Source organism: Lysinibacillus sp. ZYM-1 (assembly GCF_001308875.1).
In the GTDB taxonomy this organism is placed as follows: domain Bacteria; phylum Bacillota; class Bacilli; order Bacillales_A; family Planococcaceae; genus Lysinibacillus.
The window spans coordinates 173,015-288,357 of record NZ_KQ465106.1; the positions used below are offsets into that span (position 1 = coordinate 173,015).

The 115,343-nt window shown below is 37.2% G+C and carries 111 protein-coding genes and 5 pseudogenes (2 of these 116 running past the window's edge); 84 read left to right on the top strand and 32 right to left on the bottom strand.

Annotation, left to right across the window (positions count from 1 at the left end; all coding sequences use genetic code 11):
- From AO843_RS00815 to AO843_RS00830, 4 genes are all read left to right on the top strand, one after another.
- On the top strand, positions 1–610 hold the 3' portion of the coding sequence (locus AO843_RS00815) for a class I SAM-dependent DNA methyltransferase (RefSeq protein WP_054609260.1). Its footprint begins 131 nt before the window's first position; the window shows 610 of its 741 coding nt (coding positions 132–741); its start codon lies beyond the left edge, outside the window; the stop codon is at positions 608–610.
- Positions 611–842: 232 nt separating this feature from the next.
- The gene (locus AO843_RS00820) at positions 843–1,475 is read left to right on the top strand and encodes a helix-hairpin-helix domain-containing protein (RefSeq protein WP_054609261.1); all 633 of its coding nucleotides are present in this window, start codon (positions 843–845) and stop codon (positions 1,473–1,475) included.
- 107 nt (positions 1,476–1,582) lie between these two features.
- A complete protein-coding gene (locus tag AO843_RS00825) occupies positions 1,583–2,152 on the top strand; it encodes a ComE operon protein 2 (protein WP_054609262.1) in 570 nt (189 codons plus the stop codon).
- A 65-nt stretch (positions 2,153–2,217) separates the two neighbouring features.
- Positions 2,218–4,440, top strand: a complete 2,223-nt coding sequence (locus AO843_RS00830) for a DNA internalization-related competence protein ComEC/Rec2 (protein ID WP_231630039.1) — start codon at positions 2,218–2,220, stop codon at positions 4,438–4,440.
- Positions 4,441–4,472: 32 nt separating this feature from the next.
- Here the strand turns inward: AO843_RS00830 and AO843_RS23865 are convergent, their stop codons facing one another.
- A complete protein-coding gene (locus AO843_RS23865) occupies positions 4,473–4,610 on the bottom strand; it encodes a YqzM family protein (protein WP_082389351.1) in 138 nt (45 codons plus the stop codon).
- A gap of 285 nt (positions 4,611–4,895) precedes the next feature.
- Between AO843_RS23865 and holA the strand changes: the two genes are divergently transcribed.
- Entirely contained in the window at positions 4,896–5,906 is a 1,011-nt protein-coding gene (gene holA, locus AO843_RS00835; protein WP_054609264.1) for a DNA polymerase III subunit delta, read from the top strand.
- Positions 5,907–6,003: 97 nt separating this feature from the next.
- On the opposite strand, the gene rpsT is transcribed toward holA, so the two are convergent.
- On the bottom strand, positions 6,004–6,252 hold the full coding sequence (rpsT, locus tag AO843_RS00840) for a 30S ribosomal protein S20 (protein WP_054609265.1): 249 nt from the start codon (positions 6,250–6,252) through the stop codon (positions 6,004–6,006).
- A gap of 163 nt (positions 6,253–6,415) precedes the next feature.
- Between rpsT and gpr the strand changes: the two genes are divergently transcribed.
- The 5 genes from gpr to lepA all read left to right on the top strand — a co-directional run bounded on the left by gpr (position 6,416) and on the right by lepA (position 13,395).
- A complete protein-coding gene (gene gpr / locus AO843_RS00845) occupies positions 6,416–7,432 on the top strand; it encodes a GPR endopeptidase (RefSeq protein WP_054609266.1) in 1,017 nt (338 codons plus the stop codon).
- Between the two features lie 97 nt (positions 7,433–7,529).
- Positions 7,530–8,372, top strand: coding sequence for a stage II sporulation protein P (gene spoIIP, locus AO843_RS00850; protein ID WP_231630040.1), 843 nt, complete (start codon positions 7,530–7,532; stop codon positions 8,370–8,372).
- Between the two features lie 413 nt (positions 8,373–8,785).
- Complete coding sequence (locus AO843_RS00855; RefSeq protein ID WP_054609268.1) at positions 8,786–10,678, top strand: acyltransferase family protein; 1,893 nt, start codon at positions 8,786–8,788, stop codon at positions 10,676–10,678.
- 98 nt (positions 10,679–10,776) lie between these two features.
- On the top strand, positions 10,777–11,037 hold the full coding sequence (locus AO843_RS24780) for a PP2C family serine/threonine-protein phosphatase (RefSeq protein WP_054609269.1): 261 nt from the start codon (positions 10,777–10,779) through the stop codon (positions 11,035–11,037).
- Positions 11,038–11,568: 531 nt separating this feature from the next.
- Positions 11,569–13,395: a translation elongation factor 4 gene (gene lepA / locus AO843_RS00865; RefSeq protein WP_054609270.1), complete on the top strand. Its 1,827-nt coding sequence runs from the start codon at positions 11,569–11,571 to the stop codon at positions 13,393–13,395.
- Between the two features lie 109 nt (positions 13,396–13,504).
- On the opposite strand, the pseudogene AO843_RS25510 reads toward lepA, so the two are convergent.
- From AO843_RS25510 to AO843_RS25515, 3 genes and pseudogenes are all read right to left on the bottom strand, one after another.
- A pseudogene (locus tag AO843_RS25510) lies at positions 13,505–13,789 on the bottom strand (tyrosine-type recombinase/integrase); the annotation flags it as partial.
- A gap of 114 nt (positions 13,790–13,903) precedes the next feature.
- Positions 13,904–14,260, bottom strand: a complete 357-nt coding sequence (locus tag AO843_RS00870; protein ID WP_231630041.1) for a site-specific integrase — start codon at positions 14,258–14,260, stop codon at positions 13,904–13,906.
- An 81-nt stretch (positions 14,261–14,341) separates the two neighbouring features.
- Positions 14,342–14,422 (bottom strand): annotated as a pseudogene (locus AO843_RS25515) (hypothetical protein); the annotation flags it as partial.
- A gap of 57 nt (positions 14,423–14,479) precedes the next feature.
- Between AO843_RS25515 and AO843_RS24425 the strand changes: the two are divergent.
- The 3 genes from AO843_RS24425 to AO843_RS00885 all read left to right on the top strand — a co-directional run bounded on the left by AO843_RS24425 (position 14,480) and on the right by AO843_RS00885 (position 15,773).
- Positions 14,480–14,911: a M15 family metallopeptidase gene (locus AO843_RS24425; protein ID WP_255350361.1), complete on the top strand. Its 432-nt coding sequence runs from the start codon at positions 14,480–14,482 to the stop codon at positions 14,909–14,911.
- Between the two features lie 93 nt (positions 14,912–15,004).
- Entirely contained in the window at positions 15,005–15,274 is a 270-nt protein-coding gene (locus tag AO843_RS00880) for a hypothetical protein (protein ID WP_054609273.1), read from the top strand.
- A 295-nt stretch (positions 15,275–15,569) separates the two neighbouring features.
- Positions 15,570–15,773: a hypothetical protein gene (locus AO843_RS00885; RefSeq protein ID WP_156313919.1), complete on the top strand. Its 204-nt coding sequence runs from the start codon at positions 15,570–15,572 to the stop codon at positions 15,771–15,773.
- Between the two features lie 193 nt (positions 15,774–15,966).
- Here the strand turns inward: AO843_RS00885 and AO843_RS00890 are convergent.
- Positions 15,967–16,527 (bottom strand): annotated as a pseudogene (locus AO843_RS00890) (IS3 family transposase); the annotation flags it as partial.
- Positions 16,528–16,562: 35 nt separating this feature from the next.
- On the opposite strand from AO843_RS00890, the gene AO843_RS00895 reads away from it, so the two are divergent.
- The 3 genes from AO843_RS00895 (at position 16,563) to AO843_RS00910 (ending at position 18,815) form a co-directional block, all read left to right on the top strand.
- Positions 16,563–16,985, top strand: coding sequence for an STAS/SEC14 domain-containing protein (locus AO843_RS00895; protein ID WP_156313920.1), 423 nt, complete (start codon positions 16,563–16,565; stop codon positions 16,983–16,985).
- A 596-nt stretch (positions 16,986–17,581) separates the two neighbouring features.
- Entirely contained in the window at positions 17,582–17,827 is a 246-nt protein-coding gene (locus AO843_RS00905; RefSeq protein WP_054609276.1) for a hypothetical protein, read from the top strand.
- Positions 17,828–18,032: 205 nt separating this feature from the next.
- The gene (locus AO843_RS00910; protein ID WP_054609277.1) at positions 18,033–18,815 is read left to right on the top strand and encodes a DUF4085 family protein; all 783 of its coding nucleotides are present in this window, start codon (positions 18,033–18,035) and stop codon (positions 18,813–18,815) included.
- Between the two features lie 151 nt (positions 18,816–18,966).
- Here the strand turns inward: AO843_RS00910 and AO843_RS00915 are convergent, their stop codons facing one another.
- Both AO843_RS00915 and AO843_RS23885 read right to left on the bottom strand, forming a co-directional pair.
- Positions 18,967–19,152 carry a hypothetical protein gene (locus tag AO843_RS00915; protein WP_054609278.1) on the bottom strand — a complete coding sequence of 62 codons (186 nt, stop codon included), beginning with the start codon at positions 19,150–19,152 and terminating at the stop codon, positions 18,967–18,969.
- A gap of 448 nt (positions 19,153–19,600) precedes the next feature.
- The gene (locus AO843_RS23885) at positions 19,601–19,720 is read right to left on the bottom strand and encodes a YjcZ family sporulation protein (protein ID WP_082389353.1); all 120 of its coding nucleotides are present in this window, start codon (positions 19,718–19,720) and stop codon (positions 19,601–19,603) included.
- A 373-nt stretch (positions 19,721–20,093) separates the two neighbouring features.
- On the opposite strand from AO843_RS23885, the gene AO843_RS00925 reads away from it, so the two are divergent.
- Positions 20,094–20,306, top strand: a complete 213-nt coding sequence (locus AO843_RS00925) for a hypothetical protein (protein ID WP_054609280.1) — start codon at positions 20,094–20,096, stop codon at positions 20,304–20,306.
- A 209-nt stretch (positions 20,307–20,515) separates the two neighbouring features.
- Here AO843_RS00925 and AO843_RS00930 read toward each other — a convergent pair whose 3' ends face one another.
- Positions 20,516–21,055: a GNAT family N-acetyltransferase gene (locus AO843_RS00930; RefSeq protein ID WP_054609281.1), complete on the bottom strand. Its 540-nt coding sequence runs from the start codon at positions 21,053–21,055 to the stop codon at positions 20,516–20,518.
- 564 nt (positions 21,056–21,619) lie between these two features.
- Here AO843_RS00930 and AO843_RS00935 point away from each other — a divergent pair.
- The 6 genes and pseudogenes from AO843_RS00935 to AO843_RS00960 form a co-directional block, all read left to right on the top strand.
- Positions 21,620–23,218: a helix-turn-helix domain-containing protein gene (locus tag AO843_RS00935; RefSeq protein WP_054609282.1), complete on the top strand. Its 1,599-nt coding sequence runs from the start codon at positions 21,620–21,622 to the stop codon at positions 23,216–23,218.
- A gap of 118 nt (positions 23,219–23,336) precedes the next feature.
- Entirely contained in the window at positions 23,337–24,305 is a 969-nt protein-coding gene (locus AO843_RS00940; RefSeq protein WP_054609283.1) for an ABC transporter substrate-binding protein, read from the top strand.
- A gap of 652 nt (positions 24,306–24,957) precedes the next feature.
- Positions 24,958–25,602, top strand: a complete 645-nt coding sequence (locus AO843_RS00945) for a GntR family transcriptional regulator (protein ID WP_054609284.1) — start codon at positions 24,958–24,960, stop codon at positions 25,600–25,602.
- A gap of 366 nt (positions 25,603–25,968) precedes the next feature.
- Positions 25,969–27,390 carry an amino acid permease gene (locus AO843_RS00950; protein WP_054609285.1) on the top strand — a complete coding sequence of 474 codons (1,422 nt, stop codon included), beginning with the start codon at positions 25,969–25,971 and terminating at the stop codon, positions 27,388–27,390.
- A gap of 90 nt (positions 27,391–27,480) precedes the next feature.
- Positions 27,481–28,596: a M20 metallopeptidase family protein gene (locus AO843_RS00955; protein ID WP_054609286.1), complete on the top strand. Its 1,116-nt coding sequence runs from the start codon at positions 27,481–27,483 to the stop codon at positions 28,594–28,596.
- Positions 28,597–28,712: 116 nt separating this feature from the next.
- Positions 28,713–28,985, top strand: a pseudogene (locus tag AO843_RS00960) (Type 1 glutamine amidotransferase-like domain-containing protein); the annotation flags it as partial.
- A 65-nt stretch (positions 28,986–29,050) separates the two neighbouring features.
- On the opposite strand, the gene AO843_RS25325 reads toward AO843_RS00960, so the two are convergent.
- The 3 genes from AO843_RS25325 to AO843_RS00970 all read right to left on the bottom strand — a co-directional run bounded on the left by AO843_RS25325 (position 29,051) and on the right by AO843_RS00970 (position 30,392).
- Positions 29,051–29,185, bottom strand: a complete 135-nt coding sequence (locus tag AO843_RS25325; protein WP_255350360.1) for a hypothetical protein — start codon at positions 29,183–29,185, stop codon at positions 29,051–29,053.
- Positions 29,186–29,381: 196 nt separating this feature from the next.
- Entirely contained in the window at positions 29,382–29,834 is a 453-nt protein-coding gene (locus AO843_RS00965; protein WP_054609288.1) for a GNAT family N-acetyltransferase, read from the bottom strand.
- Positions 29,835–29,837: 3 nt separating this feature from the next.
- On the bottom strand, positions 29,838–30,392 hold the full coding sequence (locus tag AO843_RS00970; protein ID WP_054609289.1) for a GNAT family N-acetyltransferase: 555 nt from the start codon (positions 30,390–30,392) through the stop codon (positions 29,838–29,840).
- 241 nt (positions 30,393–30,633) lie between these two features.
- On the opposite strand from AO843_RS00970, the gene AO843_RS00975 reads away from it, so the two are divergent.
- The gene (locus AO843_RS00975) at positions 30,634–31,398 is read left to right on the top strand and encodes an SMI1/KNR4 family protein (protein WP_054609290.1); all 765 of its coding nucleotides are present in this window, start codon (positions 30,634–30,636) and stop codon (positions 31,396–31,398) included.
- Between the two features lie 59 nt (positions 31,399–31,457).
- Here the strand turns inward: AO843_RS00975 and AO843_RS00980 are convergent, their stop codons facing one another.
- A complete protein-coding gene (locus AO843_RS00980) occupies positions 31,458–33,191 on the bottom strand; it encodes a methyl-accepting chemotaxis protein (protein ID WP_054609291.1) in 1,734 nt (577 codons plus the stop codon).
- A gap of 166 nt (positions 33,192–33,357) precedes the next feature.
- Between AO843_RS00980 and AO843_RS00985 the strand changes: the two are divergent.
- From AO843_RS00985 to AO843_RS01005, 5 genes and pseudogenes are all read left to right on the top strand, one after another.
- A pseudogene (locus tag AO843_RS00985) lies at positions 33,358–33,702 on the top strand (cupin domain-containing protein).
- Between the two features lie 84 nt (positions 33,703–33,786).
- Positions 33,787–34,485 carry a VOC family protein gene (locus AO843_RS00990; protein WP_054609292.1) on the top strand — a complete coding sequence of 233 codons (699 nt, stop codon included), beginning with the start codon at positions 33,787–33,789 and terminating at the stop codon, positions 34,483–34,485.
- 225 nt (positions 34,486–34,710) lie between these two features.
- Entirely contained in the window at positions 34,711–34,848 is a 138-nt protein-coding gene (locus AO843_RS25005; protein WP_231630044.1) for a GNAT family N-acetyltransferase, read from the top strand.
- 103 nt (positions 34,849–34,951) lie between these two features.
- The gene (locus tag AO843_RS01000) at positions 34,952–35,941 is read left to right on the top strand and encodes a zinc-dependent alcohol dehydrogenase family protein (RefSeq protein WP_054609293.1); all 990 of its coding nucleotides are present in this window, start codon (positions 34,952–34,954) and stop codon (positions 35,939–35,941) included.
- 218 nt (positions 35,942–36,159) lie between these two features.
- Positions 36,160–36,588 (top strand): GatB/YqeY domain-containing protein, encoded by a 429-nt coding sequence (locus tag AO843_RS01005; RefSeq protein ID WP_054609294.1) that lies wholly within the window; start codon positions 36,160–36,162, stop codon positions 36,586–36,588.
- Positions 36,589–36,670: 82 nt separating this feature from the next.
- On the opposite strand, the gene AO843_RS01010 is transcribed toward AO843_RS01005, so the two are convergent.
- From AO843_RS01010 to AO843_RS01020, 3 genes are all read right to left on the bottom strand, one after another.
- A complete protein-coding gene (locus AO843_RS01010; RefSeq protein ID WP_054609295.1) occupies positions 36,671–38,368 on the bottom strand; it encodes a methyl-accepting chemotaxis protein in 1,698 nt (565 codons plus the stop codon).
- On the bottom strand, positions 38,352–39,995 hold the full coding sequence (locus AO843_RS01015) for a pyridoxal phosphate-dependent decarboxylase family protein (RefSeq protein ID WP_054609296.1): 1,644 nt from the start codon (positions 39,993–39,995) through the stop codon (positions 38,352–38,354). The genes AO843_RS01010 and AO843_RS01015 overlap by 17 nt, the downstream gene beginning before the upstream one ends.
- Positions 39,996–40,339: 344 nt before the next feature.
- Positions 40,340–41,050, bottom strand: a complete 711-nt coding sequence (locus AO843_RS01020; RefSeq protein ID WP_054609297.1) for a polysaccharide deacetylase family protein — start codon at positions 41,048–41,050, stop codon at positions 40,340–40,342.
- 155 nt (positions 41,051–41,205) lie between these two features.
- On the opposite strand from AO843_RS01020, the gene AO843_RS01025 reads away from it, so the two are divergent.
- From AO843_RS01025 to AO843_RS01085, 13 genes are all read left to right on the top strand, one after another.
- Positions 41,206–42,396, top strand: a complete 1,191-nt coding sequence (locus tag AO843_RS01025; protein WP_054609298.1) for a DHH family phosphoesterase — start codon at positions 41,206–41,208, stop codon at positions 42,394–42,396.
- A 262-nt stretch (positions 42,397–42,658) separates the two neighbouring features.
- Entirely contained in the window at positions 42,659–43,372 is a 714-nt protein-coding gene (locus AO843_RS01030; protein WP_231630042.1) for a DUF4179 domain-containing protein, read from the top strand.
- A gap of 88 nt (positions 43,373–43,460) precedes the next feature.
- Positions 43,461–44,624: a chromate efflux transporter gene (gene chrA, locus AO843_RS01035; RefSeq protein WP_054609300.1), complete on the top strand. Its 1,164-nt coding sequence runs from the start codon at positions 43,461–43,463 to the stop codon at positions 44,622–44,624.
- Between the two features lie 214 nt (positions 44,625–44,838).
- On the top strand, positions 44,839–45,984 hold the full coding sequence (hemW, locus tag AO843_RS01040; RefSeq protein WP_054609301.1) for a radical SAM family heme chaperone HemW: 1,146 nt from the start codon (positions 44,839–44,841) through the stop codon (positions 45,982–45,984).
- Between the two features lie 89 nt (positions 45,985–46,073).
- Entirely contained in the window at positions 46,074–47,102 is a 1,029-nt protein-coding gene (gene hrcA, locus AO843_RS01045) for a heat-inducible transcriptional repressor HrcA (protein ID WP_054609302.1), read from the top strand.
- A 17-nt stretch (positions 47,103–47,119) separates the two neighbouring features.
- Positions 47,120–47,692 (top strand): nucleotide exchange factor GrpE, encoded by a 573-nt coding sequence (gene grpE / locus AO843_RS01050; RefSeq protein ID WP_054609303.1) that lies wholly within the window; start codon positions 47,120–47,122, stop codon positions 47,690–47,692.
- A 75-nt stretch (positions 47,693–47,767) separates the two neighbouring features.
- Positions 47,768–49,603, top strand: a complete 1,836-nt coding sequence (gene dnaK / locus AO843_RS01055; protein ID WP_054609304.1) for a molecular chaperone DnaK — start codon at positions 47,768–47,770, stop codon at positions 49,601–49,603.
- A 218-nt stretch (positions 49,604–49,821) separates the two neighbouring features.
- Positions 49,822–50,931 carry a molecular chaperone DnaJ gene (gene dnaJ, locus AO843_RS01060; protein ID WP_054609305.1) on the top strand — a complete coding sequence of 370 codons (1,110 nt, stop codon included), beginning with the start codon at positions 49,822–49,824 and terminating at the stop codon, positions 50,929–50,931.
- 21 nt (positions 50,932–50,952) lie between these two features.
- Positions 50,953–51,894, top strand: a complete 942-nt coding sequence (gene prmA / locus AO843_RS01065) for a 50S ribosomal protein L11 methyltransferase (RefSeq protein WP_054609306.1) — start codon at positions 50,953–50,955, stop codon at positions 51,892–51,894.
- Between the two features lie 81 nt (positions 51,895–51,975).
- A complete protein-coding gene (locus tag AO843_RS01070) occupies positions 51,976–52,713 on the top strand; it encodes a 16S rRNA (uracil(1498)-N(3))-methyltransferase (RefSeq protein ID WP_054609307.1) in 738 nt (245 codons plus the stop codon).
- Positions 52,714–53,008: 295 nt separating this feature from the next.
- The gene (locus tag AO843_RS01075) at positions 53,009–53,809 is read left to right on the top strand and encodes a CsxC family protein (protein ID WP_054609308.1); all 801 of its coding nucleotides are present in this window, start codon (positions 53,009–53,011) and stop codon (positions 53,807–53,809) included.
- Between the two features lie 339 nt (positions 53,810–54,148).
- On the top strand, positions 54,149–55,504 hold the full coding sequence (locus AO843_RS01080) for a BC_2427 family protein (RefSeq protein WP_054609309.1): 1,356 nt from the start codon (positions 54,149–54,151) through the stop codon (positions 55,502–55,504).
- Positions 55,505–55,648: 144 nt separating this feature from the next.
- Positions 55,649–56,416, top strand: a complete 768-nt coding sequence (locus AO843_RS01085) for a CsxC family protein (protein WP_054609310.1) — start codon at positions 55,649–55,651, stop codon at positions 56,414–56,416.
- A 115-nt stretch (positions 56,417–56,531) separates the two neighbouring features.
- Here AO843_RS01085 and mtaB read toward each other — a convergent pair whose 3' ends face one another.
- On the bottom strand, positions 56,532–57,881 hold the full coding sequence (mtaB, locus tag AO843_RS01090) for a tRNA (N(6)-L-threonylcarbamoyladenosine(37)-C(2))-methylthiotransferase MtaB (RefSeq protein ID WP_054609311.1): 1,350 nt from the start codon (positions 57,879–57,881) through the stop codon (positions 56,532–56,534).
- A gap of 382 nt (positions 57,882–58,263) precedes the next feature.
- Here mtaB and deoC point away from each other — a divergent pair, with 382 nt between their 5' ends.
- The 4 genes from deoC (at position 58,264) to AO843_RS01110 (ending at position 60,141) form a co-directional block, all read left to right on the top strand.
- Positions 58,264–58,935, top strand: coding sequence for a deoxyribose-phosphate aldolase (gene deoC, locus AO843_RS01095; protein WP_054609312.1), 672 nt, complete (start codon positions 58,264–58,266; stop codon positions 58,933–58,935).
- 127 nt (positions 58,936–59,062) lie between these two features.
- Complete coding sequence (locus tag AO843_RS01100; protein WP_054609313.1) at positions 59,063–59,287, top strand: spore coat associated protein CotJA; 225 nt, start codon at positions 59,063–59,065, stop codon at positions 59,285–59,287.
- Positions 59,284–59,547, top strand: coding sequence for a spore coat protein CotJB (locus AO843_RS01105; RefSeq protein ID WP_054609314.1), 264 nt, complete (start codon positions 59,284–59,286; stop codon positions 59,545–59,547). The genes AO843_RS01100 and AO843_RS01105 overlap by 4 nt, the downstream gene beginning before the upstream one ends.
- Positions 59,548–59,571: 24 nt before the next feature.
- Complete coding sequence (locus tag AO843_RS01110) at positions 59,572–60,141, top strand: manganese catalase family protein (RefSeq protein WP_031417041.1); 570 nt, start codon at positions 59,572–59,574, stop codon at positions 60,139–60,141.
- Between the two features lie 49 nt (positions 60,142–60,190).
- On the opposite strand, the gene AO843_RS01115 is transcribed toward AO843_RS01110, so the two are convergent.
- Together AO843_RS01115 and AO843_RS01120 are read right to left on the bottom strand one after the other, a co-directional pair.
- Positions 60,191–60,847, bottom strand: a complete 657-nt coding sequence (locus AO843_RS01115) for a potassium channel family protein (protein WP_054609315.1) — start codon at positions 60,845–60,847, stop codon at positions 60,191–60,193.
- Between the two features lie 28 nt (positions 60,848–60,875).
- On the bottom strand, positions 60,876–62,213 hold the full coding sequence (locus AO843_RS01120) for a TrkH family potassium uptake protein (protein WP_054609316.1): 1,338 nt from the start codon (positions 62,211–62,213) through the stop codon (positions 60,876–60,878).
- Between the two features lie 354 nt (positions 62,214–62,567).
- Between AO843_RS01120 and rpsU the strand changes: the two genes are divergently transcribed.
- The 13 genes from rpsU to recO all read left to right on the top strand — a co-directional run bounded on the left by rpsU (position 62,568) and on the right by recO (position 73,873).
- Complete coding sequence (gene rpsU, locus AO843_RS01125; protein ID WP_004227078.1) at positions 62,568–62,741, top strand: 30S ribosomal protein S21; 174 nt, start codon at positions 62,568–62,570, stop codon at positions 62,739–62,741.
- A gap of 304 nt (positions 62,742–63,045) precedes the next feature.
- Entirely contained in the window at positions 63,046–64,374 is a 1,329-nt protein-coding gene (locus AO843_RS01130; protein WP_054609317.1) for an NfeD family protein, read from the top strand.
- A gap of 3 nt (positions 64,375–64,377) precedes the next feature.
- Entirely contained in the window at positions 64,378–65,382 is a 1,005-nt protein-coding gene (gene floA, locus AO843_RS01135; protein ID WP_054609318.1) for a flotillin-like protein FloA, read from the top strand.
- A gap of 25 nt (positions 65,383–65,407) precedes the next feature.
- Positions 65,408–65,887, top strand: a complete 480-nt coding sequence (locus AO843_RS01140; protein WP_054609319.1) for a hypothetical protein — start codon at positions 65,408–65,410, stop codon at positions 65,885–65,887.
- A gap of 54 nt (positions 65,888–65,941) precedes the next feature.
- Positions 65,942–66,190 carry a hypothetical protein gene (locus AO843_RS01145; protein WP_054609320.1) on the top strand — a complete coding sequence of 83 codons (249 nt, stop codon included), beginning with the start codon at positions 65,942–65,944 and terminating at the stop codon, positions 66,188–66,190.
- 1 nt (position 66,191) lies between these two features.
- On the top strand, positions 66,192–67,304 hold the full coding sequence (locus AO843_RS01150) for a sporulation protein YqfD (protein ID WP_054609321.1): 1,113 nt from the start codon (positions 66,192–66,194) through the stop codon (positions 67,302–67,304).
- Positions 67,305–67,306: 2 nt separating this feature from the next.
- Positions 67,307–68,263: a PhoH family protein gene (locus AO843_RS01155; RefSeq protein WP_054609322.1), complete on the top strand. Its 957-nt coding sequence runs from the start codon at positions 67,307–67,309 to the stop codon at positions 68,261–68,263.
- A gap of 229 nt (positions 68,264–68,492) precedes the next feature.
- On the top strand, positions 68,493–70,613 hold the full coding sequence (locus tag AO843_RS01160; protein WP_054609323.1) for an HD family phosphohydrolase: 2,121 nt from the start codon (positions 68,493–68,495) through the stop codon (positions 70,611–70,613).
- Positions 70,614–70,621: 8 nt separating this feature from the next.
- A complete protein-coding gene (gene ybeY, locus AO843_RS01165) occupies positions 70,622–71,095 on the top strand; it encodes an rRNA maturation RNase YbeY (protein WP_054609324.1) in 474 nt (157 codons plus the stop codon).
- Positions 71,096–71,446 (top strand): diacylglycerol kinase family protein, encoded by a 351-nt coding sequence (locus AO843_RS01170; protein ID WP_054609325.1) that lies wholly within the window; start codon positions 71,096–71,098, stop codon positions 71,444–71,446.
- Positions 71,447–71,514: 68 nt separating this feature from the next.
- Positions 71,515–71,928, top strand: a complete 414-nt coding sequence (locus AO843_RS01175) for a cytidine deaminase (protein ID WP_082389354.1) — start codon at positions 71,515–71,517, stop codon at positions 71,926–71,928.
- The gene (era, locus tag AO843_RS01180; protein ID WP_054609326.1) at positions 71,915–72,832 is read left to right on the top strand and encodes a GTPase Era; all 918 of its coding nucleotides are present in this window, start codon (positions 71,915–71,917) and stop codon (positions 72,830–72,832) included. Before AO843_RS01175 ends, era begins: the two co-directional genes overlap by 14 nt.
- 252 nt (positions 72,833–73,084) lie before the next feature.
- Positions 73,085–73,873, top strand: coding sequence for a DNA repair protein RecO (gene recO / locus AO843_RS01185; protein ID WP_054609327.1), 789 nt, complete (start codon positions 73,085–73,087; stop codon positions 73,871–73,873).
- Between the two features lie 23 nt (positions 73,874–73,896).
- Here the strand turns inward: recO and AO843_RS01190 are convergent, their stop codons facing one another.
- Positions 73,897–75,297 (bottom strand): S-layer homology domain-containing protein, encoded by a 1,401-nt coding sequence (locus AO843_RS01190; protein WP_054609328.1) that lies wholly within the window; start codon positions 75,295–75,297, stop codon positions 73,897–73,899.
- Between the two features lie 745 nt (positions 75,298–76,042).
- On the opposite strand from AO843_RS01190, the gene AO843_RS01195 reads away from it, so the two are divergent.
- On the top strand, positions 76,043–77,761 hold the full coding sequence (locus AO843_RS01195; protein ID WP_054609395.1) for an HD-GYP domain-containing protein: 1,719 nt from the start codon (positions 76,043–76,045) through the stop codon (positions 77,759–77,761).
- A 53-nt stretch (positions 77,762–77,814) separates the two neighbouring features.
- Here the strand turns inward: AO843_RS01195 and AO843_RS01200 are convergent, their stop codons facing one another.
- Together AO843_RS01200 and AO843_RS01205 are read right to left on the bottom strand one after the other, a co-directional pair.
- Complete coding sequence (locus tag AO843_RS01200; RefSeq protein WP_054609329.1) at positions 77,815–79,200, bottom strand: glycine--tRNA ligase; 1,386 nt, start codon at positions 79,198–79,200, stop codon at positions 77,815–77,817.
- A gap of 572 nt (positions 79,201–79,772) precedes the next feature.
- The gene (locus AO843_RS01205) at positions 79,773–81,905 is read right to left on the bottom strand and encodes a serine hydrolase domain-containing protein (protein WP_054609330.1); all 2,133 of its coding nucleotides are present in this window, start codon (positions 81,903–81,905) and stop codon (positions 79,773–79,775) included.
- Between the two features lie 401 nt (positions 81,906–82,306).
- Here AO843_RS01205 and AO843_RS01210 point away from each other — a divergent pair, with 401 nt between their 5' ends.
- From AO843_RS01210 to AO843_RS01265, 12 genes are all read left to right on the top strand, one after another.
- A complete protein-coding gene (locus AO843_RS01210; RefSeq protein ID WP_054609331.1) occupies positions 82,307–82,522 on the top strand; it encodes a hypothetical protein in 216 nt (71 codons plus the stop codon).
- 202 nt (positions 82,523–82,724) lie between these two features.
- The gene (locus tag AO843_RS01215; protein WP_054609332.1) at positions 82,725–83,357 is read left to right on the top strand and encodes a helix-turn-helix transcriptional regulator; all 633 of its coding nucleotides are present in this window, start codon (positions 82,725–82,727) and stop codon (positions 83,355–83,357) included.
- Between the two features lie 17 nt (positions 83,358–83,374).
- Positions 83,375–84,187 carry a pyruvate, water dikinase regulatory protein gene (locus AO843_RS01220; RefSeq protein ID WP_054609333.1) on the top strand — a complete coding sequence of 271 codons (813 nt, stop codon included), beginning with the start codon at positions 83,375–83,377 and terminating at the stop codon, positions 84,185–84,187.
- A 206-nt stretch (positions 84,188–84,393) separates the two neighbouring features.
- Positions 84,394–86,226 (top strand): DNA primase, encoded by a 1,833-nt coding sequence (gene dnaG / locus AO843_RS01225; RefSeq protein ID WP_082389355.1) that lies wholly within the window; start codon positions 84,394–84,396, stop codon positions 86,224–86,226.
- 32 nt (positions 86,227–86,258) lie between these two features.
- On the top strand, positions 86,259–87,386 hold the full coding sequence (gene rpoD, locus AO843_RS01230) for an RNA polymerase sigma factor RpoD (RefSeq protein ID WP_012295242.1): 1,128 nt from the start codon (positions 86,259–86,261) through the stop codon (positions 87,384–87,386).
- Between the two features lie 232 nt (positions 87,387–87,618).
- Positions 87,619–88,185 carry a hypothetical protein gene (locus tag AO843_RS01235; protein WP_054609335.1) on the top strand — a complete coding sequence of 189 codons (567 nt, stop codon included), beginning with the start codon at positions 87,619–87,621 and terminating at the stop codon, positions 88,183–88,185.
- Between the two features lie 309 nt (positions 88,186–88,494).
- Positions 88,495–88,854, top strand: coding sequence for a cytochrome c550 (gene cccA / locus AO843_RS01240; RefSeq protein ID WP_054609336.1), 360 nt, complete (start codon positions 88,495–88,497; stop codon positions 88,852–88,854).
- 167 nt (positions 88,855–89,021) lie between these two features.
- Complete coding sequence (locus tag AO843_RS01245) at positions 89,022–89,714, top strand: tRNA (adenine(22)-N(1))-methyltransferase (protein WP_054609337.1); 693 nt, start codon at positions 89,022–89,024, stop codon at positions 89,712–89,714.
- A gap of 1 nt (position 89,715) precedes the next feature.
- Positions 89,716–90,837: a Nif3-like dinuclear metal center hexameric protein gene (locus tag AO843_RS01250; protein WP_054609338.1), complete on the top strand. Its 1,122-nt coding sequence runs from the start codon at positions 89,716–89,718 to the stop codon at positions 90,835–90,837.
- A gap of 15 nt (positions 90,838–90,852) precedes the next feature.
- Positions 90,853–91,077 carry a hypothetical protein gene (locus AO843_RS01255; RefSeq protein ID WP_054609339.1) on the top strand — a complete coding sequence of 75 codons (225 nt, stop codon included), beginning with the start codon at positions 90,853–90,855 and terminating at the stop codon, positions 91,075–91,077.
- Between the two features lie 109 nt (positions 91,078–91,186).
- On the top strand, positions 91,187–91,435 hold the full coding sequence (locus AO843_RS01260) for a DUF2164 domain-containing protein (protein WP_054609340.1): 249 nt from the start codon (positions 91,187–91,189) through the stop codon (positions 91,433–91,435).
- 230 nt (positions 91,436–91,665) lie between these two features.
- On the top strand, positions 91,666–92,202 hold the full coding sequence (locus tag AO843_RS01265) for an NADPH-dependent FMN reductase (RefSeq protein WP_054609341.1): 537 nt from the start codon (positions 91,666–91,668) through the stop codon (positions 92,200–92,202).
- Positions 92,203–92,324: 122 nt separating this feature from the next.
- Here the strand turns inward: AO843_RS01265 and AO843_RS01270 are convergent, their stop codons facing one another.
- Positions 92,325–92,504, bottom strand: coding sequence for a hypothetical protein (locus AO843_RS01270; RefSeq protein ID WP_054609342.1), 180 nt, complete (start codon positions 92,502–92,504; stop codon positions 92,325–92,327).
- 240 nt (positions 92,505–92,744) lie between these two features.
- Here AO843_RS01270 and AO843_RS01275 point away from each other — a divergent pair, with 240 nt between their 5' ends.
- Positions 92,745–93,359: a hypothetical protein gene (locus AO843_RS01275; RefSeq protein WP_231630045.1), complete on the top strand. Its 615-nt coding sequence runs from the start codon at positions 92,745–92,747 to the stop codon at positions 93,357–93,359.
- Between the two features lie 68 nt (positions 93,360–93,427).
- Here the strand turns inward: AO843_RS01275 and AO843_RS01280 are convergent, their stop codons facing one another.
- Positions 93,428–93,964 carry a tubby C-terminal domain-like protein gene (locus AO843_RS01280; RefSeq protein ID WP_054609343.1) on the bottom strand — a complete coding sequence of 179 codons (537 nt, stop codon included), beginning with the start codon at positions 93,962–93,964 and terminating at the stop codon, positions 93,428–93,430.
- A gap of 75 nt (positions 93,965–94,039) precedes the next feature.
- On the opposite strand from AO843_RS01280, the gene AO843_RS01285 reads away from it, so the two are divergent.
- Positions 94,040–94,510, top strand: a complete 471-nt coding sequence (locus AO843_RS01285; protein ID WP_054609344.1) for a GNAT family N-acetyltransferase — start codon at positions 94,040–94,042, stop codon at positions 94,508–94,510.
- A 41-nt stretch (positions 94,511–94,551) separates the two neighbouring features.
- On the opposite strand, the gene AO843_RS01290 is transcribed toward AO843_RS01285, so the two are convergent.
- Together AO843_RS01290 and AO843_RS01295 are read right to left on the bottom strand one after the other, a co-directional pair.
- The gene (locus tag AO843_RS01290; protein WP_054609345.1) at positions 94,552–95,811 is read right to left on the bottom strand and encodes a dicarboxylate/amino acid:cation symporter; all 1,260 of its coding nucleotides are present in this window, start codon (positions 95,809–95,811) and stop codon (positions 94,552–94,554) included.
- A 264-nt stretch (positions 95,812–96,075) separates the two neighbouring features.
- Positions 96,076–97,125, bottom strand: coding sequence for a TRAP transporter substrate-binding protein (locus AO843_RS01295; RefSeq protein WP_054609346.1), 1,050 nt, complete (start codon positions 97,123–97,125; stop codon positions 96,076–96,078).
- Between the two features lie 151 nt (positions 97,126–97,276).
- Here AO843_RS01295 and AO843_RS01300 point away from each other — a divergent pair, with 151 nt between their 5' ends.
- Both AO843_RS01300 and AO843_RS01305 read left to right on the top strand, forming a co-directional pair.
- On the top strand, positions 97,277–98,818 hold the full coding sequence (locus AO843_RS01300) for an ATP-binding protein (RefSeq protein WP_197278849.1): 1,542 nt from the start codon (positions 97,277–97,279) through the stop codon (positions 98,816–98,818).
- Positions 98,819–98,840: 22 nt separating this feature from the next.
- Positions 98,841–99,542, top strand: coding sequence for a response regulator (locus AO843_RS01305; protein ID WP_082389357.1), 702 nt, complete (start codon positions 98,841–98,843; stop codon positions 99,540–99,542).
- Between the two features lie 48 nt (positions 99,543–99,590).
- Here AO843_RS01305 and AO843_RS01310 read toward each other — a convergent pair whose 3' ends face one another.
- The 4 genes from AO843_RS01310 to AO843_RS01325 form a co-directional block, all read right to left on the bottom strand.
- Complete coding sequence (locus tag AO843_RS01310) at positions 99,591–100,559, bottom strand: 4-hydroxy-3-methylbut-2-enyl diphosphate reductase (protein WP_054609347.1); 969 nt, start codon at positions 100,557–100,559, stop codon at positions 99,591–99,593.
- Between the two features lie 73 nt (positions 100,560–100,632).
- The gene (gene vrrA, locus AO843_RS01315) at positions 100,633–101,130 is read right to left on the bottom strand and encodes a VrrA/YqfQ family protein (protein WP_054609348.1); all 498 of its coding nucleotides are present in this window, start codon (positions 101,128–101,130) and stop codon (positions 100,633–100,635) included.
- A gap of 175 nt (positions 101,131–101,305) precedes the next feature.
- Positions 101,306–102,010, bottom strand: coding sequence for a response regulator transcription factor (locus AO843_RS01320; protein ID WP_054609349.1), 705 nt, complete (start codon positions 102,008–102,010; stop codon positions 101,306–101,308).
- 9 nt (positions 102,011–102,019) lie between these two features.
- Positions 102,020–104,707: a sensor histidine kinase gene (locus AO843_RS01325; RefSeq protein WP_156313922.1), complete on the bottom strand. Its 2,688-nt coding sequence runs from the start codon at positions 104,705–104,707 to the stop codon at positions 102,020–102,022.
- A 370-nt stretch (positions 104,708–105,077) separates the two neighbouring features.
- On the opposite strand from AO843_RS01325, the gene kdpA reads away from it, so the two are divergent.
- The 3 genes from kdpA to kdpC are packed head-to-tail and all read left to right on the top strand — an operon-like array spanning position 105,078 to position 109,511.
- On the top strand, positions 105,078–106,772 hold the full coding sequence (kdpA, locus tag AO843_RS01330) for a potassium-transporting ATPase subunit KdpA (RefSeq protein ID WP_054609350.1): 1,695 nt from the start codon (positions 105,078–105,080) through the stop codon (positions 106,770–106,772).
- A 15-nt stretch (positions 106,773–106,787) separates the two neighbouring features.
- On the top strand, positions 106,788–108,854 hold the full coding sequence (gene kdpB, locus AO843_RS01335; protein ID WP_054609351.1) for a potassium-transporting ATPase subunit KdpB: 2,067 nt from the start codon (positions 106,788–106,790) through the stop codon (positions 108,852–108,854).
- 12 nt (positions 108,855–108,866) lie between these two features.
- Positions 108,867–109,511: a potassium-transporting ATPase subunit KdpC gene (gene kdpC, locus AO843_RS01340; protein ID WP_054609352.1), complete on the top strand. Its 645-nt coding sequence runs from the start codon at positions 108,867–108,869 to the stop codon at positions 109,509–109,511.
- 49 nt (positions 109,512–109,560) lie between these two features.
- Here the strand turns inward: kdpC and AO843_RS01345 are convergent, their stop codons facing one another.
- Positions 109,561–110,616 carry a 2,3-butanediol dehydrogenase gene (locus AO843_RS01345; protein ID WP_054609399.1) on the bottom strand — a complete coding sequence of 352 codons (1,056 nt, stop codon included), beginning with the start codon at positions 110,614–110,616 and terminating at the stop codon, positions 109,561–109,563.
- Positions 110,617–110,908: 292 nt separating this feature from the next.
- On the opposite strand from AO843_RS01345, the gene AO843_RS01350 reads away from it, so the two are divergent.
- Both AO843_RS01350 and AO843_RS01355 read left to right on the top strand, forming a co-directional pair.
- Positions 110,909–112,210 carry a DEAD/DEAH box helicase gene (locus AO843_RS01350; protein ID WP_054609353.1) on the top strand — a complete coding sequence of 434 codons (1,302 nt, stop codon included), beginning with the start codon at positions 110,909–110,911 and terminating at the stop codon, positions 112,208–112,210.
- Positions 112,211–112,223: 13 nt separating this feature from the next.
- Positions 112,224–113,117 carry a deoxyribonuclease IV gene (locus AO843_RS01355; RefSeq protein ID WP_054609354.1) on the top strand — a complete coding sequence of 298 codons (894 nt, stop codon included), beginning with the start codon at positions 112,224–112,226 and terminating at the stop codon, positions 113,115–113,117.
- 47 nt (positions 113,118–113,164) lie between these two features.
- Here the strand turns inward: AO843_RS01355 and AO843_RS01360 are convergent, their stop codons facing one another.
- On the bottom strand, positions 113,165–113,401 hold the full coding sequence (locus AO843_RS01360) for a Nif11 family protein (RefSeq protein WP_012295215.1): 237 nt from the start codon (positions 113,399–113,401) through the stop codon (positions 113,165–113,167).
- A 163-nt stretch (positions 113,402–113,564) separates the two neighbouring features.
- Between AO843_RS01360 and AO843_RS01365 the strand changes: the two genes are divergently transcribed.
- The 3 genes in view from AO843_RS01365 to AO843_RS01375 are tightly spaced (at most 13 nt apart) and all read left to right on the top strand, a layout consistent with a single transcriptional unit that may run on beyond the window.
- Positions 113,565–114,311, top strand: coding sequence for a metal ABC transporter ATP-binding protein (locus AO843_RS01365; protein WP_054609355.1), 747 nt, complete (start codon positions 113,565–113,567; stop codon positions 114,309–114,311).
- A gap of 13 nt (positions 114,312–114,324) precedes the next feature.
- Positions 114,325–115,185: a metal ABC transporter permease gene (locus AO843_RS01370; RefSeq protein WP_054609356.1), complete on the top strand. Its 861-nt coding sequence runs from the start codon at positions 114,325–114,327 to the stop codon at positions 115,183–115,185.
- Positions 115,185–115,343, top strand: the 5' end (the start) of a protein-coding gene (locus tag AO843_RS01375; protein WP_054609357.1) for a Fur family transcriptional regulator. It continues 270 nt past the right edge of the window; only the first 159 of its 429 coding nucleotides appear in the window; the start codon lies at positions 115,185–115,187; its stop codon lies beyond the right edge, outside the window. Before AO843_RS01370 ends, AO843_RS01375 begins: the two co-directional genes overlap by 1 nt.

Below are 115,343 nucleotides of genomic sequence, written 5' to 3' on the forward strand. Positions count from 1 at the left end.
TGGCACTGGTGTGCTTAGCTTGTTATTTGCACAGGCTGGCTACAAAATCAGCGGTGTTGATTTATCAGAAGAGATGCTTTCCTTTGCGACTGAGCGTTTTGCTGATGCAGGATACGATGCCCCGTTTTATTGTATGTCCATGGATGAACTTGATGGCTTTGAGGCAGTAGACGTGGTCACAATTGCCATTGATTCTCTGAATTATGTTGTAGAGGAGCAAGCAGTCTATTCGACATTAGAACGGATTTATCAAGCATTACGTGATGGTGGCCAGCTGTTTTTTGACGTCCACTCTCTATTTAAGATGACGGAGATCTTTTTAGATGGTCCATTTACGTATGACAATGGTGACATTAGTTATGTATGGCATACAGAGGCCGGAGATTTAGAGCACTCCATTATCCATCAAATGACTTTTTATGTGCGTGATGCTGCAAGTGATTTATATGAACGTTTTGATGAGGAGCATATTCAACGTACGTTTCCTATCGAACAATATATGACTTGGCTTCACGCCATTGGCTTTAGTGATGTGGAAGTCACAGCAGACTTTAATGACGGAGCACCTGAATATGAAAGTGAACGCATTTTTATTCGTGCGGTGAAATAAATATAGAGAAGTGCCACACTGCCTATCGACAGTGTGGCTTTTTGTAGTAGAACAGATGGATAGAGTAGCTGAAGTGATGGATAGAACAGTTGAACAGACGGATAGAATAGCCAAAGTGATGGATAAAACGTTTTTCGCTATCGTTATCGGTTATAGGTTTTCAATAAGTGGGTGATAGTGTATGATGAATTTACCTCCATATGATTCCCTTTTGCATTGAAAGGATGGTACTATGTTGCAATCTTTATGGCAAAAGTACAAAAAAAGTATGTTAATCCCTAGCATACTAGTAATCAGTGGACTACTTTTTTACTTCTATTTTTCGAATTCTGACTCTTCACATCCCCAAGAAGAGCTCATCGAAACCATCCAACCTATTGAAGAAATAAATTTAATTGAATCTGCTGAGGAAGCGGTCCAACAGCAGGTATTTGTTGATATAAAGGGTGCTGTTATGTATCCGGGCGTTTATGAGCTTCAGTCAGACCAACGTATTATCGATGCTGTTCAGCTTGCAGGTGGTTATATGGAGAATGCAGATACTCAGTACGTCAATCATGCACAAAAGGTACAGGACGAAATGGTGATTTATATTCCCATAAAAGGTGAACAGCTTGGAGATGTATCCACTAATCTTTTAATGTTGCCTACGGAAAGTCAAAATAAGGAACAAAAGATTAATATCAACATAGCTGATGTGGAGACTCTTACAACGCTACCAGGAATCGGCCCCTCAAAAGCGCAAAGTATTCTTAGCTATCGGGAGGAAAACGGACGCTTTCAAACCATTGATGATTTAAGAAATGTTAGTGGTATTGGTGATAAAACATTTGAGAAGTTAAAGGACTCTATTACCGTTAAGTAAACCTTGTAGCTTCTGAGATATTGACGCCCCTTTTCCAAAAGGGCTACACTATAGTAGAAAAGCAACAAAATATTAAACTTGTAAGGCATAATTTTGGAGGTAGTCATATGGAGCGAATTACTTGGGATCAATTTTTTATGGCACAAAGCCATTTACTCGCATTGCGCAGTACATGTACAAGACTAGCAGTAGGAGCAACCGTTGTCCGTGATAAACGAATCATTGCAGGGGGATATAACGGCTCTATAACAGGGGATGAGCATTGTATCGAAAAAGGTTGTTATGTGGTAGACAACCATTGTGTACGTACGGTCCATGCTGAAATGAATGCGTTACTACAATGTGCTAAATATGGTACACCAACAAAAGGTGCAGATTTATATGTGACTCATTTCCCATGTCTCCCTTGTACAAAATCTATTATTCAAGCAGGCATTGAACGTGTTTATTATGCTACTGATTATAAAAATAATTCATTTGCACAGGAACTATTTGAAAAAGCAGGTGTGACAGTTGTTCATGTGCCATTTGATGAACGGAAAATCGATTTTTTACGCGATGAAAAACTAGCCTTGTATACAGAGATGCTTCATGAGCTTCGCGAGAACGGATTGCCAGCCGAAAAATTGCTTCCGTATGAACAGAAGGTGAGTGCATTATTTGGTATAAAGCTTTAAGACATAAATGGATTTATGTAGCGCTTGCTGTCCTTATAGCTTCCGTAGCGGCCCACAAGGCGGCATTGCTACTCGTATTATTACTTCTTTTAGCCCTGTGGCTCATCTTAAAGGGTGAGTCACGATTTTTAGCTACGATTGTGTTGACTAGTGGCTTATTATCGCATTTTTTTCTTGCCACTCAGTTGATGGAACCCTCCCCTCTACCGTCATCTTTCCCTTTAACTTGGTCAAGCGACTATAAAATAAGCGGTCAAAAGCTCCGCGGATTTGCTACAACAACAAACGGTCAAAAGTTATATGCAGTGTATACGTTTTCTTCAGAACAAGAAAAAGTTTATTATGAACATACATCCATAACGGGGATGACGTATCTTGCAAAAGGTGAGCTTATGGCTCCTTCTCCGGCAGCCCACGAATATGCCTTTTCCATGTCGAATTATTTAACGAGTAAGGGAGCAATGGGTATTGTTGAAATCACGAGTTGGACCTACATTGAAAAGCAAAATTCCCCCTCCGTATTTCTCGCTAAAATAAGATACCAGATGAAAAGGCATATCGAGATGACATTTCCAAAGTCACTAGTAGCAGAGGCTCAAGCCCTTCTTATTGGGGTGCAGGATCAAATGGATGACGAGCTGCAACGCGCCTATCAAAAGCTAGGTATAACTCATTTATTTGCAATCTCTGGCTTACATGTGGCGCTGCTGTCATGGCTATTTTTTGAAGGATTACTTCGAATAGGTATTCGCAAAGAAATGGCCACAATTGCCTTGCTGATCTTCCTACCTATATACGGCGTAATTGCAGGGGGGGCACCTTCCGTATGGCGAGCGGTTTCGGTAGTGGAAATCATGATGTTGTTACGTTATTTGAAATGGAAGCTGTCAATCGATGATGCACTCCCTATTAGCTTTGTAGGCTTTGTTTTACTTGAACCAGGCGTAATTTATCAAATTGGTTTCCAACTGTCCTATTTAGCAACCGCTAGTATTATTTATTCTAGTATTATTTTAAAACAGACGAGCAACTGGTTGTCACGTTCTTTTTTTGTCACATTCGTATGTCAGCTTCTCGTTTATCCTTTATTACTTCATCATTTTTACGAACTATCCATCTCCTCGTTTTTAGTAAATATTATCTTCGTTCCATTGTTTTCATTCATTATTTTACCTTTTAATATTGTGGTATTTGTTCTAACCTATATTTCTTTGCCACTAGCAAACTTGTTCTTTGCTGGTTACGAGCCGCTCCGTAATGCGCTTACTGCTGTGATTTTTTATATACAAGAGCTACCTTTTCAATTATGGTCACCAGGTAAACCCTCCATTTGGCTGAGTTGTTTAGCAATGCTAAGTGTTCTCTTATGTCTTTATTTCCTAGAAACAAGACGTTTTGGGAAGGCGCTTGTTGTGTTAGTCATCCCAGCCGTCTGGATTCATCTTTACCCCATGCTGTATAGCGACACAAAGATAACGTTTTTAAATGTAGGGCAGGGAGATTGCACTGTTATTGAATTACCATTTAGGGACGCTGTATACGTCATTGATACGGGTGGTCTTTTGCGCTTTGAGCAAGAGCAATGGAAGAAATCAGATAGAATTTACGAGATAGGGAAACAAGTTGTAGTCCCATTCCTAAAAGGAAAGGGGATACGAACCATCGATATTTTAATTGTCACTCATGCGGACGCTGATCATGTAGAAGGAGCGGAAGAAGTTTTACAAGAGATTGGGATGAAAGAAATTCACGTTACACCTGGTTCATTGGATCAGCCAATTATGAGGGATTTATTAATGGAAGCGAAAAAGCACAATGTTCCCATAAAAGAAAAGATGAGGGGCACTGCTTGGCAGAAAGGTGAGACAAGCTTTTATTATTTATGGCCCCATGATACCCATTACGAAGGAAATGATGATTCCCTTGTTTTATACATGCAACAGAAGGCGTTTAGAGCGTTATTTACAGGTGATTTAGAGAAGTATGGTGAACAACAGCTAATATTGCATTATGGACCTCTATTAGCGAATATAACACTCCTGAAGGCGGGTCATCATGGCAGTAAGACATCTAGTATCGAATCATTTGTAGAGCTCCTACAGCCCCGATTAACGGTTTTCAGTGCTGGGCTTCAAAATCGTTATGGTCACCCACATGAAGAGGTAGTTGAGCGATTTGCTAGTAGGAATTTAAATACTTTGACAACAGGGTTGGATGGGACCATTGAAGTTCGTATTCAGGGTAATCGTTGGATAGTTAGAGCAAAAGAAAAAGACCTTGTCCAATGACCAAGGTCTTTTGCCTTCGTATTTAAGTCTGATTACTTTGATACGAACTCTACTATTGTCGCGATAATAAACATTAGTGTGAAAACGCCAAACGATACACCGAAACCAACACCTGAATCGATAGCATCGTTACGTCGACATTGTATGTTTTTTCCTTCAAATGGATTCATTGTTATCCCTCCAATTCTGTTATTTATTATAAGACAACATGTACATAAAAGCTATATCGAAAAGGAGAATTCCCCGTCTGGCAAGGAATCGACACAATTCGGTCAAACTCACTTATGGATATTCATGACACCTTGGTTATCGCTCGACTGGAACTTGATCTTGGATTTGTATGCCAATTGTATAGGAAATGAACGCCATTAAGCATGGCACCTATAAAGGTTGCAGCCTGCTCAATTCAGATAAAATCATGTATACTAATAGTATTGCTAGATGGAGGGAAAATTATGATTTCAACGGTTTGGAATACAATAAAAAAAGGTGAGCTGGCACCAGTATATCTACTATTTGGTGAAGAAAGCTATTTTATAGATGAAACCATTAAGCGTATAAAAGAAGCGATGGGACCAGAAGAAGCGCTGGAAATGAATACATTTGATTTAGATGAAGTGCCTGTGGACGCTATCATTGATGAAGCGGATACCATCCCCTTTTTCTCCGAACGGAAGCTCATTATTGCTAAAAATACTTCATTTTTAAAAGCAACAGAGAAAGGGAAAGAAAAAATCGACCATGATGTGAAACGGCTGGAAGCATGGTTGTCCAATCCCTCTGATTTTTCCATAACAGTTTTTATTGCCCCTTATGAAAAGTTAGATGAACGCAAAAAAGTGACAAAAATGATGAAAGAACATGCTTTCCTTGTACATGCAGAAACACCTAAAGAACAGGATTTAGCCGTATGGATTCAAAGTATTGTCAAGGCACAGGGCAATAGCATCACACAAGATGCAATCGAACTTCTTGTGACGATGGTTGGGGCGAACATGCTTCAATTACAAATGGAAATAGACAAGCTTACTCTTTATCTAGGTGAAGGTGGAGAAATCACGGTACCGTTAGTGGAGGATTTAGTGGCAAAAACATTGGAGCAGGATGCCTTTAAAATGCTCAATGCATATTTGGCCAATGATTCGGTAGGTGCTTTGTCAATTTATCATGATTTATTGCGACAAAAGCAAGAACCTATTATGCTTGTTGGACTACTTGCATCTAATGTTCGTACCATGTCGAATGTTTTTTATTTGTTGAAGAAAGGGTATCATCCACAACAAATCGCCAAAAATTTAAAAATTCATCCGTATCGTGTCAAATTAATGACTGAGCAGCGTAATCGTCCTACAGAAGAAAGTTTACTGAGAGCATTATATCAACTAGCAGAGGTCGATTTACAGCTGAAAACGACAGGGGGGAATCGGGAACGATATTTAGAGCTCTTTTTACTACGTCAACTTTAAATACAACAAGCTGTCCAATAATGGACAGCTTGTTGTATTATCTATAAAAATTAAAAAGACCAGCTACTCTTAATAGAGTAACTGATCCTTTAAACAATTACGCTTTTTTAGCAAGGCGAGACTTTTTACGAGCCGCCGCGTTTTTGTGGATAAGTCCTTTTGAAGCTGCTTTATCTAAAGATTTGTAAGCTGCTTGTAAAAGTTCTTGTTTGTTTTCAGCATTTTCAGCAACAGCGTTTTCAGCTTTTTTCACTGTAGTACGCATTGCAGATTTAGCTTGAGAATTAGCAATGTTAGCTTTTTCGTTAACTTTTACGCGTTTAATCGCAGATTTAATGTTTGGCATATATTTCACCTCCTAAATTAGGTACGAGATGATATCTTCTCATTGATTTCTTGTGTCAATACAACAAAAATCATTTTAACAAACGCTAGGCTAAATTGCAATAGATAAATGCAAAGAATATTTACTTGACAGTTTGAACAAACTACTGCTTGAGGTGATCTGTATGCAAAATTTTAATTGGTATCGGACAGATTTAATCGATGAATCTGAAGAGGTAGTTGTCCATCAGACAAAAGAACAAAAAGAAAGACTTAAACAATCGAGTGGCGTTCAAATTGAAGATCGAACAGCCGGTCGAGTGAAAATTACGGATGTACTAGTGGATGCTGAAGGTGAAAAGCAAATTAGCAAAAAAGAAGGTCAATATATTACACTTTCTGTACCGACGCTGACATTAGAAGATCAGGATGGATTTACACAATTGGAGCAAGAATTGCTTGGGAATTTTAAAAAAATGCATGAATCGCTCTCCTGGCAAGAGAACGATAAAATTTTAATTATCGGTTTGGGCAATCGCACCATTACCCCTGATGCAATTGGTCCCTATCTGATTGATCATTTGCATAGTTTAGATGCGATCGATGATAAATTTGTTATGTATGCCCCAGGCGTCACAGGACAAACCGGCTATGAAACAGGAGAGTTTGTAGCTGCCATTGCTGAGCGGCTAAAACCCAAATTAGTCATTGTCGTCGATGCACTTGCTACAAGAGCTAGTAATCGACTCTGTAAAACCATTCAATTAACGAATACAGGTATACATCCAGGTTCAGGTGTAGGTAATCAACGGCAAGAAATTTCCTATGAAATGCTTGGCATTCCTGTAACAGCCATTGGCATACCAACAGTGGTAGATGCCCCAGTATTAATTGCTGATGCTGTAGAAGTCATGCTGCGTTCAATAGCGGCCCGTGTAGCTGAACGTAGTAATCCTTCATCGAAGCTATCATTATCCTCCTGGCAACCAAATATCGACAAGGAACTTGACATGTCGTTAGTAGAACCTATTTTCGGTGAATGGGCGACATGGACAAAAGAGGAACGTCAGCAGTTGTTTGAAGAAACCTTCGCAGGCTCGCATAGACAATTGATGGTAACTCCTAAAGAGGCGGACTACTGGATAGATCGCTATGCAAATTTAGTAGCTTCGATGCTCATGAACTGGGCAAGCGATTTATAAAAAATAGCTAGTAATCGACCTTGATATATGCATAAATCAAGAAAAATTTTTACGTTCTAAAAGACACACCCCCTCCATACGATATGGGGAGGAGGGTGTGACTTTGCTAAAAAAACTACAATGGTCATTTGGTATATTATTGTTCTTTTTCGTATTACCTGTCATTGCTGGGCAACTTCCGTTCAACAAGCAAGCATCGACTCCGATTAAACAACCTGAAGATAAACAAGTCGTGTTTGCCGCTACTAATCTAGAAGAACAAAATGTACTTGAACAAACGAAAGAGCCCGAACCAGATTTAGACCCGTTTAAAGTGTTAGTATTATTTACGCATACTTATGAAGCATACGAACCGATGGTAAAAGCTGTGAGTGGTAAGGTAGCGACTTCTCATGAAACGGTCAATATTATGAGTCTAAAGGATAAGATTGTGAATCATTTTAATGTAAATGGCTTAAAGACAGATGTTCTTGATGTAGATATTATGAAAGAATTGCAAGCACAGGGTAAGGGATATCACCAATCCTATGACGTAATGAGACCTTTTCTTAGTAAGCATCTAGAAACAAATAATTATGATTTAATATTAGATTTACATCGTGATTCTTTAAAACATGATCTTACAACGATCTCATATAATGGGGAAAACTATGCGAAAATCGCTATCGTTGTTGGGGCAGAGCATGCTAATTACCGCTGGAACACAGCCTATGCAGAAAGTTTATCATCCACATTGAATGCCATTGTTCCGAAAATATCAAAAGGTGTTATTTCCAAAAGTGGAGATGGTGTCGATGGAAGATACAATCAAGATTTAGGAAAGCAAATGATGATTATTGAAATTGGTGGGATTGGCAATACAGAAGAAGAGGTAAATCGAACGATTGCAGTAATCGGGAAAGCCATATCAAAAGCATTTGTTAATGATTCAAAAAAATAAAATTATTATTAAAAAAGTGAGGCTCTTGTAGGCTCACTTTTTAATATTCTATCATAATAAATTTTCCAGAAAAAAATCTAATTATTGGGCTTTCCATTGCTCAGTTCTTGTCTTATAATTTTCAAGTTGGCTCACGATTTTAATGAATGAAGGCATATGCAAATAAGGTGAAAGAGCTTTTGTAGTATCTACCATTTATGGTAATGCCTTTTTACACATACATATGTAGAGGATGAATTTTTTTAAGAGATTAGAAAAGTAATGACATTCAATATTTATCTAAAACTTTTATCGTTTCTCAAACGTCAAACATATAAGTGAACAAACTAAAAAATTTGAGAGGGGATGATGTTCAATCAAGATATTTCATTACTTGACAACAGGTTTTATAGATTATTGAAGGAAGGAATAGTATGTCAGGCAAGTCATTAAATCATCGTTACATTCCTGGACTAGACGGGATTCGAGCATTAGCCGTATTAGCAGTTATTGCTTATCATTTTAACTTCAGTTGGGCTAGAGGTGGCTTTTTAGGAGTTGACATCTTTTTTGTACTATCAGGCTATTTGATCACCTCTACCATTTTACCTTTAAAGGGCAACCAATTAACAGTCAGTCTAAAGAAATTTTGGATTGGACGATTTAGACGTTTACTACCAGCTGCCTACGTTATGATTATTACATCGTTTGTTTGGGCAATGCTCTTTCATAAAGAGCTTCTTCATACATTACGTGGAGATGCACTGTCTTCTATTTTCTATTCAAGTAATTGGTGGTTCATCTTTCATAAACTCTCTTATTTTGATAGTTTTGGTTCTCCATCACCCTTAAAAAATTTATGGTCATTAGCCATTGAAGAACAATTTTATGTGATTTGGCCATTGCTCTTAATGATTGGGCTTTATGTTGTGAAAAAACAAAGTAAACTAGCAAAGATTGTTTTTATTGGTGCTATTTGCTCAGCATTATTAATGGCGACACTGTACCAGCCAGGTGCTGATCCAAGTCGTGTATATTATGGAACGGACACACGCTGTTTTGAATTATTAATTGGCTGTTGGTTAGCGCTTGTTTGGCCAATGAAAAGACTATCAGCACAAAAACTTTCAATAAGCCATATGAAGAAGTTAAATGGTATAAGCTTTATTACGTTTACTATTTTTCTTGTCAGCATTATGTATGTTGATGAATTTCAAACATTCCTCTATAGAGGGGGGATGTTCCTATTTTGCTTGAATGCAGCAGTATTAATTGCTTGTATTTGTCACCCAGTCAGCATTTTGGGGAGAATGCTTGCGTGGAAACCACTTTGTTGGATTGGCTCACGATCCTACGGAATTTATCTTTGGCATTATCCTGTCATGGTTTTAGGTACACCTATACATGAAATTGGTAACCCCTCCTATTGGCGAATTGCGCTTCAGATAATACTCATCGTGACGATTGCAGAACTTTCCTATCGCTTCATTGAAATGCCTATCCGTAAAGAAGGATTCTGGGCATATTATCGAAAATATCTAGTCTTTAATAAAAATAAATGGGAAAGCCTCACATTTTCAAGAAAAGTATCAGCTGTCATGGTTCCGCTTTTCCTCCTTGTGTTTTTCACAGGGATCACAGGGGTTGTGGGGGAAGGCCAGCAAAGTTCAACGGATTCGTATCCAACTGCCGTTAAAATTAATGGAGATGCACCTACAACCAATCAAATAGAACATGACAAACAACCAGACACACCGAACGACGATCCTTCGACTAATAAGGAAGATGTGGCTGATGTTCCAGATATAGAAACACCAAAGCCAGAAGAAAACGAAGCGAATGTTGCGCCTGAGAAAGATGATTTTTATCAAAACATACTGGCAATTGGTGATTCGGTTATGATCGATATAGCAACGAGCTTACATAAGGTTTTTCCGAACATTACAATCGATGGGAAGATAGGTCGTCAAGTTTCACAAGCTGTCAAACTAGCACCAAATTATGCGAGTTTTAATCAAGCCAATCATGCAGTAATTATCCAATTGGGGACAAATGGCTATTTTACGAATGACCAAATAGATACACTTCTTGGGGCATTTGCAAATGCAGATATTTATTTAGTGAATACACGTGTGCCCCGTTCATGGGAAGGGAAAGTGAATGAAGCTTTACTTCAAAAAGCAGAGGAGCATGAAAATATTACACTAATTGACTGGCATGCCGCAGCGCTTAATCATCCAGAATATTTTGCTCCTGATGGTGTTCATTTAGAGAAAAAAGGTGTAGAAGTTTTAACAAATCTTATTCAACAATCCATAGACAATTAAAGTAATGTAAAAAGTCAGTATACACAGCTTTGTCTGAGTAACTGACTTTTTTTACATATCAAAAGTTGTTTGAATTGCTAGAAGAAAAAATAGTAAGTATGTTTCAATCTAAGGAGTTTTTATCCATTTGTAAAAATGTTAGAGGGGAAACAGCTTGCTTAATTATGGCTAGAAAAGGTAAATATTGTTGGTGGCTTTCAGTTGGAGATTGTATTTTTTATTTATGCCATCCTGAACTATCTACACTCGGTCAATACCAAGTCAATCAAAGACAAATTTTTGAATGGATTGGACAAGTTAACACATTCGAACAGGATGTACCATGCTATAGTGTGGGAATTAAGGAATTAAGGAATTAAGACAAGGAGAAAATTGCTTTCTTCTAACGACTGATGGGTTAATTGAATGCCCGAATGAACCTTATGCAAATCCGAAAGATATTTTTAATTCTTTCATTTTCCCTCATGATGATGAAAGCATCCGATCCATATTAAGAAACATCCAAGCTAACAATGTCAGAGATAGCACAACAATTGTTTTTTGGAAAGTTATTATATCAAAGGAAGCCGCTAAACCAAGTAATCAATAAGTTGAATTGAAATCATATAAAAAAGAGGTGAAAAGTAGATCTCTTTTTTATATGATTTCATGTATAATAATACGGCTAGTAAATTTACATACGTATTAGACACATTGATTAGCATTTCTCCTCAACCTTTCACTCCAACCCCAACTTATTTATCTGCATTTATATACTTCATACTGTAAAATCTAAAAACAGTAGTAAACATTGAAAGTATTGATAGTATAGGCTTTCTAGTCCAGTTGCTGTTGTACTTTGCATACCGTTCATAGTATAATTCATTATAGTTTAATTAGGAGTGGAAAAGATGAACCGAGAAGCACGTTTAAAACGACAAGAGAATATTCGAAATTTCTCTATTATTGCACATATTGACCACGGGAAATCAACGCTTGCTGACCGTATTTTAGAGCAAACAAAATCATTAACATCCCGTGAAATGAAAGCACAGCTCCTCGACTCAATGGATTTAGAGCGTGAGCGAGGTATTACGATCAAACTAAATGCAGTTCAATTAAAGTACGAAGCGAAAAACGGCGAAGTGTATACATTCCATTTAATCGACACACCTGGACACGTCGATTTCACATATGAGGTTTCCCGTAGTTTAGCTGCTTGTGAGGGTGCCATTTTAGTAGTGGACGCTGCACAAGGTATTGAAGCGCAAACACTTGCAAATGTTTATTTAGCCCTTGATAATGATTTAGAAATTTTACCTGTTATTAATAAAATTGATTTACCAGCAGCAGATCCTGAGCGCGTACGCCAAGAAGTGGAGGATGTTATCGGGTTAGATGCATCTGAAGCAGTATTAGCTTCTGCTAAAGCAGGTATTGGCATTGAGGATATTTTAGAGCAAATCGTTGAAAAAGTACCAGCACCAACAGGTGATCCGGACGCACCTCTACAAGCTTTAATTTTTGACTCAGTTTATGATGCCTATAAAGGTGTTATCATATCTATTCGTGTTATCAACGGTACCATAAAGCCGGGTGATAAAATTAAAATGATGGCAACAGGTGCGGAGTTCGAAGTGATTGAAGTTGGGGTACATACACCAAAAGTTGTGCCACAAGATGAATTAACGGTTGGGGATGTAGGTTACTTGACAGCATCCATTAAAAATGTAGGCGACACACGCGTAGGGGATACGGTAACCTATGCTAATCGTCCTGCAACTGAACCTTTAGCAGGTTACCGTCGCTTGAACCCAATGGTTTACTGTGGCTTATACCCAATCGATACAGCTAAATATAATGATTTACGTGAAGCTTTAGAAAAATTAGAGCTAAATGACTCGGCTCTACAGTATGAGCCTGAGACATCTCAAGCACTTGGTTTTGGTTTCCGTTGTGGATTCTTAGGATTACTACATATGGAGATTATCCAGGAGCGTATTGAGCGTGAATTTAATATTGACCTAATTACAACAGCGCCGTCGGTAATTTACGAAGTCCATATGACAGATGGTTCTTCCATCAAAGTAGATAATCCATCCTTTATGCCAGATCCGCAAAAAATTGATCGTGTTGAGGAACCATATGTAAAAGCTACAATTATGGTGCCAAATGATTATGTTGGAGCGGTCATGGAGCTTTGTCAAATGAAGCGTGGTAATTTCATGACAATGGATTATATTGATACATCTCGTGTAAGTATTATTTACGAAATGCCTTTAGCAGAAATTGTTTATGATTTCTTTGACTATTTGAAATCCAATACGAAGGGTTATGCATCATTTGACTATGAACTAATTGGTTACCAGCCATCTAAATTAGTGAAAATGGATATTTTACTAAATGGTGAGCAAGTCGATGCATTAAGCTTTATCGTACACCGTGACTTTGCATATGATCGTGGTAAAATTATCGTTGAAAAACTAAAGGAATTAATCCCACGTCAACAATTTGAAGTGCCAATTCAAGCAGCAGTTGGACAAAAAATTGTGGCGCGTTCAACAATTAAAGCTATCCGTAAAAACGTTTTAGCAAAATGTTACGGTGGGGATATCTCACGTAAACGTAAACTTCTTGATAAACAAAAAGAAGGTAAAAAACGTATGAAACAAGTAGGTTCAGTCGAAGTTCCTCAAGAGGCATTCATGGCTGTACTGAAGATGGATGATACGAAGTAACGTTGAAATAGCAGTGTTTATAGGGGTTTGAAATAAGTGTTTTTATATCAATTTGGTGGGGTTCCCCACCAATTCCCCACCATAAAAAAATACGTTAGAAATTCTTTTCTTATATATCTTGAGCAAATGAATCAAAGATGTTTGCCGCATCTCTAGCCATTTTCTCAGTGAGGTGGACATAGCGATCTTCTGTGACAGCAGCTCTGCTATGTCCTAATCTTTTTTGGACGGTTTTTATTGGCTGTCCACTTTCAATTAACATTGTTGCATGAGTATGACGTAAAGAATTGTAATTGAAATCGATGCCTAGTTTTTTTCTTATTAATTCTCTTGTTTGATACTTTATAACAGCAGGGGTGTAATGCTCTCCATTTTCTTTTTTACAAACAAAATCATGATCAGGGTCTTGAAGTTAAAATTCTCCATACTTTAATCGATTTTCAATTTGTTTCTTTTTGGCTTTCTTTAATATCTCCATTAAAGTTCTGCCAACTGGAATAGTACGATATCAGGATTTAGATTTTGGGGTAGCAACAACCCATTTAAAATATTCTTTTCCATTTTCATCTGTAATCTTTTTATTAATTAATTGCTGTTCAATTGCTACTGTCATTTCATCGAAGTTTATATGCTTCCATTCAAGTCCACATAATTCTCCAACTCGAACTCCACAATGAAATCCTATATGAAATGGTAAATAGAATGGATGATCCTCATTTACTTTCTCATTCAAGAGTCTTAAATTTTCTTTTGATTGTATTTTTATATCATCTTTAGTCGGCTTACGGTCCTTTTCTTTTAATAACTCAACATATTGCATTGGATTTTCATTTATATACTTATAAGGATAAACAGCTTGCTTCAATGATTTGTTGAGTATTCCTTGTATGATACTAATTGTTTGTCTAGCCAGCCCTTCCCGTACTTTTAAATGCATGAATTGTTGTAAAACATGTGGGATAAGAGATTTCAATTTATATTTACCGATGTGTGGCAAAATGTGATTTTTAATCGTAATTGTACGTATTCTATTTGCTAGAACATAAGAAAATCATGTAAGGTCAAATCACGCCTAGCATGGGACATCGCTGTTTGCCCGCCACAAACTTTGTATGATGTAACAACACTAAGTCGAGTAGGGGCTATTGCACGAAAGCTTGGCATTACATGGGGTGGAGATTGGACAGGTAATATTGACCGTCCTCACTTTGAAGTTAAGTCGAATTGGATTATGCCAAAAGGATACAAAATTGAAGGACAAGTGATTATTCCAACCAATAGCAAATATCAAGTGCAGTTAATTGTGGAGGACAATAAACCTAAACCAATTGTAAAGGATGATGATAAAATGCAATTTACAAATGAAACTCTAAAAGCTGCAGTTCGTGACTACCTCAAACAAGCAGTGGACAAAAAGCTTATTGATAAATCACATCTTGAAAAATTTGACGCTGGTACACTGACTAACGGTGATTTAAAGGGATTGGAAATTATCATTGCACAACGTAGCGCATGACATTAAAGGACCGTTACCTTAATTGGTAATGGGCTTTTTTTAATACTTGATGGTATAATATAGGAATAATAGGGAATTTAAGGATGTGAATTCATGAAATGTAAACATTTCTTATATATTATTTTAAGTTTGAGTATATTGAATGGATGTAGCAATCATGATGAGTTGGAAAAAGGAAGAGCAACCTTCACTGAAGGAGATGTAACTCTATTGGCTAAGTATGAAAATTTAACAAAAAAGTCGCAAGAAGCATTATTAGAGAAGTTAGATGACAATAATATAGATTATGTAATTGATAATCTAGGATCTGTGTTTGTAAGAACAAAAGATATGGACAAAGCCGTTTCGTGTTGTAAGCAATAATATATAGATTTTTATTTCCACAGATTTCACTTGATAAAATACGAACCAAAATAAAAACTAAGATAACTTAATTGTTGTCTTGGTCTTTTTTTTTCCACAAATTAATACTTGTCAAAATACAAACATCTGTTCTATAATAATACAAACGAATGTTCCTATTGAGAGGTGTGGGATGATGAAAGAACAACTTGTTAAAATGGGCCGATCAAGATGGATAATGTTAAATATAGGCAAATATATAGTCTTCAATCCTAATTTAGCATAACCTATAGCGAAATCGATAGGAGGAAAAAATATGCGCGATTATTATGATCAATATGACAGAGACAGATACGATGATGACTACGAATATGATTATGACAGTTATGGAAGACGTCGTAGAAGACGTCCTCGTTATCAATACCCATTTTACCCATTCTTTCCATTCTTTCCGTTCTATCCACCATACTACCGCCAACCATACTACCGCCAACCATATTACCGTCCATATGGCTACTAATATAAATATAATAGTAAATCAAGGAAAAAATCGCTCCGCGCGGTTTGTACAGGTGAAGGACTCTTCTTCAGAAGTTGTATAGGATGAAATGTTATTCTGTAAATGTCTTGTACAAAAACAGATAAAGACCAGGCGCTCAATTGAAAGTGAACTGCACCCCGTCAAGTAGACAGTGGAAATAATAAAAATTGTATTAAGCGGCTTGAGACCTGAATTCTAAAGGGCTCAAGCCGTTTAATCGTTTCTGGTAGCGATAGTGATTATAAAAATGAATATAGTCATCAATCGCTAGTTTTAACTCTTCATATGAATCGTACTTATGTAAATAATACTTCTCACACTTCAGTGTGCCCCAAAATGATTCAATTGGTCCGTTATCAATACATCGACCAACACGCGACATACTTTGCGTCATATTGGCTGTGTCCATGATTCGCTTAAATTCCTTCGATGTATATTGAAAACCTCGATCACTATGTATTAATGGCAGCTCGCCTGATTGTAATGATTGAATGGCTGATTTAATAGTTTTGAAAACAAGGGAATTATTATTCGAATGACCCAACAGATACCTCACAATTGAACCATCATATAAATCGATAATTGCGCTTAAATAAGCTTTTTTTCCGTTCCCATACTTAAACTCTGTAACATCTGTACACCATTTTTCTTTTGGCTTTTTCGATGTAAATGCTCGATTTAATACGTTCTCCACCACATGATGAGCAGCAGGCTTAGGCTTAGCGTTATTTTTATTGACTAAATATTAGATGGTGAGTATTTGATTTTATAGGGTTTTTACGGATAATAGAAACTAAGGGAGATGATTCTAAGTTGATAGAAAAAAACGTCAACACCGAAGTTTCAGGAGATATAATAGTTACTCACCTAATAGGTCAAATAAAAATTGAAGATGTTAATGATTGGTTTAATGGTTTTGAAAAGGTGTGTCAGCAATTTATTTCTGAAGGTCGAGAATACAAATTGTTGGTAGATAGAAAAGGATACGTCCCAGACCATTTTTCTGTTCAGAAAGAATGGAAAGATAAGTTTTTTAATAATACCATTCTAAAACACAGCAAAGCAATTGCGTTTCTCCTTGAAGAAGGAGAGATAATGAACCAATTAAAGCAATCCAACACAAAAGAGTCTGTTGAATTTTTCGATAATTACGGACTGGCTTTCAAATGGTTGGTTGAGTATTCAAAATAAGAATCTTTTTATAATTGATGAATGTTTTAACAACAGTAATTCGCCTGCCACTATCAATCTGTGGAGGGCTATTTTTATACAACAAGACCTAAGCAATTGCTGTGCTGAGCAGTGCTATTTATGTGCCCCCCACAGTAATCGTGGAGGGCTTTTATTATGCCAAAGAGGAATATATGATGGATGAACAAATCTTCAACATGTTTTTAAAGGAGGGTGGATATGCTTTCCTTTTTGTGTGGTGCTCTTCTCAACAATGAAAAATAACAAAGAAAGAGAAAAAGAGTATCAAGGGGTTATTAAACAAAATCAAGAAGTTATTTCAGAAAAAGCAAGCGCATTTTCTTCGTTATTGCGGCCATGATGCTTTAGAAAGGGAAATTGCATATATGAATCGCAATAAAGCAAATGCATTCACTTCACATTGGGTAGGTGATGGAGGGCGTGTTGTACAAATTGCGCCAGTAAATCGGCCCAAAGGGTAATCCACTTAGCTATGCACAAGTGGAGCTGGCTCGTACAAATGACAAAGACCAATTTAAAAAGGATTATGTAGCTTATATTTAGCTATTAAGAGAGCTTGCAAAAGAGACTGTACATTGAGGGCTGTATTTGTAGGGGCATATAACAAGTCTGTAGAGCGTTTGGATAACAAGTCGAATCAATCTCTGATTATAGAAGAAACTCATTCCAATGAACTTCCAGTACCTTTCTACAATTGGTTAACTGAACGTGATAACCTTCCACAATCAATAGTGCAAAGTGAACTATCGTTAGATAATTGGCTGGAAGTAGATGTAAATGGAAATGGTTATCCAAATGAAAGTGGTATGAGGTATTATTAAATTACAAAGTAGATTAGTGGATGTAAGGTCTGAAAGGTGGCTTGTGTATGAAGCGTTTAGTTATAGGCATTGTAGTAATTTGGTTGATTTTATTGGCTATGTGGTTTTTAACAACAGGTTCACCAGGTTAGGCTGTTATTGGTTTATCAAACTAGCCAGGCATGTTAATGAAAAATTATCTACTTTGAGAGACGAGGGTAATAAAATGAAATATTTTACTAAGGAATGGCATGAATTGTGTCAAAAAACAGGTTTCCATCTGCTTTTAGAGGAAGAAAAGCAAGCTGAAACATTTTCAGAAGAATATTTTCAACAGCTTTACCACATTGAATTAAATAGTTGGCTTACTTTACAAGAAGAAGCTAATTTAATATTAAAATCTAACGAAACAGCAAACAGAGATGATGATAATAATAACTATAAACCTTTTAATAAAGAAAAGGGAATAGAACAATTTCATGATTATTTCATACATAATCATATGTATTTAAAAAAGCAATTACCAGAAACAATAGTTAAACAGATTGCAGATATAAGGGTGTTTGCTTTTGATAAGGCAACTCATAATGTAATAAATGCTGTAACTCAATTTTGCGAGGAAAATGAAAGAATTGTAACCACAGTAATTGAAGCTTACAAAAGATATATAAAAGAAAACTCAACATTACTGGATATAGAAATTGATGGGGATTTTAGCTTCCATGATTGCAAAATTATAAAATCAATTAAGAATGATAAATCCTTAAAATTACTCCTTGATAATAAAGGGAGTTATACAAATATAGATGAGGTCATATTTGAAAATTATAATATTATCAAACAGGATGATTTGTTAGAAGATTCATGGTGGCTGTATGAGGAAATATATAAAGTGAATGACAAATATGAATTTCACGTCTTGCTACTAAATGAAACGATGGATTTAATTGATTTTATTATATCATCTGAACAAATTTCCTTTATAAGTAATAAAAATAATCTTTTATAGTAAACCGAGGGCGTTTTTGTATTAAGTCGAAGCGAAGATATTTAAAAAATAAAGAGAAGCCTTATTAAGCAAACGGGTGATTTAATAATTCGTAAAAAGACCACTCCGTGATGAGTGGTCAAAATAGATAAAATGCTAAATAATCTTTATATTACAATGAAGTTGACTTACCTTTTTTCTCATCAATAATAAGGTCTTCTTCATTTGGGCGTGGGAGTTCAGTATGTCCTTCACGCTCATTAGTTTTTTTAATATTACCTTGATCTGCTCCTCTAGAAAATGTTTGTTTTATTAGCTCGTCTGTTGCAAATTCTGTATTTTTTTTATCTCTTTTCATTTCGACACCTCCTAAAGATATTATTTAACTTATCCAATAAAATATCCCTTGTTTATTTCAACTTCACACCTAAAATTTTTTCATTCAGACCACTCCGTTATGGGTGGTATTTCTGTTTATATTCCCACCAGTAGTAAAAAATAAATAGAGATAAAATGAATATACAACTAGATAAAATTAGATAAAAAAAACCGGCAAACCCTTATATATCATAGGATTGCCGGTTCTATAGACTTAATATAAATAATTTGAATATGTCTATTAAGCATCTCAAATGAGGTGCTTTTTATTATGTAATTAACTATGAATTGCGGAGGGGATGAATTAACTAATAGGATCACCTGGGGAAAGTGACCCTAAAAAATAGAGGTGTAAGGATTATTTAAAATTACTGCATTGGAGGATTTTGTTTTTACGGTATGGATCAATATCTTTGATTCATTAAAAATTAATATGAATTATACATGAAAGCAGCTCCAACAATTATCAGAAGAATGAATAGTACAACAATGAGTGCAAATCCTGCGCCACTACCGTAACCACCGTTACCGCCATAGTTTTGGGACATAATAATGTACCTCCTTTCTTTAAATTTATTATATGTATGTTTTTCAATTGAGTTTGTGGTAACTGTCCTGGGAAACATCAGAAAAAAATTGAAAGATTTTCATCAAGAACATAATTCAACACAGAACAAAAAGCTAATTCTTGCTGAAGACAAGCTTTATCAAAAGCCAAAAGATTTTGATAAAACGATTGATGAATTCTATTCACTTTGAACAGTGATTTAAAGATCTTATCAGACATGCGTTATGGGGATACAGAAAAGAATTGTTATGAATGGAAAGACATTGCAGAACGATTGTATATGTCGCGCAATGCTACTTAGACGTAATGCATTAATTGATGAAACAGCCAAACAGGTAGCATGTCCTTAATATATGAAGAATAATATTAATGTAAATGGAAAGGTTGAGAAGGGGATGGGCGTTATTGGATTATTAAATATTATTATGAGTGCATTTGGGATTACCATGATAACATTGTTTATTTTTCTTTGGACACTTGATGAAGACAAATGGAGTTTAAATGGTATATGTTCTTACGCAGTTCCTACAGCGTTGGTTTATTTTGTTATTTTTGTTTTTATATAGAAGTTAGAAATTTTTAGTATTCAATTTATTGAACTTCTTAACACTAGCGAAGTTCACAAAATCTATAGTAAATTGATATCAAGTTTTATAAAAAGCGTACGGAAATACACTAACAAAAAAATATAAAGAATTGGCTGGAGTGGTGAAAAAACCACTCCATGATGACCAGAGCGATTCCAGTTCATCAAAAACTATTAGAGCTGAAAATATTAATCATTTGGATTTATTATTGCTAATACCTGATGGTCTTCCCAACTATCATTTATTTTCACATTTTTCTTAGCAATGCCTTCTTTATGAAAACCCGATTTTTCCAAAACTCGAATTGAACCTATATTATGGGGCATTACACCTGCTTCAATTCTATGTAATTTAAGTATATCAAAAGCAAATTCTACAATTAGCTTAGTAGCTTCCGTAGCATAACCATTCCCATTTTGTTCTTTATCTAAGAAATAACCAATAATCGCATTTTGAAGTGAACCACGATTAATTTGAAATAATTGAATTGTTCCTATTAGTTCATCATTATTCTTTTGGAAAATCCCAAATTTGTACTCTATATCTTTTTGTGAATCTTCTTCCCACTTTTTTATTAAATTCTGTTGGTATTCTAAAGAATAATAATCATTAGAACGGTTCATGGAGTACTGCTCAAAGAAAGTTTTATTTTCAATTAGAAATTGTAATAACTCATCTGCATCTAATAAAGCAAATGGTCTCAAGTAAATTGTTTCACCATATAACATAACTTTTCCTCCTAATACGTCAATGTTTTTACTATAGCACAATCAATAGTGCATGGTGAAACGTCGTTAGAGAATTGGCTGGAATGGTGATTTTTATGCTCACTTGAATACCCGATACTGTGCCTGATTAATTGCCCTGGAAGTATTGAACAGCTCTGCTATGTCCTAATCTTTTTTGGAACAGTCGAGGGCGTAATTATTTAAATTTACATGGAAAAAGTAATCCGAATGAAAGTGATGTTAGGTATAATTAAATTACAGATTAATGGAAAATGATTCGTATTCATATTTTGAAACAGAAGGAGGCTATTGGATACTTATAGTGAAATACGATTTATGGAGGGCTAGAAACGGTGAAGTTATTATTACTCTTTGGATTAATTGTCTTAGTATTAGTAGTTTATTAAGCCCCAAAATAAAATGGCCATCACTTAGTTCAACTATTATTTTTGCACAATTGGTTATCAAGTCGGCCTTTTAAGGTTATATAATGAATGAACAACTCTGTACATATTTAACAAGAGATTGTTTTGCTAAAAATAAGATAGGGGAGAATCTAGTAAAATGTTGACATATGAGCTTCTAGACACAAAGCTTCTGGCAGACGAAGGAACGATTAGCCCTGTTATGCTGACAGGTCCGTTTCCCATGATTATCATTCCTACGCAACCCATATCGATTCGAGCGGAGAAAGGTACTTATCGAATAGGAAACAGGCAATTCGTCTTGCTTTTGCACCAAGAGCAGGATATCCATATGGTCCCAAGCGATAGTGAGGGATTTGCGCCTGTTTCCAGCATCTCATTTAACAGCTATCGGTTGGCTAAACGTGAGAAAGATACGCTACTATATGTGACTGATATAACGCATTTGCCTGCACATGGGCAGATCATGGAATTTCCTCGGTATGCGGAAGGACTGTTGAAAAATTTGATGGGACAGTTTCAGCAAACGCAGAACCTGAATACTACCTCTAAGCTTCATTTGCTTCTGCACGAGTTACTCGATACCATTTTTGAAAGAAAGAGTATCGATAACAGTTATGTAACAAACGATCAAGCTATTCAGCAGGCTGTTACATATATTAAACAGCATTTTGAAGCACCGCTAACACGTTCATTTATGGCCAATATGACTGGTTTTAACGAAAGCTATTTCTCCTCGCTATTTAAGAAGGAAACAGGGTGGAATTTTGCTGAGTATGTGAATCAAATTCGAATAGACCAAGCAAAGCTGATGTTACTCGGAACAGATGACAAATTACAGGATATTGCGTTGAAAACAGGATTCGCAGATGGCTCGTATTTGGGAAAAACTTTCAACAAATATGTCCACCTTTCACCTAGCAGTTTTCGCAAGAGAAAGCATACTAACCGCATAGTTAGTATACAATTTCTTGGAGTATTACTAGCATTAGGCATTCAGCCCCTCGCTACTACGCGAGAGCTGCTTCAATCATCCCAACTATTGCACAAACGATTGCCGAACATTGTGGAGATAGAGTCTTTTGATCAAATCGAAGCGATACGCCAACTAGTCCCAGAGTTAATCGTGGCACCAACATATTTTTATAACTACCCTGATATAATGAAAGCACTCGAACAAATTGCCCCTGTTCTGACAATTCCTTGGGGACAATTGGACAAGCTTGAAGAGGTGCGACTGCTTGGAACATTCCTTGGGCGAATTCAAGAGGCTGAAGATTGGATTACGAAGTTGAAGCAGTCCGCCATAGAAGCAAAAAAAATCATTACACCATTTCTAAAGTCAGACACAACAGCAGGTATCTTTGAATTAGGTCACGATAACTTATGGCTGATTCCTTATCTATCAGTGCGCTCCGCCTACACTCTATTTCAGCTATTAGGACTACGTGCTCCTCAGTCTATTCAACAGGAGATACTTCAAACAGGGAAACATCTTAAAGTCAAAGAGCAGGATTTGCCCCTGTATGCGGCAAGTCACATGTTTTTGATTGTGCCGACGGATGATATGGAATCTTTCCGTGCCAAGCTGATGCAGCGTTCCGTTTGGCAACAATTAGTGTATGAACAAGGGTGCCAATTACACTTACTTAAGCTAAATGAATTTTGGTTTGATGATGGTCTCTCATTGGAGCTCCAACTCGATGTAATGGTAAAATTGTTAACTAATCAAAGTTAAATCCAACAATTTTCCCTATGCAACATCCAATTTAAAGGCGTTGTTCTTGGACAAGACTGTCTCTATAATGAAAATATCGTCGCGAATGATAATCATTATCAAATAAGGAGGTACAGTCTTGTACTTACATAAGATGTTAAAATCGATATTATTTCTTGCTTTAATCGTCATACTTACGGCTTGTGGCAATGCCAATGATAACACTAAACCCAATACAGAGCAGGATGTTTCCACAACAGCCGAAACAACAGAATCAGCGACAAAAATTATTAAAACGCAACGTGGTGATTTGGAAATGCCACGTCATCCCAAACGTATTGTGACGGATGGCTATTTACCAGAGCTACTTGTACTAGGTGTCAAACCAATCGGTTCTACACAATGGGATTTGGAGAACAAAGTAATTAAAGATCAGATTGACGGAATTGAAACAACTGGTGAGAGATCATTAGAGACAATTGTTCAACTGAAACCAGATTTAATCATCACTTGGGTGAGTGATGAAGCAATCCTTCAGCAATACGAGAAAATCGCCCCAACACTCGCGATACCTTATAGCTCTACAGGTGATATTTTTGAAACGATGCGTCTTTTGGGCGATGCCTTGGACAAAACGGATGAAGCGGAGCAATGGATTAAGCAATTAGATCAGACAGCTGAGGAAGCACGAGCACAGCTTGCAGATATCATTAAACCCGATGATACTTTTGCACTTATGGGCGTGTTTGTAGTAGATAAAGGATTTTATATTTATGGTGATGGAGGCTACAGAGGTGGTGAAGCCATTTATAAACATCTTCAATTAAAGCCACCTGCGAAACAGGAGAAAGAAATGATAGGGAAAGAGGCTTATCGTCAAGTTTCATATGAAGTCATTCCTGAATATGCCGGCGACTATATTTTCATCGATCAAGGTGATTTAATCTCAGAAGTATGGGGTGAGAGCGAAGGACTTTGGAAGTCACTTGACGCTGTGAAGAATGAGCGAGTGTTCAAGCTTGACCCAGAGTTGTTCTGGGGCAATGACCCAATCTCATTAGAACTTCAAATCAAAGAAGTGGTGAAAATGCTAACTGAAAAACAATAATAAATAGTTCCAATCTTAAAGAACTCTAAAGGGTGATCTCAGACTGTAGACAAAAGCCATCGAGAAGGTTTTCTCTCGATGGCTTTTGTCATTTTTTTCTCATTCATATTCAATATTTGGTGAATTACTGTTGGTGATTCATAATGGATAGATATACGTAAAATTAATAGCGGCCTTTAGTTTCGCCGTTTAATTCTACGTCATCATCGTTTAATAACCCAAAAGTTTACTTTTTAATAATATAGTTAGATGGCGTTCTTTGTGCAGAAGTTGATTGGAACGAAGGGCGGCGACTCCTGCGGGAAAAGCGGGAAAGTCGAGATCTTGGACTGAGTGGATGTTTTCTGTGCGAAAGCGAAGCGGGGGAAGCAGCTCGACACCGCCCCATAGTAGAAAGCAACGGTTTTACTTTATTCCATTGTAAAAGAAAAAAAGATATTCAATTGTGGTTTATTCGTTTTAAGACGGTAAACCTTCTTCGCTTTGTGTATTACTTTTCCTATAAAATAATGCTTACGATATGTGTGTTCAAAGATATTCAGTGCTTTTTCTATTTATAAGAAAAGAATTAATTGAGAAAAATTAGGTAATATTATAAAATCAATTTATAAATACAATATATTGTATTAAATAACGTATTGGAGAATTAATAATGGAATATTTATCGCTAAAAGACCATGTTTATAATTATATTGTGGAACAAATTAACAATGGAAGCCTGTTGGCTGGGAAAAAGGTGAATGAAAATCATATTAGTGAAAGCTTAAATGTAAGCAGAACACCAGTACGGGAGGCACTTATTCAGCTGACATCAGAAGGCTTGCTAGAAAATATCCCACGTAAAGGGTTTGTGATCAAAAGTCTGACAAAGGAAGAAGCGAAAGAGACTTATTTTATTATTGGTGCATTGGATGGATTGGCTGCCTCACTTGCATTGCCATTTTTAACGGAAAAAGATATGAAAGAGATGGAGTTTTATATACAAAGTATTGATTTAGCTATTAATACAGAGAATTACAGGATGTACGATAAAATGCAAGAGGCTTTCCATGGTGTTTATCATAAGCTCTGTCCGAATAAGAGTCTTATCGAACTTTTATTGCAATTAGAAAAAAAATTTATGAAAAATTTAGGTGAAAATGATTCATCAGATCGAGTTAAGGAAATGTTAACCCAGCTCAACAATGAACACCGGGAAATTCTAGCTTTTTTCAAGAATGGGGATACAATTGCATTAGAAAGATTTCTAAAAGAAGTCCACTGGAATATGGAAAGAGCGGAGAAAGTATTGCTATAAATGCTGGAAAAAATGGAAAAACTAAGAATCTGTTTCGAAAGAGACGGATTCTTTTTTTATTGACATATAAAATAAAATATATAATATATAGAATAAAAGACTGAATATTATATATTGTCTTTTAACAAAGGAGAAAGGGGATTTATCTTGATTCATAAGATGCCCTCGTATATAGAGGGGAATGAATACTATTTACAGTGGGTGTTCAAACGCCTACCGAATCAAAGGAAAGCTTCTGGCGGATGTCACAGATTTTTGTAGAGTAGCTTTTTTGAGCGAGTTCGAAAAAAACTGGCCGCAATAATGTCGAGGCGTAATTGATTTGAGTAGAAAGGTTATGATTTGAAAGATTTAGGGGGATTTACAGTGGAGAATAAAGAGTACGATTTACATCGTGGGTTAAAACGTAGACATCTTACAATGATCTCAATCGGTGGGACAATTGGGACAGGGTTATTTCTTGCATCTGGAAATGTCGTTGCAAATGCTGGAGCTCTTGGAGGTCCAATAGCATTTTTAGTGATTGGTATATTAGTATTTGTATTAATGAAAGGCCTTGGAGAAATGTCAACCTTCATGCCTATCCCTGGAGCTTACACTACCTATTCAGGTTTATTTGTACACCCAGTGTTAGGTTTTATGGTAGGTTGGAATTTATATATTAATGGATTCCTTGGACTTGGTGCTGAAATTGTTGGGGGAGGAATGATTCTTAATCAATTTTTCCCTAGTACGCCTACCTTTATATTCTGTATTAGTATTTCAGCAATCATTTTGTTTTTGAACTTAATTGATGTGAAATCCTATGGGGAAGCAGAATACTGGTTTGCGGGCATTAAAGTACTTGCCATCATTGTATTTTTAATTGTTGGAGTTCTGATGATTTTCGGTGTTATTGGCGAACAAGGTTTTATAGGTTTTTCAAATTGGAACAGTGAATCGATGTTTCCAAATGGTCTGACAGCAGTAATCATTATGATGACGGGGGTAGTTTGGTCATATCTAGGAGTAGAGACAGTAGTTTCTGCGGCAGGTGAAGCGGAAAATCCTCAGAAAAACGTTCCTAGAGCCATTAATACGATTTTTCTTCGTATTTTAATTTTCTACGTAGGATCTATTACCATCATCGGTTTAGTTGTGCCATATCAAAATGTAAGCGTTCTAAGTAATGGTTATGCCGGTCTTTTAGGTTTAGCAGGCATTCCTGGAGCTGCAACGATCATGAATATTATTATTTTAACATCCTTGGTTTCAGCAGCTAACTCTATCGTTTACTTCCTAAGTAGAACACTTATTGCACTATCAAAAGAAGGGAAAGCGCCAAAAGCATTAGGGAAGGTCAATAAACGCGGTATTCCAATGAATGCGGTTATCTTAACGTTATTCCTTGGACAAGTTTCCTTAATTACGAATTTTATTTCACCAGATAAAGTATTTATTTGGTTAACTTCTATTGCTGGCTTTAATACCTTACTTGGATGGTTTGGTAGCTATCTTTCTCATTATAAATTTAGAAAATGGTTAGTGAAAAATGGGGGATCTGTCGATAAGCTAAAATTCAAAATGCGGACGTATCCAATTCCAACCCTTCTTTGTTTAGCAGCTTTAATAGCTATTGCGATTTATACAGCTTATAGTCCTGAAACAAGATTTTCATTCTATATCGGTGTTCCGATGTTAATACTGTACTTTATTGTTGGTACTTATTTATATAAAAAAGGGAAAATTCATGATCCTAGCTATAAGCCGTTTTTAGAAGCACATATACATGATAAAGAAATAAAATAATCAACGCTGTAATCGTTGGTTGCATCCATTTTTCTAGTAAACAATCAGAATGTTACGAGATTTGCGATGAGTTAAAGGAGATATAGAATAATGGAAAATAAAAATTTACAATTAGTCATTCAATTGCGACATGAGTTACATGCGCATCCAGAATTATCAAATCATGAAGTATGGACGAAACAGTATTTAATGGAATTTCTTAAGACCCATACAAATCTTGAAGTTGTTGATAGAGGGCGTTGGTTTTATGCCATTTACCACTCAAAGGTAGGCAAAAGGAATATAGCATTTCGGGCAGATTTTGATGCCCTTCCAATTGAAGAAACGATTGAACTTCCTTACGGTTCGAAGTATCCTGGTGTTTCTCATAAATGTGGTCATGATGGACATTCTTCAACTCTATGCGGTTTTGCACTTGAAATCGATCAAAAAGGCTCGGACAATAATATATACTTTTTATTCCAACATGCCGAGGAAACGGGCGATGGTGCTGCTGAATGTGCAATCTTAATAGAAGAAAAGAAAATCGATGAGATTTTTGGATGGCATAATATGAGTGGTATACAAGAAAATACAGTCTATGTTATCAATGGAACAGCTCAGTATGCATCAAAAGGGATGTCTATCTATATGGAGGGGATTCCTTCCCATGCCAGTGAACCAGAGAATGGCATTAACCCTGCTTTCGCCATAGCGAAAATTATTGATCGCATTCCAAGTTTTATTGATCCAACAAAAAACAAAGGTAATGTATTATGTACGGTCGTCCAAGTAGATCTAGGAGAGAAAGCTTTTGGGGTCAATGCTAGCAAAGGTACATTACGAATGACCATTCGAGCTCTTTATGAGGAAGAGATGGATAGACTTCAGCGTAGCTTAGAAAATCTAGCGCAAGCTGAGGCAGAAAAATATGGGTTGAAGGTTCGTTTTGAATACCAAGATGAATTCCCTGAAACGACTAATCATGAAGAGAGTTCAAATAAAATACGTCAGGTTTGTGCAAAGAAAAACATTCCGATGTTAGAGCTAAATGAGGCTTTCCGTGCTTCTGAAGATTTTGGTCATTATACGAAACTGACAAAAGGCTCTTACTGTTATATAGGGAATGGAGAGGATTATCCAAATATACACACCTTTGAGTATGATTTTAAAGATGATCTGATCGAAACAGGCGTCGAATTATTTAAAGGGCTTGCGGAGTGCTAGAACGGCGTATCTAAGTTTAACTAATGTCGTAAAAATGGTTAGGAATTGCAATCAAGAGATTGCTCCTCCTAACCATTTTATTTTAAATAAAGGTGAGAATGGAAGGATTTTTCCAAATTAAGGGTAGCAACTGTCCTCACTACGATGGAGAAATAGATAGAAGACCATCGTATCAGAAACTTATAGCTACAACTAAAATAAAACCAGGAATTGCAACCGATGACGGAGTGGCGATTCATTTTATCAATCAAGAAATCCAACGTATTGTTAGTTCAAGACCAGATGCAAAGGCTTATAAGGTTTATTACGATAAGAAAATATTAGAGATAGAGTTAGAAACAAAGTATTTAGGTTGCCAAAAAGAACAGTCTTTCCCTCAAAAACTTTAAAAGGAATCACCATTATGCAAGTGATCCCTTATTGGATGATGATTATGCCAATTTGTTTGAAGCTTTTATTGAAATAATAGGAAGAACTGCGCCAATAAAAAAATAGGGACCCCTACAATTATTACGCCTGCAAAGAAATAACAAAATAGCATAAAAACATCGAAAATTGCACCGGATAAATCATCAATGAATTTTAACATTTCATTTCCCTCCAAACATAAGAAGTAAGGTACTGATATGTTGCGAAAAGAGAAAAGCCTCAACGCCATTGTTGAAGCTATAAAATCTTACGAAAGTTATTACTGTATAAACAATACTAGCATTCCTCAAAAAGTATAACAAATAATAAGGACTATTCAGATAAATCAGAAAGAATAAATCTTATTGAGAAATAGTTTAGCAGTGATTTTCATCATCATGATCATATTGTAATGTCTTTTTTAAATAGTAATGTTTAAAATCTCTTCCTACTTGATCGAGCGTCCCATAAACTTCATAATCATGATTTTCATAAAATGTTAAGGCTTGAAAGCTTAAGGTGTCAACTTTAATGAAATCACATTTGTGCTCTAATGCGATTTGCTCTATCGCTGCTAATAGTTTAGAACCATACCCTAGACCACGAAACGTTTCTTCTACCATCAATGTGTGTATTTCCAACCAGTTCCAGCAAATTTCACCGAGTATACCACCATAAACTTGATCGGCATGATCCGTTAGAAATAAATTAATTTCCTGATAGCGTCCTTGTAGATCTTTTGGAAAGTGTTCTACATTATATTCATAAAGCATGTGATTAACATAAGATTTGTTTTTTGCATGTAATTGTTGTGTGATTTGTAAGGACATTTTTTACTCCTTTAGTTGAAATGGTAAATCGCGTTTCCAAATCATATGATGACTGTTTGATCCCCAAAAATGTTCAAGAACAAAGTCTGGTTGTCCAAACTTTTTCTGCCAAATCATTTGGGCTTGTTTGTATCCACTGTCTAAACAAAAGCTAGGGACATTTTTCAATACGAGCGTTGTTAGCATTTTTTTCATTAACTTCGTCCCAATACCACGATTTTGGTAGTTTGGATGAACATAAACGGTACCAATTTCAGGACAATTCGACAGGTCTTCTTTGAGGGTTTGTTGAATGAAATCATTGGCCTCACCATATTCGATTGTGCCAATGATTTCTTTTGTTTCTTCATCCTCAGCCAACCAGAAAAATCTTTTTTGGCCCTGACTTTCTAAGTCATCAGCTAAGTATTTCTTTTTGGTTGCCCATTCATGATTTTGATCGTCTCCAAGCTCTGCAAGTCCTTCTTTAGCAAAAGTATCCTGAATGACATGTAAAAAGAATAGGTGTAACGCAGGTGTATCTGTTGACTCAGGGCGTCTTAAGATTATTTTTTTCAAAAGAGAGTTCTCCTTTTACTTTTTTGTGATAGATCTGGTTTATGTGTTAATAATGAGCGAGCCAGTCATCATTTTTCGATATTAACCCATAGTCATTGCGGTTTTTGTTAAATATAATAGGTTCATAGCCATATTGTTGAAATGATTATACTTGCGCACTTTTTAAAATTATAACATGTTCTCTGGAATTGGGTAATGATGGAATGTGATAAAATGCAAAGGCGTAAGGAGGAGATTATATATGAATGAATTAAATAGCGAACTAGAAGTAGTTATAGAGAAAATGCGTAGTTTCATTGAAGAAATTCAAGAACAAGATCCTGAATTTTATGCTGTGTATCCGATGGTTTTTCACGATCAAATAGAAAATGATATTAGTCGTTTTATGGATAGCCATTGGCGATTGCCAGATGAATATATATACTTTTTGAAACGTTATGTTGTGGAAGGAATTACATGGCGAACAGGTGCCTATATAAACCTACAAATATTGGGGGCTAGAGATTTAGTGCGAGGGCAGGAAGGTTACCATTATAATCCTGTGACCGAAGAGGTTATTTTAGATTGGCCACCGCATTATTTAGTCATTGCTACAGATGAGGGAGATCCTTATTGTATAGATTTATCCAGAGAGGATACTGCCATTTTCACTGCCTATCATGGTACAGGTAGCTGGGATTTTACAATGGCCTATGACAATCTAGTAGCGTTTCTTCAGAGTGTCCTCGTACCATCTAGTTTGGAGGAAGAACAACCAGAAGACCATTCTTACGATTACTATGAAATGTATATTACTGGCGATGGCAAGGACAAGCTTAAAACTATATTATTGCTTAAAAAAATTTTCTCCTGCGATTATACACAAGCAAGAATTTTGTTAGAACAGACCCCTCTATTAATTTTTAGGGGAGCTGAAACAGGTGCGTTAAAATTAGAGCAAGTACTAAAAGGGATTAGCGCGGGTTATCAAATAAAGAAAATCAGCTTAGCAGAATTTTTAAAATAATAGGAGAGCTTCATCAAAATCAAAAGGAATCACGTTGTGTGTGATTCCTTTTTGTAACATTAAATTTTAAATTGTTGGACTAAACCATTTAACTTTGTCGCTTGTTCTTTTAACAGTTTTGAGCTTTCTCCTACACTTTCCATAGAACTACTAGATTGTTCAGTAGTGGCAGTTACTTGTTCAATGCCGGCAGCTGTTTCTTCTGATACAGATGCAATAGTATCAATCGATGTATTGATAGCGTGTGTATTGTCTAAAACATTGCTCATGGAATTTGCCATGGAATCAACTTTCTTACTTATCGTCTCAATTAGCTCTCTTAAATGGTTGAAGGCTACACCCATTACATCTATTTGCTGTGTTCCAAATGTCACCTTTTGATAGCTATCTGCTAATGTTTTAACGACTTGATTTGATTCGGATTGTATATCGATTACAATCGTAGTGATGTTCGTAATTGATAGATGGACCTGATCTGCTAGCTTTCGTACTTCGTCAGCTACTACGGCAAAACCACGCCCATGTTCTCCGGCTCTTGCTGCTTCAATAGCTGCATTCAGTGCTAGCAGATTCGTTTGCTCTGATATATCCTTAATAACGTTCACTAATTCAGTAATGCGATTAGCTTTTCGATCAAGTCCTTTCACCATTTCCAAGGAATTTTTAATTTGCGTATCAATTATGGTCATTTGTTCAATTGAAGAGGACATATGTTGATTCCCTTCATCGGTGATCACTAACATTTTTTGAGATTGTTCTTTAATATTGTCTCCTTCTGTTGCTACAACATTGATGGTTTCAGAGAATTCACCTATTTGCTCTAATAATGAAGAGGCAGAATGTGCTTGTTCTTCTACACCATTGGAAATTTCATGCATCGTGATGGCAATTTGTTTTGATCCCACACCAACTTCATCGGCGGTATGTGTCAATTCCTCACTCTGTACTGTGACCTGCTTAGAAACATTGGCGATGTCCCCAATCATATTGGCTAGATTCGATTTTAACTGGATCAATGAATGGTTTAATTGACCAATTTCGTCTTTTCTGTGTAGATTGATTGTGTCAAAATGAAGATTTCCTTCTGCAATCTCACTTAGTTGATTAGTAATGATTTTGATTGGTGAAGCCAGATGCTTTGAAAATAACAGAGTAATGATTGTGCCAATGATTAAGAAAATGCCGATTGTCATCAGAACGGTATAAAGAATGGAGTCAACCGGTTTGTAGTAATCCATCGCATACGTCGTAGCAACAATAACCCAACCCCAATCAGGCTCCATTTTACTATATGCTATCTTTTCTTCAATTTTTGATGTATTTGTTGGGTGTTCCCAGTGGTATGTTGTAAAAGTACCATCTAATTGCGAATGATTAATGATATCCTGTATATAAAGCTGTCCCTCCGCATCTTTCATGTCCCATGTATTTTCGTTTTCAAAAAGTGGACTTGCTACTTCAAGCCCTTGTTGATCTAAAACAAAGAAATAACCGTTCTCACCTAAATCTACAGGGTTTTCAACTTCCCGTGTGCCATCCGCATTTTTTTTACCGATTAAAGCAATTTTTGCTTGCTCTTGTGCTTCTTCAAGTGTCATACTTCCTTTTTCGACTTCCTTATTCAAGCTATCGATCATTCTAATGGTCATTTCCACACTATTTTTCAGGGTAACTTGTCCTGAGTTTGTTAGATGTTCCTTCGATTGGCTGTAACCAACATACCCTATAATCAAAGAAGGAATTGCAAATAAAATCAATGATATACTAATGATTTTTTGTTTGATGGATTTCATAAATAGCTTCCTTTCGTGATGAAATAAAAAATAGCTGTAGAAGGTATATCGGGAGGGGTTTTTTAATGTTAAGTTCTTTCGACTTACATATGAAAAATTGGTAAAAAAATCTAAAAAAGGTGTAAAATTATTAAAAATGACAATCAACTCGAAAGGATGAGTAGAGATGAAAATAAATAAAGCAATAGCACAGCATTAACTATGGGGTACCCAGTGGATGGTTGGTATTTAGTTCAAAATAGTGAGCTCAGTGTCATTCATGAAAGGGTGCCACCTCATACAGGAGAAGTAAATCACTACCATGATCATGCGCAGCAATTTTTTTAATTTTATCTGGAACAGCAACAATGGTGATGATGGACAGCGATTTGAATTAATGAGACATGAAGGAATTGAAATACCACCACATCAGCCACACCAAATGCGAAATGATTCGCAGGAGGATGTAGAATTTTTAGTTATTTCACAGCCAAATAGCAGAGGAGATCGAGAACAATATTTAGACATCTAGATAGAACTTCATTCTTTTGCATGAAGACCATCTCTTCGTTGGACTTGTATAGTAGGGTTAACTAGATGCAAGGGGTGGATTTTTATGAAAATTACAAAGGTCAAACTATTTGTCCATGATGTGCAAAAGATGCAGCAGTTTTATTGCGAGCAATTGGGATTTGCTTTGGTAAAAGGAGCAGAGGACTATTTTACAATAGCTGTTGGTGAAAGTGAGATGACATTTGAGAAGATTTCTTCTCGTATCCAAAAACAGTACCATTTTGCTTTAAACATTCCAAGTAACCTATTTCAACAGGCAAAGTTATGGGCCAAAGAAAGAGTGAGCTTACTATTTTCAGAAGGGCAAGATGAAGTATATTTTCAATTTTTAAAGGCTTACTCATGTTATTTTTATGACCCAGAGGGCAATATTGTAGAGTTTATTTCTAGGCAGGAAGTGAATGAAAAATACCATACAACCATTTTTTCTATTGAACATGTATTACATATCGCTGAAATCAACCTAACAACAGATGATATTCCAGCAGTAGCTAAAAAGCTAAACGAATATGGTATCAAGCCTATTAATAGCAACGACATTCAACAAGATACCCTTAATTTTCTGGGTAACTATGAAGATGGAGCTAATATTCTAGTAGGACCAAGTGACCGACTGTGGTATTTTTCTGATAAGAAAGCGCGGATCAGTCCAATATGTATAGAAATTAATGAAACTTTCCAATTAATAATGAATGAAAAAGGGCATTTAACTGTCGCACAAGGTGATATCCTTAATCGTTGACTGAATAAACATTCGTTATATTGTATTTTTAATCAAAAAAGTATGGAGGGTATTACATGTATATGATAAGTGCATTAAATCCGACCATGCAGTCGTATAAAACATTACATCAAACAACTGGCTGGAATGCAAAAGGTCTTTATACGCAATTTGTAATATTGGTTTAGTACGTCTATTTATGATGGTGAAAACCTGATTGGCTATGGACGAATTGTTTCTGATGGCATCGATCAGAACTTTATCTGTGATGTGATGGTGCACCCTGATTTTCAACGAAAAGGAATCGGTACAATGGTGATGGAAACTTTATTAGAACATTGTCCAGCAGGAAAATATAAAATGGGTTCAATTATTTTGCGCTAAAGGAAAACAATCTTTTTATCAAAAGATTGGATTTAAGGAACGTGAAGAGAATGCCCCTGGCATGATGTTGTTTTATAGTTAATTCATAAAGGAGCTAGAATCTTTGAAAGTTAAATCTCTTAAAATATATGAATTTGGAAATCCAAAGGAGGTATTAAGGGTTGAAAATAAAACCATCACATCTCCAAAACAACAGGAAATTCTTGTCCGTATGCTAGCAAGACCGATCAATCCTTCTGATCTAATACCGATATGGGGGAAATATGCTCATCGAATCACATTACCAACAGTCCCTGGCTATGAGGGCGTTGGGATTGTAGAGGCTGTCGGACCGCTTGTTTCGCCAAAGCTTCTCGGTCAACGAGTGTTACCTCTACGAGGAGAGGGAACTTGGCAAGAAGTGGTGAAAACACAAGCTGAATTTGCTGTAACTATTCCTACTGACATGGATAATTTTACTGCAGCTCAAATGTATATTAATCCCTTAACAGCCTTCGTAACTTGTACAGAGGTCCTTAAATTACGATCAAGTGATGTTTTATTAGTGAACGCCTGTGGCTCTGCTATCGGACATATTTATGCTCAATTTGCGAAATTGTTAGGTTTCCAACTAATTGCAGTGACAAGAAATGGTCAGCATACAGAGACATTACAGCAACTCGGTGCAAAATATGTCATTGATACATCCCATATGCCACTATATGAAACCGTGATGGCATTAACAAATGGAAGAGGTGCGGATGCTGCTATTGATTCCATTGGAGGTGAAGCTGGCAATCAACTTGCTTTTTGTGTGAAACCCAGTGGGAAATTTTTAGCCATTGGCCTGTTATCAGGCGTACAGGTGAATTGGGCAAACATTGTGAAGGAAGCAAAGGTACATGCCATGATGTTTCATTTACGACACTGGCAACATCAGTCGTCGACAGAAAAGTGGCAACAATTCATGCAACAACTAATAAGCCTCGTTCATAATGGCTCATTAAAAATGATGGAAGTAAATACGTACTTTCCATTAATGGACATACACAAGGCCATAGAAGCAGTTGAAGCTAGCAATACTAATAAAGGAAAAGTTTTTTTAACAATCTAAAAATAAGAGAACATATTAACATCATAGCCGCACTTTGAGCTACTTATGTTAGTGTGTTTTTTTATTGGAGGGGGATTATGTGTGAGGAAATCGCTTAAAACAAGAGTAACTATTCGTTAAGGTTTACCACCATCAAGTGAAGTATTCTGATTAAAAGTGTTCAGACGTGTTTTATGGTATAATTTTTTGGAATATAAAGGCTTGAAGGAGTGAGGACATTGTTAAAAACAGAGGTATTTGAACAATTAAAAAAGGCCATGAAAGAAAAAGATATTTTAGCAAAGGGTGTATTAACTCTTTTAAAATCAGCTTTAGATTTGGCTGAAAAAGAAAAGGGAGCGGCTTTAACAGCTGAAGAAGAAATAGCTATTGTTAATCGAGAGGTTAAACAAACAAACCAGGCTTTAGAGGGTGCTCAAAAGGCAGAGCGAGCAGACCTGATTGAGAAAGAAGAAGCCAAATTGGTACTCTTGAAATCTTTCTTACCAAAGCAATTATCGGAACAAGAGATTGCTGAAAAATTAGTAGCAGCTGGTGTTGAAAAGGGAATGAATATGGGAGCGGCGATGAAAATTGCTAAACCATTACTTTCAGGTCAAGCTGAAGGCGCTGTTATTTCAAAAGTTGTGAAAAGTATTATTGCTTAATCTTCTACCATCTAGGTAGAAGATTTTTTTGTATTTCTTAAAAAACCGCTACGCCTAAGTCAGGCATAGCGGAAATGTTTAATTATAATTTAAATTTTTGAATGATATTGCGAAGTTCTTGTGCCATCTCTGCTAAGTTATTAGAGGAAGCAGTGATTTCTTCGATACTCGCAGATTGCTCCTCAGAGGCGGCAGCTACATTTTGAATATTGCCAGAGGATTGCACAGCTACTACCCCCACTTGTTCAACAGAAACAGCTATACTGCTAACTCCTTCGTTGATATTGGACATAATGTTATTCACATGATCCATTTCTTTTGTAAGGGCTGTAATTTGGGCATAGATATCAGCAAATGCTTCACCAGAGGCATTGAATGTTGTTGAGCTTTCAGCAAGATTGCTACTGCTAATCGCCATTGATTTTACGGCTTGTGCAGATTCCTCTTTAATCGTTTCAATACGTGTACGAATACTATTTGTTGCATCTAGAGATTGATCTGCTAGTTTACGAACTTCCTCAGCGACAACGGCAAAGCCCTTCCCATGTTCACCTGCACGAGCTGCCTCAATCGAAGCATTTAAAGCAAGTAAATTGGTTTGATCAGTAATCTGTGTAATTAATGCTACAATATCCCCAATTTCATTTGTGTACGTGCTTAACCGCTCCACAACAGTTGCGGATTCATGAATGGCTTGAGATGTAACGGCCATTTTTTCAGTTGCATCATTAATCGTTGTATTACCTTTTTCAGAGATGGCTGACGCATGGAATGCCTTTTCAGTAACATCCGTAACGCTTGTTACAACCTCAGACATTTTGCCTGAGATAGATGTAATATGACTCTCGACTTCTTCAATCGCGTAGGTTTGCTTTTCTGAACCGGCTGCAACCTCTTGCATAGAAGAAGTAATTTGCTGTATGGAGGCACTTGTCTGTTCAGAGCTTGCCGTTAATTCCTCAGACATTGCAGCCACTTGCTCAGCATTTTGGGCAATTTGCTGAATCAATAAACGTAGATCTTCCGTCATATTTTCAATGCCTGATGAAAGTTGAGCAATCTCATTGGAACCCTTTATTTGGAGAGGTTCAACAGCTAATTCTCCCTGTGCAACTTGTCCGACATATTGAGTCATTTTTTTGATTGGTTTCGTAATACCCACACTAATAAAGTAAGCAACGATAACGCCAAAAATCACAAAAATAACCGTCATGATAATACAAATCCAAAGTGTTTCTGTTTGGAGTTTAGAGATGAATGATGCGTCCATATCTAAACCAAAAATAATATCTGTATCTTTAAATGGGATGAAAATGGATTTATGGATACCATACTCATCTTTATAGATATCACTAGTTTGTATAGTTCCTGTTTTAACAGCTTCACGCATTTCTACACTAAATTCATAATCTTGTTGATGATTATCGGTATTACTTAAAGCAACAATATGCTCTTTTCCATTTGCATTAGAAAGCACATAGGCATTTTCAATATCGTATTTTTTTACGGTTGCATTCAATTGATCTAATACTTTTTGATATTTATCAGGACTGCCATTATCCGCTGCTTTCACATCATTTTTTTCAATATCTTCAAAGATAGTATTCGATGTTATTTCTAATGTTGATTCGAATTGTTTAATAACAAAATTGTCGATAATGCGATAAGAAACAGCGAACAACACAATACTAAATAGCAATGAAATAATCGCAATGGGAATAGTAAAGCTAGCAATATATTTATAGAGCAAAGAACTCTTAAATTTATTGACGATACGCAATTTGAGACGCCTCCAATACTTGAAGCTTTTGCTGTAAGAATTGAATCATATTTGGGATATGCTCAGTCTCCGTATAAGGTGAAATGGAGAAGAATTTTGCCGCAGCAACTGGTACATGGTGTGTTGTATCATTTGTACTTACAGTGCAAACTCGAGTTGTATCACCGAAGAATACTTCGTCTCGACCTTCTCCGATAATCTCAAATAAAGAAGCATTGATAGCATTAATACGTTCAATTTGATCTTGTGTATAGTGACCAGCTTGTTCTGCTTGCCAGTTCAAGTCATCTGGGTATAAACGAAAGGCTGTTACTGGCCCAATATTCGTTTCATTTACGACCTGTAGGCTCGGTATTTTCTCAGCTAATTGTGCACGGAATGCTAAATTCACGCGTACATAATTGGCTAATATTTGTTGATAACCTTCCTTACCGAATGCCTGCAAAGCAGCCAAAATAGCAATAGAACTACCCATACGAGAACATTCTAACGTGTAACCTGTATGATAAGAGCCATAGCCACGATTGCCGACATAAGGTGTATCAAAGTCTTCAATGTCTAATAATTGTAAGCTTTTTCCGTCTTTAATTAAGAAAAGACTTGTTAAATAAGGTGTTTGTCCAAGCTTTTGGAAGTCAAAGCAAAGGCTATCTGCAATTGCTAGATGCTGCATACGTTCATGGATTTGTAACAAACCTCGTATAACATCTTCTTCAAATTGTAGCGGGTTTTTCTTGAAATCATAGTCATTGAAAAAGGCATAAAAACCACCTAAAGCTGAGTCAGCATGAATATGTACTGGCTGTAAGTTGTACTTTTGCTCAAGGCTAGTTGTGACTTCTTTTACTGCCTTTACATCGTCAATGCCAAATTGATCTGTTGCACCTGTTGTTGCTACTACATAGACAGGAATGCCGCCGTTTTCGATCACTTCTGTCATACGTACACGTAAATCTTTCACATCCATTGCGTGATCTTTGCCAGCTTTTACACGTACTAAATGTTTACTGCCGATACCTACTGCTTCAATAGATTTTAAAAGGCTGTAATGCGCGTTTTCTGAAGCAAAGCAATATAAATTATTAGGAACACCTTCTTCTTTGGCATGTGGGAATTGCTTCGCAATAGCAAGGCGTAATCCACTGAAAACAGCCCCTTGTCCACCCCATGTTGTATAACCAAAGCTTTTCGTGTAATCATAGCCTACTAATTTAGACATCATTGATACTACCTTTACCTCACATTCAGCAGCAGCAGGACCATAAACATCCCATAAGTTATTGCCATTCAGGAGGGCATTTGTAAACTGGCCTAATACGCCAGGAATGCTGGCCATTGGCAAAACATTCGTCACAAAGTTACGTGTATGATAGGGATGCCCTTGCATTAATTGTGTCAACTCTTCTACCACTTGATCGAGCCCAACACCAGTTGTTGGTACTTGATGCTCCTGCATAAGCTCTTGATAAAAATTAGCAGAACGCTCTTTCATTGGACCTAATGTAGTCTTATTTGGATCCTTTAACTCATCTAATGAGGAAATAATTTTCTCTAATAGGGATAAAAAATTCTCTCTTTGTTGAATATTTCCATCTTCACTCTGGAATAATTGTTGGATATTTTGCATCATCATCATCCTTTTTAGTTCATATTTCCTCTATTTTCAATCAAATGAAAATAGGTCCTTATACTAAATGTATAATAGCATATTTTAGCAGAGATGGTGATTATATTTTACTGAAAAAATATTTATTAACATTTCTGAAAAATCCAACACCAAAGAACAATGTTGTTTAACTTTATATTAAAGGAATAAAGACTGTGTAAATTTTGTGAAGGGGGATAACTGGAATAGCAAAGAATAAAAATACAATAATGTTATTATTATATTAAGAGTGTAGGGGGAGGTGTTTTGTTACTGATCCTTAGTAAGGAATCTGTCCTATATTATGCACAGATTCCTGGTTTTTTTTATTGATTATTTTTGAATGTTAAAAGTTCATCTATCGTTACAAATGTATATCCTTCTTTCGTAACAGCCTGTAAAATCCCTTCTATTGCCTGTAATTCATTGTCAGTAGAATCATACATAGGGTGCATTAAAATAATGGAACCTGGTTGAATGTTTTCCTGTACATATTTCACTTTTTCATCTGCCTCTGTGAAATATGTATCAGGCTCTAAGTTCCATGTAATTGTCTCTCGCTGGTGTTTATTTAAGTAATAGGGAAATCCAATTAATTTTTTGCCGTATGGGGGTCTTACTACGACTGATTTCGTATAGCCAATATTGGCAATTAAGGCATCGGTTTTTTCTATTTCATTTTTTATAAAGGCAGTGCTTTTCAATACCATACGCTTGTGTGAATACGTATGATTACCAATTTGATGACCTGCCTCAGCAATCTTTTTCGCCTCTCCGGGTTGTTCCTCGATATCCTTTCCGATTAGAAAAAAAGTTGCCTTTACTTGATAGTCGTCTAGTAACGACAATATAGCATCCGTATTTTTAGTCGGCCCATCATCAAAAGTTAACGCAACAACTTTGTCGTTTGTCTCAACATGAGCGGTTATGTTTCCGAATAATTGGTAATTTCGCGCATTCATTAATTTATAGGCTGTAAATGCTAAAGCAAAGATCAATACGATTACCATTCCGCTGTAAGCTAGCTTACGCTTCATTGAAAAACCCCTTCCAAATTTGAATTTGTATCTGAAAAAAGTGATTATTTTAAATGTATGTTATCTTCAATTCATTTTCAACGTCACTTGACTCTTGAACGCCATTTACTGTTTGAATAACAAAAAAATACCCATACTACATGGGAGGTGAGGATATGTATAAATTATTATCACATAACGATTTAGATGGAGTAGGTTGTGGGATTCTGGCGAAGCTTGCGTTTAACGATCAGGTAAAAATACGATATAACTCTGTTACCGCACTTGATCGGGAGATTGAATTCTTTTTGGAAAATGAACAGTCAAAAACCTTTTTATTTATTACAGATCTTTCTCCGAATGAAAGAAACGAAAAAAGTATCGATGATTACTATCAGGCAACTGGGAATGTGCAGTTGTTAGACCATCATCAAACAGCCCTCCACCTCAATCAATACGATTGGGGTAATGTTCTCATTGAAGATGAGCACGGCTTTTTAACGTCTGCGACATCATTATTTTACCAATATCTTGTGACGCATGGATTATTAGAAAAAACAGATGCCATCACAGAGTTTGTCGAGTTAGTGAGACAGTATGATACGTGGGAATGGGAAAAGAACGGAAATTATCAGGCTCAGCGATTGAATGCACTCTTTTTTTTAGTATCTATAGAAGAATTTGAAGAGAAAATGCTTGATCGTTTAAAAAGTCAGTCACATTTCGACTTTGATGAATTCGAAAAGAAAATTTTAAGTATGGAAGAAGAAAAAATCGAGCGTTACATTCGCCGGAAAAAACGTGAGCTTATTCAAACAAATTTGGGTGACTTCTATGCTGGAGTTGTCTATGCGGAATCTTATCACTCTGAGCTTGGCAATGAATTAGGAAAAGAAAACGTACATCTTGATTATATTGCAATGATTAATATGGGAAGCAAAAAAGTTTCTTTTCGTACAATTCATGATCATATCAATGTGGCATCTATTGCGGCCTTGTTTGGTGGAGGAGGGCATCAAAAGGCAGCTGGGTGTTCTTTAACGACCGAAGCCTACAAGCAATTTGTGTTAGAAACATTCCATTTAGAGCCAATTCCTGAGGATGCGAAAAGAAATCGCTATAACCTTAAGGGCTCTTCCTTTGGAACCTTCTATAAAAATCACCGTGATGAATTATTTCTTCTCTATTCGAATAATGAAATGGATTGGATCATTGAAATAAATAAAATCCCTTTAGAGCAAACCTTTATGAACTTTAAGGATGCGGAATGGTATTTAAAACGACAGTACCAGACTTGGTTAGTAAGAGATGATTTATTTGTGGACTATTTAATGCAAGAAGTAAATAGGGTTCGTCATCTAAAATAAAGGAATTGAATGATTCCTTTTATACATATTTTAATTTGTCCAAACCTTGCTTTCCATTCAGGTTATATAATGCCTCTTTACTAACTACAATGAATCATAACTATTTATAAAAAATGAGGTGTACTTGTTGTCCGATGATATCTTTAGAGTTGTAGATTTAAATAAGGAAAATCGAGGACGCAAAAAGTGGGGGATTGTTGTATTGTTGTTAGTCTTGGTTCTTTGTGGATCCTCTCTTCTATATTTGTGGCGGGATAGGGAGGTGGATTTTGAAGCTTACAAAACAGAGGTAGGGGAAACAGCTAACAACAGCTTAGGACGTTTAACGTTAAATGAAGTGATTATTGATGACAATCAGATTTTACTGAACGCAACCTTTGAACCAATCAAAGAGTTTATCCCAGATCATCAAGTGTTTTTCTTTCCGCAAATACTAGTCAATGGCAAAGATTATATGGTTCGCAACGGAGGTCAGTCCATTGCACGATCCGCAAATATTTATACCATTTACAATAGCATTAAAATGGATGATTTTCCGCCAGACGAAAATTTAGAATTGGATATTCGCTATAAGGATTGGAATGTTAAAACACGAATTGAAAAGCCGTGGGCATTTCAAGTAAATGCATCCCAAGCGCAATTGCAAGAAGATCGACACATCTTTTCGATTGAAAAAAAAGTCAAACATGTAGATCAGCAAGAATTAATGATTGACCGAGTTGTTTCCACCCCTATCTCAACTACGATTTATTTTCATGCGAAAAAAGCTATAGTTCATGATGCTTTACGCTTTAAAATCCAGTCTAAAGCAGGACAATCATGGAGCTTTGAAACACCCTATCCATTAAATAAAGAACGGACAAAGTGGGGAAGTCGCGTGGATGGACTGTATTTATCAGAGAAAAATTATACGTTAGTCCCTGTCGATATGGATGGAAGTAAACTTGATTCCGCCATTAAGATAAAGAAAGATTAGGGGTGGATTAAAATTTACAAACTCTTAATCTGAAAGAATCTCCTTTCCATGTAAGATGAAGTAAAAGATATGGAAAGTAGTTGAGAGTTTGCGAACGCTATGGGAGATTTTTTTCGTTTCTTTAAAATTAGGCTGTACCTCGTTCGGGGGACCAACAGCTCATTTAGGTTACTTTCAACAAGAATATGTGCAAAAGCGCCAATGGCTTTCTGCACAAGATTATAGCCAACTTGTTATACTTAGCCAATTTTTACCTGGCCCTGCATCCAGTCAGGTGGGAATGGGAATTGGTTTACTAAGGGGCGGGTTATTAGGTAGTGTACTATCCTTCCTTGGTTTTACATTACCTTCCGTTTTGTTATTGATGGTATTTGCCTATCTTTCCATGTTTACAGAGTTAAAGATGGATTGGATCCATGGGTTGAAGTTAGTGGCTGTGGCGATTGTGGCGCAAGCAATTTTTGATATGAGTAAAAAATTACTGCCTACAATATTACACTGGTTGATCGCTATATTGGCGCTCATCATTGTGCTAGCATGGATCCATCCGTTTGCACAAATTGCTGCGATTATGATAGCTGCTTGTATCGGCTTCCAACAGATAAAAAAAAGTAGTGAGGGCAATGCACCCTTATCTATCCATGTACCCATCTCTAAATCCACTGGCATTGTTTTATTAAGTATTTTCTTGATGTTGCTATTTGGCTTACCAATGATAAGTGCTTTATGGAATCATGAATGGGTAACGATGATTGAGAAGTTTTATCTAGCAGGGGCATTGGTATTTGGTGGAGGTCATGTAGTTTTACCATTATTAGAGGCACAATTTGTTCAAAGTGGTCAAATGAGTACATCAGACTTCTTAGCAGGCTATGGTATGACACAGGCTGTTCCAGGGCCGTTATTTACATTCGCAGCCTATATCGGAATGGCCATTGCTGGCGTACCAGGAGCGATTATAGCAACTTTAGCGATTTTTTTACCAGCATTTTTGTTAGTGATCGGGGCACTTCCATTTTGGTTCAGCCTCAGCCGTATTGCTCGCCTAAAGGGAGCAATGGCAGGAGCCAATGCGGCAGTCGTAGGTATTTTAGTTGCCGCCTTTATCCACCCAATTGTGACACAAACGATTCAAAACGGATTAGATATTATCTTAGTCGCTGTCTTTTTATGGTGTTTAATTCGTTGGAAGATACCGCCTTATTTATTGGTGCTTTTAGGTATTGTAGTAGGAGTCGTTTGTTATTCATGAATTACATTATTTCAAGTGCTCGATTTTTCCTTCACTAATTGGAAAAATCGGGCTTTTTCTTGCCCATCTTTCTCTCGCATACTTGTTTTGGTTTGTAGAAAAATAAATGGGGAAAAAATATGTGTAAACCCACTAGATGGTTTCATAGCGTTCCTTCTATTGATTCGTTATAATGTAGAAATGGAAAAGACTTAACGAGAAAGAAGGGATGGCTATGGCACGAGGTGTTTACATTCATATTCCTTTCTGTCATCAAATCTGCAATTATTGTGATTTCAATAAATTTTACTTTAAAAACCAACCAGTGGATGAATATATAGAAGCTCTCGGAAAAGAGATGGCTCTTGCAACGAAAAAATATCCCGAAAGTTTTCGTCAAATCGAAACCATTTTCCTAGGTGGAGGCACACCAACAGCATTATCGCCTCAGCAATTGGACAAACTTCTAACATTAATTCGTACGTATATTCCAATGAATAGTGTGACAGAATTTACATCAGAGGCCAATCCGGATGAATTGTCTGCGGAAAAATTGCAAGTCTTGTTTGATGGCGGTGTCAATCGTCTAAGCATGGGCGTGCAATCCTTCGATCAAGGACTGTTACAAAAAATCGGCCGTACACATAGTAACGAGCATGTGTATGAAACAACTGCTTTGGCTAAAAAAATTGGCTTCCAAAATATAAGCATTGATTTAATGTATGGATTGCCAGGTCAAACGATGGCCCAATGGAAGGACTCGTTAGAAAAAGCGTTTGCGCTTAATTTGTCTCATTTCTCTGCTTACTCGCTTATTGTGGAGCCAAAAACGATTTTTTATAATCAGTACGCAAAAGGAAAGCTCCATTTACCGACCGAGGATTTAGAAGCGGATATGTACGATGTATTAATGCAGCAAATGGAATTACATGGTCTTCAACAATACGAAATTAGTAATTTTGCGAAACCTGGTTATCATTCAGAACATAACAAGATTTACTGGGATAATGATGAATATGCAGGCTTCGGTGCTGGTGCCCATGGTTATCTAGCAGGTGTACGCTATTCCAATCATGGACCATTAAAAAAATATATGGAAACTGTCTTAGCAGGGGAGCTTCCAATTGTGCATGAACATGAAGTATCGCAGGCAGAAAAAAGAGAAGAGCAAATGTTTTTAGGACTGCGTAAAACTGAGGGAGTTAAGCACAAAATATATGAAGAAAAGTTGAATGCACCAATAGCGGCTCATTATAATTCTGTCCTGAAAGAGCTAGTATCAAAAGGATTTTTAGAACATGATGATGTTGGTGTTCGCCTGACAAGAAAAGGGCGTTTTGTGGGCAATGAGGTGTTTCAACAATTTTTGCTAGAAGAATGAGCGATATCGTTGACATAAATTGAGGGATTTGATAATTTAATAATAGTATTAGCACTCCTCTTGGTTGAGTGCTAACAGAGGTGATAATCATGCTAACAAATCGGCAGTTACAGATTTTGCAAGTAATTATAGACGACTTTATTTTATCTGCACAGCCGGTAGGTTCTCGCCAAATCTCCAAAAAACAAGGGATTACATTTAGTCCAGCCACAATTCGAAATGAAATGGCGGATTTAGAGGAATTAGGCTTTTTAGAAAAAACGCACACTTCCTCTGGTCGAGTGCCTTCGGAAAAGGGTTACAGATTTTATGTAGATCATTTGTTGAGTCCACAGGGTATTAATTCGAAGGACATCCAACAAATCCAATCAATTTTCAATGATCGTCTTGTAGAAGTAGAGCATATTATCCGAAAGTCAGCCAATATATTATCAGAGCTGACATCGTATACTTCCATACTATTAGGACCTGATGTTCAAACACATCGTGTCAAAAGATTTTCGATTGTGCCTCTATCTAGTGATACAGCAGTAGCAATTATCGTGACGAATAATGGGCATGTTGAAAATCGCTTATTTAACTTACCACCTGATTTTACCGCTTCGGATTTAGAAAAAATGGTCAATATCTTGAATGATCGCTTAATAGGTGTGTCATTAGAAGAGCTCCATAAAAGCCTTGAAGCTGAAGTGTTGGCAGTATTACAGCAACATGTTCGATCAGCGGATGATTTTATTCACGCGCTCATAACAGCAACAATGCATAATCCAGAAAGTAAGATTTTTTATGGTGGTAAAACGAATATGTTTAACCAACCTGAATTTCATGATTTAAATAAAGTCCGCATGATATTGGACTTAATGGAGACGACCAGCCAAGTGCAGTCATTATTCCATCCAAATGAATCGGGTATTCATATTCGGATAGGTTCAGAAAATAAACAGCTAGAAATGGAAAATTGCAGTGTCATTACTACTACTTATTCTATTGGTGATGATCAACAGGGAGCCATTGCTATTATTGGCCCAACACGTATGGATTACAAACGTGTGGTGGCTTTATTAGACGTAATGCGCTTGGATTTAACACAGGCCTTTACGAGGAATCGTAGTGAGTGATAATGAGGAGGATTCAAGTGACGGAAACAACTGAAAACAAAGATCTAGTACAAGAAGATGTCCAAGCTGAAAAGACAGCAGAGGAAGTAGCACAAACTGAGGTTCAAGAAGAAGTTGAATTATCAATTGAAGAACAATATGAGGCGAAGCTTGCTGAATTACAAGCTAAGCTAGATGACGAGGAAAATCGACACTTACGCTTACGCGCAGATTTCGATAATTTGCGTCGTCGTCAACAACTGGATCGTGAGGCTGCTGAAAAGTACCGAGCGCAAAGCTTATTATCTGATTTATTACCAGTCCTTGATAATTTTGAGCGTGCTTTACAAGTGGAGACAACTTCTGAAGAGACTGCATCTATTATTAAAGGAATTGAAATGGTGTATCGCTCGTTACTAGAAGCAACAGAAAAAGAAGGCTTGCAAGTAATTAAAGCAGAAGGTGAGCAATTTGATCCAAATATCCACCAAGCTGTCATGCAGGAACAGGATAGTGAAAAAGAGACGGGTGTAGTCGTACGCGAGCTACAAAAAGGATATATCTTAAAAGATCGTGTTTTACGCCCAACAATGGTATCTGTGAACGAATAGTCATAGCACTATTTAATCAATTAAAATTAGTGAGAAAACGCATCCCTTGCGTTGAAATAATAGGAGGAAATTTTAATGAGCAAAATTATTGGTATTGACTTAGGAACAACAAACTCTTGCGTTTCTGTACTTGAAGGTGGCGAACCAAAAGTAATTCCGAATCCAGAAGGCAACCGTACTACACCATCTGTTGTTGCATTTAAAAATGGCGAACGTCAAGTTGGTGAAGTGGCAAAACGCCAGTCAGTAACAAACCCAAACACAATCATTTCTATTAAATCAAAAATGGGTACAGCTGAAAAAGTAACAGTGGAAGATAAAGAGTACACACCACAAGAAGTATCTGCTATGATTCTTCAATACTTAAAAGGTTATGCAGAAGACTATCTAGGTGAAAAAGTTACGAAAGCAGTTATTACAGTTCCTGCTTACTTTAACGATGCACAACGCCAAGCAACAAAAGATGCTGGTAAAATCGCTGGTCTTGAAGTAGAACGTATCATCAACGAACCAACAGCTGCTGCGCTAGCTTATGGCTTAGATAAAAAAGATCAAGATCAAAAAGTATTAGTATTTGACCTTGGTGGTGGTACGTTTGACGTATCAATCCTTGAGTTAGGTGACGGTGTCTTTGAAGTTTTAGCAACAGCTGGTGATAACAAACTAGGTGGGGATGATTTCGACGACGCAATTATCGAATATCTAGTTGCTGAATTCAAAAAAGAAAACGGCATTGATTTATCAAAAGACAAAATGGCTATGCAACGTTTAAAAGATGCAGCTGAAAAAGCGAAAAAAGACTTATCTGGTGTAACTTCAACACAAATCTCTTTACCATTCATTACAGCAGGTGAAGCAGGTCCATTACACTTAGAAATTTCTTTAACACGTACGAAATTCGATGAAATTACATTACCATTAGTAAATCGTACAGTTGGTCCAGTGCGTCAAGCATTATCTGATGCAGGACTTTCAACATCTGAAATTGACCAAGTTATTTTAGTTGGTGGTTCTACACGTATTCCTGCAGTACAAGAAGCAGTACGTAAAGAAACTAACAAAGAACCTCACCGTGGTGTAAACCCTGACGAAGTTGTTGCAATGGGTGCAGCGGTACAAGGTGGCGTTTTAACAGGTGATGTGAAAGACGTTGTATTACTTGACGTAACACCGCTTTCACTTGGTATCGAAACAATGGGTGGCGTGTTTACAAAGTTAATTGACCGTAACACAACAATCCCAACTTCTAAATCACAAGTATTCTCTACAGCAGCTGACAACCAACCAGCAGTAGATATTCACGTACTACAAGGTGAACGCTCAATGGCTGCAGACAACAAAACATTAGGTCGCTTCCAATTAGCGGATATCCCACCAGCTCCACGTGGTGTACCACAAATCGAAGTAACTTTCGATATTGATAAAAATGGTATTGTATCTGTAAAAGCGAAAGACCTTGGTACAAACAAAGAACAAACTATTGTTATCCAATCTGATTCAGGTTTATCAGAGGCAGAAATTGAACGCATGGTAAAAGACGCAGAGGCGAATGCTGATGCAGATGCTAAACGTAAAGAAGAAGCAGATCTTCGCAACGAAGCAGACCAATTAGTATTCCAAGTGGATAAAACAATTACTGACCTAGGTGAGCAAATTACAGAAGATGAGAAAAAATCTGTGGAAGACGCTCGTGATGAATTGAAAAAAGCGCTTGAAGCTGGCGAATTAGACGGTATTAAAGCAGCAAAAGAAAAATTAGAAGGTATTTTACAGCCTTTAGTTATGAAAGTTTATGAACAAGCGGCAGCAGCTGCTCAAGCAGCACAAGGCGGAGAAGCAGACGCTAGTGCTGGAAAAAAAGATGATGGTGTTGTAGACGCTGAATTCGAAGAAGTAAAAGACGATAAATAAGAATTAAAAGCACAGTAAAGTGAAAAAGCCAAAGACCGCTTGCGGCTTTGGCTTTTGTCATGATGTAAGGTTACCTTACGAAAAGGGACCATTTAAAGAATACTTGCATACGTTAACACTGCTAGGAAGTAAAAATAAAGCAATTACACGAAAAATAAGGCAGTTTTATCGACTGCATGTTACAATAGATTTTATGCAAACAGAGCGGAGTGTGAATCATGGAGAAACGCGATTATTACGAGGTGCTTGGCCTAACAAAATCAGCAACGAAAGATGAAATCAAAAAAGCATACCGTAAACTATCAAAGCAATATCACCCTGACCTTAATAAAGAGGAGGGTGCAGATGAAAAATTCAAAGAAATCGCTGAAGCATATGAAGTATTAAGTGACGATCAGAAAAAAGCACGCTACGACCAATTTGGTCATGAAGATCCAAATGCTGGCTTTGGCGGCGGCGGCGGCTTTGGCGGCTTCGAGGATATTTTCAGTTCATTCTTTGGCGGTGGTGGTCGCCGTCAGGACCCAAATGCGCCACGCAAAGGTGATGACCTGCAATATCGCATGAACATCAAATTTGAGGAAGCTATTTTTGGGAAAGAAACAGAAATCGAAATTCCTAAAGATGAAACTTGTGAGACTTGTCATGGTTCAGGAGCAAAGTCTGGTACGCAGCCTGAAACATGTTCGACATGTAATGGTGCTGGACAAATCAATCAAGCGGTGGACACACCTTTTGGTCGCATGATGAACCGCCGTGCATGTACAACATGTCATGGTACAGGTAAGATTATTAAAGAAAAATGTTCGACTTGTCGTGGCGAAGGAAAAGTGCAAAAGCGCAAGAAAATTAAAGTATCAATTCCAGCTGGTGTTGATGATGGCCAACAAATCCGTGTATCAGGTCAAGGTGAACCAGGTATAAACGGTGGCCCAGCAGGGGATTTATATATTATGTTCCGTGTTCAAGGTCATAATGAATTTGAACGTGATGGGGATGATATTTACTTTGAATTAAAATTGACATTCCCACAAGCAGCACTTGGAGATGAAATTGAAGTGCCCACTGTTCACGGCAAAGTAAAACTACGAATTCCAGCCGGAACACAGTCAGGTGCTCAGTTCCGTTTAAAAGATAAAGGTGTGAAAAATGTTCATGGCTATGGTATGGGTAACCAGTATGTAACCGTGAAGGTCATGACACCAGAGAAATTAACTGAAAAACAAAAGCAATTATTACGAGAATTTGCAGAAATTAGTGGCGATATCCCTGAAGAGCAAGGTAGTTCACTATTCGATAAAATTAAGAAAAAATTCCAAGGTGAATAATTAGAGGAGCTGAAGAGCTACGTGAAGTGGTCAGAATTATCCATTCATACAAAAAATGATGCGGTAGAAGCAATTTCAAATATTTTGCATGAAGCAGGAGCAAGTGGTGTTGTCATTGAAGATTCTGCAGAATTTGCGAAGCCACGTGAAGATCAATATGGTGAAATTTACGCGCTAAATGAAGAGGATTTCCCGAAAGATGGAGTAATTGTTAAAGCTTATTTATCAGAGTCTAGTTTCTTAAATGAAACTGTCGAGGAAATTAAAGCAGCCATCACTAATCTAACGAACTTTAACATTGATATTGGTGAAAATGTAGTATCCATTGTTGAAGTCAATGAGGAAGATTGGGCAACTGCATGGAAGCAATACTACCATCCTGTCAAAATTTCTGAACGCTTTACCATTGTCCCAACTTGGGAGGAATATTCACCTGTCTCAACAGATGAATTAATTATTGAGTTAGATCCTGGTATGGCATTTGGTACAGGAACACACCCAACTACGGTGATGTGTCTACAAGGACTAGAAAAGGTCATCAAAGAAGGGGATACGGTTGTTGATATTGGTACAGGGTCTGGTGTATTGTCAATTGGCGCAGCACTACTGGGTGCTAAAAATGTGCATGCCCTTGATTTAGATGAGGTAGCAGTTCGCTCTGCACAAGAAAATGTTGCCCTGAACAAAGTTGAAGACAAGGTAGCTGTCTTCCATGGCAACTTATTAGACACTGTAAAAGAACCAGCAGATGTGGTTGTCGCAAATATTTTGGCCGAAATCATTATGTCCTTCACTGACGATGCATTTACAATTGTGAAACCAGGTGGGTTATATGTCACTTCAGGTATTATCGGTGCCAAACGCGATGATGTCAAAGTAGCATTGGAAGCTTCAGGCTTTGTGATTGAAGAAGTATTATTAATGGAAGACTGGGTAGCGATCATTGCCCGTCGTCCACTATAACTTGACGGAGGAAGTGCCAAATTGTGAGCTGTGTGCTTATGATTTGGCGTTTTCTCTTCTTGCTAGAAAGGACTGTGGAACATGCAACGTTATTTTATTGAAACAGCCATAGAGAATGCACGTATTAGTGGAGAAGATGCACGACATATTGAGCGAGTGATGCGCATGAAAGAAGGCGATCAAATCGTTGTTGTGGCACAAAATACCGCTTTTATTTGTACGATTGAAGGATTTGAAGGTGATGAGGTGATGGTCGAATCAACTGGCCAAACCATACCTTCACCAGAGTTACCTATTCAAGTAACAGTAGCTTGTGGCTTACCAAAGGGCGATAAGCTAGAGCTGATTACTCAAAAAGCGACAGAGCTTGGGATGTTTGCCTTACTGCCATTTGATGCTGAACGTTCTATTGTGAAATGGGACAAGAAAAAAGGGGCAAAAAAGCAGGAACGATTACAAAAAATTGCTAAAGAGGCAGCGGAACAAGCTCATCGTACTCATGTTCCAGCAGTGTATGAACCCGTTACATTTAAACAATTGTTACAAGAAATAGACCAATTTGACTCCGTTTTTATCGCAGACGAAGAGGATGCAAAAGCTGAAAAACGCACTAGATTTGCGGACAAGCTAAAAAATGAGTATGATAAAAAGTCAAAATCAATGCTTATTATATTTGGTCCAGAGGGTGGGATTTCCCGTAAAGAGTCAGAGTCCTTGTTACAAGCAGGGGCTCAAACCATGTCACTAGGGCCGAGAATTTTACGTGCAGAAACAGCGCCACTGTATGCGTTGTCAGCCATATCCTATGAATTTGAATAACTTTTGTCAGAGAGACATCTGACACACTTGTGCTGGAGAAAACCACTTATATTACTTTAAGTGGTTTTTTTTATGGGATATAAAAAGAATCATTAAACCTTATAAATCCATTATGTAAAATTTCAATACAGCAAATTCAATATCGACATACTCAAAGGCCTAAGGCGTAAAATCTCAAGCTCATAAATACCAAAATATATAAGAGAACAAGTTCAATGTCCATACATAGATTTTATTGCTACATATTCTAGCATAGAGAGCTCACTAAAACTATAAATTGAAATGAGGAGATTTTTTGAGTGAACAATTTGTTAATCAGAATCAACCTTGTCCAGTAACATCAACTGAACAAATACCACTATCGAATGATTTTACGCCACTAGTTGCTACACCAGTTACGGCGCCAACTATTAAAATACCAGTTGCACTGGCAGAACCAACATTACAAATCGTTGTAGAGTCGGATATTACGTTAAGTCCTGCAGCAACAGAAATCAAAAGAGTGAAAAAGCATGTCTTCCTAAATCAAGTGAAACTGGTACCAGTTCGCTTTGCACGAATTGCTGGTACTGACTACTTCAGAGTAACAAGAGCTAAATTATTTGTTGCAGGACATATTCGTAAAAATATCGAATATGCTTCATCCGCATGTAATGGGGCACTTCAGGATAGAATAGCTGACGTTCCATTTTCAGGTTTCACGGAACTATTTTTCCCACAAACGATTGGAGGCCCTACACCAATTTTAGGAATTTCTGAGTTTGCGGAAGCGAACTTCCTTAATGAAGTTACTCAAATGGATGCTCGCCTAGATAAGGCATTCTTCCAAAATCTCGTTAAATACAATGAGCAACCATATGGTGAATTAGTAGCAGCAAACTTCTTTGAACTTGATTTTTCACCAAGGATGGCAACACCTGAAGGAACATTTAGCACATTGCGTGAAAAAATAGTATTAGAGCTTACAGTAAAAGTATTGCAAGTTCAACAAATCCGTTTGGGCGCTGGCAGTAGTGTAGTAACGCCTGTTCTTCCAGGGCTTACTCCACCAGCCACTCCTGTAGTTATTACGCCTCCTCCTACTGAATCTTGTTAACCTTGTATATTTAGAGGAACAAAGACGGTAATAAGAAGGCTCAGATATAATATCAATATTTTAGTTGGCAGTTGAAAGTTCGATTTATTCGAACTTTTAACTGCTTTTTTGCATGTTAAAAGACATCGGCCGTGTCCATGTAGGAGGACTGTGACAAAAGTAAAAAAAATGCATAATATGAATGGTAAGTAGTATGGCAATCTTTCGATTAAATAACGTCGTTCATCATGTAAGTACCTAACATATTCGAAACAGAAGATATAGCTAATAACCGATTAAAAAAGAAATAAAATTTTATGTTGTACGTTATTTGTCAAAATATATTTGGGGAGTGAACGAATGAAAACTCCATGGATTAACTTTAAAGAGATGAGGGAAGTCTCCTCTAAACAAAATAAATACATGGATTGGACGTATCAAACTAACATAGATGACGAAGTTCCATTAGAACCTCCATGTGATGGAGATGAAAGCAATCATCTACTTGGTATAAAAGAAGATGAAACAAGATATACAGATGAAACAATTTTAGCAGCTCAATTAGCTTCTAAACAAGACTTACCAGTACCTACAGAAACGAATGTTGAGGAAGTGATTGAACATTCCCTAGACAGTGATGAGATCATTGTAGAGGAATCCCCTTTAACAACGCACCACCCCGTACCAGCAAAAACGAATGATGAAGAAGAAACCGAAAAACTCTCAGTTATCGATGAGAACTCCGCAGAGGAATCTTCTTTAACAGAGCATCTACCCGTACTTATAGAAACGACTGTTGAGGACGAAATCGAACTTTCCTCTGATAGTGATGAGACTCATGTGGAAGAACAAGATTTAGCAGTTCAATCAGACAGTAATCGTAAATTTTTCAGTAATGCTGAATCCGAAGTTGAAAATAAAATGCATCTTGATGATACTACGGATTTGGAGAAAAATAATTCTATTCCAAAGTCAGTACAAGGGGAAGTGTGCTCCATTACCAAAAAAAGTCCGTTTTCTACTTATGTAGAGATCAAAGATTTTCTCCATGCTCCTATTTGTGGTGAAAATACTCAAAATACTACATTTGAATTTCTTGATTTAAACGATAACTTAACTCCTCAATTTGAGACTAAGCTTTTCCATACGATAACGGATTATCCTGAGTATCCTGATTGTCGTTTGGTTCACTCAAACATTAATCAAATGATTTCTTTAATGAAGATGGATACTAATGATAAAAATAATCTGCAGCATCATCCGTTTAAATCAGTTGTATTTCCTTTACATAACCCGCAATCAATTGAAAAAGGAGAAATCAATTCTTCATCTATTGATCACTTTATACATATTCGAGTTCCCGTTGTAGTCGGGGAATATAAAATTGAAATATGTCTTGAAGAGTTTATTGAATTTGATAAAGGGATTGTAGGGGTGAAAGAGATCTCAAATAAGGTAGTGCTTACCGATTGTAGATTTGTACCTATTCATTTATCCAAATCATTGGGAAATGGAACATGTACAGCATTAAAGGGGAATTTATTTATAGAAGGCTATATACAGCAAAATATTGAGTATACGTTTCCTAATACGTCAAATGAATCAGTAATTTCCTCCAATCATTTGTGTCAGAATATAGTATTAGAATTGATTATCCATATGCTACAAGTACAAAAAATTCGAGTCCTATATGGCAGCCCATGCTCTGGAAGATAATTGAACTCTTTTCGCACAGCTCAAAAATTCCTATTTAAAATCAATAAAAAACTAATATATACGTCCATGCATAGATTTAATTGCTACATATTCTAGCGATAGGAGAGCTCTCAAATAATAAAAAAATGAAAAGAGGGATTTTTTTTGAGTGATCAATTAGAAAATCAAATCATACCTTGTCCAGTAGCATCAACTGAACAAATACCATTAAGTAGTGAGATTACGCCAGTAATCACTACACCGGTTACGACACCAACTATAAAAGTACCAGTTGTACTTGCAGAACCAACACTTCAAATCGTTGTGGAGTCAGATATTACGCTTACTCCTGCAGCAACTGAAATCAAAAGAGTGAAAAAGCATGTCTTCCTAAATCAAGTGAAACTGGTACCAGTTAGCTTTGCACGAATTGCTGGCACTGACTTCTTTAGAGTAACAAGAGCTAAATTGTTTGTTGCAGGACATATTCGTAAAAATATCGAATATGCTTCATCAGCATGTAATGGGGCACTACGAGATAGAATTGCTGATGTTCCGTTTTCTGGTTTTACAGATCTTACTTTCCCACAAACGATTGGAGGCTCTACACCAATCTTAGGAATTTCTGAGTTTGCGGAAGCGAACTTCCTTAATGAAGTTACCCAAATGGATGCTCGCCTAGATAAGGCATTCTTCCAAAATCTCGTTAAATACAATGAGCAACCATATGGTGAATTAGTAGCAGCAAACTTCTTTGAACTTGATTTTTCACCAAGGATGGCAGCACCTGAAGGGACATTTAGCACATTGCGTGAAAAAATTGTATTAGATTTAACTGTAAAAGTATTGCAAGTTCAACAAATCCGCCTTGGCGCTGGTAGTAGTGTAATAACTCCTGTTCTTTTAGGACTTACGCCTCCAACTAGCCCTTAATAATCGCTAGTTGAGGAACAGAACTAATAATAAAACTAACACTTAAAGTTTAACTAAAAATTAAATTCTACCAATAAAAGGGGTTGCCTATATTAACAGGCAACCCCTTCTCAAATTAATTAACTGTCTCTAAAACACGTACAAATTGTCCTTGTGAGTGTGGATAGCCTGCTTGTGTAATTTTTACTTTTACAAGTTGTCCAATAAGACTTTCAGGACCTTCAAACACTACTTTTAAGTAATTATCTGTATAGCCCGTTAAAAGCCCTTCCTCTTCACTGCCATCATGCACAAATTCTTCTGGAATGACTTCTAGCACTTGATCTTCAAAACGAGAAGCATACTCTTTAGCTAGTTGATCGTTTAAAGAAATGAGTCGGTGTACACGTTCATTTTTGATGTCTTCATCAATTTGATCTTCCATACGTGCAGCCGGAGTTCCTGTACGCGGAGAAAATGGGAAAACGTGTAGTTCAGAGAATTTATGATCGCGAATAAAATTGTATGTGTCCATAAACTCTTCTTCTGTTTCACCTGGGAAACCGACGATTACATCAGATGTGACAGCTAAATCCGGTAAAGCCTCATGTAATTTCGTTAAACGTTCACCGAAAAATTCCATTGTATATTTACGACGCATTCGTTTTAACACTGTATCTGAGCCAGATTGAATTGGAATGTGTAAATGATTCACAACAATCTTAGAATCACGTAATACTTCAATGACTTCATCCGTCAATTGACTAGCCTCAATGGACGAAATACGAAGACGTTTTAAGCCTTTTACATTGGCCTCTAAATCACGTAATAACTGGGCAAGGTTATAATCTTTTAAATCTTGACCATAGCCACCAGTGTGAATACCTGTCAAGACTATTTCAAGGTAGCCTGCGTCTACTAATTGCTGTGCTTGATGTAATACTTCTTGTGGATCACGAGAACGCATTAAGCCACGTGCCCACGGAATAATACAAAATGTACAGAAGTTGTTACAGCCTTCTTGTATTTTTAAGGAAGCACGTGTACGGTCTGTAAATGCGGGTACATCTAATTCCTCATACACACGATTTTTCATAATATTACGTACAGCATTTATCGGTTGACGTTCCGAGCGATATTGGTCAATATAACCAAGTAATTTTGTGCGATCCTGCGTTCCAACAACTATGTCGACTCCAGGAATTGCCATGATTTCTGCTGGGGAAGTTTGTGCATAGCATCCCGTTACACAGATAACCGCATCAGGATTTTGACGAATTGCTCGACGAATTACCTGACGTGACTTCTTATCTCCAGTATTAGTAACTGTACATGTATTAATGACATAAACGTCCGCTTGCTGATCAAATTCAGTCCGATCATAGCCTTCTTCTTTAAACAATTGCCAAATGGCTTCTGTTTCGTAATGGTTCACTTTACAACCTAGAGTATGGAAACTCACGATTTTTGATCGCTCGTTACTCATAATTTATATCATCCTTTCAACTTCACATTGCCTTGTGTTTCTTCACATTTAAATTATTTTGTAGTGTACTTATTTTAGATACGTGATTTATGATAACATAATCCTTTTAAAATCAATACTTATAAGATTTTTTTTGTGAACGAATTTATCGCTCTTTATATAGGGGCAAATTGTTTTGTTAGTAGGTAAACTATACGATTTGGGTTGTTTAAAGATATCATTGCTTTATGGTTAGGATCATTTACCGATTAATAACAAAAGCTAATTTCACAAGGATAACACCAGTAATCATTTAATATAGAAAGAAATTAGACGCCAACGTGAAAAAATGGTATGATTCGAAGAGGTACGTACATCTTGCTTAATGAAGGAGCGTTTAACAATGGAACAAAATTTTGCACGTATGATCGATCATACATTATTAAAGGCTGAGGCAACAAAAGAGCAAATTGAAAAACTATGTGCAGAAGCGAAGCAATTTAACTTTGCCTCTGTATGTGTAAATCCAACATGGGTTAAACACAGTAGCGAATTATTAGAAGGTTCAGACGTGTTAGTTTGTACGGTTATTGGATTCCCTCTTGGTGCCAATACACCAGCTGTTAAAGCATTTGAAGTAAAAGATGCAATTGCAAACGGTGCTAATGAAGTAGATATGGTTATTAATATTGGTGCGTTAAAAGATAAAAATTACGATCTTGTACAAGCTGATATTGCTGCAGTTGTGGAAGCAGCTAAAGGTAGCGCACTTGTGAAAGTCATCATTGAAGCATGTTTATTAACAGACGAGGAAAAAGTGAAAGCATGTGAGCTTGCTGTGGCAGCAGGTGCTGACTATGTAAAAACATCTACTGGTTTTTCTACTGGTGGCGCAACTGCTGAAGATATTGCTCTTATGCGTAAAACAGTAGGTCCTGATCTTGGTGTTAAAGCTTCAGGTGGTGTTCGCAGTTTAGAGGATATGAAAAAAATGGTGGAAGCTGGAGCAACTCGAATTGGCGCAAGCTCAGGCGTGGCCATAATGAATGGTTTAATCGCAGATTCTAATTATTAAGTATTTTCTTATATATAGAAGCCACTAGCTTTGCATGAAGCTTGTGGCTTCTTTTGGCATTTAGAATAATACCTTGTACCATCACATATACTCCACTGATGATTTTGAATAAAGAAAGGAGGATGTCATGTTTACACAATATAAGTATTGGAAGCCCTATAGTAGTCCCTTTGATCCCTGTAAGCCCATAGAAGTAAAGTATTATGCTACCCCACCACAATTATATATGGGTTTTCAACCACCTGGACTACCCCAATTCCAAACCCCAAGAGAAGCTCTTATGGCGGGAACGCTATGGCCACAATTATTTAGCCCATATCCATTTCCAATCAAAAGGAGGGATGAAGCATGACTAAAAAGATGCCGCCTGAATTTTATACCCTCCTTGAAGAAATACAGGCAATTGATTTCGTTATCGTTGAGTTAAACCTCTATTTAGACACACATCCACACGATTACGATGCCATTCAACAATTTAATGAGAACACTGAAAAAAGCATGAAGCTCAAAGTTAACTTTGAACAAAAATTCGGTCCGCTAATGAATTTTGGAAGAAGTTATTCAGATTATCCTTTTAATTGGATTGATACCCCATGGCCGTGGCAAGTATAACATATAATTAGGAGGAATTTATTCTTGTGGTATTATGAAAAGAAACTTCAATACCCGGTAAAGGTTAGTACTTGTAACCCTATGCTTGCTAAATTTTTAATTGAACAATATGGAGGAGCTGATGGGGAATTAGCAGCAGCACTTCGTTATATGAATCAACGCTATACGATTCCTGATAAAGTGGTTGGTTTGTTAACAGATATAGCGACAGAGGAATTTTCACATTTAGAAATGATTGCTACGATGATTTACAAACTTACAAAAGATGCTACCCCAGAAATGCTAAAAGAAGCTGGATTAGGGGACCATTATGTAAATCATGACAGAGCTTTATTCTATCAAAATGCTTCTGGTGTGCCATTTACAGCAACTTATATTCAGGCAAAAGGGGACCCAATAGCTGATTTATATGAAGATATTGCGGCAGAGGAAAAAGCACGTGCCACCTATCAATGGATTATTGATTTATCAGATGATACCGATTTAAATGACAGTTTGAAGTTTTTACGTGAACGTGAAATTGTCCATTCTCAGCGTTTTAGAGAGGCCGTAGAAATTTTAAAAGACGATAGGGATCAACAGAAGATCTTCTAAGAAAAAGTGGCTGGCTGTATCAAGGGGTCTTGAAACAGCCTTTTTATTGTTATTGTATGTTTGAAAAAAAAGTGAGATCTTTTCGATGGCCAATCATCACTAATATATCTTCCTGTTCCATGTTTTGCTCAGGGGAAGGGGAAATAATGATTTCTCCTTCTCGAACAATGGCAATAACACTAACGTTATATTTCGCACGCAAATCTAAGTCCCGCAGATTTTGCCCGGCCATTTTCGGAGGAATCATAATTTCTTCTATACTGTATTGCTTAGACAATTCGATGTAATTAAGCATATTTGGCGACAATAGTTGATTCGCCACCCTCTCTCCCATATCTCGTTCAGGGTGTATAATCCAATCAGCACCCACTTTATCCAAAACTTGCCCGTGTCTTTTACCAAGTGCCTTGGCAATAATTTTTTTGATTCCTAACTCTTTTAATAAAGATACAGTTAAAATACTTGATTGCATATCGTTACCAATTGCTACTATAACACAATCGAAATTTCCTATGCCAAGGGAGGTTAAGGCTTTTTCCTCTGTTGTATCAGCTACTACAGCATGGGTAACATAGGGTTCTGCATCCTCAACTCTTTCTTCGTTAATATCAATTCCGAGTATTTCCTGCCCAGCTTCATGTAGTCTGCGAGCAACACTTGTGCCGAATCTTCCTAAACCTATTATGGCGTATTGTTTAATAGCCATCTTACATAGCACACTCCTCTAATTTAAATTAACCAATCATTATATTTCCCTTTGGATGGCGAAAGGCCTCTGCCTTCCGTCGTTTTGTAATAGCAAAGGCAATGGTTAAAGGACCGAGTCTCCCTGCGAACATTGTCAAAATAATAAGAAGACGGCTAGTTGGGGATAGCTCTGGCGTTAGCCCCATAGAAAGCCCGACAGTACCAAATGCAGAGGTAGCCTCAAATAAATACATCATAAAGCTATGTCGTTGTTCCAAAATGCTAAGTAAAATAGTGACGAAAACGACAATCATCATTCCACACATTGTCACCGTCAACGCTTTGTAAATCGTTTCGTGAACAATTCGGCGTTTAAATAGAACAACATCTTCTTTTGCTCTGATTTGAGACCACATTGTAGCAACTAAAACAGCGAAGGTCGTTATTTTAATACCACCGGCAGTGGAACCAGATCCAGCTCCGATAAACATGAAAAGAATCATTAAGAATAATGTAGAATGTGTTAAGTCACCAATAGCCAGTGTATTGGAACCCGCTGTTCTAGGCGTAACAGCTTGGTAAAGTGAGCCTAGCACTTTGCCCCATTGTGATAACGGACCTAGTGTTTTATGGTTTCCATATTCAAACAAAAATATCAAAATTGTAGCACTAAACGTTAAGAGAATTGTTGTGAATAAGACAATTTTTGTATGAACGGAAAGTCTTTTGGTAACACGATATTCAAACAATTCATTCATTACGATAAACCCTAGCCCGCCCAATGTAATGAGGATACAAATTGTAACTACAACAATTGGGTCATCTACATAGGCTGTCATGCCATTAAAGCCGCCCATTAGATCAAAGCCCGCGTTGTTGAAATTAGAAATGGCGTGAAAAAAACCAAAGTAAATGGCTTTACCTAAAGGCATATCAAAGGAAAAACGAATGGCTAAAATAAGACCTCCAATTATTTCAATAATTACAGTAAAGAACAGTATTCTTTTCACTAATTTAACAAGACCAGCAATGGAGATATTATTGAATGATTCCTTTAACAACAATCTTTCTTTTAAAGATATTTTTTTCCCGAGCAGTAAAAATAATAACGTCGCAAACGTCATAAATCCTAAACCACCAATTTGGATTAAAAACAATATTACAACTTCTCCAAAAAAAGAAAATGAATCACCTGTATCGACAACAATTAATCCCGTTACACAAGTTGCAGAAGTAGCGGTGAATAATGCGTCTGAAAAAGATAATCCCTTCCCATCCTCGGTGGCAAGAGGCAGTGTGAGAAGACACGTCCCAATTACAATAATAAGTGCAAACCCCAGTACGAGAATTTTTGGAGGATTTAAAGTATTTTTAAAAGTATTCATCTTGTTCTCCTCTATGCAATTAATGTAAAGTAAACAGTTAGGTGAAGACTTACATAAAATCATATAAAATACGTGCTAATACCACCAATATTGCAAGAGTTGGCTATGATAGGGTGACGAAGGGATAACTTCTTTTCTGTTAAATTCTTATTTGTTTTGAAAATGGAATGATTTCTATTGTGACCTAATTGTGCTTGTATAATTCAAACAAAAATAAAACCAAAAATTCACTTGATATTTTCGTACACTTTCTATTGACCATTATTAGACAATACGATATAATTTTTTAGTACACAACAGAAGGTTAACTGCCTAATTGTGTATTGACGTGTGTTCGGAGGGAGGGAAAGAGAGATGTCAAAAACTGTCGTTCGCAAAAACGAATCGCTTGAAGATGCTCTTCGCCGCTTCAAACGTACTGTATCAAAAAGTGGTACAATTCAAGAAGTTAGAAAGCGCGAGTTCTACGAAAAACCTAGCGTTAAACGTAAAAAGAAATCAGAAGCTGCACGTAAACGTAAGTGGTAATTTAATTTCCCATTAAAAATCCCTACGTTCATAACACGCAATCGTATGATTCACTGAGCAGACAAAGATATACCTGGAATTAATCATTTCCGTGATTAATTTCAGGTATTTTACATTGCTCAATTTACGTACATATGAAAAAGCCGAATGGATATCAAGTAGATTCATTCGGCTTTTTTGTGAAATACTGAGTTTTATAATCCACATTTACATGTATTCATAATAATTTTTTATATTTGTGAAACTTTTTACATGATCGACCGTATATACAGAGGAGAAGCATGTTAGAAGGGAGGGGAAAAAGGTGCGAGAACGGAGAATCCTCAGCTATTTACTAGTGATATGGATGACTTTTTTGTTAGCGTTTCCATTAACTTCGGCTTTTGCAAGCAGTAAGGTTTACCACGTTCCTATTCATAATGAAGTAGAGCGAGGACTTCACGCATTTTTAGAACGAGCTTTTAAAGAGGCTGAAGAAAATAATGCAGAAGCGATTATCTTAGAAATACATACGCCTGGCGGCTTTGTGAATGCTGCAAGTGATATTGCCATGCTTATGGATGCAACAGATAAACGGAAGATTGCTTTTATTAATAAGGATGCCCATTCAGCAGGTGCTTTTTTAGCCTTACATGCGGATGAAATCTACATGGTGCCAAATGGAACTATCGGTGCAGCAGCAGTCATCGATTCAGCAGGAAATGCAGCTGATTTAAAAGCCAATAGTGCTTGGCTTGCGCAAATGTCAGCAGCAGCAGAAACATCGGGTCGTGATCCAAAGTATGCTTTAGCGATGGCTGACACCAATTATGAATTGCCTGAGTATCGTGCGGAGGGAAAGAACTTATTGACACTCTCAGCCTCGGAGGCGTTAAAAGTCAAATACTCAGAAGGTACCGTGAAAAATTTTCAGGAGCTTTTAGAGAAAACAGACTTAGATGGTAGTGATGTCGTTTCAATCGAACCAACATTCTCTGAGAAATTGGCTCGTTTTATTACGAACCCTATCATTGTCCCGATTCTACTATCCATTGCAAGCCTCGGTCTTGTCATGGAGCTCTATTCGCCAGGGTTTGGAGTTCCAGGTATAATGGGGTTATCAGCACTTGGTTTGTTTTTCTTTGGACACATGGTTGCGGGCTTTGCTGGCTATGAATCTTTATTGTTATTTATTGTTGGTTTAGTACTTGTGATTGCAGAGTTTTTTGTTCCTGGTGGAATTGTCAGTATTTTAGGTGGTGTGCTCATAATACTAAGTTTATTACTGGCAGGTGCAAATATAATGCAAATGATAATAGCAATTCTCATTGCGCTTGTGATAGCGATTATAGGAATGGTGATTCTGATGAAATTTTTCGGAAAAAAACTGCATGTCTTAAACAGGCTTGTGTTAATGGATGCTACTACGACAGAAGAGGGTTATGTATCCAACGTCAATCGCACAGAACTGTTAGGAAAAGTGGGGACTACGCTTACGCCGTTACGTCCATCGGGTACAATGGTTCTTGGCAGTGAACGCATTGATGTTGTATCAGAAGGCGGCTATGTCGATGCAAATAAACATGTAGAAATTATTAAAGTCGAGGGCTCGCGCATTGTCGTGAGACAAACAGAAAAAGAGATGGAGGAATAGAAAATGGGTTTTGATTTAGCTTTAATTGGTCCCATCGCAGGACTGGTTATTTTATTCATCGTGCTAGCGATATTCTTTACTTTTGTACCAGTAGCACTATGGATTTCTGCACTTGCTGCAGGCGTCCGTGTTAGTATTTTCACATTAATTGGGATGCGTTTACGTCGTGTTATCCCGTCTCGAATCGTTAATCCGTTGATTAAAGCACATAAAGCAGGTTTACCTGTAACGATTAATCAGCTTGAGAGTCACTATTTAGCGGGTGGTAATGTAGACCGAGTTGTCAATGCGTTAATCGCAGCCCACCGTGCAAATATCGAGTTGACATTTGAACGTTGTGCGGCAATTGATTTAGCGGGGCGTGATGTATTAGAAGCTGTACAAATGTCTGTTAACCCAAAAGTCATTGAAACACCATTTATTGCAGGTGTTGCTATGAACGGGATTGAAGTAAAAGCGAAGGCACGTATTACAGTGCGCGCAAACATTGAACGTTTAGTCGGTGGTGCTGGTGAAGAAACGGTTATTGCCCGTGTAGGTGAAGGGATCGTTTCTACAATTGGTAGCGCTTCTAGTCATACGACAGTTCTTGAAAATCCAGATATGATATCACAAACAGTTTTATCAAAAGGTTTGGATTCAGGGACAGCGTTTGAAATCTTATCCATTGATATTGCCGATGTAGATATTGGTAAAAACATTGGGGCAGAATTACAAATTGAGCAAGCGCAGGCAGATAAAAACATTGCCCAGGCAAAAGCTGAGGAACGTCGTGCAATGGCTGTAGCGAATGAGCAAGAAATGATTGCCCGTGTTCAAGAAATGAAAGCGAAAGTAGTAGAAGCAGAAGCAGAAGTACCACAAGCAATGGCAGAAGCATTACGCTCAGGTAATCTTGGAATTATGGATTACATGAACTATCGTAACATTCAAGCAGATACAGCAATGCGTGATTCCATTTCAAAAGTAAGCAATGATAAATCAGATACAAACGAACCAAATGCCTAAAAACGGAAAGGAGCGGAACTAACTTATGGAACAATTAATTATTTTTGCAATAATTGCCATAGTCAGCTCTATTTTCGGAAAATCAAAAAATAAAAAACCACAAAAACAGATGCCTCCTTTTCATAATAAGGATACACATGTAGAGCCAACTGTTCTGGAAGAAACGCCACAGCGTAATCGAAAACCACAGAGTTTTGAAGATTTTGCTCGAGAGTTTATAGGGGATTGGATTCCGGAAAAAGAGAAGGTTGAAGAGTCTAAGAAATTGGTCGAAGAACAAGTGAAGAAGGAAGTTCCAAGTTATGTTGCGCCACCTGTCATCCCAGCTGATGTGCCAAAACGGTCGTCTATCCGAGAACAAAAAGGACGTTTAGCTGCCGGGAAAGAAGAAGTGAAAGTACCTGGGACTCATTCTACTTTTCAACTTCCTAAATCTAAAAAAGCACTCATACAGGCTGTGGTAATGGCCGAAATATTAGGTCCTCCAAAAGCAAAAAGAAAATAACTAGCATGTCCTCCTTTTTCGATGCATATATTGCCGAAGAAGGAGGCATTTTTTATGAAAAAATTATTTCAATTAACGCCACTACTTGAATTGTCAGAATATGAATCATTAAAAATCATTGGACCTTACCGTTTTATTCATGCTGATGCAACGACATGCTCGTTTGCTTATGCAGATTATCATATTACTGTGACTGCGGACTTGGTGACGATTAATGCGCTAAAAGAAGATATGCTTCATCTCTCTGTTGAAAATTTACAAGAGATTCATATGAAAATGACAAAGAATATGGGTGTGAGCTAAAATGTGGAATAATCGGCCAGTCATTATACGTATAAAGCGCCATGAAAATGTTCATCCTTTTATTCAAGCATTGCACGCTCAACATGTTCCATTAAAGCGTGTTGTCTTCAAAGAACAAGAGGTTTCATTTGAAACAACGATGCATTATTTACCAAAGATTCGCCGTGTTCGTAGACGTTTTCGCTTGAAAATGGCTGTTTTTTATGCGGATGAGCTGCAAGTTTTTCGAGCTCAAATTTGGACTTTGCTTGGTTTGGCTTTGATGATCGCCATCCCTATATTGGGTGCTCAAGTGATATGGAAAGTAGACATTGAAGCAGCTACACCAGAACTGGAGTATCGTTTAGGTAAAACCTTTCAAGATACTTTTCAAATAGAAACACCACTTACTAAAAAAAAATTACCCTCTAATACCGTTATACGACAAAAGCTATTAGAGCAGCATCGAGAGCTATCGTGGGTGCATATTGAAAAGAATGGCGGACGAGTGGTACTAAGACCACAGGAATCGCCTAAACAAACGAAGCAGACGAATGAGAAATTGGCCTCCCAATTAGTAGCAACGAAAAGCGGTGTAATTACTCATTTTAATATCCAGAATGGGGAAAGGAAAATTTCAGTAAATGATACGGCCTATGAAGGAGATGTCCTCGTCAGCGGAGTAATTGAAAGTGGTACAGATCATGTCTTTGTTGGGGCAAAGGGCGAGGTTTTTGCAGATTATTGGCTCGAATGTACATTTAAAATCCCTACAAAAATTACAATGGAAACATTGCAACAAAAGCAATGGCGGGTATTGGTGAAAGGTATTCATCAAGAAAAAGTTGATTATGTACAAAAAAAGGATTTACCGAATTGGCTAGACTCTTACGTTTCAATTGTGGAGGAACAGCAAACGAAAACTATGCAAGTGGAGCTTGATGAATCGAAAATCGAGTCATTACTCATCCCTCTCCTTCATGAGAAAGTAATACGTTCGTTACCAGCAAAATCAATTATCAAGAAAGAAAACCTTTTACAGGCAAAGTGGGGTAATGGTACAGTTGAAGGGAAAGTTCTATTTTTAGTCAATGAAAACATTGCAAGTCCAATACAAGGCCTACAAGGAGAATGATTATGTCAGAACAGTTAACTGTATTACAAGTGGATAATCCAAACGAAGCGGTTATGCTACTCGGTATTTCCGATGCAAATATGAAGCTAGTTGAAGAAGCACTTAATGTTCATATCATTACCCGTGGTGAACAAATTCAACTTGCGGGTGAGGAAAGTGCTAAGGAACAGGCAACATTTCTGCTGCATGCATTATTGAAGGTCATTCGCAAAGGAATTAATATTGATCAACGTGATGTAACTACAGCTATTGAAATGGCACAAAAAGGTACCATTGAATATTTTGCAGAACTTTATGATGAAGAAATAGCACGCACGACAAAAGGTAAACCAATCCGTGCAAAGACCATTGGTCAACGAGAATACATACAAGCAATCCGTCATAAAGACGTTGTTTTTGGTATTGGTCCAGCCGGTACTGGGAAAACGTATTTAGCGGTAGTCATGGCAACGCAGGCACTTAAAAATGGACATGTAAAGCGTATTATTTTAACTCGCCCTGCAGTTGAAGCAGGAGAGTCTCTAGGGTTCCTTCCAGGTGATTTAAAGGAAAAGGTAGATCCTTATCTAAGACCTCTCTACGACGCTTTAAATGACATCTACGGGGCTGAACAGACACAACGGCTGATTGAACGAGGAACAATTGAAATTGCTCCATTGGCCTATATGCGTGGCCGTACATTAGATGATGCTTTTGTTATTTTAGATGAAGCACAAAATACAACTCACCAACAAATGAAAATGTTTTTAACTCGACTAGGTTTTAGTTCGAAAATGGTTATCACAGGTGATAAAACACAAATCGACTTACCTAAAAATACCGAGTCTGGCTTGATCGTTGCTGAACGTACATTAAAATATGTAAAATCAATCCATTTCCAAGTGTTAGAACAAGGTGATGTGGTCCGCCATCCAATAGTGGCCAAGATCATCCAAGCGTACGAAGAACAACAACTTTAGACTTGCGATGGCAATTCTAAAGCCTGCCCTGAAAGCATAGCAACAGGGGCAACAGGGTAAATAAAATCGGCTTCTCAAGTGAAAGTCCAATTTACGGAAATGATCGAAATAAGAAAAAAACTGTGACAGCTATACAAATTTGTATAGCTGTTTTTTGCTTTCTTATACATTTTTCGAGAAAAATGTATGTTGAATTGGTATGATAGTAGGTAGATAGAGGAGGTGCCAGATGGAGAAACAACTTCGAAAATTTACAGAGCTAATCGGTTTTCGCTACTTTATTATCATCATTCTCATTTTAACAGGAAGCCTACAATTTGGATTTATGTATGGCAATGTTAAAGGAGTTACATATGATTTCAAACCATTACAGCTTGCGCCTGAAACCGTACGATCTACTAAAACGATAGAAGACACCTACAAGACGCAGCAAGAGCGGGAAAAAGCCGCAAATGCAGTAGGTCCAGTCTATCAATTTTCGGAGGATGTCGCCAAGCAAAGAGCAGCGATTGTCACATCGTTATTTGATTACGTACTTGAGGTAAAAAAAGATGTGGCGAATAGTAAGGAACCTATTGCAATTGCCGATCAAGTAGCACAGCTTCGTAAAAAATTTGAATCAATCGATGAAGATCAAATGCCACTAATCTTTACGGATTCACAGCTAGAAGGACTATTAGTGCAGAGCGAAGAGGATTTAAATAGAACAAGCATCCAATTATCCAAAACAGTAGAGGAATACTTACAAAAGTCTATTCGACCTGAAAATGTCTTTGTCGCCCAAAATGACTTTGAGACGAAGATTCGAGGACAACGAGGGTATCCAGATAAAATATTCAATACGGTTGTTTTAATGGGCCGTACAAGCATTATTGAAAATGAAACAGTTAACGAAGAACAAACGAAAATAAGAAAAGAACAGGCGAAAGAAAGTGTAGAGCCTACAAGAATTTTACAAGGGCAAATTATTGTGCAGGAAGGACAGATTATTGATAATGAGGCATTTCGACAATTAGAGCTTTTAGGGATGATCAGTAATCAAGCATCCTTAAAACCGATTGCAGGGCTCATTATTTTAACGCTGCTACAAATGGTGTTTATGTATATTTTATTCGAGCGTTGGGAGGCTAACGAACGAAAAAAACGAAATGCATTGTTAGTGACAGTAATTGTATATAGTTTGTCCATCTTGCTAATGAAATTTATTAGCTTAGTTTCTGGCGGTTTTGATGTGACTATTGCCTTTCTTTTCCCAACAGCATTGGCTACGATGCTCGTGCGCTTGTTGGCAGATGAACGGGCAGCTGTGCTCGTTACAGTGATGACTGCTGCTTCGGCTGGGGTTATTTTTCAAGAAGGCTATTCATCCGTTATGCAAATGGAAATTACGCTTTATATCATTTTCGGAGGGTTTGCAAGTTTATTCTTTTTGCGTAGTGTTGAGAAGCGCTCACATATTTTACAGGCAGTTGGGGTCATCTCCCTTGTAAATATGGCTTTTATCGCCTTCTATTTATTAATGACACAATCATCCTATGGTTTACCAGAATTAGTGTTTTACTTTGTTGCAGCTATGTTATCCGCCTTGCTTTCAGGAGCATTGACAATGGGTCTTTTACCATTCTTTGAATCAGCATTTAGTTTATTATCGTCTTTGCGTTTAATTGAGCTATCCAATCCGAATCATCCATTATTAAAAAAATTACTAATGGAAACACCGGGAACATATCATCATAGTGTGATGGTAGCAAACTTAGCTGAAGCTGCCTGTGAAGAAATAGGAGCAGATGGTTTACTAGCCCGAGTGGGGTGTTACTATCATGATATCGGGAAAACAAAGCGACCAGCTTTTTTCATTGAAAATCAGATGTCGGGTATTAATCCACACGATTCTTTGCCACCTGAAACAAGTGCGGAAATTATCATTGCGCATACAACTGACGGGGCTGACATGTTAAGACGCTACAAAATGCCTCAGGAAATCATTGATATTGCGTTGCAGCATCATGGGACAAGTTTGTTAAAATTTTTCTTATATAAAGCGAAAGAGCAAGGAAAATCCTTTGATGAGACTACGTTTAGATATCCTGGCCCGAAACCGCAAACGAAGGAAGCCGCGGTTATAAGTGTGGCAGACAGTGTAGAGGCAGCAGTACGTTCAATGAAAGAGCCGAATGCGGAGAAAATTCATAAGCTAGTACGAGCTATTATTGACGATCGAGTACAAGATAACCAGTTTGATGAATGCGATATTTCAATAAAAGAGTTAAAATGTATAGAGAGAGTACTTTGCGAAACGTTGAACGGAATTTTCCATTCACGTATTGAATATCCAAAGGCAGATAAGTAGGAGGATCTATGATTTTAACAATTGATTTTACAGATGAAACAAATGAAGTGGCGGCACAGCATACAGAGCTTGTAGAGAAGCTTTTGCAGCATGCAGCAAGTGTAGAAAACATTGAGCCAGAAACAGAGGTTTCTGTGACGTTTGTAACAAATGAGGCAATTCAAGACATAAACCGCGAATATCGCGGGAAAGATCAACCAACCGATGTCATTTCCTTTGCATTAGAGGAACTAGGCGAAGGTGAAATGGCTGTAACTTTTGAAGGAATGCCCCGTATACTAGGAGATATTATTATATCAACAGATCGTGCAAAAGAGCAGGCAGAGGAGTATAATCACTCCTTCGAAAGAGAATTAGGTTTTTTAGCTGTTCATGGTTTTTTACATTTACTCGGTTATGATCATATGGAGCCAGAAGAGGAAAAAGTAATGTTTACAAAGCAAGATGAAATATTACAAACTTTTGGTTTAGGACGAGACTAAATGGATTTTCGTAAATACTTGCGATCTTTTGGCTATGCGTTTGAAGGCATCGTAACTGCAAGTAAAGAACAAAATTTTAAATCACATATTATGAGTGCAGTCATTGTCGTGCTGGCTGGTTATTTTACAGGTTTGTCTCGAACGGAATGGTATATTGTGCTACTATTAATAGCACTAATGTTTGCATTGGAAATGATCAATACAGCTATAGAGAGGGTAGTGGACTTAGCTTCCCCATCACAGCACCCACTCGCCAAGCAGGCAAAAGATATCGCAGCAGGTGCTGTGCTTGTATTTGCGCTATTCAGTGCTATAATCGGATTACTCATCTTCCTACCAAAATGGTTTTAATAGGAGTGAGTGTCTGATATGAAAATTAAGTAACCATATCATACTAACGTGAGGGAGAAATAATATAGATGACAATTGATATGCATGCATTACTAGAGGAATCTAAAAAAGCGCGTGAAAAAGCATATGTTCCGTACTCGAAATTTAAAGTAGGAGCGGCTCTTTTAACGAAGGGCGGAGAGGTTATTCACGGTTGTAATATTGAAAACGCTGGCTATAGTATGACGAACTGTGCTGAACGTACAGCATTTTTTAAGGCTGTGTCAGAAGGTACTTATGAATTCGAGGCCATTGCCATTGTTGCAGATACAGACGGTCCATGTGCACCATGTGGAGCATGTCGTCAGGTGATGATGGAATTTTGCGCACCGACTATGCCTGTTTATTTAACGAATTTAAAAGGTGATGTTACGGTAACGTCTGTTGGCGAATTATTACCGTTTGCATTTACAACGGAGGATTTAGAGAATGCTGGAAACTAAAAATGGCTACAAGTCAGGCTTTATCTCCATTATCGGGCGTCCCAATGTTGGTAAATCGACATTTTTGAATCGTGTCATTGGCCAAAAAATTGCGATTATGAGTGATAAACCACAAACAACACGAAATAAAGTACAAGGTGTACTGACAACAACTGATAGCCAAATGATTTTTATTGATACACCAGGTATCCATAAGCCAAAACATAAACTTGGCGATTTCATGTTAAAGGTTGCCAAAAATACGTTGCGTGAAGTGGATGTCATTATGTTCATGGTTAATGCTGAGCAGAAGCTTGGCAAAGGTGATGAATTTATACTTGAAATGTTGGCTGGAAATTCTACGCCAGTATTCCTTGTTATCAATAAAATCGATCAAATTCACCCAGATGAACTGCTTGGAATTATTGAGAGCTATAAGGAACGCTATGAATTTGCTGAGATTATTCCTATTTCAGCTTTACAAGGCAATAACGTAGAAAATTTATTGGCCACACTCTCAAAATATTTACCAGAGGGACCACAATATTACCCTGCAGACCAAATAACGGATCATCCAGAGCGTTTCATCATTTCTGAGCTTATTCGTGAAAAAGTGTTACATTTAACACGTGAAGAAATTCCTCATTCAATTGCAGTTGTTATTGATAAAATCCGTCGTGATGAAGAAAATAATGATAAAATTCATGTAGCTGCCACAATAATTGTCGAACGTGATTCACAAAAAGGCATTGTCATTGGTAAACGTGGTGCCTTATTAAAAGAGGTAGGGACACGTGCACGAAAAGATATCGAAATGCTATTAGGATCTAAAGTCTATTTAGAACTGTGGGTAAAGGTCCAAAAAGATTGGCGCAATAAATCAACACATTTACGTGATTTCGGATTCCGAGATGATGAATATTAATATGTATTGCTGAAATAGGGAAACACCGTCAAAAAAACTGCGCCTTGTAGTATTGACGGTGTGACTAACTTCATGTTGCCCTAAAGGCCTTTCGGCAGTTGCTATAGATTTTGAAGAGATGTTTTTCAAACAAACTCAAAAAATCTGAAATGTCATTACGCTGTGTCGAAACTGAAAGTTTTTACTTTGAGCTGTCCAAGATATTTTGGAGAGCTCTATTTTCATGGATAGTTTATGGAAAGGAGGGGGATTATGCTTCATAAATGGGAGGGAATTGTTTTAAAAGTTCGTGCTTATGGCGAGTCCAATAAAATTGTTACGTTGCTGACCCGAGAAGCCGGAAAGGTAGCTACTATGGCAAGAGGTGCTAAAAAGCCTTCTAGTAGATTAGCGTCGGTCACACAACCTTTTACATATGGCATGTTTATGGTACAGCACCATACTGGTATGGGGACATTACAACAAGGGGAGCATTTGAATTCGATGCGCCATATTCGCGAGGATATTATGGCCACGGCCTATGCTAGCTATATTATGGAACTCGTGGAGCGAGTCGTAGAAGAAGGGAAACCAGAGCCTTTCGCCTTTGACGTTCTACTGCAATCACTACAAGCGATAGAGGAAGGCTATGATCCTGAATCCATAACACTCTTTGTTGAATGGAAAATGCTACCCTATACAGGAGTTCAACCTATTTTACATGCTTGTGCCTCATGTGGTGCAGTAGATGGAGAATTCGCTTTTTCCTTTGCACAAGGTGGCTTTTTATGCCATCGCTGTTATCAGCATGACCCCTACATTATTCGTCTTACACCAACACAGCTTAAACTTATCCGTATGTTCTACACTGTTCCTATTGATCAAATTGGAAAAATTGAATTAAAAAAGGAAACGAAATATTTTATTAAAAAAATTATAACTACCATCTATGAAGAACAAACCGGAATTCGTTTTAAGACGAAAAAATTCATAGAGCAGCTAGAGCGAACACCTGAGTTACAAATACGCGCTACGAACAAAGAAATGCCAGAGGAACCTTAAGTTCTTCTGGCATTTTATACTATTTAAAAATCATCTTCATCTGATATTAATAAGAAAGCCCATTGATCTGCAAATTTTTTACTTTCAATATAAAGATAGGCCGTTTCTCCATTTTTACCTGTTAAATGTAGAACAGCAGTGCCTTCCGCTTTTGGCGTTACAAGTAGCTGCCCGTTAAGAATAGTAGCTTTTACAGAGGCTGGCTCAAAACCTAAATCTTCAATAGCCACACTAGCTGGTTCAAAAGGTAATTCTTGCGTCGTTAGTGTTAATTCATCTGTTAGGTGGTACAAATCAATGCTGCGCACAAAATCATACGCATATACATCAGCAGCTATCTTTTGTTGATGATCGCCATCTGAGAAGGTCACAATGAACTGTCCGTTTTTCAAGATAGTCAAAGTTTGATCATTTGAATTAAAGCTGTATAAATTTGAAGCAAGTGCTTGCCCATTTGTATCTTGAACCGTTATTTGTGTTGGTACGAAAGATAATTTGCTCTCTCTTAAATCAAGAGGTAAATTTTCTGTATAATCAACTTCTTGTACTTTTTCCAGCGTTACCTTCATCTTACCATTTACATTTTTTACATGAACTAAATAAAAGATATCAGTAAATTCCTCTGAGTCATCAGTAAATCCAGTTATTACTAATTTACCTGTTCCTTCTTTTAAAGGTTTAATCGTGATAGACTCCGTCATATCCTCATTCTCATCCCATGTGAAAATATCCTCAGCAGGTTCAATACCACCATAAGCGGCAATAATATAATCTTGTTTAAATTGACTAGCATAAACGGTTGCATTCCCTAACATCTTTTCAGCTCGCACTACAAATGCGGCTAATTGGGAACGCTTCACATTGCTTTTTGGTCCGAAAGCTGTTGGTGATGTTCCTTTTGTTATACCATTAGCAAACAAAGCTTGAATATATGGCTCAAACTCAGTTCCTTTCTTTACATCTGTAAAAGGAAGCTTTGTACTAGTTGGACTTGTAAGACCAAACCCTTTTGCAATCATTTTTGACATTTGTTCGCGTGTAATGTTTTGATTTGGGTAGAAATAACCATTTGCGCCATTGATGATACCTGCATTTGCCAAGGCAGCAATCGCTCCATAGTTTTCAGTCCCAGGTTTAATGTCTTTGAATTGAGGATTCTTTACATGAACGGTATCTAGTTTTAATATACCTGCTAAAATCTTAGCAGCTTGTGTGCGTGTGATTGGATTAGTGGGTTTAAATGTACCGTCCACATAGCCAGAAATAATGCCGCGCCCGGCTAATTCTATAATAGCCTTTCCTTCTTCTGTTGCTGGATTGACATCAGGGAAAAATGTTGCTGCATGTGCTGCTGGTGTAATGACAATTGCACTTGTTGCGAGTGCTGATGCCATAGCTAGTTGAAATAAACGCTGAGACTTCAAAAGTATTCCTCCAAATATTGAATCGAAAATTTTATAGTATGAATGTTTCTGACCTTCCTATGTATCAATTCAGACTTCCGGACGAATGAATGTTAAGGGTGGTAACCTTTAGCATGTTAATTATTCATTATTTAACAGCTAATACTAACTATAATACCTTATTTATACCAAAATTTCGGAACAACGAATAGAGGTAATTATATCCTTAGCATTATGGAATTGGTAATAAATCGTAATAATCCTGACCCTAGAATTGCTGTTTAGTAGTGCTGTAAATGAATAAAATTTCAATTTTTTCAAAATAAAATTTTTACATAAATTTAGTTTTTTTTAATAAATATACAATTTATAAAATCTATATATATGTCTATATAACTTATTATTGTGTTTTTGTATCTATGTTAGATTAAATTGATATGATAATAGTCTTGTATTTTTGTGTAGTTTTCAATATATAAATAGTAGAAACTGATCATGTGAGTTCCATATGCTAGTTGAAAAGGTATTTTAACCTATGATATTGTAATTGATATAGATATTCTTCTTTATATTTTATTAATATAATTTAGTCGTTTGATCCCCTGTTGAAATAAATGTACTTAAAATAGATCTGAAATGCCTATGAAGTAGAAAACAAGCCTCTATCAGCAAAACGTATTTTTATACGTTTAACAGAATAACGCAGTCCTATGGAAGAAGGAGGGAGTCACATAGTGCTTAGTACATTGCGTATGTGGCAGAAAATATGCTACGTAAAGTAACCTTAAGTATTCGTGAAGTTGAAGCGAATGATATTTTAGCAGAAGACATCTTTTCGGATTATCGTTTATTGGCTAAAAAGGATTTAGTTTTAACGGAACGAATTATTGCCTTACTTAAACTTCGAAAAGTAGATGAATTATCTGTCTATTTACCATCTGATTCAGTTCGGATTGTCCGTGATTTAAGTGCTCAGCGAACTAGAGAATACGAGGATTTATTTGCACCTCTAATGGAGGAAAAAGATCCTATCGATGACTATAAAGAAACCATCAGTCAACTTTTTATGACAACATTGGAGAATGTCGTCCATGAATTGCGATATGGTCAAATTCTTAAAAGCATACAAGATACCGCTTATGTTCGCGGTGTTTTTGAAAAGATACTAGAAGAGAAACATCGTTATGAGTTACTTATGCGCTTAAAGGAATGGGATGAGTATTCCTTTGTGCATTCATTTGATGTGTTTGTATTAGGAACCATTTTTGCTCGTTATCTCGGATTAACAGATATCGAAACATTAGCAAGAGGTTATTTGTTCCATGATATCGGCAAGGTCTTTATCCCTCAAGAAATTTTAAATTTAAAACGTAAACTCTCAGAAGATGAGTTTGAAATAGTTAAAACGCATACAACAAAGGGCTATGAGTTACTTATAGAAAATAATGAAGAAGACATTGCCTATTTAGCACGAGACCATCATGAGCGCTTTGCTGGAAAAGGCTATCCAAATCAGCTGTGTGCGGATGATATGAGTGAAGGTGTGCAATTATTACAAATCATTGATGTGTATTCAGCGATGACATCTAAGCGAGTCTATCACGCTGGATATGGTGCTACGGATGCCTTAGCTGTTTTATACAGGGATCGCCATTTATATAACGAGAAATATATGCATAAATTTGTAGAATGTTTAGGGATTTTTCCAGTCAACTCTGTTGTGATGTTATCGGATAATCGTAGTGCACAAGTGGAGCTTGTCTATGATTTATTTCCTACATTGCCAAAGGTGAGATTACTGGATGAACAAAAATCAATGAACTTGCCTTTAAATTATAGTGTAAAAATAACAAAAATGATTGATTATCGTGCAAATAGCTTTGAAGAGATTTTCAACCTATTTGTGGAACAATTAATCCGTTGTGACGAAAATAATCTAAGAATTCATTTTAGTAAATTAATTGATCATTTACATCCTAAAGAAATTGTCTTGAAAATATTCTTACCAGCTTTTCGAATCTTACGTTTGTTAACAAGAGAAATACAAACGGACATGACGAAATATAGAAATTCTATTAATATCTTAAAGAAACTATTAGAAGAGCAATTAAACGTTTTGTATATGGACTATCAGCATGAACAAACAACCATTTTAGTTGTGGAAACAGCACTTCGTGAAAACTTCTTCATTAAGCTTGTACAAAGTATTCTGTATATTGATAAAATTGTGCCTTTCTTTATAAATCCAGGTGATGATCAACGTATTACACAGTTAATGGGGCATTGTGATGTCAATGTCGCATATTTTATTGAGGATGAACAATCAATTGAAAAGCGAGTTCGTCCAATGCGAGAAGGAACATTTCTATATTACTCATTAGCAGATATAGAGGAGATACTTGTCAGCTTAATCGGTATGAGTATGAAAAGGTTTTCATTTGAGGAAAAAATGCAGGAGCGTTTATTTTCAACATACAAAGCATAAGAAGAGGGAGCCGCTATTGAAGGCGACTCCCTCTTCTTTGCTATTTTTAATCATTAGAACTGAAGGTGTTTTTCAATATATGCTTTTACTTCTGAAATTGGCATACGAACTTGTGTCATAGAATCACGGTGACGTACTGTTACTTGGCCATCTTCTTTTGAGTCAAAATCGTATGTGATACAGAATGGTGTACCAATTTCATCTTGGCGACGATAACGTTTACCAATTGATTGTGATTCATCAAAATCAACAGGGAACGCTTTACGAAGTTCAGCCCAAACGTCTGTAGCTTCATCAGATAATTTTTTAGAAAGTGGTAGAACAGCTGCTTTAAATGGTGCAATCGCTGGGTGGAAACGTAAAACAGTACGTTTATCGTCACCTTCTAGCTCTTCTTCATCATAAGCATCACATAGGAATGCTAATGTGACACGGTCTGCACCTAATGATGGCTCAATACAATAAGGAACATAGCGTTCATTTGACACAGGATCGATATAAGTGAAATCTTCACCTGAGTGTTCCATATGTTGTTTTAAATCATAATCTGTACGGTCAGCTATACCCCAAAGTTCTCCCCAGCCAAATGGGAATTTAAATTCGATATCCGATGTTGCGTTAGAGTAGTGAGACAGCTCATCATCCTCATGATCGCGAAGACGCATAGAATCTTCTTTCATGCCTAGGTTTAATAACCAATTTTTACAGAATTCTTTCCAATAAGAGTGCCATTCAAGGTCCTCGCCTGGTTTGCAGAAGAATTCAAGCTCCATTTGTTCAAATTCACGTGTACGGAAAGTAAAGTTACCTGGTGTAATTTCATTTCGGAAAGATTTACCAACTTGCGCAATACCAAATGGTGTACGTTTACGCATTGAGCGTTGAACATTTTTAAAGTTCACGAAAATACCTTGTGCCGTTTCTGGACGTAAGTAAATTTCATTTGTAGAAGACTCCGTCACACCTTGGAATGTTTTAAACATTAGGTTGAACTGACGAATATCTGTGAAATCAGCTTTTCCACAATCAGGACACACTACATCGTATTTAATCATTGTTTCTTTCATTTGGTCGAATGTCATACCATCAACAATGATTTCATCACCTTTTGCTAATGCAGCGTCCTCAATGATTTTATCTGCACGATGGCGAGCCTTACATGACTTACAGTCGATCATTGGGTCGTTGAAGTTCCCAACGTGACCTGAAGCCACCCAAGCCTTTGGGTTCATTAAGATGGCAGCATCAATACCAACATTGTACTCTGATTCCTGCACGAATTTTTGCCACCAAGCTTTTTTAATATTGTTTTTTAATTCAACACCTAGTGGACCATAATCCCAAGTGTTTGCTAGACCACCGTAAATTTCTGAGCCTGGGAAGACAAAGCCTCGGTGTTTTGCTAATGATACAATTGTTTCCATTGATTTGTTAGCCATAAAATAGCCTCCTTCAAAATTTTTCACATTTTTAGCGGTAAAACGCTAAAGTTTTTCATTCAGTGTAGACTAAATGAAAATAGCACCCGTCTCCGGGCACAATGTATGCCCAGGGACGAGTGCTAATACCCGCGGTTCCACCCTGATTGTTTTAAACAATACGTTTAAAACCTCTTTTCAAAAAGTTAGCTCAGGGAGTGCCTTTTCTCTGTTACTATGTAGACTTTCACCATCTTCTACTCGCTCTTGAATGGAACAGATACTTTTTTCCCATCATCGCCTGTATAACGCAATTTGCTCGAAAATATAAATAGAGCAAGCGTATGTGTCAACATTGTAGCATGTAGTTCTTTGATTCGCAATCATTATTAAAATGTATACAAAACATGTGTGTTTTGAAGGCCTTAAACAAGTCTTAACGTCAACAACCTCTTCACAATAGGGGACTGTAAATGTTGACTAAATTTTGCTTCAAGCATTGTTTTGAGATTTCTTATGGTCATGCAAAAAAAGCTGTCCCATAAGGTCAATAATGACCAAAGGAACAGCATTTTAGACAAGCCAGTATTTTTTTATTTTTTTAATGAAATTTCAAATTTGGAGCCTACTTCTCCTGCAAATACGACGCTACCGTTCTCTGGTAATAAGACTTCGTTCATACCACTAACGACAGTGTAGTTCATGCAATTACCTGCTTGATCATATACAGCAAAGGAGCCCTTCAATGGCATTTTAACTGTCATGACTTTTTCTTTTGCATTCGAAGGGACTGAAAACCATTTGGCAAGGCCATCTACTTGGATCGTTGTCATAGATTGTTTACCAGAGTAGAGCGGTTTTACAAGCTCCTCATGACCGTATAAACCTCCCGCTACTGTAAAATACTCAACTCCATTATTCTTAAAGAAGTCGATTTCCATAGTATCTCGACCAGCCATGCTAGGGATCTGCAGCTGGTTAACTGCTCGGTTTGCTCCAATAATTTTATTAGTTAATAAATAGCCTGGAACGTCTTTAACCGTATCAATTGTTACAGTTGGTGCAGAATTGGTGTAGAGCATCGATGAATATTTCTCATTCATCAAATAATATTTTTTCCCTTCACGTTTCGCCCATACAGCAGCTACGTCTTTCGCTAATACATTGGCTTCGAGCTTTTCAGCTTTATACTCTGAGACAGCTGTTTGGGGAAGTCCCGGTACATTTATATACAAGCTGGACCATAAATAGGTGTGTCCGTTTTTCTCCTCAATGAACTTTATCTTTTCTGTGCCTTCATTGTTCACAAATGAACCATCTGCTGTATACGTATACGTTTGGACAGGGTTATTCGGTACTGTAAGCGTAGATACAGACAATTCACCAAGAGGATTAACTTCAACCTTCATTAACGAACCAGAAATACCACCATAAATACCTGCATGCTGAGATAAGTCCTGTGGCATTTCTACCTTCATAGGGACGCCATGCGACTTCTTCGGCTTCAGTTCATGAATAATGCCTTTTTCCTGAAGTGCACTAAGCAGAAGTTCATTGGCTAACAATTGATCTAATATGCTTTGACCTCCTGAAGAGACAACAGCCGCAGACATGTTGTATTCCGGGAGCACAACTAATGAAGAATGGTAAGATAATGTATCTCCACCTTTCGTCAGTGCCTTGATGCCATATTCGCTGAATGGGAACAAGCGTATACTATCCCAACCTAGCCCGTAAGCGACGAAAGACGGATCAATTTCCTCAGGCCACATGCCTCTTTTATACTCATCTTGTGCCATGGCTTCTACCGACTTACTAGACAGAATATCATCGACCTGTCCTGTGAAGATTTGTGAGAATTTAACGAGATCTTCAGCTGTGGAGTAAATGCCGCCAGTTGCAATAATGTTAGTATTTTCTTGTGGTAGCTGTCCCTTATAAGCAGGGGAGTAGATCCCAGCAAATTTCGATGAATCCACAAGGTCCTGCGGTGTTTTTGTATGGTGCATTTCTAGAGGCACTGTCAAATACTTGTTTATAAATGCAGTGAAGCGCATGCCACTCACTCGCTCTATCAGAATCTCAGCTAACGTAAAACCATCGTTACAATAAACCGAAAAAGCTCCTGGATAAGCTTTTAAGTTTTGAGTGGCTAATTGCTCTAACAAAGTATCGTGTGCATACGTATCATTATCGTCATATAAAAATGTATTTAGCGACGAAGTTCCTAGCAGACCGGAAGAATGATTCAGTAGCATGCGGGGTGTAATCTGTTTGTAACGATTGTCTTTCATTTTAAAATCAGGTATATAGTTCACAACGGGCAAATCTAAATCTACCTTACCCTCGTCTACAAGCTTCATAACAGCCGCAGTGAGCACCATTTTGCTCGTGGAACCAATGCCATACATTGTATTGGAAGTAAGTGGTCTATTGTCCTTTAAGTCGTTTTTGCCAGCATGCCCTGAGATGACAATTTCCCCATTATCAATGAGCGCGTATTGCAAACTTGTAGTGCCGTAAGTTTCTGTTAGCAGTTTAGCTTTTTCTATGCCTATTTCTTTGGTCGCCTCAAATGTAAGACTACTGCTGTTATTGATGGTAGTTGTGGCCATTGGAGACATTGGGGCTAGCATTGTTAGCATGAGGATTATTGAGATGATTGAAGTTCTTTTTCTACCTGTTGTTGTGCCTATCCTCATTTTCATTGCCTTTCTCATTCTCATTTGAATCTTCTCCTTTCATTAGCTGTTAATGGGACTATCTTAACGGGTCCTAAGGAAAGACTATACGACGAAGATGTACTGCCGGTGACGATAGTATGAACAGAGTATGAATGAGTGAAAAAATGCTATGATCGACAATGTAATTTTCTGAAGGGTTTGCTTTTATATCAGCTCAGATACAAATGGAAGAGACTTTTTCAATGCGTTAATTTATTCGTTCAAAATCCGTCCTTAAGTTTTTACGATTTCTTTTGATTTGGTATGATGTAACCCTTGAAATGTCGTCACTTTTCCGTGTACCACGAATGATATGAACTATTTTAGAACAAAAAACTACGGCTCCTATACAAGAAAACTTGCATGAGAGCCGTAGCATAAAGAATATTGGTTTGGACGATACGATGTATTCAACAACCGACCAAGGCCTAAAACCCTTTAAAAATACGCTTTGGGACTTTGATGGCAATAGGAATGTTTTTAATGCCATAGTCGATGATGACGTCATCCTTGAGAATTTTGATGTGGTCGAGGAGGTTCGTTTACAAGCGATTCAACAGGTTATGAGCCTTCATAGCAAAAATACAAATAAAAAATTAAAGGAATTAGCCTTAATCTAAACTCCCTGTACACATATCCGCCATAACTTACCACAGATTACTGCTATTTTATGCAGTATGTTGTATAATTGAAATACTGTTTTAATCATGCAAAGCCTTATTATAACACCGTTTGTATAGAATTAGTGTAATACTTTGCATACCTATCACTCTATAGTATATAATAATTGAGCATAAGTATAACACTATTAGATTTGAGGCGGTGAGTCCAATCGAACTCAATAAACGTCAGGAAAACATTTTACAAATTGTGAAAGAAAACGGTCCAATTACTGGGGAACATATTGCAGAACGACTCAATCTGACCAGAGCGACTTTAAGACCAGATTTAGCGATTCTTACGATGGCTGGATTTTTAGATGCAAGACCGAGAGTTGGGTATTTTTATTCAGGGAAAAAGTCATCCGTTTCATTGACGGATAGTATTCACAATTTAAAAGTGAAGGATTTTCATTCAGGCCCTGTAGTTGTCCCAGAAACAATGACGGTTTATGATGCAATTTGCTTTATGTTTTCAGAAGATGTTGGTACACTCTTTGTCGTAGATAAGAATGAGTTTTTGACAGGTGTACTATCTCGCAAAGATTTACTGCGTACAAGTATTGGCACGCAGGATTTAAATAAAATTCCTGTACATATTATTATGACACGCATGCCAAATATTTCGTACTGTGAAAGATCAGATTCTTTGGTTGTTGCCGCGAACAAGCTCATTGAACGAGAAGTTGATTCGCTACCAGTAGTCGAACCACAAGAGGGTGGTTTGACCATTGTAGGCCGTCTAACAAAAACAACGATTACACGAGCTTTCTTATCTCTTGCACAAAACGACTAAATTCGAAGGAGAGCTGCATGAAAAGACTACGCGTATTTGTTGTATCTGATTCTGTTGGCGAAACTGGTGATCAAGTTGCGAAAGCAGTTATTAGCCAGTTTCGACCCGGTCTAGAGAATACTGTCATCCGACGATTTCCACATATTCAATCGGAGGAACTTATTCGTAAGATTGTTTTCCTTGCAGCACAACAACAAGCATTTATTGTTTATACATTGGTTCGCCAAGAAATGCGAAAATTATTGCATGATTTATGTGAACAGGAAAAGTTACATGCAGTCGATATTATAGGTCCTGCGTTACAATCAATGGGAACCTTCATGGAAGAAAATCCATTGGAGACACCTGGAATTGTTCATATGCTTGATGATGATTATTTCAAAAAAATTGAAGCGATTGAATTTGCAGTTAAATACGATGATGGTCGTGATCCACGTGGATTATTACAAGCTGATATTGTGTTGGTTGGCGTATCCCGAACGTCTAAAACGCCCCTCTCACAATATTTAGCCCATAAAAAATATAAGGTGGCTAATGTCCCTTTAGTTCCAGAAGTAGAACCACCCGAAGAGTTATTACAATTGGACCCTAAAAAATGTTTTGGATTAATCATCTCTCCTGAGAAGTTAAATTCTATAAGGAAAGAAAGATTGATGTCTCTCGGATTAAATGATGATGCTATCTATGCACAACATAATCGTATTTTAGAAGAGATTCAACATTTTGAAAAAATTGTCGGTAAAATAGGCTGTCGGGTAATCGATGTGACCAATAAAGCTGTGGAAGAGACAGCAAATACAATCATTGAACATATTTTGACTTGTAAATAAACTGTACTAAGATAAACCACCTCGGTTATAGAGGCGGTTTTTTTGAGTGGATTTTGAAATTAGTATAGATAAAAACTAATTTTTGTTTTATAATAATAAAATTGTGGTAAAAATATTTAAAAGAGAAAAATCCTAAATTTTTGTCGAGAAATAAAGGAATTTTAAAACGAATAGCGAATTGTGTTTCTAGAACGTAATTATTAAAGATGGTGATGAATTTGGCAGGGAAGATTCCAGAGGAAGTAATTGAACAGATTCGCACACAATCGGATATCGTTGATGTTATTAGTGAATACATGCAGCTGACCAAGCGTGGGCGAAATTGGTTTGGCCTCTGTCCATTTCACGGAGAACAAACACCGTCTTTTTCTGTATCAACAGACAAGCAAATTTTTCATTGCTTTGGTTGTGGTGCAGGGGGTAATGCCATTACTTTTGTAATGGATATTGAAGGCATTTCTTTTCCTGATGCAGTTGTGAAACTTGGGGAACGAGCTGGCATACATTTAGATGTTGAGCCAAGTTTTCCTGGGGGAACGAAAAAGATATCTAAAGCGGAAGAAAGGATGAAAGAAGCACACGCTTTTGCTGCAGATTTTTTCCACCATCTACTGTTAAATACAGAGGATGGCGAAGAACCTTTAAATTATTTGCTAGAAAGAGGATTTACAAGGGAGCTTATAGAATCTAATAACATTGGTTGGTCTCTCCCAAGCTTTGACGCATTAACAATATTGCTTGAAAGAAAAGGTTATAACTTACAAGAAATGGCGGAAAGTGGGTTAATTATTAAGCGAGAGGGAGAAGAACGTTATTTTGATCGTTTTAGAGGACGGATCATGTTCCCTATTCGAGATGAGAATGGTAAAATCATTGCCTTCTCAGGACGAATACTTTCATCAACTGGTGAGGAAGCGAAATATTTAAATAGTCCAGAATCACCAATATTTCAAAAAAGTGAAGTGCTTTATAACCTAGATAAAGCACGAACTTCTATCAGAAAAAATCGTCAAGTAGTATTGATGGAAGGTTTTATGGATGTATTAGCAGCTAACTCTGTAGGTGTAATGAATGCCGTAGCAACAATGGGTACCTCGCTAACGAATCAGCATATCACAAAGCTTAAGCGCTTAGTAGAGCAAATTACGATTTGCTATGATGGTGATAATGCTGGATTTGATGCAGCGAAAAGAGCGGCGCAGCTACTGCATACGGAGCGCATGAAAGTTGATATTGCTGTGTTACCAGAAAAATTAGATCCTGATGAATACATTCGCACTTTAGGCGGACAAGCATTTAAGGAACAAATTTTGGAAAACCCTCATGCGTATATTGCTTTTATGATGATGCATGCTAGACGAAATAAGAACTTTCAATTTGAAAATGATACGCTTCAATATATTCAAGAAGTCCTCGAACAACTGATAGGTAGATCCTCACCGGTTGAACGAGATTTGTATATACGACAGCTATCAAATGAAACAAATATCTCGGAAGAAGCCATTTATGCCCAATTCCGAAAGCTGGAGGCTAATCAGGTACGTTCTACAAAACCAGAAATACCGACACAAATGCCTTCAATGCCAGTCACGCAACAACAAAAGCCTATGGACGCAGCTGAACGTGCCGAACGTTTATTACTGGCTCATATGCTTCATAATATAGATGTAGTGGACAGGGTATTACGGAGTGAGCAAAAAGAGCCATTTGTACGAGATGCTTATATGGCCGTTTTTGTTCGCTTAGTAGGATTTTATGAGGAATATGGTCATCCTGATTATCAACGGTTTATGGAAATTTTGGATGACGCTGAATTACGGAAAATTGTTATGGAAGCGGCTTTAGTCGAGCGAGATCCTGATCAAGCAGAGGCAGAGGTTGTGGACTCAATCCGCCAGCTTCAAAAATATAGAATTGAGCAAGAAATTTATCAAAAGATGCATGAGTCAAAGGAAGCGGAGAAGATGCATGAGTATGCACGTGCACTTGAAATCGCCCAACAGATTATTCATTTAAGAAAATCGTTATCGGCGATTTAACCCGATTCGGTTGTTTAGAAGGAGGAAGGTTTATGGCGGACAAGTCAGAACGTTCAAAAGAGATAGAAGTAGAAATTACATTAGATGATGCAAAAAAATTCCTACAAGAAAAAGCAAAAACAGAAGGTGAAATTTCCATGAAAGAAATTTCAGAGAAACTAACACCTTATGAATTGGAAAACGAAGAAATTTTCCATTTTGCTGAGGATCTTGAAAAGCATAAAGATATTCAAATCATTGGAAAAGAAGAATTTGAAGAAGAAAGTCTAATGAAGGAAGAAGCCAACGAAGAGACTTTCGACTTAAATGATTTGAGTGTACCACCAGGTGTTAAAATCAATGACCCTGTACGTATGTATTTAAAGGAAATTGGTCGAGTTGATCTACTATCTGCAGAGCAAGAAATCAAGCTTGCTGAGCGTATTGAGCAAGGAGACGAAGAAGCACGTAAACGTCTTGCTGAAGCAAACTTACGTCTGGTAGTATCTATTGCTAAACGTTATGTAGGTCGTGGAATGCTATTCCTTGATTTAATTCAAGAGGGGAATATGGGGCTAATTAAAGCCGTTGAAAAATTCGATTACCGTAAAGGCTTTAAATTCTCTACTTACGCTACATGGTGGATTCGTCAGGCTATTACGCGTGCGATTGCTGACCAAGCGCGTACGATTCGTATTCCAGTTCATATGGTCGAAACCATTAATAAATTAATACGTGTACAACGTCAACTTTTACAAGATCTTGGCCGTGAACCTTCACCAGAAGAAATTGGTGAAGAAATGGATTTAACACCAGAAAAAGTACGCGAAATTTTAAAAATTGCACAAGAACCAGTATCTCTTGAAACACCGATTGGAGAAGAAGATGACTCTCATTTAGGGGACTTTATTGAGGATTCTGAAGCACAATCTCCATCTGATCATGCAGCTTATGAACTGTTAAAAGAACAATTAGAAGATGTCCTTGATACTTTAACAGACCGTGAAGAAAATGTACTTCGTTTACGTTTTGGTCTGGATGATGGTCGTACACGAACTTTAGAAGAGGTAGGTAAAGTTTTTGGCGTAACACGTGAACGTATTCGTCAGATTGAAGCGAAGGCTCTAAGAAAATTACGCCACCCTTCTCGTAGTAAACGTCTAAAAGACTTCTTAGAATAATTTAAATAGATGGAGCTATCCTACTAGTGTGAAAATACCTAGTTGGATAGCTCCTTTTTTATACAAATGGAGAGGTAATTAGCCCCGTTATTCACCAATCTAGTTTTTGTGAATAATAGATAATTAGAATGAAGGAAATGAGAGATTTGCGACTTTATACAGATGTGTTTTCCTAAAGCGTGAGATAAAATTGTAATACAACCATTATTAAGCAATGTTTGGAGCTAACACAATGACAAATCCTCGGAAAAAAATAATCCTTAATGAAATTTTGTTTTGGAAGCAAAATAAACTTTTACCAGAGCACTATTGTGACTTTTTAGCAGCTCTTTATACAGAGGGGGCTGATATAGAGGAGTTAGAACCAGTGCAACATCCTAAACAAGCGATCTTGCCATCTGAAAAAAGAAAGATGCTCTTTTTGGTAGCAGGCCTTTGTATCGCCATAATGGCTGTTTTAGCAATCTATTTTACAATAAAATCTTTGACATTGATTTTAACAGTTGTCATAGGTTTAGGTGCATGCATATTATTTATCGTTGCTTTGCAAATGGCACGAAAAAAGCATCTATTAGCCCCTATATTTCATTTGCTTGCAGCCATCCTGTTATTTAGTATATCTATTCGTATTTGCACTACATATTTTAGTGGAGATAATGTCGTTTTATTTTGCTTGATTGCAGCAAATTGCCTTATTTGGCTTTGGTCAGGTATAAAAATGAAGCTACTTTATTTCACGGTCTCCGGTGTTTTAGGACTACTAGCACTGATTGGCTATTATATCATAAATTTATTGTAATTTTTTGCTCTTATAGGTGAATAAAAATCTACACGCTATTCCATGGCATGTAGATTTTTTTATTTTTTTGGTATATGAATGAGTGCAACGGGTATGATAACAGTATGAAAAAAAGTTGTGAATTTGACCAGATTTTGGTGTTTGCAAGACATATTTTATCCAATAGATACAGAAATGTCGAATTTGTTACAAACAAAGGAAAACTTAGCGAATAGGGCTTTTCGTTTCTTTGTTAATGAAGTACAATATTAGATGTTGACTGATTCTATATTATAATAGAAGTAGACTTAAAATGAGGAGGGGAAACTTATGAAAAACAATCCAGTCGTTCCTTACATCTTAATTCTGGCATTTGGTATTGGTCTTATTTTCTTCATGTCTTTACAAGGTGCAGATAACAAGAAAGAAATTGCTGCTGAACATGAGGGCGGTGGCGAAACTACAGAAACTACAGACGCAAATGCTGATGGCGCAGCACTAGTACAATCTTGTATTGGTTGTCACGGCGGTGATTTAACGGGTAGTATGGGTCCAAACCTACATGGTTTAGATGAAGCTCATATCGTTGAGGTTTTAACAAAGGGTATCGAAGGTACTCCGATGCAACCAAACATGAAAACTGAAGCAGAAGCGAAAGCAATTGCTGAATACATTTCTACTTTAGAATAGTATGACGGACAAGTAGCTGTACTGAAATAGTACAGCTACTTTTTAAGTGTAAAGAATCGTGAAATGGGGTTGTCCACATAAGTAAGTGAGACAACTCCATTTGTTTTTTTTCGCGACATCATCCATACTATTAGTGGACTCTATTTATTTAAGGTAGGCGGTATAAAATGAACGCACAAAAACTTTCGAAGCGATTAGAAACAGTAGCAAAATTTGTTCCCACTGGAGCTGTAGTAGCGGATATAGGTAGTGACCATGCCTATCTACCATGCTATTTAATTCATAAAGGAGTAGCTTCTTCAGCGATAGCAGGAGAAGTGGTAGCAGGGCCCTATGAATCAGCTGTGGGACAGGTACAAAAAGAAGGATTAAGTGAAAAAATTACGGTGCGCCTTGCAGATGGATTAGCAGCAATAGAATTAACTGACCATATCGATACAGTAACGATTGCTGGAATGGGCGGCCCTTTGATTGTCTCGATTTTAGAGAAGCATCCTGAAAAACTGCAGGGTGTTACACGTCTTATTTTACAACCTAATATTCATGCTAAAGTTATCCGTGAGTGGGCTTTAGCACATAATTGGGCCATTCTCGATGAAGAGATTTTAGAGGAAGATGATAAAATCTATGAAATTCTTGTGTTACAAAGAGCACAGATGGAGCTCTCTCCAGCAGAGATTTTATTTGGTCCTAAATTAAGCACGCGTAAAGCACCAGCATTTATAAAAAAGTGGACACGTGAAAAAGAAAATTGGCAACGTGTTTTACAATCCATAAAAGATGCAGAACAAACACCTGAAATTGAAGAAAAACGTGCAGAGTTAATAGCTCTTATTCAATTAGTGGAAGGAGTTTTGTAAAATGAAAGCGGTAAATGGTCAAGAAATCATTCATTTGTTCGAATCATGGTCACCTAAAAAACTGGCTTGTATGGAGAACGATCCAATTGGTTTAGCAATTGGCACACTAAACAAGCCTGTTAGCAAAGTATTAGTAACATTAGATGTCAACGAAGCCGTTGCGAATGAGGCAATTGAAAAAGGATGTGAGCTAATCATTGCCCATCATCCTCCAATCTTCAGACGTCTGGCGAATATCCGTACGGACCATCCAGCTGGGCGGCTATATGAAAAGCTCATTAAACATGATATCGCCGTTTATGCAGCTCACACAAATTTAGATGTAGCTGTAGGTGGGGTCAATGATTTACTAGCAGATGCTCTTCAGTTAAAAAATCGTACTTTATTAGAAGAAACTTACTCAGAAAATCTATTAAAACTTGCTGTTTTTATACCGTCTGCACATGCAGAGGATTTACGCGAGACGCTTGCGAAAGCTGGGGCAGGGCGCATCGGTGAGTATGAAGCATGTAGTTATACGACAGCTGGAGAAGGACGTTTCCGTGCGTTAGCAGGTGCAAATCCTTTCGTAGGCTCTGTTGGTGAATTACATGTTGAGGAGGAAGTAAAGGTAGAAGTAGTATTTCCTGAATCCATTAAAAACCGTGTCTTAAAAGCAATGCTCAACAGTCATCCCTATGAAGAGCCAGCCTATGATGTGATTCGTCTTGACCAGCAAACGAATATTATGGGTTTAGGGCGTGTAGGTTACTTAACTAAGGAAATGACCTTACAACAATTCGCGGAGTTCGTTAAGCAGCAGCTAGATGTTCCAGCGGTTCGTGTGGTGGGTGATTTACAGTCAAAGATTAATAAGGTTGCACTTGTTGGCGGAGATGGCAATAAGTATATTTATGCAGCGAAACGAGCAGGCGCAGATGTTTTTTTAACAGGTGATATGTACTTCCATACAGCACAGGATGCCCAAGCTATGGATTTGCAAATTGTAGATCCTGGTCATCATGTAGAAAAAGTAATGATTGCAGGAGTCGCGCAGAAAATGACGAAGCTGTGTGCGGATAAAAAATATGAGGTTGAATTTGTACAATCAACGATCAATACAGAACCATTTTTATTTGTTTAAGCGAGGGGAATAGATGTGGCTAATGAAAGACCTGCTGGCAATAAGGCTGGTAAACTGTGGATTATAATTGGTTTATTCATCGCTGTATTTGGAATTGGGATGACGGTTATGACCAATATGATGAATGATAAGAAGATCGATGCCATGACCCAACAATGTGAAGAAGATGGCGGACAAGCAATTGTATCAAAGGAAAAAAACTTCCTATCCACGAGTTATTCATTTGAATGTAAACAATAATATGTGGTTGAACACTACTAGTTAGTGTTCAACCTTTTTGTATGCAGAGAATCTATGGATAATGATAAAATGGGGGTGAAATCAATTAGCAGAAATGGAGAGAGATGTCTTGTTTATTCGTTTAACAAAAGATCAGCAAGAAATGATTATAGCTGATATTCAGCGATTTTTTTACACTCATCGTGATGAAGACATTAGTGAATTTGAAGCAGAGCGTGTGTTAGATTTTATCAAGGAAAATATCGCCCCATCTATTTATAATGCAGCCGTATCGGACGCAAAATATGTAATGGAAAGACAGTTTGCCTCCATGGAAGAAGAACTAGAGGCGTTGGAACAGCCCATTAAATTAAAGTGATTAATAATATGGCCAGTTCAAAAAAGTTCATCATTAATAATTGACAGAAAATAAAGAAATATGTTAATTTAATCTTGAATTAAAGATTATTTAATTCGAAATATTCACAGCTACATAGAGGCCATGAATAAAGCTGTGTGTGCCTGACCAAAATGGGTACGAGTGATGATCGCGTACATGGAACGATGATTTTGTCACAAAATGAATGGATGAAAATGAGGAGGCGTCATATGTTAAAAATCGGTATTATTTTAGGAAGTACGCGAGAGGGTCGTGTTAGCCCACAGGTTGGAGCATGGGTAAAGGAGATCGCAGAAAAACGTCGTGATGCGGAATATGAAATAATTGATATTGCTGATTTTAAATTACCGTTTCTTGGGGAGCCAGGAGGAGATGCTTCTGGAGTAGCTGCATGGTCAGAAAAAGTAGCAGCATGTGACGGCTTTGTCTTTGTCGTGGCAGAGTATAATCATTCAATCACCGGCGCATTAAAAAATGCTCTAGACTTTTTACGAGTAGAATGGAACAATAAAGCTGCAGGTATCGTTTCCTATGGATCAGTAGGAGGAGCACGTGCGGCGGAGCATTTACGTGGGATTCTCGGTGAATTATTAGTGGCGGATGTTAGAGTACATCCAGCATTATCGTTATTTACAGATTTTGAAAACGGCTCGGTCTTTAAACCAAAAGAGGTGCAGGCAGATTCAATTCATCAAATGTTAGATCAGCTTATTCCTTGGTCAACAGCTTTAAAAACAATTCGATAATTTTATGAGCAATATGCACCTTAAATGTGCATATTGTTTTTGTTTAAAACAAACATTTAAACAGCCGCTTTCAGCGATATTAACAGCGTGAAAGCGGCTGTTCTTTGCTTGAATCATTATCATTAATGCTTGATTTCTTCAATTACTTTTTCTTTTAAATCAGCATCCATAGAAGATAGTTTAACCGTATTGGAGAGACGTTCTTTTAATTCCCTATCTGTCATAATGCCACGTTCTTCTAAAATTTGTACTAGTAGATTCAAGGTCATGATATTTTTAATTTCCGCTGCTTTTGTATCCATATAAAACCCTCCAAAGAAATAGAATTACTACCTCTATAGTGTACTCCTTTTTGAGAAGCATGACACAGAATGGACAAAACAAAGCGAATTTATTTCGTGTTCCGGAATATGTGGGGAAAATTAAGCAATGCCAAGAAAAAGTCTATGATGTAGTGTCTATAGCATAGTAATGAGAAACAGTGAATATTGTATTTGTGGAGCTCATACTTTCCTAACAGGGGGGATAAAATAGTGAAACGGATGGGGTTGGTTACAGGATTATTGCTGGTCATTATAGCTATCATTATCCTGTTTAATAAATTTGTAGATGGAAATATTCCGGAGGGGAATATTGAGAAAGGACCCATCATTACGAAAGAAGAGTTGAATTTATCACTATTGAAAGATAAGCTCCTTGAAAAGTATGTAGGAATTGATGTTAAAACATCTGCGGAAAAAGAATTGGTCATACAAATTGTGGGGGGAGAAGAGTATGTCCAATCAGTCAAAAAAGATATAGAATCCATTGTAAAAAATACGATAAAAACGTCTACATTAAAGGATTATCCAATTGTTTTTGAAAGATGGGAATTTACATCGTTAATCGATGGCAATAAAGCGATGGGGAATGACATTAATCTTTTAATGGAAGATATAATAAAAGGGTTACAGGCTTTTGATGTATATGAATATTTAATACTAGAGAATCGCACAACCTTTACTATTCAAACAACTATAAAAGGCGCCAATGATGAAGCACTTCAACTAGCTACTAAGATGGAAGATACCATAAAAAAAATTGTCCAAACGAATGTGACTCAAAATGATTCATATGTCATTCACATATTAAATGTGCAGCGAGAAAAAATAAATTGAAAAAAGCATCAAGAATATACTCTGGATGCCTCCCTTTGTGCTATATAATTTCATAAAGTGAATCCAAATTAATGACTCATGGCAAATAAAGCTTGATAGAGTGTTGCCATGAGTGCAACAAAGTGCATGTCGTCAGCTTGGAAAAGCTTAAACATCAGTCCTGTCCGTATTAGTTCATTCTCTATAGGGCTTGCACTGGCAATTTTTTCATCATTACAATATAAAAAGGCTGTAGATGTAAAATCCTTCTCAAAACGAAATGCCAAATTGTCCATTGTAAAGCTGTAGGAGGATTCTAATAATTGAACTGTTTTCCGAAGAATAGGTATAGTACTACCATCAGGCATGATGAGCTGATGACTGACCCCCTTTGTTAAAAGAGTAGATTGTACTTGAAAAAGCGGGTCACCTAAAGGTGTTCGAGTCTCATAACGATAGGGTAAAGATTGCTGTGTTGCGACTAACAGTACCGCATTTAAAACTTTCCCAGTAGAGGAACGTTCTACTTTTTGAAGCATACAAACTGTTTCGTTGTTTTCGTTCACGATAGGAGACCCGGTAGAACTTTTGAATGCTTTTGGATAAGTAAGTGTAAATGTTGCCATAAAGAAACCTCCATTCATTATCTATACGAGTCTGTCATCAATGAGGTTTCACAAAATTAAAGGAGGAGGAAAGTTTTGAGCTATCGTATTAAAACAATCACACAAGAACAAGCAGAAGATATTGCATATAACTGGCATTATGAAGGCGACTATTCCTTTTATGATATGGAAGCCGGTCAGGAGGATTTACAAGCATTTCTCAATCCGAAAATAAGAGGTGATTCCATTTTTGCTGTGACCAAAAACTATGAATTAGTTGCTTTTTTTAGCATCACGACTGTTGCTGAACGAACAATGGAGATTGGTTTAGGAATGAAACCTAGCCTTACAGGAAAAGGATTAGGCTTTGATTTTCTAAAAAATGCCATCGATTTTGTTATGATATACTATCCATGCGAAAAGATCACTTTATCTGTTGCCACATTTAATCTACGAGCAATCAAGCTATATCGCAAGGTAGGATTTAAAGACACCCATACTTATATGCAGGCAACAAATGGTGGTGTCTATGAATTTTTAAAAATGGACTATACAAAAGGCTACTGAAAAGAGACAAGAATCTCGCTTTCAGTAGCCTTTCTATCTATTTATGGTTGTGTAATTTGTCCTGAAAGAGCACGTTTTTCCTGCTCTGTATCAAATTCTTTCTCCATTTTTGAAACGACCACTGTTGCCACACCATTACCAATAAGGTTTGTAACCGCACGAGCTTCTGACATGAAACGGTCAACCCCAATTAGTAATGCAATCCCTTCTACTGGAATCATCGGAAATGCTGCTAATGTCGCAGCAAGTGTAATAAAACCAGAGCCTGTTACGCCTGCAGCACCTTTAGAAGTAAGCATTAAAATGGCCAGTAATGTAATTTGATGCCAGATATCTAAATCAACCCCGTAAGCTTGTGCAATAAATATGGCAGCCATCGATAAGTATATGGATGTTCCATCTAAGTTAAACGAATAACCTGTTGGTATAACTAGCCCCACTACTTGCTTAGAACAGCCATAATTTTCTAATTTACGCATCATGGAAGGTAAGGCTGATTCGGATGAAGATGTACCAATAACGATAAAAATTTCATCTTTAATGTATTTAATAAATTTGAAAATACTAAAACCGAAGTAACGTGTAATCAATCCGATAATCACAACGATAAAAATAAACATCGTGATATAGACGGATAGCATTAAAAATCCTAAGTTGCCAAGAGATTTAAGTCCAAAGTTACCGATTGTATAACTCATGGCACCAAATGCACCAATAGGCGAAATTTTCATTACCATGTTAACGATTTTAAAGAAGATATCAGCAACTTGTTCAAAAAATTTAATAACTGGTTTAGCAGGTTCCCCAATCGCCGCCGCTGCTAAACCAAATAATACTGCTGAAAATAAGACAGGTAATAATTCACCATTTGCGAGAGCTCCTACTACATTATCAGGGATAATTTGCATAATAAATGCACCCAAGCCGTGTTCTGCCGCAGCAGCATCTGTATATTGAGAGACATCTGCCCCATTGGCAGCATCTGTATTAAAGCCTTTACCTGGCTGCACAATATTGACAACAATAAGGCCGATTGCCAAGGCAAATGTTGAGACAATTTCAAAATATAGTAAAGCTTTTCCCCCAATTTTCCCAACCTTTTTGACATCACCCATACTACCAATACCAATCACAACCGTTAAAAAGATAATCGGTGCAATTAACATTTTAATTAGTTTGATAAATATATCCGCTAATATTTTTAGTTTTGCCCCAAACTCTGGGAATATTGCACCTACTATGATTCCTAGTACAATAGCAATCAATACTTGTACTGTTAAGTTTTTAAAATTTATACGCATATAGTTCTCCCCCTACAACATCTATGAATATTGTGTGAACGCTTTCATGTGGATATCATAGCTGAAATTTTCCGACAATAGTTTTTATGACCGTAATGGTTCTATTGTTCATTTTGTTCATTTTTCAGTGAGGGGAATGACAAATGCAGTAATAGCAATGGTTTTATGCTGTTTTATAGTAGTTTTAGCTTTTTGAAATCTATTGTAATACAAGAGAAAAGATCCCTACGATGTGTAAGGATCTATCATTAATGACCAAAAGTATTAGGGTGCAACAATTTTTTCAATCTCTGTTAAGATAGCATCTTTTTGTATTTGAGTCTTATAAAAATCATAGACAGGCGCGAGCTGCTCTTTAAAGCGCTGTCTTTCATGAGGACTCATTGTATAAACATCAAAATCATCTTGCTGTTTAAGCTTTAGCATATCTTGTTCATTCATATGGGCAGCCTGTTCAAATTGCCAATCCGTTGTTTCCTTCATAGCCGCCAACAATTGATGCTGAATTTTTACAGGTAAGGAATCCCAAAAACTTTCATTCATTAATACCGCATATCCTAAAATCCCATGTTGTGTGATCGTCATGTGTTTTTGTACTTTGTAGAAACCTTTAGAATAGATATTAGAGGCTGTATTTTCCTGTGCATCGATCGCGTGTTTCTCTAAGTCTGTGAAAACCTCGCTGAAAGAAATCGGGATAGGTGTTGCATTCAAAACTTCAAATTGCTTTTCCAATGTTTTACTCGGCATTGTGCGAACACGTAAACCCTGTAAATCTTCAAATGTATGAATGGGATGATCGACAGAGGTTAGGTGCTTAAAACCGTTGTACCAAAAGCCGAGTCCCTTAATATGAACTGGTTCTAGCTCATTTAATAATTGTTCACCAATTGTACCTGTCAGAACTTCTTGTACTTCTTCATCTGTATTAAACAGGTAGGGTAAATCAAGAACTTGCCAATTTGGAACATAAGTTGTCATCTTAGAAAAGGTAGGGATAATCATTTCTACGTCTCCCTTTTGTAAAGCTTGAAACTCATTTTCATCATTGAATAATGAGGAATTGGAGTAAACATGCACTTTGACTTTCCCTTTCGTTTTTTCTTCTACTAATTCAGCAAATTTATTGGCAGCCTGTCCTTTTGGTGTATTTTCAGCTACTACATGACTTAAATGAATGGTAATTTGTGTGTCTAATCCCTTTTGCTCATCATCATAAGGGAGCGGCTTGGCGAAAAGTAAGCCTTGTTGAACACTGATGGTGATCACTAAAATTAAGACAGTTACAATCGTTCCTATAATAAATTTTTTCATTGATTACACCCAATTAATTCGTATTTTCTATTGTTTTTGTTATTCTAACATATGGAGTAAGCTAAAATATAGTAGGAGGGAGGCGGTCATCTTGAAATTCCAGAAGTTATCGATGCAAAGAAAAATTATGTCGCTGACTTTTTTTATTCTAATGCTTTCCTTTAGTATTGGTGGTACTTTTTTATTGGGATTTGTGATGAATGAACAAAAAACAAAACTTAGTGATCAAGCATTACTAGTAGCCAAAACAGTCTCACAGCTTCCCGAAATAAAAACCTATATTGCCCATGAAAACATGGAAGAGGCAATACAACATATTAACCCTGTAGTGGAAGAAATCCGCGATATAAATGGTGCCCAATATATTGTGGTTCTAGATATGCAAAGACGGAAATATTCTCATCCGAATAGAGAGGAACTTGGGGGCATTTCGCAATCTGTTGATTTAAACGCCGCTTTTTCCGAACATTATTATACGTCAATCGCGCATGGGGAGCATGGCAACATGGTTCGCGCTTTTGTACCAGTTATGAACAATCAAGGACAGCAGATAGGTGTTACGGTAGTTGGATATAGTGTTCTGACGGTAGTGGAATTACTGCAATCGATGCAAACAGAGCTCGTCATTACCTTAGGATTATCATTAATCTTTAGTGTATGGGGTGCGCGAACATTAGGGTTACATATGAAAAAGCAAATGTTTGGATTAGAGCCCCATGAAATTGCCAAAATGTATGTAGAACGTACGGAAACCTTTAATGCGATGCATGAAGGTATCATTGCCATCGATAATGATTTGACCATTACGATTTTCAATGAAAAAGCCTGTGAAATACTTGGGGTTCACGAAAAACCATCTAGATTGATCGGTCAGAAAATTTTTCATGTCTTGCCGGATACAAGACTACCCGAAATTTTGGAGCTTGATCAACCACTATTTAATCGTGAGCTATATATTAATGATCATAGTATTATGAGTAATCGCATTCCCATACAGGTCAATGGAGAAACCGTTGGAGCAGTGGCCATGTTTAAAGATCGTACAGAAGTGAAAAAGCTTGCTGAAGAACTAACAGGAGTAAGAGCATTTGTCCAAGCTCTTCGTGTGCAAACACATGAGCATAAAAATAAATTGCATACGATAGCCGGACTTTTACAGCTTGGCCATCATGATCAGGCATTGTCCTACTTGACGCAGGTGAAGGAAGAACACGATGAGATTACCAACTTTTTAAATGAACGTATTAAGAATGAAAATATTTCAGGACTATTACTTAGTAAAATTTCCTATGCCAAAGAACAAGGAATCCGACTGGAAATTGACCGTGAGAGCCGTTTAACATCCTTTCCACCTAATTTAGATCATCATGATTTCGTTATTCTATTTGGTAATTTAATTGAAAATGCCTTTGATGCATTAAGGGATACACAGGGGAAGGAAAAGGTGATTCATGTTTCTGTCGATGAAGATGAGGATGTTCTAGCCATCCTTGTAACGGATAACGGTGTTGGCATGACAGATGAGATCAAGTATCATATTTTTGACAATGGCTATTCAACAAAAGAGAAAAACTATAGAGGAATAGGGCTATTTTTAATAAAAGAGATTGTTGAAAAAGGACAAGGTGACATTGAAGTCATCAGCGAACCAAATAAAGGGACTAGTTTTTTATTAACTTTTTACTATTCTTAAGTATTGAAATGGAGGGCTGATAGTGGCACAAATAAAGGTATTATTAATTGAAGATGATCCGATGGTGCGTGAGGTCAATCGACAATTTATTGAAAAGGTAGAGCATTTTCAAGTGATTGGACAAGCATCAAATGGTTTAGATGGGGTTATGCAAATTCGCCAACATCAGCCTGATTTAGTATTTATGGACATTTTTATGCCAGAGCAAGATGGCATTACGAGTTTACGTAAAATACGCGAGCTGGATTTACCAGTAGATGTCATCACTGTAACGGCTGCAAATGATATGGACACAGTGAAGCAGGTACTACATCTAGGTGTCTTTGATTATATTATGAAGCCATTTTCGTTTGAACGTGTCAAAGGGACACTTGAAAATTATTTGCGTTTTAAAAAGCAAACACAAACGGAACGGGAGCTCACTCAAGGCGAATTGGATCAATTATTTCATTACCGTGATGGACAAAGTCAATTGGAGCCATCAGCCTTGTTACAAACAGAAAAAAATCTTCCGAAAGGTTTTAACCGCACAACGCTTGAAAAGGTGGTGCACTTTTTGCAATCAGTAGATGGTGCATCGGCAGAAGAAGTAGCGAGTGGAATCGGCATTGCTCGTGTCACAGCCAGAAGATATTTAGATTATTTAGAGAAACAAGAAGAAATTACCATGGATGTCCATTATGGTGGGATTGGTCGTCCGATAAACTACTATTTTAGTAAATAAAGAAAATCCTGATTGTCATAATGGCAACCAGGATTTTCTTTATAATAATCAATTAGGCATAATTTTATCGACTGGTGTAGGTGTTTTAATCTTCGGTAAAATTTTATCTATTGTCACTGTACGCTTGATAACGTGTGTAGATATATCATTTTCATCAAATTGATCCAGGAAGGAAATAACCTCTTTGACAATCGGTGTTGGTGTTGAAGCACCTGCAGTAACAGCAACTTTATTAATACCTTTTAACCAATCTATTTTAAGCTCTGAAACGTCCGCAATACGATAGGAAGGTGTTCCAGCGATTTCAACAGAAACTTGCGTTAAACGATTGGAGTTATTCGATTTAGGGTCGCCTACAACAATCAATAGATCCGCTTCTCCTGCCTGCTGAGCGACAGCTTCTTGACGGACTTGTGTAGCTAAACAAATCTCTTTGTGTACCTCAATATGAGGGAACTTTTCTTTTAAACTATCCATTAAATGGGCGACATCCCATTGGCTCATTGTCGTTTGATTTGTGACAAGTAATTTATCATTCGTTAAGTTTAACGCATCAATATCATTGGAAGACTGTACTAAATGGACATGATCAGGCGCAACGCCAATGGCACCCTCAGGTTCAGGATGTCCTTTTTTTCCAATATAAATAATATCATAGCCTTCTGCAGATTTTTCACGAATTAAATCGTGGGTAACTGTTACATCAGGACATGTAGCATCAATGGACACTAGGCCTTTTCGCTTCGCAATTTCACGAATTTCAGGGGAAACACCATGTGCTGTGAAAATCACAGTACCAGATTCAACTTGTTCAATAATTTCTAAGCGATTATCGCCGTCTAAAGTGATGATACCATCTTCTTCGAACGCGTCTGTGACATGTTTATTATGCACAATCATCCCTAGAATGTAGATAGGTCTTGGTAATGTTTTATCAAGTGCGGCGTTTCGTGCGATTACCATCGCATCAACAACACCGTAGCAATAGCCACGTGGATTAATTTTTAATACTTGCATGGTTGTGACTCCTTTCAAGCTTACCTACCTACATTATAACGGACAGGGACGGCGAATACAAAGAAACGTTCATTTACATAGGTGGCTGGAAAATACGTGGTTTAGATGGAAGTGGTTCAGGAGGCGAAAATGATGCACTTTGCCTTGCCGATCGATTACTTCCTGTAGCAGATTTACTTTCACTTCCTGTACGATTAGTGGCAGCTGCTCCACCTCCAGTTGAAGGAAGTCCTTGGAATCCTTTATATAATTTTAATAAGGACGGTATATTTTTAACCATTGGCATCGCTTGTTGGATATAAGGAGTATAAGTTTTGGCGGAATTGAATAAGCTGTTTGCTTGTTGTAAAAATGACCCGATTTTAGACGGTTCTTGCACAGGTGGCATCGGCATTTGTCCTCCAAAGGTACCTATTCCATGTGCCATTGGAAAGCCGCCTGGAATTCGTGGTTGAGCAGGGAAGCCTCCAGGCGGGAAAAAGGACTGCGGTGACATCTGTGGTGGTGTTGGCATGGGCATTCTCATGCCACCGGGATACATAGGGTATGGATAAGGGTGTCGAAATACCATAATGATCTCCTTTCTACTTGTTTTTCATTGATGACATACCTGATTATAGCTATGATATGCAGAGGCTAATGGGAGGGTGCGATAAAGATAAATAAAACGAAAAGTATGTATGAGGCTAATTTATTAATGAAAGAGCAGAAGTGGAAATAAACCTTCTGCTACTATCATCTTTAACTTATTCATCATCATGATAGCGAAGCATTCGATAGCCGATCCGCACATGTGTCTGAATGAGTTTAGGTTGTGCGGGGTTATCTTCTATTTTTTTTCGAAGTGTAGCCATAAACACTCGTAAACTTGGAATATCTGATTGAAGAGCGTTATGCCAGATTTCTTTTAAAATAAAATTATGAGTTAAAACTTTCCCAACATGCTTGGATAAAATAACTAAAAGTTTATATTCAATCGGAGTCACATGTATTTCTTTTCCATTCACTAATACTGTATTATCAACATAATTAATTTGAAGATAACCATTTGTGAAAGTTGAATTTTCTTGTTCTGGTGGATGTTCAAAGGCCATTCTTCTTAATGCAACACGAATTCGTGCTAATAATTCCTCCACACTAAATGGCTTAGTTACATAATCATCTGCACCTGCATCCAAAGCATTAATTTTATCATATTCTTCCCCACGCGCACTGACTACAATAATGGGCGTTTGGGTCCAACTTCTAATTTTTGTAATAAGCTCTACGCCATCTATGTCTGGTAGTCCTAAATCCAAAATAAAAACATCTGGTTTCAAGGTAATAGCCTTTTGAAGTGCACTACTACCATCTTGTGCAATATCGAATTCATAATGTTGGGTAGCTAATGTCATTTTAATTAAATTGGCAATGGCCACATCATCTTCTACTACTAGAATTCGTTTACTCATCAAATATCATTACTCCTTTTTCAGTGAAAAGTTAAAAATTGTTCCTTGAGGTTTATTATCTGAAACGGTTATGTTACTACCATGTAATGTTAAAATTGTTTGACAAAGTGCTAAACCTAAGCCCAGTCCTCGTCTACTATCACTGCGTTGTATTTTTCCAGTTGTAAACGGCTCAAACAAGCTATTTTTTAGAGTATCATCGATTCCTGGGCCATTATCCGAAATACTAAAGTTTACCAATCCATCGCATTCCTTCACCGAGATAGTAATGTCACTACCTGGGGGTGTGTAAGTCAATGCATTATCGATGATATTAATGAAAACCTGTATGATTAGTCTAGCATCCATTGGAACAAATACAAATTCTGGTTCAATTTGATAGGATATTTTATGCGTATTATTTTGACGAACAACATGGGAAAGAGCCTCTTGAATAATATCTTCTATTAATTCCATCTGCATTTCTAAAGCAAATTGCCCATCCTCAAGCTTAGAAACAGCTAATAAATTTTCAACCATTTGTACAAGCCATTTCGAATTGTTAAAAATATCTTCATATAATTGATTCTTTTCACTATCGGGTATTAATGGTGCATTGTTAAGTAAAATATCCGCATTTCCAGAAATAGCAGTGAGCGGTGTTCGAAGGTCGTGGGAGATTGCACGTAAAAGGTTAGCTCGCATCTGTTCCATTTCAGCTTCTCGCACTACTTCTTCATTGAGTTTCTGTAAATACCATTTATCCAGTGCGAATGAAAAATCATTGATGATGGCGTGCAAAATATTGCGTTCAAATGCAGGTAATGGTGATAATTTAGACAGCGCAATGCCAATAACCCCTTGAACATTACCATTGGAAATAATCGGTGTATAGTAAGCGTTCGCTTCAGGAAATATATCCGTGGATACACCGGCTACATGTTTATTATTCGTAACCCAACTCACAACACCATGCTCGTTCGGATTATCGAAAAGAGTAGCTATTTTTTGATTTTCAATAGTAGATATTTTCTCTGTACGAAAAAAAGTAGATTTCCTAATTACCTGATTTTCTATTTCAAAAAATTGTACAGGTTTTTCTACTAATTTAACAATTTGAGACATGCCTTCCGTAATAATTCCTTCTATAGACTTCGCGTGTTGGAGTTTACGATTTGTTTCAAGGAGCACTTCCATTCGATAAGATTTACGTATGGCCATAATGGTTTGCTCCTTGATCTTCTTCGTTAAGCTACTTGTAATAACGCCTGAGAGAAACATGATAAAAAAAGTCATAGGATAGTCACGATGATAAGCATCAAATGAGAACCGTGGCTCTGTAAAAAAATAATTAAAAAGTAAGACAGCAACGATAGAACTAATAATGCTCATTATCCATCCTGATGACCAAATAGCAAGAACAAGGACACCTAGAATATAAATTGTTATGATGTTTGACTCACTAATCCCAATTGTATACAAATATAAGCCAACTATTGATAGTAAGCTAAATACGATAAACATTTTTAATAGATCAAGCCATTCAAATAATAGTTTATTTTTTATACTAGGAAAGTAGAATTGTTCATTTTCTTGATCTGGCACGATGTGTATAGATAAATTCGGCACGTAATCGTTAAGGCGATCACTAATTTTGGTGTTAGGTTGCCACCATTTTTTTCTCATACTCGTTCGACCGATGACAAGTTTAGTGACACCACTAATTTGAGCATAGTTGGCAAGGGCTGCAGCTACATCGTCTTCTTGCACTATGACAACATGGCCGCCAAGCTGTTCAACCAGTTTGATGTGCTGTTGTAATCGTTCTGAATTGGCATGATTCCTTTCATGCTCCTGCATGTTTTGAACATAAAGAGCGGTAAATTTTCCGTGTAATGCTTGTGCAAGTCTAGCAGTAGTTCTAATCACTTTTGCATTAGTAGGTGAACTACTTATTCCAACAAGTAAGTGTTCTTCGATTTGTACAGAATGTTTAACAGATTCGTTGCTGTTTAATTGTTTATAGTTGATTGTATCAGCTGTTCTTCGTAATGCGATTTCTCGTAGTGATACTAAATTTTGTTTACGGAAAAAAGAAAGCAGAGCTTTTTCTGCTTGTTGTTTTACATAAATTTTACCTTCTAGTAGGCGTTGAATTAACTCGTCAGGTTCAATATCGACAACTTTTATTTGTGCTGCTTGATCAATGAAATAATCAGGAATACGCTCTCGCACCTTAATCTCAGTGATTTCTTCCACTAAATCATGAAGACTTTCAATATGTTGAATATTTACAGTTGTAAAAACATGAATCCCCTTAGCAAGTAGTTCTTCAACATCTCCAAAACGTTTCTTATGCCGCATTGTTGGAACATTGGAATGTGCCAATTCATCGATAAGGACAATTTCTGGATTGCGCTGCAATACCGCATCAATATCTAATTCCTGAAAAACTTTCCCTTTATAGGTTATTTTTTTTGTAGGAATTTGCTCAAGCCCTTCTAGTAAAGCTAACGTATCTGGACGAGGATGCGGTTCTACATAGCCAACTACCACATCTTTCCCTAGTTTTTGAGCCTGATGTGCCGCATCTAACATTGCGTAAGTTTTACCTACCCCAGCAGCATAGCCGAGAAAGATTTTTAATTTCCCTATGAATTGTTCCTCCTGTTGAAGCCTCGCTAGAAACATCTCTGGAGTTGGACGTGTATTTTCCATCCTCTTTCACCTCATTTGTATTATAGCGTTAACTCCCATTAAGAAAGTGTAAAGATTTTGCTTCTTTATCCTTTCTTAATAGAAAAAAAGATTTCCTAACACTACATTAATTTGAAAGTCAGTATGATGAGAGCAACCTTATGAAGGAGGGGTGTTACGATGATGGATTTTTTTGTGGTTGGCTTATTAATGATAAGCTTTGCGTGTGTTTGGGCGTTAACTGCATGGTGCTACAAACTAGTAGAAGAGTAACGAGGAGGATATCAAATTGTGGATTTTTATGGGAGTTGTACTAGTGTTCCTGTTCGGTTATCTAGGGCATGCATTACTTTATCCAGAAAATTATTAAAGGCAGGTAGGGGGATACACTATGTGGCAAATAGCCATCGTATTAATTATTTATTTACCGCTCGTTATCTTAACTGGTCATTATCTATATCGGGTAACGTTGCAACAAAAAACATGGCTAGATCCTTTATTAGATAAAGTCGACACAGTAATTTATAAAGTTTGTGGCATTAAACGAGTTGATATGACTGGCAAAGAATATGTACTTTCATTAATACTTTCAAATGCTTTTATGGTTTTTATGGGATATATAATATTACGCATTCAGGCTTTACTATTTTTAAATCCCAATAACATCAACAACATGGAGGAGACCCTGTCTTTTAACACGATTATCTCTTTTATGACGAATACAAATCTGCAACATTATAGTGGTGAATCTGGACTCAGTTATCTATCACAAATGCTCGTTATTATTTTTATGATGTTTACATCAGCAGCTACCGGCTATGCCGCTTGTATGGCATTTTGCCGTCGTCTCGTTGCTAAAACGGATACCATAGGGAATTTCTTTATCGATTTTGTTCGTGTTATTACTCGTATTTTAATGCCTTTTTCCATTGTTGTGGCTATTATTTTAGTATCTCAAGGATTACCACAGACTTTTAGTGCAAATAAAACAGTACAAACAATAGAGGGTAAATTACAAGACATAGCCATCGGTCCTATTGCTTCTCTTGAATCAATCAAACATATAGGTACAAATGGTGGCGGTTTTAACGGAGCAAATTCAACAACACCTTTTGAAAACCCAACCGTACTCTCAAATATAGTTGAGATGTTATCAATGATGTTATTACCTGGGGCATGTGTCGTCGCATTTAGTTTGATGGTTTCCCATAGAAAAAAGAAAGCTATTTTTGGAAAACAGGGGTTAGCTATTTTTACAGCAATGAGTATATTGTTCCTAGCGGGATTAGTGACTGTGTACATAGCAGAGAAGGCTGGTAATCCAATTATTAGTGAGCTCGGCATTACACAGGAGCTTGGGAGTATGGAAGGTAAAGAAATGCGTTTTGGGGTAGCGCAATCAGCATTATTTACGACCGTTACTACCGCATTTACCACTGGATCAATTAACAATATGCATGATACATTAACGCCACTCGGTGGTCTTGTACCTATGTTTAATATGATGCTAAATGTTGTGTTTGGAGGTAAAGGAGTCGGCCTGATGAACATGATGATGTATGTCCTACTGACAATTTTCATTGCTTGTTTAATGATTGGTCGATCTCCGCAGTTTTTAGGTAAAAAAATTGAAGAGAAAGAAATGAAATTAATTGCACTATGTATTCTGATTCACCCTGCTATTATTTTGCTATTTTCAGCACTTGCAGTGGCAACACCATCCGGAATAGCCGGAATAACGAATCCAGGTGCACATGGATTATCACAAGTTCTATATGAATTTGCCTCTGCCTCTGCCAACAACGGCTCTGGTTTCGAAGGATTGGCGGATAATTCAACATTTTGGAATGTCACAACAGGGCTTGCTATGTTCTTTGGTCGTTATTTAACAATTAGTATTCAGTTAGCGATAGCTTCTTTACTTGCTAAAAAAGTCTGGCATAGCGATTCAGTAGGAACATTAAAAACGGATAATACTACTTTTACTTTGTTACTTGTTGCTATTGTTTTGATGATTGGTGCGCTTACATTTTTACCAGCTTTAGCACTTGGTCCAATTACAGAGCATTTACAACTTTATTCTTAATGAGGAGAGACACTTATGGAAACAGTAAGAAAGAGTTTTATGACGGGTATCATGCTAAAAAGCGCTTTGATAGATGCCTTAAAAAAATTTAGTCCAATATACATGCTGAAAAATCCTGTTATGTTTGTCGTAGAGGTAGGATTTTTGTTGGTTTTACTATTAGTTCTTTTTCCAAATATGTTTGGTAATGAGGATGGAGAACAAGCACGCCGATTATATAATGGCATTGTTGCTACCATACTTTTTATAACAATTCTATTTGCAAATTTTGCAGAGTCGATTGCAGAAGGAAGAGGTAAAGCTCAGGTTCAAACATTAAAAAAAACAAAGACAGTGACACAGGCTCGTGTTTTGCTTAATGACGGTTCTGAAATCCTTCAACAGGCACATGAACTAAAAAAAGGAGATATCGTGTTAGTTCAAGCTGGAGAGGTAATTCCAAATGATGGGGAAGTCATTGATGGAATTGCTACTGTGGATGAATCGGCAATAACAGGTGAATCTGCCCCTGTTGTAAAAGAGCGAGGTGGAGATTTTTCATCAGTTACAGGTGGTACGACAGTGACAAGTGATTGGCTAATGATTGAAATCACCTCAATGCCTGGTGAGTCATTTCTAGATAAAATGATAACGCTTATTGAAGGAGCCAGTCGAAAAAAAACACCAAATGAGATAGCACTCAATACACTTCTAGTAAGTTTAACGATTATCTTCTTATTAGTTGTGGTGTCACTTTATCCAATGACAATGTATTTAAATGTGTCAATTTCCATTGCAACATTAATCGCCCTAACGGTTTGTTTAATTCCTACAACGATTGGTGGTTTATTGTCGGCGATCGGTATTGCAGGAATGGATAGAGTAACACAATTTAATGTTATTGCGATGTCTGGAAGAGCCGTTGAGGCGTGTGGAGATGTGGATACATTAATCTTAGATAAAACAGGAACAATCACTTATGGCAATCGTATGGCGGCTGAATTTCTACCAGTAAAAGGGGTGAAAAGTAAAGATTTAATTCAAGCTGCATGGCTTAGTTCTCTAACAGACGATACTCCAGAGGGAAAATCTATCTTATCATTGGCTTGCGAATTAGGGGTGAATACTGACGGCGAAGAGAACATTATCAAGTCAAGTGAGCATATTCCTTTTACGGCACAGACACGAATGAGTGGTTTAGATAAAGTCGATGGCACAAAAGTTCGAAAGGGAGCCTATGATACGATAAAAAAAGAGTGCATGGAGGCAGGTCATAGCATTCCTGCAAATTTGGAACAGTTGGTTCAACAAGTATCTTCTGTTGGTGGTACGCCACTTATAGTGGCGGTAAACGATAAAATTTTGGGTGTTATTTACTTGAAGGATGTCGTCAAAGCTGGACTCAAGGAACGCTTTGATCAGCTTCGTGCAATGGGCATTAAAACGATTATGTGTACAGGAGATAACCCTCTAACTGCAGCTGCTATCGCAAAGGAAGCTGGAGTAGATAGCTTTATTGCAGAAAGTAAGCCAGAAGACAAAATTCAAGTTATTAAAGACGAGCAGGCACTAGGTAAAGTTGTAGCTATGACTGGTGACGGTACGAATGATGCGCCAGCACTAGCACAGGCGAATGTAGGGCTGGCGATGAATTCTGGAACGAATGCAGCAAAGGAAGCTGCCAATATGGTTGATTTAGATTCAAATCCAACTAAAATTATTGAAGTTGTAGAAATTGGGAAGCAATTGCTGATGACTCGCGGTGCCTTAACCACATTTAGTATTGCAAACGATATCGCAAAATATTTTGCCATTATTCCAGCTATGTTAATGGTTGCTGTACCTGAGATGAGAGCGTTAAATATTATGAATCTCAATTCCCCTACAAGTGCGATTATTTCTGCTTTAATTTTTAATGCGATAATTATTCCATTGCTAATTCCAATTGCAATGAGAGGCGTTAAGTATAAGCCAATGAGTGCCGCAAAATTATTAAATAAAAACTTACTTGTATATGGGATAGGGGGAGTTATAGCCCCGTTTATTGGCATTAAGATAATTGATTTACTAGTAGGGCCACTATTTCGTACGGTTGGTTTATAGGGAGGTAGCTACATGCGAAAATTTTTTGAGAACTCAAAGCAGGCATTACTTATCACAATAATAATGTTCATTTTATGTGGTTTTATATACCCGTTTGCAGTGACAGCATTAGCCCAAGGGTTGTATCATCACAAAGCAAATGGCAGTTTAATAGAAATGGACGGTGAAGCTGTTGGTTCTGAATTAATCGGTCAAGCTTTTACCGCTCCAGAATATTTCTGGGGGCGTGTTTCATCTGTTAACTATAATGTTTATACGAGAGAGGATACGATACCTGATGACAACGGCCAAGTGAACTACAATGGTGTTAGCTCAGGAACGTTTAACTATGCACCAACCAATCCAGAATTGAAGAAACGGATTGAAGCGGATATCGAGAAGTTTTTGCTTGCAAACCCGTCAGTAAAACGGCAAGATATACCTTCTGATTTAATGACTGCTTCAGGTTCAGGATTGGATCCACATATTAGTATGAAGGCGGCAGAAATACAAGTTGAACGAATTGCCCAAGCAAGTGGGCTCCCGAAGGAAGAGATTAATAAAATTATAGAGGCAAATTTGGAAAAACGTACATTAGGGATTTTTGGAGAACGTAAGGTGAACTTCCTTATGGCGAATTTAGAAATTATGAAAAAAATGGATAGAAAAAGGGATTAACTAAATCAAAGACAGGTAGAAAAAGCTTCTCTACCTGTCTCTATATAAATTATGCTTGTGAATTTACAAGGATTTTAATATGGTTTCTCTCTTTCATTAGTGCCTCGAAGCCTTCTGTTACAACTTCATCAAGTGCAATTCGTTTCGTCACAAGTTTTTCAGCAGGGAAGTAGCCTTGTTTCATTAATTCCATAACTGCTGGGAAAATATCGCGATAAGCAATGATACCTTTAACAGAACGCTCTGTTAGTACGATGTTGTTAGGCAGAATAGAAGCATCAGTTTCCCAAATAGAAACAATAATTGTTTCACCTTCAAATGTTGTTGAATCAATAGCTTGCTGTAATACTACTGGAACACCTGTTACTTCAAATGCAACATCTACGCCACCATTCGTTAATTCATGTAGACGAGCAACTGCATCCTCTTCTTTAGGATTAATAACTGCTGTTGCACCAAGCTCTAATGCTTTAGCGGCACGCTCTGCTGAAAGCTCAACAGCATAGATTTCGGATGCGCCAGCTGCACGTAACGCTTCAATAACAAGAAGCCCAATTGGACCTGTCCCAAAGACAGCTGCTTTGTCGCCTGCTTTTAATTTACTTTGGCGTACTGCGTGTAGAGCCACGGCTGCTGGTTCGACCAGTGCTCCCTGTTCGAAGGAAAGTCCTTCTGGCATTTTGTGCACTAATTTTTCGTCTACCATTGTATATTCAGAGAATCCTCCGCCACCGCCTGAAAGACCATGGAAACCTAAATGCTTACAAATATTATATTTACCTTTTTTACAGGCAGCACATTCGCCACAGGCTAGAATCGGTTCAACTACGACAGGATCTCCCACTTTTACTGATGTTACACCATCGCCAATATCAACTACTTCGCCTGAGAATTCATGTCCCATAACAATTGGTGCGATATCTTTACTTACATAGTGAGGTTGCTCCACAGGAATAAAGATTGGGCCAGCTGCGTATTCATGTAAATCACTACCACAAATTCCTGTCCAATGTACTTTAATTTTTACTTTTCCAGGTGCAATGACTGGTTCATCAATATTTTCTACACGGATGTCTTTTGCTTTATACCATCTTGCTGCTTTCATCATCTATCAACCTCCTATAATATCTTGCAGCTCCATCATAACATGTGGGAATAATGCTAATCATTAGCTCCCTATAAATTGACATAAAATTTACATATACCCAGCTTTTTTGAGTATTGATACAGCGCTTTTTTGATTGCATATTCTCCATATTTCAAGTACCTTTGATAAGGGCTTTATTACGGTGATCATAAAACGATAAAATTATGTTTATGCTTGTAAGAATAGGATGTAAATATACCTTAAAGTTCGAATCATGGTACAATGAAAAAGATGTTAGGAGGAACGAATGATGTCAAAATATACTGATTATAATTTTCAGCCATTTTTGCAGGACGCCATTGCAGAACTTGGCTTTACAGAACCGACACCAATTCAAAAAGAAATTATTCCATTATTACTAAAAGGGAAGAGTGCCATTGGACAGGCACATACAGGAACAGGGAAAACACATAGTTTTTTAATTCCGATTGTTCAACGTATTGATGTAGAGAAACAGGAAGTACAGGCCGTTATTACTTCTCCTACACGTGAGCTTGCACAGCAAATTTTTGATGCATTGAATCAGTTAATAGAAGGAACAGCTATTCAGGCAAAACTATTTATTGGGGGTACGGACAAACAACGCTCTATTGATAAGTTAAAAACGCAACCTCAAATTGTTGTTGGAACACCTGGACGTATTCGTGATCTTGTTTCAGCACAAGCGTTATTTGTGCATACGGCACCAATTCTAGTTGTCGATGAAGCGGATTTAGCTTTCGATATGGGCTTTATTGAGGAAATTGATGGATTTGCTTCTCAAATGCCAGAGAAACTTGAAATGTTCGTATTCTCAGCAACAATCCCAGAAAAGCTTCAGCCTTTCTTAAAAAAATATATGGACGCACCTGTGCATGTTCATATGAACGATAAACGACCAGTGGCAGAGGGCATTGATTTTATGCTTGTACCGGTTCGTTCTAAATCACGTAATAAACGTTTATTAGAAGTCATCGAAGGCATCAATCCATTTTTGGCTGTTATTTTTACTAACACACGTAAAACGGCTGAGCATGTTGCTGGTTATTTAAATGAGCATGGTATCCGTTGTGGACAAATTCATGGTGATTTAAGCCCACGTGATCGTAAGAAAATGATGAAGCAAATACGCGATCTCGAATATCAATATATTGTTGCTACAGATTTAGCGGCACGTGGTATCGATATTCAAGGAATTTCTCATGTCATTAACTACGAAATTCCAGAGGACTTAGAATTCTTTATTCACCGTGTTGGACGTACCGCTCGTGCAGGCAATAAAGGAACAGCTATTACATTATTTGAACCATCTGAAGAGGATGCAGTAGTACGTGTGGAAAAAATGGGTATTCCATTTGTACAAATGGACGTTAAAGATGGAGAATGGTCCGAGTTAAAAGAGCGTCATGCTCGTAAAAATCGTGTTAAACAAGAGAATGAGATCGATGTGAAAGCGAAGTCGCTGGTGCGTAAACCTAAAAAGGTTAAACCAGGCTATAAGCGTAATATGAAATGGGAAATGGAAAAAATTAAAAAACGTGAACGTCGCTTAAAAGCGAGAGGTAAAAAATAGGGGGGCTTTTTACATGCTACTTGGCTCACATGTTTCTATGAGTGGGAAAGAAATGCTACTTGGCTCTAGTAAAGAGGCACTATCATACGGAGCAAATACATTTATGATCTATACAGGAGCGCCGCAGAACACACGTCGGAAAGCGATTGCTGATCTGAACATTATGAATGGACTCCTTCATATGAAAGAGCATGGCATGACAAATATTGTTGTTCATGCTCCTTATATTATCAATATTGCCAATACGGAAAAACCAGAAACTTTCCGTCTTGGGGTAGATTTTTTACAATCAGAAATTGAACGTACAGCGGCATTAGAGGCAGCACAAATTGTCTTGCATCCTGGTGCGCATGTGGGTGCTGGTGCAGATGCGGGGATTGCCAAAATTATTGAAGGCTTAAATGAAGTATTGTCGCAAGATTATCCCGTCCAAATTGCATTAGAAACAATGGCAGGGAAGGGAACGGAATGTGGCCGTTCCTTTGAAGAGCTAGCTAAAATCATAGACGGTGTTACTCATAACGAACGTCTCTCTGTATGCTTTGATACATGTCATACACATGATGCTGGCTATAACATTGTGGAGGATTTCGATGGAGTTTTAAACGAATTTGATAAATTAATAGGTGTTGATCGCATCAAAGTTCTGCATATTAATGATTCTAAAAATGTGCGAGGCGCTGGTAAAGACCGTCACGAAAATATTGGTTTTGGTCATATTGGTTTCGATGCCTTAAACTATGTGGTCCACCATCCACAATTAATGGATATTCCTAAAATTTTAGAAACGCCATTCGTGCCATTGACTAGTGATGCCAAATCAAAATCAGCTCCATACAAAGCTGAGATTGATATGCTACGAAACAGTACATTTAAGCCTGAGCTTATCGAGGCTTTAAGAGGTTAACAATAAAGCTCAACATCCGGTTACAGTGGATGTTGAGCTTTATTTCGTTATTTTGTAAAAAGTGCGATTAGTTGACGAGAACGCTTTCTTCCTAAAACAGCCTCCACTTCTACTAAAATATCTTTAGGAATGCCTAAAAAGAGCCAAGAAAATGAGAATTGCTCCAAATAAGGTCGAAGTTTTTTTACTTCAGAAGTTGTAATGTCAAACCCCTCTTCACGAGCAATCGCGACAATTTCCTTATCTGTGCTTTGTGCTAATTGCTGTAAAAATTGAATACTCAAAGTCAATCCTCCTTTATGATAATCGTTCATAAAATGAATAAAACGATCGCTATTAGCTAATTCAAATAGTAGACATCTTCTTTTCTTTACAAAAACTGCACTTTCCTTTATACTTACAACTTGTAAATCGTAATGATTTTGAATTAGAAAGAAGCGATCATGCATGAAAACAACATTAATTGACATTGAAAATGTATCATTTCAATACGACTATACACAGGTATTAAAAAATATTTCCTTTCGTGTAGAAGAGGGCGATTTTTTAGCCCTACTCGGTCCAAATGGTTCGGGTAAATCAACCTTATTAAAAATTCTATTAGGTTTATTGAAGCCACTATCAGGAGAAATAAAGCTTTTTGGTGAGCCAAGCGCAACCTTTAAGCATCGAGAATGGATTGGGTATGTTTCGCAAAAATCCAATGCCTTTAATTCCGGATTTCCAGCAACTGTGCAAGAGGTCGTAAAAAGTGGATTAACGAAAAAATTAGGGCTCTTTAAAAGACCTGGGCGAGAGGCTAAAGGAAAGGTCCAAGAAGCATTAAAGGCAGTTGGCATGGATGCTTTTGAGAATCGAAATATTGGTGAACTATCTGGCGGACAACAACAACGAGTTTTTATTGCGAGAGCTTTAGTTAGTGATCCAAAATTACTTATTTTAGATGAACCTACTGTTGGTATTGATCACGAGAACGTGCAGTCATTTTATGATATGCTGGTGAAATTAAATCGGGAACAGGGAATTACAATGATTCTTGTCACACACGATGTCGATACCGTATCTAATCGCATCAGTCATGTGGCCTGTTTAAATCAAACAATTCACTTCCATGGTTACAAAAATGAATTTGATAATATTTCTCAGAATGCACTAGATGGTTGGTATGGTCATTCTGTAAGAAAGATTCATTAAAGGAGAAGGCACAATGATTGAAGCAATTTTACATTATGAATTTTTACAAAATGCCTTTTTCTCTGGATTATTAATAGGCATACTTGCCCCACTATTAGGCGTGTTTATTGTTGTACGAAGGTTATCACTAATTGCGGATGCTTTGTCACATGTTACACTTGCCGGAATAGCAGGGAGCTTATATATCAGCCAGTCTGTGACAGCCTTAGCTTTGCTCAACCCTATTTATCTAGGAATTCTAGCATCTGTTAGTGGTTCTATATTAATTGAGCGTCTAAGACGTTTATATAAGCACTATGAGGAGTTAGCCATTCCAATCATTATGTCGGGTGGCATAGGCATAAGTGCTATCTTTATATCGCTTGCCAGTGGCTTTAGCACAGATTTAATGAGCTATCTGTTTGGCTCAGTATCGGCTGTATCACGCCAAGACCTATGGGTAGTGATTGGAATTGCCGCAGTGGTTATTCTCTTTTTGTTTTTATTTTTTAAGGAACTGTTTGTTTTATCCTTTGATGAGGAATATGCAAAGGCTAGTGGGCTTCCAGCCCGTTGGGTGCATCTTTTATTTATGATTGTGACAGCCCTTGTCATTGCCGCAAGTATGCGCATTGTAGGTATTTTACTTGTATCATCATTGATGACATTACCTGTTGCAGCAGCAATGCGATTGGCAAAAGGCTTTAAACAAACCATCATTTATGCCATCGTTTTTGGAGAAACGGCTGTATTAATCGGACTTATCAGTGCATTTTATTTGAATTTAGCGCCAGGAGGTACGATTGTTGTCACTTCGATTTTGATTTTGCTACTTGTGATTCTAGGAAAGAAAGTAGCATTTAAAATGGCTGCGAAGCAGGGGGAGGTAGCATAATGAATGTTTCAAGAGCGTGGGAAATTTTAAAAGAAAATGGCTTTAAAAAAACAGATAAACGGGAGTTAATATTAGATATGTTTGCTGCAACCGATAAATATCTAACAGCTCGTGATTTATTGGTTGTTTTAAAAAAAGATTTTCCTGGAATGAGTTTT

Bases quoted from the DNA above. Each gene is read 5' to 3' on its own strand.
- AO843_RS00820 (WP_054609261.1), top strand. From the start codon at position 843: ATGTTGCAATCTTTATGGCAAAAGTACAAAAAAAGTATGTTAATCCCT.
- AO843_RS00825 (WP_054609262.1), top strand. From the start codon at position 1,583: ATGGAGCGAATTACTTGGGATCAATTTTTTATGGCACAAAGCCATTTA.
- AO843_RS23865 (WP_082389351.1), bottom strand. From the start codon at position 4,610: ATGAATCCATTTGAAGGAAAAAACATACAATGTCGACGTAACGATGCT.
- holA (WP_054609264.1), top strand. From the start codon at position 4,896: ATGATTTCAACGGTTTGGAATACAATAAAAAAAGGTGAGCTGGCACCA.
- rpsT (WP_054609265.1), bottom strand. From the start codon at position 6,252: ATGCCAAACATTAAATCTGCGATTAAACGCGTAAAAGTTAACGAAAAA.
- gpr (WP_054609266.1), top strand. From the start codon at position 6,416: ATGCAAAATTTTAATTGGTATCGGACAGATTTAATCGATGAATCTGAA.
- AO843_RS00855 (WP_054609268.1), top strand. From the start codon at position 8,786: ATGTCAGGCAAGTCATTAAATCATCGTTACATTCCTGGACTAGACGGG.
- AO843_RS24780 (WP_054609269.1), top strand. From the start codon at position 10,777: ATGTTTCAATCTAAGGAGTTTTTATCCATTTGTAAAAATGTTAGAGGG.
- lepA (WP_054609270.1), top strand. From the start codon at position 11,569: ATGAACCGAGAAGCACGTTTAAAACGACAAGAGAATATTCGAAATTTC.
- AO843_RS00880 (WP_054609273.1), top strand. From the start codon at position 15,005: ATGAAATGTAAACATTTCTTATATATTATTTTAAGTTTGAGTATATTG.
- AO843_RS00885 (WP_156313919.1), top strand. From the start codon at position 15,570: ATGCGCGATTATTATGATCAATATGACAGAGACAGATACGATGATGAC.
- AO843_RS00910 (WP_054609277.1), top strand. From the start codon at position 18,033: ATGAAATATTTTACTAAGGAATGGCATGAATTGTGTCAAAAAACAGGT.
- AO843_RS00915 (WP_054609278.1), bottom strand. From the start codon at position 19,152: ATGAAAAGAGATAAAAAAAATACAGAATTTGCAACAGACGAGCTAATA.
- AO843_RS23885 (WP_082389353.1), bottom strand. From the start codon at position 19,720: ATGTCCCAAAACTATGGCGGTAACGGTGGTTACGGTAGTGGCGCAGGA.
- AO843_RS00925 (WP_054609280.1), top strand. From the start codon at position 20,094: ATGAAGAATAATATTAATGTAAATGGAAAGGTTGAGAAGGGGATGGGC.
- AO843_RS00930 (WP_054609281.1), bottom strand. From the start codon at position 21,055: ATGTTATATGGTGAAACAATTTACTTGAGACCATTTGCTTTATTAGAT.
- AO843_RS00935 (WP_054609282.1), top strand. From the start codon at position 21,620: ATGTTGACATATGAGCTTCTAGACACAAAGCTTCTGGCAGACGAAGGA.
- AO843_RS00945 (WP_054609284.1), top strand. From the start codon at position 24,958: ATGGAATATTTATCGCTAAAAGACCATGTTTATAATTATATTGTGGAA.
- AO843_RS00955 (WP_054609286.1), top strand. From the start codon at position 27,481: ATGGAAAATAAAAATTTACAATTAGTCATTCAATTGCGACATGAGTTA.
- AO843_RS25325 (WP_255350360.1), bottom strand. From the start codon at position 29,185: ATGTTAAAATTCATTGATGATTTATCCGGTGCAATTTTCGATGTTTTT.
- AO843_RS00965 (WP_054609288.1), bottom strand. From the start codon at position 29,834: ATGTCCTTACAAATCACACAACAATTACATGCAAAAAACAAATCTTAT.
- AO843_RS00975 (WP_054609290.1), top strand. From the start codon at position 30,634: ATGAATGAATTAAATAGCGAACTAGAAGTAGTTATAGAGAAAATGCGT.
- AO843_RS00980 (WP_054609291.1), bottom strand. From the start codon at position 33,191: ATGAAATCCATCAAACAAAAAATCATTAGTATATCATTGATTTTATTT.
- AO843_RS00990 (WP_054609292.1), top strand. From the start codon at position 33,787: ATGAAAATTACAAAGGTCAAACTATTTGTCCATGATGTGCAAAAGATG.
- AO843_RS01015 (WP_054609296.1), bottom strand. From the start codon at position 39,995: ATGCAAAATATCCAACAATTATTCCAGAGTGAAGATGGAAATATTCAA.
- AO843_RS01020 (WP_054609297.1), bottom strand. From the start codon at position 41,050: ATGAAGCGTAAGCTAGCTTACAGCGGAATGGTAATCGTATTGATCTTT.
- AO843_RS01025 (WP_054609298.1), top strand. From the start codon at position 41,206: ATGTATAAATTATTATCACATAACGATTTAGATGGAGTAGGTTGTGGG.
- hemW (WP_054609301.1), top strand. From the start codon at position 44,839: ATGGCACGAGGTGTTTACATTCATATTCCTTTCTGTCATCAAATCTGC.
- hrcA (WP_054609302.1), top strand. From the start codon at position 46,074: ATGCTAACAAATCGGCAGTTACAGATTTTGCAAGTAATTATAGACGAC.
- dnaK (WP_054609304.1), top strand. From the start codon at position 47,768: ATGAGCAAAATTATTGGTATTGACTTAGGAACAACAAACTCTTGCGTT.
- dnaJ (WP_054609305.1), top strand. From the start codon at position 49,822: ATGGAGAAACGCGATTATTACGAGGTGCTTGGCCTAACAAAATCAGCA.
- AO843_RS01070 (WP_054609307.1), top strand. From the start codon at position 51,976: ATGCAACGTTATTTTATTGAAACAGCCATAGAGAATGCACGTATTAGT.
- AO843_RS01080 (WP_054609309.1), top strand. From the start codon at position 54,149: ATGAAAACTCCATGGATTAACTTTAAAGAGATGAGGGAAGTCTCCTCT.
- mtaB (WP_054609311.1), bottom strand. From the start codon at position 57,881: ATGAGTAACGAGCGATCAAAAATCGTGAGTTTCCATACTCTAGGTTGT.
- deoC (WP_054609312.1), top strand. From the start codon at position 58,264: ATGGAACAAAATTTTGCACGTATGATCGATCATACATTATTAAAGGCT.
- AO843_RS01100 (WP_054609313.1), top strand. From the start codon at position 59,063: ATGTTTACACAATATAAGTATTGGAAGCCCTATAGTAGTCCCTTTGAT.
- AO843_RS01105 (WP_054609314.1), top strand. From the start codon at position 59,284: ATGACTAAAAAGATGCCGCCTGAATTTTATACCCTCCTTGAAGAAATA.
- AO843_RS01115 (WP_054609315.1), bottom strand. From the start codon at position 60,847: ATGGCTATTAAACAATACGCCATAATAGGTTTAGGAAGATTCGGCACA.
- AO843_RS01120 (WP_054609316.1), bottom strand. From the start codon at position 62,213: ATGAATACTTTTAAAAATACTTTAAATCCTCCAAAAATTCTCGTACTG.
- rpsU (WP_004227078.1), top strand. From the start codon at position 62,568: ATGTCAAAAACTGTCGTTCGCAAAAACGAATCGCTTGAAGATGCTCTT.
- floA (WP_054609318.1), top strand. From the start codon at position 64,378: ATGGGTTTTGATTTAGCTTTAATTGGTCCCATCGCAGGACTGGTTATT.
- AO843_RS01140 (WP_054609319.1), top strand. From the start codon at position 65,408: ATGGAACAATTAATTATTTTTGCAATAATTGCCATAGTCAGCTCTATT.
- AO843_RS01145 (WP_054609320.1), top strand. From the start codon at position 65,942: ATGAAAAAATTATTTCAATTAACGCCACTACTTGAATTGTCAGAATAT.
- AO843_RS01150 (WP_054609321.1), top strand. From the start codon at position 66,192: ATGTGGAATAATCGGCCAGTCATTATACGTATAAAGCGCCATGAAAAT.
- AO843_RS01155 (WP_054609322.1), top strand. From the start codon at position 67,307: ATGTCAGAACAGTTAACTGTATTACAAGTGGATAATCCAAACGAAGCG.
- AO843_RS01160 (WP_054609323.1), top strand. From the start codon at position 68,493: ATGGAGAAACAACTTCGAAAATTTACAGAGCTAATCGGTTTTCGCTAC.
- ybeY (WP_054609324.1), top strand. From the start codon at position 70,622: ATGATTTTAACAATTGATTTTACAGATGAAACAAATGAAGTGGCGGCA.
- AO843_RS01170 (WP_054609325.1), top strand. From the start codon at position 71,096: ATGGATTTTCGTAAATACTTGCGATCTTTTGGCTATGCGTTTGAAGGC.
- AO843_RS01175 (WP_082389354.1), top strand. From the start codon at position 71,515: ATGACAATTGATATGCATGCATTACTAGAGGAATCTAAAAAAGCGCGT.
- era (WP_054609326.1), top strand. From the start codon at position 71,915: ATGCTGGAAACTAAAAATGGCTACAAGTCAGGCTTTATCTCCATTATC.
- recO (WP_054609327.1), top strand. From the start codon at position 73,085: ATGCTTCATAAATGGGAGGGAATTGTTTTAAAAGTTCGTGCTTATGGC.
- AO843_RS01195 (WP_054609395.1), top strand. From the start codon at position 76,043: ATGCTACGTAAAGTAACCTTAAGTATTCGTGAAGTTGAAGCGAATGAT.
- AO843_RS01200 (WP_054609329.1), bottom strand. From the start codon at position 79,200: ATGGCTAACAAATCAATGGAAACAATTGTATCATTAGCAAAACACCGA.
- AO843_RS01205 (WP_054609330.1), bottom strand. From the start codon at position 81,905: ATGAGAATGAGAAAGGCAATGAAAATGAGGATAGGCACAACAACAGGT.
- AO843_RS01210 (WP_054609331.1), top strand. From the start codon at position 82,307: ATGTATTCAACAACCGACCAAGGCCTAAAACCCTTTAAAAATACGCTT.
- AO843_RS01220 (WP_054609333.1), top strand. From the start codon at position 83,375: ATGAAAAGACTACGCGTATTTGTTGTATCTGATTCTGTTGGCGAAACT.
- dnaG (WP_082389355.1), top strand. From the start codon at position 84,394: ATGGTGATGAATTTGGCAGGGAAGATTCCAGAGGAAGTAATTGAACAG.
- rpoD (WP_012295242.1), top strand. From the start codon at position 86,259: ATGGCGGACAAGTCAGAACGTTCAAAAGAGATAGAAGTAGAAATTACA.
- AO843_RS01235 (WP_054609335.1), top strand. From the start codon at position 87,619: ATGACAAATCCTCGGAAAAAAATAATCCTTAATGAAATTTTGTTTTGG.
- cccA (WP_054609336.1), top strand. From the start codon at position 88,495: ATGAAAAACAATCCAGTCGTTCCTTACATCTTAATTCTGGCATTTGGT.
- AO843_RS01245 (WP_054609337.1), top strand. From the start codon at position 89,022: ATGAACGCACAAAAACTTTCGAAGCGATTAGAAACAGTAGCAAAATTT.
- AO843_RS01250 (WP_054609338.1), top strand. From the start codon at position 89,716: ATGAAAGCGGTAAATGGTCAAGAAATCATTCATTTGTTCGAATCATGG.
- AO843_RS01265 (WP_054609341.1), top strand. From the start codon at position 91,666: ATGTTAAAAATCGGTATTATTTTAGGAAGTACGCGAGAGGGTCGTGTT.
- AO843_RS01270 (WP_054609342.1), bottom strand. From the start codon at position 92,504: ATGGATACAAAAGCAGCGGAAATTAAAAATATCATGACCTTGAATCTA.
- AO843_RS01275 (WP_231630045.1), top strand. From the start codon at position 92,745: ATGGGGTTGGTTACAGGATTATTGCTGGTCATTATAGCTATCATTATC.
- AO843_RS01280 (WP_054609343.1), bottom strand. From the start codon at position 93,964: ATGGCAACATTTACACTTACTTATCCAAAAGCATTCAAAAGTTCTACC.
- AO843_RS01290 (WP_054609345.1), bottom strand. From the start codon at position 95,811: ATGCGTATAAATTTTAAAAACTTAACAGTACAAGTATTGATTGCTATT.
- AO843_RS01295 (WP_054609346.1), bottom strand. From the start codon at position 97,125: ATGAAAAAATTTATTATAGGAACGATTGTAACTGTCTTAATTTTAGTG.
- AO843_RS01300 (WP_197278849.1), top strand. From the start codon at position 97,277: ATGCTTTCCTTTAGTATTGGTGGTACTTTTTTATTGGGATTTGTGATG.
- AO843_RS01310 (WP_054609347.1), bottom strand. From the start codon at position 100,559: ATGCAAGTATTAAAAATTAATCCACGTGGCTATTGCTACGGTGTTGTT.
- vrrA (WP_054609348.1), bottom strand. From the start codon at position 101,130: ATGGTATTTCGACACCCTTATCCATACCCTATGTATCCCGGTGGCATG.
- AO843_RS01320 (WP_054609349.1), bottom strand. From the start codon at position 102,010: ATGAGTAAACGAATTCTAGTAGTAGAAGATGATGTGGCCATTGCCAAT.
- AO843_RS01325 (WP_156313922.1), bottom strand. From the start codon at position 104,707: ATGGAAAATACACGTCCAACTCCAGAGATGTTTCTAGCGAGGCTTCAA.
- kdpA (WP_054609350.1), top strand. From the start codon at position 105,078: ATGTGGCAAATAGCCATCGTATTAATTATTTATTTACCGCTCGTTATC.
- kdpB (WP_054609351.1), top strand. From the start codon at position 106,788: ATGGAAACAGTAAGAAAGAGTTTTATGACGGGTATCATGCTAAAAAGC.
- kdpC (WP_054609352.1), top strand. From the start codon at position 108,867: ATGCGAAAATTTTTTGAGAACTCAAAGCAGGCATTACTTATCACAATA.
- AO843_RS01345 (WP_054609399.1), bottom strand. From the start codon at position 110,616: ATGAAAGCAGCAAGATGGTATAAAGCAAAAGACATCCGTGTAGAAAAT.
- AO843_RS01350 (WP_054609353.1), top strand. From the start codon at position 110,909: ATGTCAAAATATACTGATTATAATTTTCAGCCATTTTTGCAGGACGCC.
- AO843_RS01355 (WP_054609354.1), top strand. From the start codon at position 112,224: ATGCTACTTGGCTCACATGTTTCTATGAGTGGGAAAGAAATGCTACTT.
- AO843_RS01365 (WP_054609355.1), top strand. From the start codon at position 113,565: ATGAAAACAACATTAATTGACATTGAAAATGTATCATTTCAATACGAC.
- AO843_RS01370 (WP_054609356.1), top strand. From the start codon at position 114,325: ATGATTGAAGCAATTTTACATTATGAATTTTTACAAAATGCCTTTTTC.